The 113,123-nt window shown below is 71.6% G+C and carries 99 protein-coding genes and 2 pseudogenes (2 of these 101 only partly in view); 53 read left to right on the plus strand and 48 right to left on the minus strand.

Translation table 11 applies throughout. From position 1 onward, the window contains the following. The 3 genes from ACIGO6_RS11280 to ACIGO6_RS11290 form a co-directional block, all read left to right on the plus strand. A protein-coding gene (locus ACIGO6_RS11280) for an ABC transporter permease (RefSeq protein WP_399874413.1) crosses the window boundary here: on the plus strand, positions 1-478 show its 3' portion. It extends 233 nt beyond the left edge of the window; 478 of the gene's 711 nt are visible here — the last part of the coding sequence; its start codon lies off the left edge, out of view; its stop codon occupies positions 476-478. Beyond that, on the plus strand, positions 475-1,140 hold the full coding sequence (locus ACIGO6_RS11285; RefSeq protein ID WP_399874415.1) for an ABC transporter permease: 666 nt from the start codon (positions 475-477) through the stop codon (positions 1,138-1,140). The genes ACIGO6_RS11280 and ACIGO6_RS11285 overlap by 4 nt, the downstream gene beginning before the upstream one ends. 99 nt (positions 1,141-1,239) lie before the next feature. Next, the gene (locus ACIGO6_RS11290) at positions 1,240-2,196 is read left to right on the plus strand and encodes an ABC transporter substrate-binding protein (RefSeq protein ID WP_399874416.1); all 957 of its coding nucleotides are present in this window, start codon (positions 1,240-1,242) and stop codon (positions 2,194-2,196) included. Positions 2,197-2,211: 15 nt separating this feature from the next. Here ACIGO6_RS11290 and ACIGO6_RS11295 read toward each other — a convergent pair whose 3' ends face one another. The 5 genes from ACIGO6_RS11295 to ACIGO6_RS11315 all read right to left on the minus strand — a co-directional run bounded on the left by ACIGO6_RS11295 (position 2,212) and on the right by ACIGO6_RS11315 (position 7,008). After that, a complete protein-coding gene (locus tag ACIGO6_RS11295) occupies positions 2,212-2,826 on the minus strand; it encodes a GTP-binding protein (RefSeq protein ID WP_399874418.1) in 615 nt (204 codons plus the stop codon). Next, positions 2,813-3,172, minus strand: a complete 360-nt coding sequence (locus ACIGO6_RS11300) for a DUF742 domain-containing protein (RefSeq protein WP_399874420.1) — start codon at positions 3,170-3,172, stop codon at positions 2,813-2,815. The genes ACIGO6_RS11295 and ACIGO6_RS11300 overlap by 14 nt, the downstream gene beginning before the upstream one ends. Position 3,173: 1 nt before the next feature. Next, complete coding sequence (locus ACIGO6_RS11305) at positions 3,174-3,593, minus strand: roadblock/LC7 domain-containing protein (protein ID WP_399874422.1); 420 nt, start codon at positions 3,591-3,593, stop codon at positions 3,174-3,176. Continuing rightward, positions 3,590-5,929, minus strand: a complete 2,340-nt coding sequence (locus ACIGO6_RS11310) for a nitrate- and nitrite sensing domain-containing protein (protein ID WP_399874424.1) — start codon at positions 5,927-5,929, stop codon at positions 3,590-3,592. Before ACIGO6_RS11310 ends, ACIGO6_RS11305 begins: the two co-directional genes overlap by 4 nt. 68 nt (positions 5,930-5,997) lie before the next feature. Continuing rightward, positions 5,998-7,008 carry a substrate-binding domain-containing protein gene (locus tag ACIGO6_RS11315; RefSeq protein WP_399874426.1) on the minus strand — a complete coding sequence of 337 codons (1,011 nt, stop codon included), beginning with the start codon at positions 7,006-7,008 and terminating at the stop codon, positions 5,998-6,000. A 332-nt stretch (positions 7,009-7,340) separates the two neighbouring features. On the opposite strand from ACIGO6_RS11315, the gene ACIGO6_RS11320 reads away from it, so the two are divergent. The 3 genes from ACIGO6_RS11320 to ACIGO6_RS11330 all read left to right on the plus strand — a co-directional run bounded on the left by ACIGO6_RS11320 (position 7,341) and on the right by ACIGO6_RS11330 (position 11,010). Then, entirely contained in the window at positions 7,341-7,988 is a 648-nt protein-coding gene (locus tag ACIGO6_RS11320) for a ScbR family autoregulator-binding transcription factor (RefSeq protein ID WP_399874428.1), read from the plus strand. A gap of 104 nt (positions 7,989-8,092) precedes the next feature. Continuing rightward, positions 8,093-10,279 (plus strand): germacradienol/geosmin synthase Cyc2, encoded by a 2,187-nt coding sequence (cyc2, locus tag ACIGO6_RS11325; protein WP_399874430.1) that lies wholly within the window; start codon positions 8,093-8,095, stop codon positions 10,277-10,279. 113 nt (positions 10,280-10,392) lie between these two features. Next, positions 10,393-11,010 (plus strand): PDZ domain-containing protein, encoded by a 618-nt coding sequence (locus ACIGO6_RS11330; protein ID WP_399874432.1) that lies wholly within the window; start codon positions 10,393-10,395, stop codon positions 11,008-11,010. Here the strand turns inward: ACIGO6_RS11330 and ACIGO6_RS11335 are convergent. Continuing rightward, positions 11,003-11,758 (minus strand): metallophosphoesterase, encoded by a 756-nt coding sequence (locus tag ACIGO6_RS11335; RefSeq protein WP_399874434.1) that lies wholly within the window; start codon positions 11,756-11,758, stop codon positions 11,003-11,005. The two genes, ACIGO6_RS11330 and ACIGO6_RS11335, sit on opposite strands and share 8 nt — an antisense overlap. Before the next feature lie 213 nt (positions 11,759-11,971). On the opposite strand from ACIGO6_RS11335, the gene ACIGO6_RS11340 reads away from it, so the two are divergent. After that, a complete protein-coding gene (locus tag ACIGO6_RS11340) occupies positions 11,972-13,102 on the plus strand; it encodes an aminopeptidase P family protein (protein WP_399874436.1) in 1,131 nt (376 codons plus the stop codon). Positions 13,103-13,157: 55 nt separating this feature from the next. Further along, positions 13,158-14,135, plus strand: a complete 978-nt coding sequence (locus ACIGO6_RS11345) for a phosphotransferase family protein (RefSeq protein WP_399874438.1) — start codon at positions 13,158-13,160, stop codon at positions 14,133-14,135. Between the two features lie 57 nt (positions 14,136-14,192). Here ACIGO6_RS11345 and treZ read toward each other — a convergent pair whose 3' ends face one another. Next, a complete protein-coding gene (gene treZ / locus ACIGO6_RS11350; RefSeq protein ID WP_399874440.1) occupies positions 14,193-15,938 on the minus strand; it encodes a malto-oligosyltrehalose trehalohydrolase in 1,746 nt (581 codons plus the stop codon). Between the two features lie 197 nt (positions 15,939-16,135). On the opposite strand from treZ, the gene ACIGO6_RS11355 reads away from it, so the two are divergent. From ACIGO6_RS11355 to ACIGO6_RS11365, 3 genes are all read left to right on the plus strand, one after another. Next, complete coding sequence (locus tag ACIGO6_RS11355; protein ID WP_399874442.1) at positions 16,136-16,687, plus strand: FHA domain-containing protein; 552 nt, start codon at positions 16,136-16,138, stop codon at positions 16,685-16,687. 137 nt (positions 16,688-16,824) lie between these two features. After that, positions 16,825-18,150 (plus strand): M14 family zinc carboxypeptidase, encoded by a 1,326-nt coding sequence (locus tag ACIGO6_RS11360; RefSeq protein ID WP_399874444.1) that lies wholly within the window; start codon positions 16,825-16,827, stop codon positions 18,148-18,150. Then, positions 18,147-18,572, plus strand: a complete 426-nt coding sequence (locus tag ACIGO6_RS11365) for an SSI family serine proteinase inhibitor (protein WP_399874446.1) — start codon at positions 18,147-18,149, stop codon at positions 18,570-18,572. Before ACIGO6_RS11360 ends, ACIGO6_RS11365 begins: the two co-directional genes overlap by 4 nt. 85 nt (positions 18,573-18,657) lie before the next feature. Here the strand turns inward: ACIGO6_RS11365 and lpdA are convergent, their stop codons facing one another. Continuing rightward, positions 18,658-20,061, minus strand: coding sequence for a dihydrolipoyl dehydrogenase (gene lpdA, locus ACIGO6_RS11370; protein ID WP_399874448.1), 1,404 nt, complete (start codon positions 20,059-20,061; stop codon positions 18,658-18,660). A gap of 126 nt (positions 20,062-20,187) precedes the next feature. Between lpdA and ACIGO6_RS11375 the strand changes: the two genes are divergently transcribed. After that, the gene (locus ACIGO6_RS11375; protein ID WP_399874450.1) at positions 20,188-21,147 is read left to right on the plus strand and encodes a LysR family transcriptional regulator; all 960 of its coding nucleotides are present in this window, start codon (positions 20,188-20,190) and stop codon (positions 21,145-21,147) included. Between the two features lie 62 nt (positions 21,148-21,209). On the opposite strand, the gene treY is transcribed toward ACIGO6_RS11375, so the two are convergent. Next, complete coding sequence (gene treY, locus ACIGO6_RS11380; protein WP_399874452.1) at positions 21,210-23,600, minus strand: malto-oligosyltrehalose synthase; 2,391 nt, start codon at positions 23,598-23,600, stop codon at positions 21,210-21,212. A gap of 70 nt (positions 23,601-23,670) precedes the next feature. After that, positions 23,671-25,779 carry a glycogen debranching protein GlgX gene (gene glgX / locus ACIGO6_RS11385; protein WP_399874454.1) on the minus strand — a complete coding sequence of 703 codons (2,109 nt, stop codon included), beginning with the start codon at positions 25,777-25,779 and terminating at the stop codon, positions 23,671-23,673. A 366-nt stretch (positions 25,780-26,145) separates the two neighbouring features. On the opposite strand from glgX, the gene ACIGO6_RS11390 reads away from it, so the two are divergent. After that, positions 26,146-27,393, plus strand: a complete 1,248-nt coding sequence (locus tag ACIGO6_RS11390) for an SAV2148 family HEPN domain-containing protein (protein WP_399874456.1) — start codon at positions 26,146-26,148, stop codon at positions 27,391-27,393. 137 nt (positions 27,394-27,530) lie between these two features. Next, positions 27,531-28,253, plus strand: coding sequence for a 3'-5' exonuclease (locus ACIGO6_RS11395; protein WP_399874458.1), 723 nt, complete (start codon positions 27,531-27,533; stop codon positions 28,251-28,253). Positions 28,254-28,358: 105 nt separating this feature from the next. Here the strand turns inward: ACIGO6_RS11395 and ACIGO6_RS11400 are convergent, their stop codons facing one another. Further along, a complete protein-coding gene (locus ACIGO6_RS11400; RefSeq protein WP_399874460.1) occupies positions 28,359-29,222 on the minus strand; it encodes a phosphotransferase enzyme family protein in 864 nt (287 codons plus the stop codon). 152 nt (positions 29,223-29,374) lie between these two features. Here ACIGO6_RS11400 and ACIGO6_RS11405 point away from each other — a divergent pair, with 152 nt between their 5' ends. From ACIGO6_RS11405 to ACIGO6_RS11430, 6 genes are all read left to right on the plus strand, one after another. Next, positions 29,375-30,322 (plus strand): carbohydrate ABC transporter permease, encoded by a 948-nt coding sequence (locus ACIGO6_RS11405; protein ID WP_399874462.1) that lies wholly within the window; start codon positions 29,375-29,377, stop codon positions 30,320-30,322. Next, complete coding sequence (locus ACIGO6_RS11410) at positions 30,319-31,152, plus strand: carbohydrate ABC transporter permease (RefSeq protein WP_399874464.1); 834 nt, start codon at positions 30,319-30,321, stop codon at positions 31,150-31,152. Before ACIGO6_RS11405 ends, ACIGO6_RS11410 begins: the two co-directional genes overlap by 4 nt. Further along, positions 31,152-32,483, plus strand: a complete 1,332-nt coding sequence (locus tag ACIGO6_RS11415; RefSeq protein WP_399874466.1) for an ABC transporter substrate-binding protein — start codon at positions 31,152-31,154, stop codon at positions 32,481-32,483. Before ACIGO6_RS11410 ends, ACIGO6_RS11415 begins: the two co-directional genes overlap by 1 nt. 315 nt (positions 32,484-32,798) lie before the next feature. After that, on the plus strand, positions 32,799-33,578 hold the full coding sequence (gene erm(O), locus ACIGO6_RS11420) for a 23S rRNA (adenine(2058)-N(6))-methyltransferase Erm(O) (RefSeq protein WP_399874468.1): 780 nt from the start codon (positions 32,799-32,801) through the stop codon (positions 33,576-33,578). Then, on the plus strand, positions 33,575-34,840 hold the full coding sequence (locus ACIGO6_RS11425) for a glycosyltransferase (RefSeq protein WP_399874470.1): 1,266 nt from the start codon (positions 33,575-33,577) through the stop codon (positions 34,838-34,840). The genes erm(O) and ACIGO6_RS11425 overlap by 4 nt, the downstream gene beginning before the upstream one ends. Positions 34,841-35,102: 262 nt before the next feature. Then, positions 35,103-35,651, plus strand: a complete 549-nt coding sequence (locus tag ACIGO6_RS11430; protein WP_399874472.1) for a DUF1697 domain-containing protein — start codon at positions 35,103-35,105, stop codon at positions 35,649-35,651. A gap of 27 nt (positions 35,652-35,678) precedes the next feature. On the opposite strand, the gene ACIGO6_RS11435 is transcribed toward ACIGO6_RS11430, so the two are convergent. The 15 genes from ACIGO6_RS11435 to ACIGO6_RS11505 all read right to left on the minus strand — a co-directional run bounded on the left by ACIGO6_RS11435 (position 35,679) and on the right by ACIGO6_RS11505 (position 50,567). Beyond that, on the minus strand, positions 35,679-36,425 hold the full coding sequence (locus ACIGO6_RS11435) for a sirohydrochlorin chelatase (protein WP_399874474.1): 747 nt from the start codon (positions 36,423-36,425) through the stop codon (positions 35,679-35,681). Positions 36,426-36,433: 8 nt separating this feature from the next. After that, positions 36,434-37,345 (minus strand): ABC transporter permease, encoded by a 912-nt coding sequence (locus ACIGO6_RS11440; RefSeq protein WP_399874476.1) that lies wholly within the window; start codon positions 37,343-37,345, stop codon positions 36,434-36,436. Continuing rightward, on the minus strand, positions 37,332-38,126 hold the full coding sequence (locus tag ACIGO6_RS11445; protein WP_399874478.1) for an ABC transporter ATP-binding protein: 795 nt from the start codon (positions 38,124-38,126) through the stop codon (positions 37,332-37,334). Before ACIGO6_RS11445 ends, ACIGO6_RS11440 begins: the two co-directional genes overlap by 14 nt. Before the next feature lie 35 nt (positions 38,127-38,161). Then, positions 38,162-39,265, minus strand: a complete 1,104-nt coding sequence (locus ACIGO6_RS11450; protein WP_399874480.1) for an aliphatic sulfonate ABC transporter substrate-binding protein — start codon at positions 39,263-39,265, stop codon at positions 38,162-38,164. A 239-nt stretch (positions 39,266-39,504) separates the two neighbouring features. Next, positions 39,505-40,860 (minus strand): sulfate adenylyltransferase subunit 1, encoded by a 1,356-nt coding sequence (locus ACIGO6_RS11455; RefSeq protein WP_399874482.1) that lies wholly within the window; start codon positions 40,858-40,860, stop codon positions 39,505-39,507. Between the two features lie 2 nt (positions 40,861-40,862). Further along, positions 40,863-41,801, minus strand: a complete 939-nt coding sequence (cysD, locus tag ACIGO6_RS11460) for a sulfate adenylyltransferase subunit CysD (protein ID WP_399874484.1) — start codon at positions 41,799-41,801, stop codon at positions 40,863-40,865. Beyond that, the gene (gene cysC, locus ACIGO6_RS11465) at positions 41,798-42,364 is read right to left on the minus strand and encodes an adenylyl-sulfate kinase (RefSeq protein WP_399874486.1); all 567 of its coding nucleotides are present in this window, start codon (positions 42,362-42,364) and stop codon (positions 41,798-41,800) included. Before cysC ends, cysD begins: the two co-directional genes overlap by 4 nt. Positions 42,365-42,366: 2 nt before the next feature. Next, positions 42,367-43,077 carry a phosphoadenylyl-sulfate reductase gene (locus ACIGO6_RS11470; RefSeq protein ID WP_399874488.1) on the minus strand — a complete coding sequence of 237 codons (711 nt, stop codon included), beginning with the start codon at positions 43,075-43,077 and terminating at the stop codon, positions 42,367-42,369. Further along, positions 43,074-43,253: a hypothetical protein gene (locus ACIGO6_RS11475; RefSeq protein WP_399874490.1), complete on the minus strand. Its 180-nt coding sequence runs from the start codon at positions 43,251-43,253 to the stop codon at positions 43,074-43,076. Before ACIGO6_RS11475 ends, ACIGO6_RS11470 begins: the two co-directional genes overlap by 4 nt. Further along, the gene (sirA, locus tag ACIGO6_RS11480; RefSeq protein ID WP_399874492.1) at positions 43,250-44,947 is read right to left on the minus strand and encodes a sulfite reductase SirA; all 1,698 of its coding nucleotides are present in this window, start codon (positions 44,945-44,947) and stop codon (positions 43,250-43,252) included. The genes ACIGO6_RS11475 and sirA overlap by 4 nt, the downstream gene beginning before the upstream one ends. Before the next feature lie 130 nt (positions 44,948-45,077). Continuing rightward, on the minus strand, positions 45,078-45,161 hold the full coding sequence (locus ACIGO6_RS11485; RefSeq protein WP_310887545.1) for a putative leader peptide: 84 nt from the start codon (positions 45,159-45,161) through the stop codon (positions 45,078-45,080). A 130-nt stretch (positions 45,162-45,291) separates the two neighbouring features. After that, positions 45,292-45,864, minus strand: coding sequence for a GNAT family N-acetyltransferase (locus ACIGO6_RS11490; RefSeq protein ID WP_399874494.1), 573 nt, complete (start codon positions 45,862-45,864; stop codon positions 45,292-45,294). A gap of 42 nt (positions 45,865-45,906) precedes the next feature. Next, positions 45,907-47,214 (minus strand): hypothetical protein, encoded by a 1,308-nt coding sequence (locus ACIGO6_RS11495; protein WP_399874496.1) that lies wholly within the window; start codon positions 47,212-47,214, stop codon positions 45,907-45,909. A 174-nt stretch (positions 47,215-47,388) separates the two neighbouring features. Then, positions 47,389-48,678, minus strand: a complete 1,290-nt coding sequence (locus tag ACIGO6_RS11500) for a GAF domain-containing protein (RefSeq protein ID WP_399874498.1) — start codon at positions 48,676-48,678, stop codon at positions 47,389-47,391. A gap of 245 nt (positions 48,679-48,923) precedes the next feature. Further along, on the minus strand, positions 48,924-50,567 hold the full coding sequence (locus tag ACIGO6_RS11505; RefSeq protein ID WP_399874500.1) for an acyl-CoA dehydrogenase family protein: 1,644 nt from the start codon (positions 50,565-50,567) through the stop codon (positions 48,924-48,926). A gap of 99 nt (positions 50,568-50,666) precedes the next feature. Here ACIGO6_RS11505 and ACIGO6_RS11510 point away from each other — a divergent pair, with 99 nt between their 5' ends. After that, positions 50,667-51,860 (plus strand): YihY/virulence factor BrkB family protein, encoded by a 1,194-nt coding sequence (locus tag ACIGO6_RS11510; protein ID WP_399874502.1) that lies wholly within the window; start codon positions 50,667-50,669, stop codon positions 51,858-51,860. A gap of 15 nt (positions 51,861-51,875) precedes the next feature. Here ACIGO6_RS11510 and ACIGO6_RS11515 read toward each other — a convergent pair whose 3' ends face one another. After that, on the minus strand, positions 51,876-52,754 hold the full coding sequence (locus ACIGO6_RS11515) for an NmrA family transcriptional regulator (protein WP_399874504.1): 879 nt from the start codon (positions 52,752-52,754) through the stop codon (positions 51,876-51,878). An 81-nt stretch (positions 52,755-52,835) separates the two neighbouring features. On the opposite strand from ACIGO6_RS11515, the gene ACIGO6_RS11520 reads away from it, so the two are divergent. Both ACIGO6_RS11520 and ACIGO6_RS11525 read left to right on the plus strand, forming a co-directional pair. Next, positions 52,836-53,771 carry an AraC family transcriptional regulator gene (locus tag ACIGO6_RS11520; protein ID WP_399874506.1) on the plus strand — a complete coding sequence of 312 codons (936 nt, stop codon included), beginning with the start codon at positions 52,836-52,838 and terminating at the stop codon, positions 53,769-53,771. Between the two features lie 10 nt (positions 53,772-53,781). Next, positions 53,782-54,471, plus strand: a complete 690-nt coding sequence (locus ACIGO6_RS11525; protein ID WP_399874508.1) for a helix-turn-helix domain-containing protein — start codon at positions 53,782-53,784, stop codon at positions 54,469-54,471. On the opposite strand, the gene ACIGO6_RS11530 is transcribed toward ACIGO6_RS11525, so the two are convergent. Next, positions 54,451-54,855, minus strand: a complete 405-nt coding sequence (locus tag ACIGO6_RS11530) for a VOC family protein (RefSeq protein WP_399874510.1) — start codon at positions 54,853-54,855, stop codon at positions 54,451-54,453. The genes ACIGO6_RS11525 and ACIGO6_RS11530 overlap by 21 nt on opposite strands. 93 nt (positions 54,856-54,948) lie before the next feature. Between ACIGO6_RS11530 and ACIGO6_RS11535 the strand changes: the two genes are divergently transcribed. Continuing rightward, positions 54,949-55,644, plus strand: coding sequence for a hypothetical protein (locus ACIGO6_RS11535; RefSeq protein ID WP_399874512.1), 696 nt, complete (start codon positions 54,949-54,951; stop codon positions 55,642-55,644). Positions 55,645-55,700: 56 nt separating this feature from the next. Here ACIGO6_RS11535 and ACIGO6_RS11540 read toward each other — a convergent pair whose 3' ends face one another. The 6 genes from ACIGO6_RS11540 to ACIGO6_RS11565 form a co-directional block, all read right to left on the minus strand. Beyond that, a complete protein-coding gene (locus ACIGO6_RS11540; protein WP_399874514.1) occupies positions 55,701-56,543 on the minus strand; it encodes an ABC transporter permease in 843 nt (280 codons plus the stop codon). Further along, positions 56,540-57,478, minus strand: coding sequence for an ABC transporter ATP-binding protein (locus ACIGO6_RS11545; RefSeq protein WP_399874516.1), 939 nt, complete (start codon positions 57,476-57,478; stop codon positions 56,540-56,542). The genes ACIGO6_RS11540 and ACIGO6_RS11545 overlap by 4 nt, the downstream gene beginning before the upstream one ends. Continuing rightward, positions 57,475-57,828, minus strand: coding sequence for a transcriptional regulator (locus tag ACIGO6_RS11550; RefSeq protein ID WP_399874518.1), 354 nt, complete (start codon positions 57,826-57,828; stop codon positions 57,475-57,477). The genes ACIGO6_RS11545 and ACIGO6_RS11550 overlap by 4 nt, the downstream gene beginning before the upstream one ends. After that, positions 57,825-58,337 (minus strand): hypothetical protein, encoded by a 513-nt coding sequence (locus ACIGO6_RS11555; RefSeq protein WP_399874520.1) that lies wholly within the window; start codon positions 58,335-58,337, stop codon positions 57,825-57,827. Before ACIGO6_RS11555 ends, ACIGO6_RS11550 begins: the two co-directional genes overlap by 4 nt. A gap of 74 nt (positions 58,338-58,411) precedes the next feature. Continuing rightward, the gene (locus tag ACIGO6_RS11560; protein ID WP_399874522.1) at positions 58,412-59,476 is read right to left on the minus strand and encodes a LacI family DNA-binding transcriptional regulator; all 1,065 of its coding nucleotides are present in this window, start codon (positions 59,474-59,476) and stop codon (positions 58,412-58,414) included. A gap of 125 nt (positions 59,477-59,601) precedes the next feature. Next, positions 59,602-59,940: an STAS domain-containing protein gene (locus ACIGO6_RS11565; RefSeq protein ID WP_399874524.1), complete on the minus strand. Its 339-nt coding sequence runs from the start codon at positions 59,938-59,940 to the stop codon at positions 59,602-59,604. Positions 59,941-60,112: 172 nt separating this feature from the next. Between ACIGO6_RS11565 and ACIGO6_RS11570 the strand changes: the two genes are divergently transcribed. Then, a complete protein-coding gene (locus ACIGO6_RS11570) occupies positions 60,113-61,615 on the plus strand; it encodes a carboxylesterase/lipase family protein (protein WP_399874526.1) in 1,503 nt (500 codons plus the stop codon). On the opposite strand, the gene ACIGO6_RS11575 is transcribed toward ACIGO6_RS11570, so the two are convergent. Continuing rightward, complete coding sequence (locus ACIGO6_RS11575; protein ID WP_399874528.1) at positions 61,572-61,742, minus strand: DUF397 domain-containing protein; 171 nt, start codon at positions 61,740-61,742, stop codon at positions 61,572-61,574. The genes ACIGO6_RS11570 and ACIGO6_RS11575 overlap by 44 nt on opposite strands. After that, entirely contained in the window at positions 61,739-62,557 is an 819-nt protein-coding gene (locus tag ACIGO6_RS11580; RefSeq protein WP_399874530.1) for a helix-turn-helix domain-containing protein, read from the minus strand. Before ACIGO6_RS11580 ends, ACIGO6_RS11575 begins: the two co-directional genes overlap by 4 nt. A gap of 112 nt (positions 62,558-62,669) precedes the next feature. Here ACIGO6_RS11580 and ACIGO6_RS11585 point away from each other — a divergent pair, with 112 nt between their 5' ends. Further along, positions 62,670-63,146 (plus strand): ATP-binding protein, encoded by a 477-nt coding sequence (locus ACIGO6_RS11585; RefSeq protein ID WP_399874896.1) that lies wholly within the window; start codon positions 62,670-62,672, stop codon positions 63,144-63,146. A gap of 124 nt (positions 63,147-63,270) precedes the next feature. On the opposite strand, the gene hchA is transcribed toward ACIGO6_RS11585, so the two are convergent. Together hchA and mmuM are read right to left on the minus strand one after the other, a co-directional pair. Next, positions 63,271-64,164: a glyoxalase III HchA gene (gene hchA / locus ACIGO6_RS11590; RefSeq protein ID WP_399874532.1), complete on the minus strand. Its 894-nt coding sequence runs from the start codon at positions 64,162-64,164 to the stop codon at positions 63,271-63,273. 236 nt (positions 64,165-64,400) lie between these two features. Further along, positions 64,401-65,297 (minus strand): homocysteine S-methyltransferase, encoded by an 897-nt coding sequence (mmuM, locus tag ACIGO6_RS11595; protein ID WP_399874534.1) that lies wholly within the window; start codon positions 65,295-65,297, stop codon positions 64,401-64,403. A gap of 135 nt (positions 65,298-65,432) precedes the next feature. Here mmuM and ACIGO6_RS11600 point away from each other — a divergent pair, with 135 nt between their 5' ends. From ACIGO6_RS11600 to ACIGO6_RS11630, 7 genes are all read left to right on the plus strand, one after another. Next, positions 65,433-66,560, plus strand: a complete 1,128-nt coding sequence (locus tag ACIGO6_RS11600) for a family 43 glycosylhydrolase (protein ID WP_399874536.1) — start codon at positions 65,433-65,435, stop codon at positions 66,558-66,560. Position 66,561: 1 nt separating this feature from the next. Further along, positions 66,562-67,608, plus strand: a complete 1,047-nt coding sequence (locus tag ACIGO6_RS11605; protein ID WP_399874538.1) for a rhamnogalacturonan acetylesterase — start codon at positions 66,562-66,564, stop codon at positions 67,606-67,608. Between the two features lie 146 nt (positions 67,609-67,754). Continuing rightward, positions 67,755-68,594 (plus strand): lysostaphin resistance A-like protein, encoded by an 840-nt coding sequence (locus tag ACIGO6_RS11610; protein WP_399874540.1) that lies wholly within the window; start codon positions 67,755-67,757, stop codon positions 68,592-68,594. Beyond that, complete coding sequence (locus ACIGO6_RS11615) at positions 68,591-69,757, plus strand: sensor histidine kinase (RefSeq protein ID WP_399874542.1); 1,167 nt, start codon at positions 68,591-68,593, stop codon at positions 69,755-69,757. The genes ACIGO6_RS11610 and ACIGO6_RS11615 overlap by 4 nt, the downstream gene beginning before the upstream one ends. Next, a complete protein-coding gene (locus ACIGO6_RS11620; RefSeq protein ID WP_399874544.1) occupies positions 69,754-70,413 on the plus strand; it encodes a response regulator in 660 nt (219 codons plus the stop codon). The genes ACIGO6_RS11615 and ACIGO6_RS11620 overlap by 4 nt, the downstream gene beginning before the upstream one ends. A 63-nt stretch (positions 70,414-70,476) precedes the next feature. Beyond that, positions 70,477-70,938 carry a hypothetical protein gene (locus ACIGO6_RS11625; RefSeq protein ID WP_399874546.1) on the plus strand — a complete coding sequence of 154 codons (462 nt, stop codon included), beginning with the start codon at positions 70,477-70,479 and terminating at the stop codon, positions 70,936-70,938. After that, positions 70,935-71,711, plus strand: a complete 777-nt coding sequence (locus tag ACIGO6_RS11630) for an isocitrate lyase/phosphoenolpyruvate mutase family protein (RefSeq protein ID WP_399874548.1) — start codon at positions 70,935-70,937, stop codon at positions 71,709-71,711. Before ACIGO6_RS11625 ends, ACIGO6_RS11630 begins: the two co-directional genes overlap by 4 nt. Here the strand turns inward: ACIGO6_RS11630 and ACIGO6_RS11635 are convergent. Further along, a complete protein-coding gene (locus ACIGO6_RS11635) occupies positions 71,708-72,298 on the minus strand; it encodes a TetR-like C-terminal domain-containing protein (protein ID WP_399874550.1) in 591 nt (196 codons plus the stop codon). The genes ACIGO6_RS11630 and ACIGO6_RS11635 overlap by 4 nt on opposite strands. A 150-nt stretch (positions 72,299-72,448) precedes the next feature. Here ACIGO6_RS11635 and ACIGO6_RS11640 point away from each other — a divergent pair, with 150 nt between their 5' ends. Continuing rightward, entirely contained in the window at positions 72,449-74,179 is a 1,731-nt protein-coding gene (locus ACIGO6_RS11640) for a PHP domain-containing protein (RefSeq protein WP_399874552.1), read from the plus strand. Further along, positions 74,176-74,697: a hypothetical protein gene (locus tag ACIGO6_RS11645; protein ID WP_399874554.1), complete on the plus strand. Its 522-nt coding sequence runs from the start codon at positions 74,176-74,178 to the stop codon at positions 74,695-74,697. Before ACIGO6_RS11640 ends, ACIGO6_RS11645 begins: the two co-directional genes overlap by 4 nt. Before the next feature lie 57 nt (positions 74,698-74,754). Here the strand turns inward: ACIGO6_RS11645 and ACIGO6_RS11650 are convergent, their stop codons facing one another. Next, the gene (locus tag ACIGO6_RS11650; protein ID WP_399874556.1) at positions 74,755-76,011 is read right to left on the minus strand and encodes an FAD-binding protein; all 1,257 of its coding nucleotides are present in this window, start codon (positions 76,009-76,011) and stop codon (positions 74,755-74,757) included. A 107-nt stretch (positions 76,012-76,118) separates the two neighbouring features. On the opposite strand from ACIGO6_RS11650, the gene ACIGO6_RS11655 reads away from it, so the two are divergent. Beyond that, positions 76,119-77,438 (plus strand): radical SAM protein, encoded by a 1,320-nt coding sequence (locus tag ACIGO6_RS11655; RefSeq protein WP_399874558.1) that lies wholly within the window; start codon positions 76,119-76,121, stop codon positions 77,436-77,438. Between the two features lie 35 nt (positions 77,439-77,473). On the opposite strand, the gene ACIGO6_RS11660 is transcribed toward ACIGO6_RS11655, so the two are convergent. Then, a complete protein-coding gene (locus ACIGO6_RS11660; protein WP_399874560.1) occupies positions 77,474-80,185 on the minus strand; it encodes a SpoIIE family protein phosphatase in 2,712 nt (903 codons plus the stop codon). A gap of 121 nt (positions 80,186-80,306) precedes the next feature. Between ACIGO6_RS11660 and ACIGO6_RS11665 the strand changes: the two genes are divergently transcribed. The 5 genes and pseudogenes from ACIGO6_RS11665 (at position 80,307) to ACIGO6_RS11685 (ending at position 83,527) form a co-directional block, all read left to right on the plus strand. Further along, positions 80,307-80,924 (plus strand): dihydrofolate reductase family protein, encoded by a 618-nt coding sequence (locus ACIGO6_RS11665; RefSeq protein WP_399874562.1) that lies wholly within the window; start codon positions 80,307-80,309, stop codon positions 80,922-80,924. Positions 80,925-81,180: 256 nt separating this feature from the next. Next, positions 81,181-81,630: pseudogene (gene rsgA, locus ACIGO6_RS11670) on the plus strand (GTPase RsgA); the annotation flags it as partial. 76 nt (positions 81,631-81,706) lie between these two features. Beyond that, complete coding sequence (locus ACIGO6_RS11675; RefSeq protein ID WP_399874564.1) at positions 81,707-82,849, plus strand: recombinase family protein; 1,143 nt, start codon at positions 81,707-81,709, stop codon at positions 82,847-82,849. Beyond that, on the plus strand, positions 82,819-83,295 hold the full coding sequence (locus tag ACIGO6_RS11680) for a hypothetical protein (protein WP_399874565.1): 477 nt from the start codon (positions 82,819-82,821) through the stop codon (positions 83,293-83,295). Before ACIGO6_RS11675 ends, ACIGO6_RS11680 begins: the two co-directional genes overlap by 31 nt. Positions 83,296-83,308: 13 nt before the next feature. Beyond that, positions 83,309-83,527, plus strand: coding sequence for a hypothetical protein (locus ACIGO6_RS11685; protein ID WP_399874567.1), 219 nt, complete (start codon positions 83,309-83,311; stop codon positions 83,525-83,527). Between the two features lie 152 nt (positions 83,528-83,679). On the opposite strand, the gene ACIGO6_RS11690 is transcribed toward ACIGO6_RS11685, so the two are convergent. After that, positions 83,680-84,654: a bifunctional DNA primase/polymerase gene (locus ACIGO6_RS11690; RefSeq protein ID WP_399874568.1), complete on the minus strand. Its 975-nt coding sequence runs from the start codon at positions 84,652-84,654 to the stop codon at positions 83,680-83,682. Between ACIGO6_RS11690 and ACIGO6_RS11695 the strand changes: the two genes are divergently transcribed. The 3 genes from ACIGO6_RS11695 (at position 84,612) to ACIGO6_RS11705 (ending at position 96,600) form a co-directional block, all read left to right on the plus strand. Next, on the plus strand, positions 84,612-88,760 hold the full coding sequence (locus tag ACIGO6_RS11695; RefSeq protein ID WP_399874570.1) for a LamG-like jellyroll fold domain-containing protein: 4,149 nt from the start codon (positions 84,612-84,614) through the stop codon (positions 88,758-88,760). The genes ACIGO6_RS11690 and ACIGO6_RS11695 overlap by 43 nt on opposite strands. A 196-nt stretch (positions 88,761-88,956) precedes the next feature. Beyond that, positions 88,957-95,430, plus strand: coding sequence for an RHS repeat domain-containing protein (locus ACIGO6_RS11700; protein WP_399874897.1), 6,474 nt, complete (start codon positions 88,957-88,959; stop codon positions 95,428-95,430). Positions 95,431-96,444: 1,014 nt separating this feature from the next. Beyond that, entirely contained in the window at positions 96,445-96,600 is a 156-nt protein-coding gene (locus ACIGO6_RS11705; RefSeq protein ID WP_399874572.1) for a hypothetical protein, read from the plus strand. A gap of 296 nt (positions 96,601-96,896) precedes the next feature. Here the strand turns inward: ACIGO6_RS11705 and ACIGO6_RS11710 are convergent, their stop codons facing one another. Then, entirely contained in the window at positions 96,897-97,925 is a 1,029-nt protein-coding gene (locus tag ACIGO6_RS11710) for an AraC family transcriptional regulator (RefSeq protein WP_399874573.1), read from the minus strand. A 71-nt stretch (positions 97,926-97,996) separates the two neighbouring features. Between ACIGO6_RS11710 and ACIGO6_RS11715 the strand changes: the two genes are divergently transcribed. Further along, a complete protein-coding gene (locus ACIGO6_RS11715) occupies positions 97,997-98,794 on the plus strand; it encodes an alpha/beta hydrolase (RefSeq protein WP_399874575.1) in 798 nt (265 codons plus the stop codon). A 1,428-nt stretch (positions 98,795-100,222) separates the two neighbouring features. Further along, on the plus strand, positions 100,223-101,005 hold the full coding sequence (locus ACIGO6_RS11720; RefSeq protein ID WP_399874576.1) for an IS5 family transposase: 783 nt from the start codon (positions 100,223-100,225) through the stop codon (positions 101,003-101,005). Here the strand turns inward: ACIGO6_RS11720 and ACIGO6_RS11725 are convergent. The 3 genes and pseudogenes from ACIGO6_RS11725 to ACIGO6_RS11735 all read right to left on the minus strand — a co-directional run. Continuing rightward, positions 100,971-101,456 carry a hypothetical protein gene (locus ACIGO6_RS11725; RefSeq protein WP_399874578.1) on the minus strand — a complete coding sequence of 162 codons (486 nt, stop codon included), beginning with the start codon at positions 101,454-101,456 and terminating at the stop codon, positions 100,971-100,973. The two genes, ACIGO6_RS11720 and ACIGO6_RS11725, sit on opposite strands and share 35 nt — an antisense overlap. Before the next feature lie 111 nt (positions 101,457-101,567). Continuing rightward, positions 101,568-102,641 (minus strand): DUF6907 domain-containing protein, encoded by a 1,074-nt coding sequence (locus ACIGO6_RS11730; RefSeq protein WP_399874579.1) that lies wholly within the window; start codon positions 102,639-102,641, stop codon positions 101,568-101,570. A gap of 160 nt (positions 102,642-102,801) precedes the next feature. Then, positions 102,802-103,094: pseudogene (locus ACIGO6_RS11735) on the minus strand (IS5/IS1182 family transposase); the annotation flags it as partial. 139 nt (positions 103,095-103,233) lie between these two features. On the opposite strand from ACIGO6_RS11735, the gene ACIGO6_RS11740 reads away from it, so the two are divergent. From ACIGO6_RS11740 to ACIGO6_RS11755, 4 genes are all read left to right on the plus strand, one after another. Beyond that, positions 103,234-103,959, plus strand: a complete 726-nt coding sequence (locus ACIGO6_RS11740) for a hypothetical protein (protein WP_399874580.1) — start codon at positions 103,234-103,236, stop codon at positions 103,957-103,959. A gap of 273 nt (positions 103,960-104,232) precedes the next feature. Further along, a complete protein-coding gene (gene rsgA / locus ACIGO6_RS11745; RefSeq protein WP_399874582.1) occupies positions 104,233-105,399 on the plus strand; it encodes a ribosome small subunit-dependent GTPase A in 1,167 nt (388 codons plus the stop codon). Between the two features lie 81 nt (positions 105,400-105,480). Next, entirely contained in the window at positions 105,481-106,899 is a 1,419-nt protein-coding gene (locus tag ACIGO6_RS11750) for an AlkA N-terminal domain-containing protein (protein WP_399874584.1), read from the plus strand. Then, complete coding sequence (locus ACIGO6_RS11755) at positions 106,896-107,441, plus strand: methylated-DNA--[protein]-cysteine S-methyltransferase (RefSeq protein WP_399874586.1); 546 nt, start codon at positions 106,896-106,898, stop codon at positions 107,439-107,441. Before ACIGO6_RS11750 ends, ACIGO6_RS11755 begins: the two co-directional genes overlap by 4 nt. On the opposite strand, the gene ACIGO6_RS11760 is transcribed toward ACIGO6_RS11755, so the two are convergent. Continuing rightward, the gene (locus ACIGO6_RS11760; protein ID WP_399874587.1) at positions 107,430-107,912 is read right to left on the minus strand and encodes a DUF456 domain-containing protein; all 483 of its coding nucleotides are present in this window, start codon (positions 107,910-107,912) and stop codon (positions 107,430-107,432) included. The genes ACIGO6_RS11755 and ACIGO6_RS11760 overlap by 12 nt on opposite strands. 60 nt (positions 107,913-107,972) lie before the next feature. Beyond that, the gene (locus ACIGO6_RS11765) at positions 107,973-108,956 is read right to left on the minus strand and encodes a helix-turn-helix domain-containing protein (RefSeq protein WP_399874589.1); all 984 of its coding nucleotides are present in this window, start codon (positions 108,954-108,956) and stop codon (positions 107,973-107,975) included. Between the two features lie 1,214 nt (positions 108,957-110,170). Here ACIGO6_RS11765 and ACIGO6_RS11770 point away from each other — a divergent pair. From ACIGO6_RS11770 to ACIGO6_RS11780, 3 genes are all read left to right on the plus strand, one after another. After that, positions 110,171-111,187 carry a protein phosphatase 2C domain-containing protein gene (locus ACIGO6_RS11770; RefSeq protein WP_399874591.1) on the plus strand — a complete coding sequence of 339 codons (1,017 nt, stop codon included), beginning with the start codon at positions 110,171-110,173 and terminating at the stop codon, positions 111,185-111,187. A gap of 28 nt (positions 111,188-111,215) precedes the next feature. Continuing rightward, complete coding sequence (locus ACIGO6_RS11775) at positions 111,216-112,958, plus strand: pyruvate dehydrogenase (RefSeq protein WP_399874592.1); 1,743 nt, start codon at positions 111,216-111,218, stop codon at positions 112,956-112,958. Positions 112,959-113,101: 143 nt separating this feature from the next. Further along, positions 113,102-113,123 carry the beginning of an ATP-binding protein gene (locus ACIGO6_RS11780; RefSeq protein WP_399874594.1) on the plus strand. It continues 383 nt past the right edge of the window, so only the first 22 of its 405 coding nucleotides appear in the window; its start codon is at positions 113,102-113,104; its stop codon lies off the right edge, out of view.

Here is a 113,123-nt window from a genome sequence, read left to right on the forward strand (position 1 = left end):
CCAGACCGAGCTGACGGTGATGATCCCGCTGGCCGTGTACAGCCTGGTGGTGCTCGTCCCGGCGATCGTCGACGGGGTGCGGTCGGTGCCCCAGGAGACCCTGGCCGCCTCGACCGCCATGGGCTTCGGGTCCCTGCGGCGCTATCTCCAGGTGCAGTTGCCGATCGCCGTGCCCGCCATCATGGCCGGCCTACGGGTGGCGGTGTCGTCCAGCATCTCCCTGGTCAGCGTCGGCGCCCTCATCGGCAACCAGGGCGCCCTCGGCAACCTGCTCGCGGACGCCCAGAAGTACGGGCGGCCCGAGCTGGCGGTGAACTCCGTCCTCACCACCGCCGTACTGGCGATCCTGTGCGACGGGGCACTCGTCCTGATCCGCAACCTGCTGACACCGTGGATGCCGCGCGGCAGGAGGCAACGCCCCAAGGAGGCCGCCGTGCGGCAGGCACAGCCCGAGCCGGAGAAGGCGGCGGCCCGGTGAACGTACTCAACTTCGTCAACGCCTTCTTCAGCGACAGCGCCCACTGGCACGGCTACGACGGCATCCCGCAGCGCCTGCTGGAACACGTCCAGTACACGCTGATGGCCCTCGGTCTCGCCGCCGCGATCGGCCTGCCCCTCGGGCTGCTGACCGGACACACCGGGCGCGGCGGCAACGCCGTCGCCTTCGTCGCCACCGCCGCCCGCGCGCTGCCCAGCTTCGGTCTGCTGGTGCTGATCGCCGTGGTGGTCGGCATCGGCCTGCTGCCCGTGATGATCCCGCTGGTCGTGCTCGCGATCCCGCCGATCCTGGTGACCACCTACGAGGCGGTCCGCTCCGTCGACCCCGCCCCGGTGGACGCCGCGCGGGGCATGGGCATGCACGAGTCGAGCATCCTGTTCCGGGTCGAACTGCCCGTGGCGCTGCCGCTGGTGCTCAGCGGACTGCGTTCGGCGGCCATCCAGGTCGTGTCGACGGCCACCATCGCCGCGTACGTCAGTCTCGGCGGGATCGGCCGGTACATCATCGACGGGCTCTACCAGCGGAACTACGAGAAGGTGGTCGGCGGCGCCACTCTGGTGGCGGTCCTGGCGCTCGTCACGCTCGCGGTGTTCTGGGCGGCGGAACGACTGGCGGTGTCCCCGGGGGTGCGCAGGCGCTGACGCCCCGGAAGCCGCCGAGGAAGCCGCCGTGAAACCGTGCGGGAAACCGTAACCCGGATGTTCTTGACTGACCGACAAGTGGCTCGTTTGGATCGGTGGATGACTTCTACCGCGAAGAGCAGCAGGTCCAGGACGAGGCACACCGGCGCGGCGGCCGTCGCGCTCACCGCCGCGGCGGCGCTGCTCGCGGGCTGTTCCTCCTCCGACGACACCTCCGACCCCCTGGCGGGCGAGAAGGCGGAGGCCGGCACCGTCGTCGTCGGCTCGAACAACTTCGCCGAGAGCACCCTGCTCGCCGACATCTACGGCGAGGCGCTCAAGGCCAAGGGCCTCAAGGTCACCTACAAGCACAACATCGGCAGCCGCGAGACGACGTACGGCCTGATGAAGAACGGCTCGGTCACGGTGCTGCCCGAGTACAACGGCTCGCTGCTCGCCTACCTCGACCCCGAGGCCGAGCAGAAGTCCGCCGAGGCGGTGAACGAGGCGGTGAAGACCAAGCTCGACAAGAAGCTGACGCTGCTGGAGTCGTCGCCGGCCGAGAACAAGGACTCGGTGAGCGTCAACGCCGAGACCGCCGAGAAGTACAGGCTGACCTCCGAGTCCACCCTCGCCGACCTCAAGGACGTCGCGCCGGAGCTGGTGATCGGCGGCTCGCCCGAGTTCCAGACCCGGCGTCAGGGCCTGGAGGGCCTGAAGTCCGTGTACGGGCTGGAGTTCGAGTCCTTCAAGGCCCTCGACGCGGGCGGCCCGCTGACCCAGTCGGCGCTGACCAAGAACACCGTGCAGGCGGCGGACGTCTTCACCACCGACCCGACGATCGTCAAGGAGAAGTTCGTCGTCCTGAAGGACCCGGAGAACCTCTTCGGATTCGCCAACGTGACCCCGCTGGTCCACAAGGACGGCCTCTCCGAGGAGGGCGTCGCCGCGCTCAACGCGGTCTCCGCCAAGCTGGACACCAAGACGCTCCTCGACCTCGACGCGCAGGTCCAGCTGGACAAGAAGGACCCGCTGGACGTGGCCAAGGAGTGGCTCGGGTCCGCGGGCCTGATCTGACCCGCCGTACGCCGGTCACGACGCCGCGGCCCCGGTCGCGGCGTCGATCAGCTGGTCGACCAGGGCGATGAGGACGTCCCGGCAGGAGGCCCGCTCCCGCGCGTCGCACAGCAGCACCTTCACGTGCTCCGGCAGCGCCAGGGCCTCCCGGATCTCCTCGGCCGGGTACGGATGCCGTCCGTGGAAGCCGTTGGCGCCGACGACGAACGGGATGCCGCGCCGCTCGAAGAAGTCGATGGCGGCGAAGCTCGACTCGGGCCTGCGGACGTCGATCAGGACCACGGCCCCGAGGGCCCCGATCGCCAGGTCGTTCCACATGAACCAGAACCGCTGCTGACCGGGCGTGCCGAACAGGTACAGCACCAGTTCCCGGCCGATGCTGATCCGCCCGAAGTCGAGGGCCACGGTCGTGGCCCGCTTCTCCTCGATGCCGGCGAGGTCGTCGACGTCCAGGCCCGCCGTGGTCAGCGGTTCCTCGGTGCGCAGCGGGGCGATCTCGCTGACCGACCCGACCATGGTGGTCTTGCCGACACCGAAACCGCCCGCGATCAGGATCTTCACGGCCTCGGGGGCGGCGGCCCGCGCTGCGGGTGCCGTGGGCGCCTCAGCGGCGCTGTCAGAGCCGGCCAAGGCCGTCCCTCACTTTCTGCAGCAGGTCCAGGTCCGGGGTGGCGCGGGAGACGAGGTGCGGCGGCCGGGCGGTGATCCGGCCGGCCTCCAGCAGGTCCGACAGCAGGATGACGACCACGCTGACCGGCAGGTCGAGGCGGGCGGCGATCTCCGCCACGGCGAGGGGCTCGGCGCACAGCCGCAGGATCCGCAGGTGCTCCGGCTGCGGTCGCGCGGCCCGGGCGGGCTGCGGATCGACCGCGGTCACCGTCGTGATGAGGGTGAAGTCGGCGCGGCTGGGCCGGGTCCGTCCACCGGTGAGGGTGAACGGCCGCACGAGCCGGCCCGCCGCGTCGCCTCCGCTCACGTCACGCGCCGGGGTCGGCGGTGGTCCGCGGTGCCGCACTCAGATGCTCGCCGATCTTCTTCACCAGCATGTTCATCTGGTACGCCACCACACCGACGTCGGCGTTCGGCCCGGTGAGCACGACGAGATGGGCGCCGGGGCCCGCGGAGGTCAGGATCAGGTAGCCGCCCGCCATCTCGATGAGTGCCTGGCGCACCGGGCCGCCGCGGAAGTCCATGCTGACGCCCTTGCTGAGGCTCATCAGGCCGGAGGCGGTCGCCGCCAGCCGCTCGGCGTCGTCGCGCAAGAAACCGGTGGACTTGCTGACGACCAGCCCGTCCTCGGAGAGCACCACGGCCTGGTTCACGTCGGCGACCCGCTCCACGAGTCCGGTGAGCAGCTGGTCCAGCTCGGTGTGCGTGGCGGGGGAGGGTCGGGTCATCGGGAGTCCTTCGTCGGCGTTCGGTGTTCGGCGTCGGGGGTGGTCGAGGGGGCGGCGGGGGAGAGGGTCTTTCCGATATCGGCGTCGGTGTCGGCGTCGTCGGCCTGGGCGCGCAGTGTGCCGCGCTGGAACCCGGCGAGGGAGGCGGCGGCGCGCTCGGCCGTGAACTCGGCGTCGTCGTCGGGCGCGTCGTCCCGGCCGGTGCCGGGGCCCTCGTCGCGCAGCTCGGCGACCAGGCTGGTCTGCGGCACCCGGCGGGGCAGCGGCGCCGGCCCGGTGCCGTCGGTGCGGTCGGAGGCGGGCGCCGACGGCCGGCTCGCGGGCACGGGCCGCGCCGCCCGGACGGACCGTTCCGCGAGGACGGACCGTTCCGCGAGGACCGGTTCGGCTCCCGGTCCGGACGACGGCGCCGGCTCGCGGACCACGACCTCGTGCGGGATCAGCACGATCGCCGTCGTCCCGCCGTACGGCGACGGACGCAGCGTGACTGTGATGCCGTGCCGGTGCGCGAGCCGGGCGACGACGAACATGCCGAGCCGCAGGTCGTCGCCGAGCGCCACCACGTCGAACTGCGGCTCCACCGCCAACTGGGCGTTGAACGAGGCGTAGTCCTCCGGGGACAGCCCGAGTCCGCGGTCCTCGATCTCGACGGCCAGGCCCTTGGCCACCATCGCCGCCCGCACCCCGACCGGGTGGGGCGCGGGCGAGTACGTGGTCGCGTTGTCGATGAGCTCGGCGAGCAGGTGGATCACGTCGGCCACCGCGGGCGGCGCCAGGGCCACCTCTTCGTCGGTGTGCAGCTCCACGCGCCGGTACTCGGCGACCTCGCCGACCGCGCTGCGCAGGATGTCGACCAGGGCGACGGGCTCGCGCCAGCTGCGCCGCGGCTGCTCGCCGCTGATGATGACCAGGTTCTCCTCGTAGCGGCGCAACTGGCTCGCCGTGGAGTCCAGTTCGTACAGCCCCTTGAGGATCTCGGGGTCGGTGTGCTCGCGTTCCAGCGCGTCGAGCTTGCCGAGCTGCATGTTGACGAGGTTCTGGCTCTGCCGGGCGATGCCCAGGATCACCTTGCGGAAGCCGCGCCGGGTGTCGGCGAGTTCGACGGCGGTGTGCACGGCGGTGCGCTGCGCAGCGTTGAACGCCTGGGCGACCTGCCCGAGTTCGTCGTGCCCGTAGTCCAGCGGCGGGGTCGCCGACTCCACGTCGACCTTCTCGCCCCGCTCCAGCCGGGCGACCACGTCGGGCAGCCGTTCCTCGGCCAGGCTCAGGGTGGCCAGCCGCAGCCCGCGCAGCCGCCGGGACAGCGAGCGCGTGATCCGCCACGACATGCCGACGCACAGCAGCAGCGCGAGCAGACCGCCCGCGCTGAGGGAGGCGGCCGTGATCAGCAGCCCGCGCGCCTCGTCGCCGCTGCGGTCGAGCAGGCCGTCCGTCTGCTGCCGGATCAGCGTCGCGTACCGGTCGGAGACCTTGGCCAGCGCACCGGTCCAGCGCTGCCGTGCCTCCGGCAGGTCGATCCGGCCCTCCCCGCCCGCCGCACGGGCCGCCAGCACGTCGTCCTCGACGGACTCCAGGGTCTGCCACTCGGGGCTCGTGAGGATGCGCTCCGTCTGCGTCTTCGCGCCGCCGGTCAGGGAGGGGACGACCTGGTCGCGGACGATCCAGCGCCGGGTGTGGACGAGCTGGGCGAACTGCGCCCACTCCTCCTCGTCCATCCGGCCGGACGGCCAGGCCAGGGTGAGCCGGGCGTCCTCCTGGGAGACCAGCTCCGCCGCGTGCTCCAGGGCGACCAGCGGCCCGGCCTGCGAGGTGAGGTCGCCGTCGTCGACCTGGGAGAGCTCCTGGAAGGCGTGGATCTGCTCGTCGATGATCGAGGTGTACTGGCCGAGCGCCTGCTCGGCGGGGATGTCGCCGGGGTCGTCCACCTGGTTGCGGTAGTACTCCAGGCTGCCCACCGAGCCGAGCACCGAGTACAGCCGGTCCGAGACCCGGGCGGGTGCCCGTTCGATCGCGTCGGACTGGCCGACGAGCTGGGCGACCGCCGCGTCCGTCTTCTTCCGCTGGGCGTCCAGGGCGGCCCTGCCGCCGTCCGGTTCGGCCAGCCACGCCGCCGACAGGCTGCGCTCCTTCTGCAGCGCGAGCGTCGCCTCGGTGCCCATCGCCCCGGTGTCGCGGCTCAGCTCCGTCTGCGACCGCAGCCGCAGGCCCTCCGAGAACATCTGGATCGTCGTCACACCCCACACGGCGGCGAGGGTGACGCCGGGCACCAGGGCCAGGAGGATCAGGGAGAGACGTATGGAGCCGAGGCGGCGCCGGGCACCTGTCCGTGCAGACATCGTCGTCCTAGGCGATCAGTGGGGGAGGGTGGCGGGTATGCGGCGGCGCGGGCGGCCGGGGCGTACGGTCACCGGGTGCCGTCCGCGGCGAACTTCGCGACGGCGTCGGCGTTGCTCCGGGTCACGAACGCCGGGCCGGTCAGGACGGGTGCCACGCCACCGCCGCTGACGTTGCCGTTGGTGCGGTACAGCCAGAGCGCGTCCACCGCGAGATAGCCCTGCAGATACGGCTGCTGGTCCACCGCGAACTGCACGTCTCCGCGCTTGACGGCGGCGACCAGGTCCTCGTCGAGGTCGAAGGTGGCGACGTGGGCGCGACTGCCCGCCTCCTCCACCGACTCGACCGCGGTGAGGGCGAACGCCGCGCCGTTCATGACGACTTCGTCGATGCCGGAGTCCTGCCGCAGCCGTGCGGTGACGGCCGCGCCCACCGCCTTCATGTCGGTGCCCTCGACGTAGAGCATCTCGGTCTCGCCCTCGAAGGTCTTCTTCACGCCGGCGCAGCGGGCCTCCAGCGCGACGTTGCCCCGCTCGTGGATGACGCACAGGGCGTGCTTGGCCTCGAGGGCGTTGAGCTTGTCGCCGACGGCGCGGCCCGCGACGCTCTCGTCCTGCCCGAAGTACTCGAGGATCCCGGAGGACCGCCAGGCGTCCATACCGGAGTTGAGACCGACGACGGGAATGCCGGCCGCCCTGGCCTCGGCGACCGGCCCCTTCATCGCCTGCGGTTTGGCCAGGGTCACGGCGATGCCGTCGGCCTTGTCGCGGATGGCGTCCCGCACCAGATCGGCCTGGTCGGCCGTGTCGGCGTCGCCCGCGTACGTCAGGTCGACGCCGTCCTTGGCGGCCGCGGCCTCGGCGCCCTTGCGCACCCGGTCCCAGAAGGCGTCGCCCTCACCGCCGTGGGTGACCATGACGATCTTCATCCGGGCGGCGCCGGCCCCGCCCGCGGCATGCGCGGCAGAGCCGTCCTCGTCGCCGCCGGCGGAGCAGCCGGCCGCCAGCAGACAGACGGCCGCGGCGAGGGCCGCGGCGCGCAGACGTCCCGGGGAGGGGGTGGGCGGGGGAGTGGTACTCATGGGGGGTGCGGCACCTCGCTGTACGGCCGAGCAGGAGGAACGGAGCGAGGGGGGACCGGAGCCGCGGGGTCGGTGCGTCAACCGGGGGAATCTCGCCTGGCCGGAGCAAACCCCGTGTGACCGCCGGTAGTCAAGTAACCAGAGATCGAGGCTGAGTTGTCGGTGCCGCATCGTGATGAACGGGTCGGGCGGCCGGGCTTCGGGCGGTTCGCCGGCCGACTGTGTCCGAACACAGGGTCACAGGGAGACCGATCTGACGGTGAGTTATCGTGTACAGGGGGTTAAGGCGGGCGGCCCGGCCTGCTGAGTTCCGGCCCAGGAGAGTTCATCCGATGGCGAGGCAGCTACGCGCCGAGCAGACCCGCGCGACGATCCTCGGTGCCGCCGCCGACCTGTTCGACCGTCATGGCTACGAGTCGACCAGCCTGAGCGAGATCGTCACCCATGCCGGAGTCACCAAGGGCGCCCTGTACTTCCACTTCGCGGCGAAGGAAGACCTGGCCCACGCCATCATGGAGATCCAGTCCCACACCGCGCGCCGACTGGCGACGGAGCTGGACGACCGGGGCTACACCTCCCTGGAGGCGCTGATGCGCCTCACCTTCGACATGGCCCGGCTGTGCGAGGAGGGACCGGTCCTGCGCGCGGGACTGCGCCTCGCCGCCGGGGGAGTGCCGGTACGGCCGCCGCTGCCGCACCCCTTCACCGAGTGGCGGGAGATCGCCGCGACCCGCCTCCTGGACGCCGTCAGGCAGTCCGACGTACACCCGGACATCGACGTCGAGCCCGTGGCCCACACCCTCGTCTGCTCCCTCGTCGGCACCCGCGTGGTGGGCGGCACCCTCGAACCGTCCGCGCGGCAGCCCCGCCGCCTGGCCGGGATGTGGCACATCCTGATCCGGGGCACGGTCCCGGTGACCCGACGCGCGCGCTACCTCACCCTCGCGGCGCGCCTGGAGCGGGATCCGGGTGCGGCCTGACCCGTCACGCCGGTAGGGACCCGGAGACCGCCCCGATTCACGCGATGGTGTGATCATGTCCCGCCCGGCGGATGTGCCCGGAGGGCCATGGGTAGGGCCCGGCCATGACGCAACAGCCCTTCGAACTCCCGCACTTCTACCTGCCGCACCCCGCGCGGCTGAACCCGCATCTCGACGAGGCCCGCGCCCACTCGACGGCGTGGGCGCGCGAGATGGGCATGCTGGAGGGCTCCGGGGTCTGGGAGCAGTCCGACCTCGACGCACACGACTACGGCCTGCTCTGCGCCTACACCCACCCCGACTGCGACGGGCCGGCGCTCTCCCTCATCACCGACTGGTACGTGTGGGTCTTCTTCTTCGACGACCACTTCCTGGAGAAGTTCAAACGCACCCAGGACCGTGTCGGCGGCAAGGCCCACCTGGACCGGCTCCCCCTCTTCATGCCGCTCGACCTCGCCACCGAGACGCCCGAGCCCGAGAACCCGGTGGAGGCCGGCCTCGCCGACCTCTGGACCCGTACGGTGCCGGCGATGACGGCCGACTGGCGACGCCGCTTCGCCGTCGCCACCGAGCACCTGCTCAACGAGTCCCTGTGGGAGCTGTCCAACATCAACGAGGGGCGGATCGCCAACCCGGTCGAGTACATCGAGATGCGCCGCAAGGTCGGCGGCGCCCCCTGGTCGGCCGGGCTCGTGGAGTACGCGACCGCCGAGGTGCCCGCCGCCGTCGCCGAGTCCAGGCCGCTCAGGGTGCTGATGGAGACGTTCTCCGACGCCGTGCACCTGCGCAACGACCTGTTCTCCTACCAGCGCGAGGTCGAGGACGAGGGCGAGCTCAGCAACGGTGTGCTGGTGCTGGAGACCTTCTTCGGCTGCTCCACCCAGGAGGCCGCCGAGCTGGTCAACGACGTCCTCACCTCCCGGCTGCGCCAGTTCGAGCACACCGCGTTCACCGAGGTGCCCGCCGTGGCCCTGGAGAACGGTCTGACCCCGCCCGAGGCCGCCGCCGTCGGGGCCTACGCGAAGGGGCTCCAGGACTGGCAGTCCGGCGGTCACGAATGGCACATGCGCTCCAGCCGCTACATGAACAAGGGCGCGCGCCCCCTGGCCGGCTGGCAGGCGCTGACCGGCCCCGGCACCTCCGCCGCGGACGTCGGCGCGCTGCTCGCCGCGGCGGGCGCCGAACGGGCGCGCCCCTACACGCACGTGCCCTTCCAGAAGGTCGGCCCGTCGGTCGTCCCCGACATCCACATGCCGTATCCGCTGGAGCTGAGCCCCGCCCTGGACGGCGCCCGGCGGCACCTGCTCGACTGGTCGCACCGGATGGGCATCCTCGGCGAGGGGGTCTGGGACGAGGACAAGCTCGAGAGCTGCGACCTCCCCCTGTGCGCCGCCGGCCTCGACCCCGACGCCACCCAGGAGCAGCTGAACCTCGCCTCCGGCTGGCTGGCCTTCGGCACCTACGGCGACGACTACTACCCACTCGTCTACGGACACCGCCGTGACCTGGCCGCCGCCCGGCTCACCACGGCCCGTCTGTCGGCCTGCATGCCGCTCGACGGGGAGCCGGTCCCGCCACCGGCCAACGCCATGGAACGCTCCCTGATCGACCTGTGGACGCGCACGACGGCCGGCATGACCCCAGAGGAGCGGCGCCCGCTGAGGTCGGCCGTGGACACGATGACCGAAGCCTGGGTCTGGGAGCTGTCCAACCAGATCCAGAACCGCGTCCCCGACCCGGTGGACTACCTGGAGATGCGGCGCGCCACCTTCGGCTCCGACCTCACCCTGGGCCTGTGCCGCGCCGGTCACGGCCCGGCCGTGCCGCCCGAGGTCTACCGCAGCGGCCCCGTCCGCTCCCTGGAGAACGCGGCGATCGACTACGCCTGTCTCCTCAACGACGTCTTCTCGTACCAGAAGGAGATCGAGTACGAGGGCGAGATGCACAACGCGGTCCTCGTCGTGCAGAGCTTCTTCGGCGTCGACTATCCGACCGCGCTCCCCGTCGTGCAGGACCTGATGAACCAGCGCATGCGCCAGTTCGAACACGTCGTCGCACACGAACTCCCCGTCGTCTACGACGACTTCCAGCTCTCGGACGAGGCGCGGGAGATCATGCGGGGCTATGTGACCGACCTGCAGAACTGGATGGCCGGGATCCTCAACTGGCACCGGTCGGTCGCGCGCTACAAGGCCGAGTACCTGGCCGGCCGCACCCACGGCTTCCTCCCGGACCGGCCCCCGGCGGTGCCCGTGCCGAGGAGCGTCCCGAGGGCCGCCGTCCTGCACTGACCGGCAGTGGGGCCGGCCGCGGGTCCCGGCAGCGGGTCCCGGCAGTCAGTCTCACTCTTTCGTGGCTCGTCTCGCGTCGGTGCGCCGGGTAGAGCATCTGCCGGAGGCGATCCATGGAACAGACAGTGTTGCGTCCCAAGCCGATGCCGGGCCGGGAACCGGGGGCCGGCACCACGCCCGACCCCGCCCGGCGTCCGCACGCCGGGCGCCGGCGTCGCCGACGGCTCACCACCGTCCTGCTCGGCCTGTTCGCCGGCACGGTCCTGCTCCTGGCGGGGGCCGGACTCGGCACGGTGGGCGCCACGGTGGTGGGCATGAGCAAGCTCGCCGAACTGCAGCGGCAGTCGGGAGCGTCGGCGCCGGGACCCGCGGCCGGGGCGCCCACGGGCCACCTGGCCGCCCCGGCGGACCCCTCGTCCGGTAGCTCCCCGGCCCCTCCCTCGTCCGGTCCGTCCCCGGCGCCGGCCGCCGCGACCCTCGGCGTCGAGGCCGTGGACGACGAGAAGCCCGGGGCACTGGTCGTGGGCGTCCACGTGCCCGGCCCGGGGTACACGGCGGGACTGGTCCGGGGCGACGTGCTCCTGACGTTCGGCCGGACCCGCGTCGACTCGGCCGCCGATCTCGCCCACGCGGTGGCCCGCGCCCGGCCGGGCAAGGAGGTCAAGGTCACCGTGCGCCACGAGAGCGGCGGTTACCAGCAGTTGACGGTCGTACCGGGCGTCGTCACATGACCGTACGGAAGTGGCTCGTGAGGCGTCCGGTGTCGTCCAGTACGTGGTAGGCCAGCCCGACCGGGGCGTCCCGGTCCGCGACCTGCTCGCCCTCCCAGGGCAGCCGCAGGGTCCACGTCACGCCCGGGCCGACGATCAGGGGCCGCCCGGCGAACGCGGTGGCGGCGGGTGTGTGGGCGTGTCCGGTGATCAGCCCGGAGATCTCGGGCCGGCGGTCCAGCAGCGCCGCGAGGCGTTCCGGGCGGCGCAGTTGGTAGGAGTCCGGCAGCGGGTGGTGCACGGCCGTCGGCGGGTGGTGGAAGGCGAGGACCACCGGGCGGTCGCCGTCGAGCTCGTCGAGGGCGGCCTCGATCCAGCCGTACGTCTCCTCGTCCAGCTCTCCCTCGTCGCTCCCCGGGATGCTGGAGTCGCACATGAGAACCGCCCCGCCGTCGAAGAGGTGCACGCCGTTGACCGGCCCGTCGGCGGCGGGCCCGCCCAGCAGGGCCTTGCGGTAGGCGGCGCGGCTGTCGTGGTTGCCCGGACAGGCGAGCACGGGGAACGGCGCGGAGCCGTCGCGCAGCCCGAGCATGCGGGCGGCCTCCTCGTACTCCGCCTCCGCGCCGTGGTCCGCGATGTCCCCGGTCACCAGGAGCGCGTCCACCCGGCCCGGCAGCCGCCACAGGTGGTCGCGCACGCGCTCGGCGCGCTCGGTCGCCCGCGGGCTCCCGTCCAGGTGCAGATCGCTGATGTGCGCGAGTACGAGCACGGTGCCGCCTCTCCCGGGCGCCCGAACGGCACGCCCCCGTAGTTAATGCTTAGGATGCATCCAAACATTAGGTGTGGTGGTTGATCAATCGTCGGGCAATCGTCGAGCAGACGTCGACAGACACCAATCGGCTCGCGTCGTTCCTCCGGCGAGGGCAGGATGCTGCCCGTAGTCCCTTCACAGCCCCGTCCCTCAGCCGCCAGGGAGGCCCGGATGACCGGCAGTACGCTCGTTGCGCCCTTCACCGCAGACGACTACCGGGCCCGTATGGAGCGCGCCGCCCGCGCGGCCGCCGACGCCGGACTGGCCGGACTGCTGGTGGCGCCGGGGCCGGACCTCGTGTGGCTCACCGGGTACGCGCCCACCGCGGCCACCGAAAGGCTCACCCTGCTCGTCCTCGCCCCCGGCCGCGACCCCGTCCTGGTCGTCCCGACGCTGGAGGCCCCCGACGCCGAAAAGGCCGCCGGCGCGCCCGCCCTGACCCTGCGCGACTGGACCGACGGCAAGGACCCCTACGCCGCCACCGCGGCCCTCCTCGACGGCTCCGGGCGGTTCGGCATCAGCGACAACGCCTGGGCGATGCACCTGCTCGCCCTCCAGCGGGCCCTGCCCGGCACCTCCTACGCCTCCCTCACCGAGGCGCTGCCCATGCTGCGCGCCGTCAAGGACGGGGCGGAGCTGGAACTGCTGGCGGCGGCGGGGGCGGCCGCGGACGCGGCGTTCGAGGAGATCCGGAACGTCTCCTTCGGCGGACGCCGGGAATCCGACGTCGCCGCCGACCTCGCCGCGCTGCTGCGGCGGTTCGGGCACGCCCAGGTCGACTTCACCATCGTCGCCTCCGGCCCGAACGGCGCCAACCCGCACCACGAGGTCGGCGACCGCCTGATCCAGGACGGCGACATGATCGTCCTCGACTTCGGCGGTCTGAGGGACGGCTACGGCTCCGACACCTCCCGCACCGTCCACGTCGGTGAGCCCACCGACGAGGAGCGCCGGGTGCACGACCTGGTCCGCGAGGCGCAGGAGGCGGGCTTCGCGGCGGTCCGGCCGGGTGTCGCCTGCCAGGAGGTCGACCGGGCCGCCCGCGCGGTCATCGCCGACGCCGGGTACGGCGAGTACTTCATCCACCGCACCGGGCACGGCATCGGCGTCACCACGCACGAGCCGCCGTACATGATCGAGGGCGAGGAGCAGCCCCTGGTGCCCGGCATGTGCTTCTCCGTCGAGCCCGGTGTCTATCTCCCCGGCCGGTTCGGGGTACGCATCGAGGACATCGTCACCGTCACCGAGGACGGCGGCCGGCGCCTCAACAACACGACCCGGGAGATGGTCATAGTGGAGTGACCGGCGACAGACAGACCCCGAACGCCCGGCAGATCCGGAAGACGACGGCACGACCATGACCCAGGCACCGACACCCACCGCGGACACCGTCCGCCGACTGGTCCGTGCCCTGCTGGGCGAGGGCACGGAACCCGACGTCCGGCCCGTCGCCACGGGCGTCGGCCCCGCCACCTGGTGGGTCGGCACCCGGCACGTGCTGCGCCTGGCCCCCGACCGGGAGACCGCGCTGCGGCAGCGACGCGAACTGCGCCTGCGCGACCTGGTCCGGCCGTACCTCTCCGTCGCGGTGCCGGTGAGCGTGGCGCACGGGGAGTGGGCGCCGGGGCTGACCTACACGCTGGACGCCAAGGTGCCCGGCGGGTCGGGCGAGGACCACGACGTGTCGGCGCTGGGCGAGGCGGACCTCGCGGCGCTGCTCACCGGACTGCGCGAGGTGCCGGTCCGTCAGGCCGAGACCCTCGGCGTGCCCCGGACCGCCCCGCGCACCCTGGAGACGCTGCGCCGGGCCGCCGAGCGCGCCGCCCGGCGTCTCGCGGAGGCGGACGAGTTCGACACCGCGCGCCCGGAGCGGCTCACCGCCACGGCGGCCGCCCAGCTCGGCACCCAGCCCGGCGCGGCGGTCCTCGTCCACCACGGTCTGGCGGGCGAACACCTCGTGGTCGGCGCCGACGGCCGGGTGCGCGGTGTCCTCGGCTGGGCCGACGCGGTCGTCGGCGACCCGGCCGAGGACATCGCCGCACTCGCAGCCTCGGTCGGCTCGCCCGCCGCCGTCCGCGCCGCCACCCTCGCCGGCTACGGCGCCCGGCCGTGCCTGCGCGGCCTGTGGCTCGCCCGCTGCGACACCGTCGTCCACCTCGCCGAGGCCCTCGCCGGCCGGCCGCCCGCGCCGACGGCCGTGTCCGAGCCGCCTCCCCTGCCCCGGCTCCTGCCCCTCCTCAGGACCCGGCTGCGCCACGCCTGGGAGCCGATCCTGCTGGAACGGGTGACGGAACTGCGCGAGGACGGCGCCGGACCGGACGACACCACCGCCTGACACCCCTCACTCCTGCCGCTTCACCTCGTCACTCCTGTACGCCGCCCACGCCCCTCGTCACTCCTGCGCGAGAACCACGCTCGACTCGGCCGGTACGCGCAGCAGCCCGTCCGCGCCGGGCGCCTGCACGGGCTCCCACGCGGCGAGCACGCGCGCGGGGCGGGTGCCCAGGGGAATCTCCGCCGGTTCGCTCCCCAGGTTGACGGCCACCCGGATGTCCCCGCGCCGGAAGGCCAGCCAGCGCGCCTCCTCGTCGTAGGCCACCCTGGTGCCGGCGAGGTCGGGGTCGGTCAGGTCCGGCTGCTCGCGGCGCAGGGCGATCAGCAGCCGGTACCAGGCCAGCACGCGCGCGTGCGGCTCGCGTTCCGGCTCGGACCAGTCGAGGCAGGACCGTTCGCGCGTCGCCGGGTCCTGCGGGTCGGGCACGTCCTCCTCCTTCCAGCCGTGCGCCGCGAACTCCCGCCGCCTGCCGCGCCGTACCGCCTCCGCGAGCTCCGGATCGGTGTGGTCGGTGAAGAACTGCCACGGCGTGCCCGCCGCCCACTCCTCGCCCATGAACAGCATCGGCGTGAACGGCGACGTCAGCGTCAGCGTGGCCGCGCAGGCGGCGAGACCGGGGGAGACCAGTGCGGCCAGACGGTCCCCCTGCGCGCGGTTGCCGATCTGGTCGTGGGTCTGGCTGTAGCCGGTCAGCCGGTGCGCGGCCGTGCGGCTCCGGTCCAGCGGGCGGCCGTGGGTGCGGCCCCGGAAACTGGAGTAGGTGCCGTCGTGGAAGTAGCCCCGCGTCAGCGTCTTGGCGAGCGCCGCGAGCGGTGCGCGCGCGAAGTCGGCGTAGTAGCCCTGCGACTCCCCGGTCAGCGAGGTGTGCAGGGCGTGGTGGAAGTCGTCGTTCCACTGCGCGTGCACGCCCAGGCCGCCCTCCTCGCGCGGGGTGATGATCCGCGGGTCGTTGAGGTCGGACTCGGCGATCAGGAACAGCGGGAGCTCCAGGTCGGCGGCGAGGTCGTCCACGGCGGTCGACAACTGCTCCAGGAAGGTGCACGCGCGCGTGTCGGCGAGGGCGTGCACCGCGTCCAGGCGGAGGCCGTCGATCCGGTAGTCCCGCAGCCAGGCGAGCGCGCTGTCCACCAGAAAGGCCCGCACGTCGTCCGAGCCGGGCGCGTCCAGGTTGACGGCGGCGCCCCAGGGCGTGTGGTGCGTGTCGGTGAAGTACGGGCCGAAGGCGGGCAGGTAATTGCCGGACGGCCCCAGGTGGTTGTGGACCACGTCCAGGACCACACCCAGGCCGAGTGCGTGGGCCCGGTCGACGAACCGTTTCAGCGCCTGGGGGCCGCCGTACGGCTCGTGCACCGCCCACAGCGAGACACCCTCGTACCCCCAGCCGTGCCGGCCCGGGAACGGGCACAGGGGCAGCAACTCGACATGGGTGACACCCAGTCCGGCGAGATGCCCGAGCCGCTCGGCGGCGGCGTCGAGCGTGCCCTCGCGGGTGTACGTGCCCACGTGCAGCTCGTACAGGACCCCGCCCGGCAGGGGGCGCCCGCCCCACTCGGCACGCCACGTGTACTGCCCGTGGTCGACGACCGCGCTGAGCCCGTCCGGGCCGTCCGGCTGCCGGCGCGAGCGCGGGTCCGGCAGCACCGGCCCGTCGTCCACCGCGAAGCCGTACCGCGAGCCGTCCCGCGCCTCGGCCTGACCGCACCACCACCCCGGCCGCTCCGGATCGCTCTCCAACGCGCGCGTGACGCCGTCGCACTGCAACGTCACCCGGCCGGCCTGCGGTGCCCACACCTCGAACTGCACGGACGGTTCCCCTTCGTCTGCTCACCGTGATGTAGCCCGTCCATGGTGCTGCAAAAGCGATCATTCCGCTGGCGAAAATCCCCGTTCGCGGCGGGTGTCGTGTCCGCCGCGCGCGTGGCGGCCGTATGCACCGCGCGCGTGGCGGGCGTTTTCCGGTTTTCTGGACACCCCGGCCCGGCTGACCGACAATCACCTGCGTGACGTCGTCCTTCGAGTTCAACACGTACCCCGCGCGGTTGTCCGACGCGGAGCGCGACAAGGCGCTGAAGGTGCTGCGGGACGGCGTCGCCATGGGGCGTCTGTCGCACGACACGTTCATCCGCAGGATGGAGCTGGCCTTCGCGGCCCGCCGCGCGGAGGAACTCGCCGCACTCACCGCCGACCTGCCCACCGAGGGCCGCGTGTCACGGATGGTGTTCGGCACCGTCGAGGCGGTGTCCGGGTTCGGCGTACGGCTGCGCAGGGCCTGGCAGGCCGAGCGGCTGCCCAAGCTGCTGCTGCCCCACCCCGGCACCGGGCATCCGCTGCGCATAGGACGCGACCCCGCGAGCGGGCTGCGGCTGACCCACGAGACCGTGTCCCGCGTGCACGCCGAGCTCAGCCGCCAGGGCGGCCTGTGGGTGCTGCGCGACCTCGGCTCCACCAACGGCACCACGGTCAACGGGCGACGGGTCATCGGCGCGGCCGTCGTCCGCGAGGGCGACCAGATCGGGTTCGGCCAGATGGCGTTCCGTCTCGCGTCGAACTGAACCGGGCCCCTTTGCTTTTCTTGGTGTTGACGTACCCCCCAAGTCGTGACTGACTGTGCGTACACCGCGCACGCCAGGTGAACCGACGGCTCGCATCGTGGAGGTGTGCCCTGACGCCCCTCCTGCACTACCCGACCGTGGACGAGCTGGGCGCCCGGGCGGCCGCACTCGTCGCCCGCCACCCCCGGCACGCGCGGCTGCGCCGCGTCGGCACCTCCCGCGCGGGCACCCCGTTGCTGCTGCTCTCCGTCGGCCACGGCAGCCGCCAGGCCCTCGTCGTCGCCGGACCGCACGCCAACGAGCCCGTGGGCGGCGCCACCGTCCTGCGGCTGGCCGAGCGGGCCCTGGCCGACCCCCGGCTCACCGAGGCCGCCGACGCCACCTGGAACCTGCTGCTCTGCGCCGACCCGGACGGCCTGCGCCGCAACGAGGGATGGCTGTCCGGCCCGTACACCCTCGACCGCTACGCCCGGAACTTCTTCCGCCCCGGCTTCCTGGAGCAGCCCGAGTGGCTGCCGGACGGCCCGGACCACGCCACGCTGCCGGAGACCCGTGCCCTGCTCGCGCTCCAGGACGAACTGCGGCCCTTCCTGCAGTGCTCCCTGCACGGTGTCGACGTGGGCGGCGGCTTCGTCGAGCTGACCCACGACCTGCCGGGCCTCGCCCAGCGCATCGCCCACACCGCGGCCCGGCTCGGCATCCCCCGCGAGCTCGGCGCCTACGACACCCTGTACTGGCCCGACCTCGGCCCCGCCGTCTACCGCATCCCACCACCCCGCCACGGCGACCTCACCGCGGCCATCACCGAGGCCGCCGTCGAGTCGACGTGGTGCCATCCGCGGCGGTACGGCACGGTCACGGCGGTCGTCGAGGCGCCCATGTGGGGCGTGGCCGCGGTGGCGGACGGCGCGCCCCCGGCCGACCGGGACGCGGTACTGCGCTCCGTGAGCCGCACCCTGCGCCACGACACCCGGCGCCTGCACCGCGTCCTCGCCCGGCTCCGCCCCCACCTCGCCACCGTCCCGGACGCGGCCCACCTCCTCGCACCGGTCGACGACTACCTGCTGGTGTGCCCCAGACTCGCCGACGCCTGGGACCCCGACACCGACGACGGCTCGGGCCGCACCCTCCCGCCGATGAGCACCGCCCACCTGGTCGCCCTGCGCATCGCGGGCCGGCGCCTCGCCCTGCGCACCGCGGGACTGCTGCACCAGCTGGTCACCCGGGCCGGCAGCGATCCGGCCGGCGTGCTGCCGGAGCTGGAACGACTCGTCGACGAGGGGTGCGCCGACTACCGCGACGGCTGCGCGGCCCGCTGGATCCCGGTGGCACGCCAGGTGGAGTACCAGACACGGGTCGTACTCGCCGCGTTCGAACTGGCCGGGCGGCGCCCGACCGCGGGCTCCCGTTCGGGTGAGCCGGGCTGGGGTCCCGAGGCCGCCGTGCCGATGCACCGGGAATGACCCACTTCCTCACGATCACAGCGGCCCGGGCCGCCCTCCTGGCCACCACGGCCCTCCTCCTCACCTGCGTGACCCCGGCGCAGGCCACCGCGGCGCGGGAACCGGCCGGCGACTGGCTCCTCGTCACCGTCATGCGGGACGGCGCCCCGGCCGACACCAAGCGCACCGCCCTGCTGTCGTGCTCCCCTCCGCGCGGCCACGCCCGCGCGGCCCAGGCCTGCGCCGAACTCGACGCGGCCAACGGCCGCATCGCCGAGATCCCGTTGCGGAACACGTTCTGCACGCTGATCCACGCCCCGGTGACCGCCCACGCGCGCGGACAGTGGCGGGGACATCCGGTGGACTACACGCAGACCTTCCCCAACCCCTGCGTGATGACGGCACGGACGGGCGCGGTGTTCGCGCTGGACGCGCAGGCGTGAACGGGGCGCCGGCGGCGGGGCCGTGACCGGTGCGGCGGGCCGGGCGCGTCGTCCGGCGCGTGGCCCTGCGACCCGCCGGGCCGCGTCACTGCTGGTGCAGCGCGCGGCCCGCCAGGGACAGGAACGCCTCGCCCACCGCCTCCGACAGGGTGGGGTGCGCGTGGATGTGCCGGGCCACGTCGGCCGGCTCGGCGTCCCAGCCGACGATCAGCTGACTCTCGGCGATCATCTCCGACACGTGCGGGCCCACCAGATGCACCCCGAGCACCTGGCCGCCGTCGGCCTCGGCGACGACCTTCACCATGCCGCCCTGCCCGTGCACCATCCCCTTGGCGACGGCCGTCAACGGCATGGTGTTGACGGCCGGTTCGTATCCGCGCGCGCGTGCCTCCGCCTCGCTCAGGCCCACGGCTGCGGTCTGCGGAGCCGAGTAGGTCACCCGTGGCACGGCCGCGTAGTCGACGGGCGCGGACGGCACGCCCGCCAGCGTCTCGGCCACCAGCAGCCCCTCCGCGAACGACGCGTGGGCCAGCCCGATCGACGGCGGCGGCAGCAGATCGCCCACCACGTGGATGCCGGGGACAGCGGTCTCCAGCCGGCCCCAGTCGGCGGGTACGACGAAGCCCCGCTGGTCGGTGTCCAGGTCCGCGGCGGCCAGGTCGAGCCCCTCGGTGACCGGCGCCCGTCCCACGGCCACCAGGAGCCGCTCGGCCCCGATCGCGAGGGTCTCTCCGCGAGCTGTGCGCACACGCGCGCGGACGCCGTCCTCGAGTACCTCGGCGTCCAGCAGCCGGGCACCCACCCGCACGTCGATGCCACGCTTCTTCAGACCGCGCGTCAGATGGCGGCTCACATCCGCGTCCTCCAGCGGCACGATCCGGTCGGCGGCCTCCACAAGAGTGACCTCCGCGCCCATCGAGCGGTGGAACGAGGCGTACTCGACGCCGATCGCGCCGCCGCCCAGGACCAGCACGGACGTCGGCAGCCCGGGGGCGAACAGGGCGTCGTCGCTCGTCACCACACGCCGCCCGTCGGGGTCGAGGCCGGGGAGCGTGCGCGGGCGTGAGCCGGTCGCCAGCACGATGCCCCTGCGCGCGGCGAGGTCCAGCGCGCCGTCGACCCGCACGGCGCGGGCGCCCGTCAGCCGCGCGTCGCCCCGCACCACCCGCACGCCCGCGTGGGCGAGGTGCGCCTGAACGCCCTTGTGGTTACGGTTCACGATGTCGTCGCGCGCGGCGACCAGAGCCGGCCAGTCGACGCCGTCCAGGCTCGCCTTCACACCCCAGCGCTCGCGTGCCTCGGCGATGCCGTCGACCAGTTCGGCGGCGTGCAGCATGGCCTTGCTCGGGATGCAGCCGCGGTGCAGGCACGTCCCGCCGACCTTGTCGCGTTCGACGAGGGCGACGTCGAGACCCAGGGCCGCGGCGCGCAGAGCGGTGCTGTAACCGCCGGTGCCCCCGCCGATGACGATCACGTCGTGTGTGTTCATGACCCCAGCGTCCGCCCGCCCCTTGCCATGAGTCCAAGGCAATGTTCTTGTGGGTTCGATGCATGATGTTCATGGCAGGACCCAGTGGTGGTACAAGAGTCGGTGGCACAGGAGTTGGGGGCGGGGATGAGTCTGCGGCAGATGGAGTACTTCCTGACCGTCGTCGACGAAGCGTCCTTCACGCGCGCGGCCGAGACCCTGCACGTGACGCAGTCCGCGCTCTCACACCAGATCAAGGCCCTCGAGAGATCGGTCGGCGGCCCCCTGCTGGAGCGCATGCCGCGCGGGGTGCGCCTGACCGCCATGGGCCGTGCCTTCCGGCCGCACGCCGAGCTCACCGTCCGCAGCGCCGCCCAGGCCCGCCGCGCGGCCCGCGCCGCCGCCGGGGTCGAGGGCGGCGAACTGCACATCGCGGCCGTCCACTCGGTGGCCGTCGGCATCCTGCCCGACGTGTTCGCCCGCTGGCGCACCGCGCACCCCGGCGTCCTGCTGCACCTCCACGAGTACGCGACGACCGAGGCGCTGGAGGGAGAGGTCGAGCGCGGCACCGCGGATCTCGCGGTCGGTCCGGCTCCCCACGACTGGTCCGGCACGGTGGTCACGGTCGGCGAGGAGGAGATCGTCCTCGTGGTGCCCTTCGACGACCGGTTCGCGGGCCGCACGACGGTGGCGCTGCCCGAACTCGCGGACCGGCCCTGGGTCCGGTGCGCCATGGAGCCCGTGATCGAGGGCGAACGCTTCCTCGACTGGGCGTGCGGACGCGCCGGCTTCCGGCCGTACACCGCCGTCTTCACCGAGCACACGTCGACGGCCGTACGGATGGCCGCCGCCGGTGTGGGCGTCTGCACGGCGCCCTCGCACATCGTGGGCGGCGCGGTCGGCGAGGACTGCGTGGTCCTGACGCCCGACCCGCCCTGGCGACGCGACCTGACCGTCTTCTCACGCGTACCGCCGACCGGCGCCGCCGAAGCCTTCGTCGACCTGTTGCGCACGACCTGGCCGGGCCCGGCGGCGACCGCCCCGCCCACGTCGCCGACGCCCCCGGCCGACGTCTGCGGCAGCGCTCCTGCCGCTGTGCTCGGCTGACCCGGCCTCCGCGCGGTGGGCGGGCGGACGCAGCGGCGGGACCGTTCCGGGGCGCCCGTCGCTCAGCCTCCGGCTTCCTGCGCCGCGTCCGTCCGCTCCAGCAGCGCCACCGGCATCCCCGCGAAGAGCTCCTCCACGCGCGCGTGGCCCTCGAACTCCCGGCCGGCGGTCAGGGTGTCGGTCCAGCGGCCCGGTGGCAGCGGCAGCGTCGTGCCGCCCCAGCCGCCCGCCTCCGCCAGGCGCAGGGACAGGCGGGTCACGGCGGTCAGGACCCGACCGGAGCGGACGAACGCCACGCAGTGCGCCGCCGCCGGACCGTCGGCGGGCAGCGGCTCGTAGGTCGCCGCGTCGCCGAAGGCGTCGGGCCGGCGTGCGCGCAGCGCCAGGGCCGCCCGGGTGACCGCGTCCTTCTCCCCGGCCTTCCCGGTGGGCGGGAAGTGCACCGGACGGCGGTTGTCCGGGTCCACCAGGGCCAGGTACTCGCGCTCGGTGCCCTGGTAGAGGTCCGGCACCCCCGGCATCGTCAGGTGCGTCAGGGCCGTGCCGAGGACGTTGGCCCGGATGTGCGGCTCCAGGGCGGCGCGGAAGGCGGCCACGCGCTTGCCCGGCGCCCCGCACGGCCCCGCCGCCACGAACCGGTCCACCGCCTCCTCGTACGACGGCTCCTGTTCCGTCCAGCTGGTGTGCATCCCCGCCTCGCGCACATGCTTCAGCAGCGCCTCCCCCACGCGCTCCCCGTCCGCCGGCCCGAGCCCGAACACCGTCTGCCAGGCCGCCCACGCCACCTGTGCGTCCGGCACGCCCTCGCCGGTGCGGGTGACCTCCGTCAGGACGTCCGCCCAGCGCTCCGGGCACTCGGTGAGCACCGCCAGCGCGGCGCGCACGTCGGCGCTGCGCTTGGTGTCGTGGGTGGAGACGACCGTGCCGGTCAGGGGCCAGTCGCGCTGCACGCGCGCGCAGTAGGCGTGGAACTGCGCCGGCGACAGCGCCGGACTCCCCGGATCGCCGCCCACCTCGGTCGCCGACAGCAGGGGCACATAGCGGTAGAACGCCGTGTCCTCCACCGACTTGGCGCGCAGCGCCGACGCGGTCTGCGCGAACCGCGTACGGAACTCCACCTGCTCCGGTCCGTCCCCGTACCGCCCCAGCACCAGATCCCGTACGACGTCCACCGCGCCGGCCTCCTGGGGCACCGCGAACGCGCGCCGCGCCTCGGCCGCCGCCCCCTCGGTGACGACCGACGCCGCGTCCACCGACGCGTACGGCCGGTACACCTCCAGCCGGACCAGCAGCTCCCGCAACGCCGTGCGCAGCGCCCACGGCGCCCGGTCCCGCAGCGCGGGTTCCGGCGAGGCGACGCACAGGCGGTGGGCCACCCGGGTGAGCCGGTCCAGCTCGGTGGCCAGCTCGTGCGTGAGCACCTTGTACGCCGCCCGCCGTACCGTCGTCGCCCAGTCCCCGCCCCGGTCCGTCTGAGGGGCGGCGAACCTGCGGTACTGGCCGAGGAGTTCCCCGTACCCGGCGGGGTCCGTGAAGAGCCCGTCGACGTGCCGCAGGGCGTCGTAGCCGGTCGTGCCCGCGACGGGCCAGGCCGCGGGCAACTGCTCCCCGTCCGCCAGGATCTTCTCGACGACCGTCCACCGGCCACCGCTCGCCTCGTGCAGCCGCCTCAGGTAGGTGCCGGGGTCGGCGAGCCCGTCGGGGTGGTCGACGCGCAGCCCGTCGACCACCCCTTCGTGCAGCAGCCGCAGCACCGTGGCGTGCGTGGCCTCGAACACCTCCGGGTCCTCCACCCGCAGCCCGATCAGCTCCGAGATGCTGAAGAAGCGCCGGTAGTTCAGCTCCGTGCGGGCCAGCCGCCACCACACCGGCCGGTACCACTGGGCGTCCAGCAGTTGCGGCAACGGCAGGTCCGCGGTGCCGTCCCGGAGCGGGAAGGCGTGGTCGTAGTAGCGCAGCACCTCGCCGTCGGCCCGGAGCTCGTCCAGCACCTCGCCGAGCGGGGCACCTAGCACCGGCAACAGCACCTGGCCGCCCTGCGCCTCCCAGTCGATGTCGAACCACCGCGCGTACGGCGACTTCGGTCCCTGCCGCAGCACCTCCCACAGGGCGCGGTTGTGACGGGGGGACATCGCCATGTGGTTCGGCACGATGTCCAGCACCAGGCCGAGGCCGTGCTCCCGCGCGGTGCGCGCCAGCGCCCGCAGTCCCTCCTCGCCGCCCAGTTCCTCGCGCACGCGCGCGTGGTCCACGACGTCGTAGCCGTGCAGCGAGCCCGGGACCGCCTCCAGCACGGGGGACAGGTGCAGATGCGACACACCGAGCGAGGCGAGGTACGGCACGGCCGCGGCCGCGGCCGCGAAGGGGAATGCGGGCTGCAGCTGCAGCCGGTAGGTGGCCGAGGGGGCCGGGAACGTGGAGGACAGCACCGGGTCGGGTCGCGCAGGCGTCATGGAGACCTACGTACCCGCCCCGCCGCCTTTCGTGTCATCGGTGCCTCCACCGGGCCCTGACAGACCGGCCCTAGACGGGCCGCTGCAGCACGGTCAGGCTGTGGTCCACCAGGGTCAGCCGGTCCCCGGCCTGCACCTTCGTACGCGTGTCCGAGGGCACTCCGTCCGTGCGCGCGGTGTCGATCACCACCTCCCACTGCCGGCCGTGGTCGACCGGCACCACGAAGTCCAGCGACTTCGGCGACGCGTTGAACATCAGCAGGAAGGAGTCGTCGGCGATGCGCTCCCCGCGCGCGCCGGGTTCCGAGATCGCGTTGCCGTTCAGGAACACCGTGAGCGCCGACGCGCGGGCCGAGTTCCAGTCCCGCTGGGTCATCTCCGCGCCCTCCGGGGTGAACCAGGCGATGTCCGAGAGGTCGTCGTGGGTGCCCTCCACGGGACGGCCGTGGAAGAAGCGACGCCTGCGGAAGACCGGATGGTCCTTGCGCAGCCACACCATCGCGCGCGTGAACTCCAGCAGGTCGGGCTCGTCCTCGGGCCACGTCACCCACGCCAGCTCGTTGTCCTGGCAGTAGGCGTTGTTGTTGCCCCGCTGGGTGCGGGCGAACTCGTCGCCGTGGCTGATCATCGGCACGCCCTGGGAGAGCAGCAGGGTGGCGATGAAGTTCCGCATCTGCCGCGCCCGCAGCTCCAGCACCGCCGGGTCGTCGGTGTCGCCCTCGGCCCCGCAGTTCCAGGAGCGGTTGTGGCTCTCGCCGTCGCGGTTGTCCTCGCCGTTGGCCTCGTTGTGCTTCTCGTTGTACGACACCATGTCGTGCAGGGTGAAGCCGTCGTGGCAGGTGACGAAGTTGATGGAGGCCAGCGGACGGCGGCCGTCGTCCTGGTACAGGTCGGAGGACCCGGTCAGCCGGGAGGCGAACTCCGCGAGCGTACGCGGCTCGCCGCGCCACAGGTCGCGCACCGTGTCCCGGTACTTGCCGTTCCACTCGGTCCACAGCGGCGGGAAGTTGCCCACCTGGTAGCCGCCCTCGCCCACGTCCCACGGCTCGGCGATCAGCTTCACCTGCGAGACCACGGGGTCCTGCTGCACCAGGTCGAAGAACGACGACAGCCGGTCCACCTCGTGGAACTGCCGCGCGAGGGTGGCGGCGAGGTCGAAACGGAAGCCGTCGACGTGCATGTCGGTGACCCAGTAGCGCAGCGAGTCCATGATCATTTGGAGTACGTGCGGGGACCTCATGAGCAGGGAGTTCCCGGTCCCCGTGGTGTCCATGTAGTAGCGCGGGTCGTCGGTCAGCCGGTAGTAGGAGGGGTTGTCGAGGCCCTTGAAGGAGAGCGTCGGGCCCAGGTGGTTGCCCTCGGCGGTGTGGTTGTAGACCACGTCGAGGATCACCTCGATCCCCGCCTCGTGCAGCGCCTTGACCGCCGACTTGAACTCCAGCACCTGCTGGCCGCGGTCGCCCCAGGAGGCGTACGCGTTGTGCGGGGCGAAGAAGCCGATCGTGTTGTAGCCCCAGTAGTTGTTCAGGCCCATGTCCACCAGGCGGTGGTCGTTCACGAACTGGTGCACCGGCATCAGCTCCAGCGCGGTGACCCCCAGCGCGGTGAGGTGCTCGATGAGGGCCGGGTGCGCGAGGGCCGCGTAGGTGCCGCGCAGTTCCTCGGGGAGCCCCGGGTGCCGCATGCTCAGGCCCTTCACATGGGCCTCGTAGATCACCGTGTGGTGGTACTCCGTCCGGGGGCGCCGGTCGTCGCCCCAGTCGAAGTACGGGTTCACCACGACCGACGTCATCGTGTGCGGCGCCGAGTCCAGGTCGTTGCGCCGGTCGGGTGCGTCGAAGTGGTAGCCGTACACCTCCTCGCCCCACTGGACCGCGCCGCTGATCGCACGCGCGTACGGATCGAGGAGCAGCTTGGCGCTGTTGCAGCGCAGTCCGCGCTCCGGGGCGTACGGGCCGTGCACGCGGTAGCCGTACCGCTGCCCCGGCATCACGCCCGGCACGTACGCGTGCCGCACGAACGCGTCGCTCTCCCGCAGCTCGACCGCGGTCTCCGAACCGTCGTCGTGCAGCAGACACAGCTCTACTCGGTCGGCGGCCTCCGTGAAGACCGCGAAATTGGTGCCGGCGCCGTCGTACGTGGCACCGAGTGGATACGCCTCTCCAGGCCAGACCTGCATGGACACGACTCTTTCAGGTGTGGGGCGCCGCTGCGGACGCCTTGGCTCCGAGTCTCCCGGAAGTCTCCCCGAAAGTGAGGCGACCACCTAGCACGTACGTCCTCCTACCCACCCATCGGCGTTCTGCTCGGCCAGCGCCCCGGGGAGGTCGTGGCGAGGGCTTTCCCGTACCGTGCGACGTCACGGCTATGAATCCGCTCACTCGGTGGTGCCCGGGACGCCGGAACGGGCCGGTGGGTCACGGTCGTTGGGAAAACCGGCCCGTGCATCGGGCTGCACCGCGGACCGCTCCCGGAGTACCCTTCCTTGATCGTTGGGGCGGGGTCTGACCGGGAGTGCTCCCAGGGAGCGGAAGGCGGTGCGTGGGTGGGCTCGGGAGGGCTGGAGCTGCCCCCTGGTGACGAGGGTCACGAGGGGAGCTCCACGGACGTCCCGCCCGGTGCGGTGTCCCTGGCGCGGCCGATGAACGCGGGCGCGATCGGTCCGGAACTGGACTGGGACGCCGACGCCTGGCACGAGGTGCGCACGCGCGCGCAGCGGGCGGGCCGGGCCTACATCTGGCTCAACCTCGTCGAACAGCGGCTGCGCGCCGTCGTGGCCGCCGTCCTCAGGCCGGTCTACGAACCCGTCCACGGCGACGACTGGGTGGTCGCCGCGGCCGGACCCGCCGGCCAGGAGTGGGTGCACCGCGCCGTCGCCGTGCGCGAGGTCAGCCGCCGCAAGGGCTACCTGCTCGACCCGGCCGACGACAACGTCCTCAGCTTCCTCACCCTGCCGCAGCTGCGCGAGCTGATGGTCCAGCACTGGCCCTGCTTCGAGCCCTACGTGGACGAGCGCCGCGACGTGGAACTCGCCCTCGACGAGCTGGAGGTCACCCGCAACGTCGTCTCCCGCAACCGGGCGCTGTCCGAGGCCGTGCTGAACCAGGCCGAGCGCGCCTCCGCGCGGCTGCTGGAGGTCCTCGGCGCGGGCAGTGACGTGCCGTCCACGCGCCGGCTGCCGGTCGACGCGGTGGAGGACCTGGTCGGCGACCGGTACGCCGACGTGGTCGCCGTGCACTCGGACCGGGTGCGGCTGCTGCGCCAGTTCCCGGCCGAGGACCTCTTCGGCAGCGCCCGCCGCGTGGACGCCCTCGGCATCGGCCTCAACCTGCTCGTGCAGAACTTCTCCGGCCGCCGTCTGCTCCGGCTGGCGGAGTCCGGCGGCCGGGTGCGGCTGCTCTTCCTCAACCCCGCCTCCAGTGCCATCAAGCGCCGCGAGCGCGAGCTCGGCATCAAGCGGGGCGAGCTGAGCCGCGCCGTCGAGATGAACATCCTGCACATGCGCCGGGTGCGCTCGCGGCTGCGGGACCCCGGCGCGTTCGAGATCCAGGTCTTCGACGAGACGCCCCGCTTCACGGCCTACCTGGTCGACGGCGACGGCGCCGACGGCATCGCGGTCGTGCAGTCCTACCTGCGGCGGACGCGGGGGATGGAGGCGCCGGTGCTGGTGCTGCGGAACGGGCGGAACGGCGGGAAGGTCGTGAAGTCGGACCAGGTCGATGAAAGCGGACTTTTCCCCACCTATCGCGAGGAGTTCGAGCTGATGTGGGCGGATTCGCGACCTGTTTCATGAGCCTGGGTGCGGTGCGCCTGCCCGGTGCCGCCCACGCCCGTCGGGGGGCTGGGCGGAATGCGATCCTCTGATTGTCAGTGGCCCGTGCGAGGGTAATGACCACTGGGGGAACGCACCACCAAGAAGGGGGACCACCCATGGGCTGGCACCGGGAGCTGCTGATCGGCTTCGACCTGGAGACGACGGGCACCGATCCGCGCGAGGCGCGCATCGTCACGGGAGCCGTGATCGAGGTCGTGGGCGGGGAGCCGCGAGGACGCCGGGAGTGGCTGGCCGACCCGGGCGTCGAGATCCCGGCGGACGCGGTGGCGGTGCACGGCATCACCAACGAGCGGGCGGCCGGCGAGGGCCGCCCCGCCGACCAGGTCGCCGACGCCATCGCCGGTGTGCTCACGGCCTACTGGAAGACCGGCGTCCCCGTCGTCGCGTACAACGCGGCCTTCGACCTCACCCTCCTCACCGCCGAACTGCGGCGTTACGGACTGCCGTCCCTGCGCGACCGCCTGGGCGGCCTGGATCCCGCGCCGGTCATCGACCCGTACACCATCGACCGTTCGGTCGACCGCTACCGCCGCGGCAAGCGCAATCTGGAAGCGGTCTGCCGGGAGTACGGTGTTCCGCTCGACGCTGCCCACGACGCCACGGCGGACGCCCTCGCCGCGGCCCGCCTCGCCTGCGCGATAGCCGGCCGCCACCCCAAGGTCGCGTCCCTCGGCCCGGCGGAGCTGCACCGCCGCCAGATCGAGTGGTACGCCGAGTGGGCGGCGGACTTCCAGAGCTTCCTGCGCCGCAAGGGCGACGCCACGGCGGTGGTCGACGGGGTGTGGCCGGTGCGCGAGCCGGTCGGCGAGCGGGTCTGACCCGGCATCGGAAGGCGTCGCCGACACCGGTCGCAGCGGCGATACCCGGTCAGTACGGTGACATCCCAGCGGAGCGGCGACACCGGGGCGGCACGGCGGCACCGGTCAGAACGGATACCACCGCACCGTCGGGTCCTCGTCCCGCAGCGACGCCACCCGGCGTTCGAACTCGGCCAGCGCCTTAGGGTTGCTCGGCGCGTGCTGGGCCACCCAGGCACAGCTGGCCGTCTCCCGGGCGCCGCGCAGCACCGCGCAGCCGTCCCACGCGCGTACGTCCCAGCCGTAGGTCGCGGTGAAGGCGTCGTACGCCTCGGCGGGCAGCCCGTAGCGGTCCCGGCTGAGCGCCATCACCACCAGGTCGTGCTCGCGCAGGTCCGAGGAGAAGGTCTCCAGGTCGACCAGGACGGGCCCGTCGGGGCCGACGTGCACATTGCGGGGCAGCGCGTCGCCGTGGATCGGGCCCGGCGTCAGGTGAGGGGTGAGCGCGGCGGCGGCCGTCGCGAAGCCGTCCCTGCGCTCACGCAGGTACGCGGCGTCCGCGGGGTCGATCACGTCGCCCGCGAGCCGCAGCCAGCGTTCCACGCCGCCCAGCAGTTCGCGGGGCGGCAGCGCGAAGGAGGGGAGGGGCAGTTCGTGGACGAGTCGGAGCAGGGCGGCCACGTCCCGCGGCTCGGTGGGCCGCACCGGCTCGGGCAGCCGCCGCCACACGGTCACCGGATGCCCGTCGACGAAGAGCGCGTGGGGCTCGGCCGCCCGCACCGCCGGAACGCCGGCCTCCTCCAGCCACACCGCGACCGCCAGTTCCCGGCGGGCCCGGTCGAGGAGCTCGGCGTCGCGGCCCACCTTGACGGCCAGGTCACCGGCGGCGAACACCGCGTTCTCGCCCAGGGAGAGCAGCCGCGCCTCCGGCGCCCGGCCGGGCAGCACCCCCGCGGCGGCCAGCACCTCCCGCGCCCGTGCCTCGTCCATCGTTCCCTGCCTCCGTGTGTCGCATCCGCCCACTGTCCGTCGGCCAGTGTCGCATTCGCACAGGTGGGAGCGTGTGCGCGGGCTCTTGACGGGGCACGGCGCCTTCACGACCATGACCAGGCCCGTTCGAGCCGTGCAAAGGGGCTGATTGCGTGACATTGGTGTCCGAGTCGAGGAGACGGGCGCACCGCGCGCCCGGCACGGACCGGCCGCGACGCGGTCCGGACCACGGCGCCTGGTTCCTGGTGCTGCCCGCGCTGATCCCCATCCTGGTCCTCAGCGTCGGACCGCTGCTCTACGGCATCCTGCTGGCCTTCACCGACGCCCAGTCGGGCCGGACGGAGCCCACGCAGTGGGTCGGCACGCTGAACTTCCAGGACCTGATGCACGACACGCTGTTCTGGGAGTCGTTCCGCATCGGGCTGCTGTGGGCCGTCGGGGTGACGGTGCCGCAGTTCCTGCTCGCGCTCGGCCTCGCCCTGCTGCTCAACCAGAACCTGCGGCTGCGCTGGCTGGCCCGCGCCCTGGCGATCATCCCCTGGGCCATGCCCGAGGTGGTCGTCGGCATCATGTGGCGCCTCGTCTACAACCCGGACGCGGGCATCCTCAACGAGACGCTGCGCGACCTCGGCCTCGGCGACGGCCGCGACTGGCTCAGCGGCCTCGCCACCGCCCTGCCCGCCGTCATCGTCGTGGGCATCTGGGCCGGCATGCCCCAGACGACGGTCGCCCTGCTCGCCGGGCTCCAGAACACCCCGCGCGAGCTCCACGAGGCCGCCGCGGTCGACGGCGCCGGAGCCTGGCGCCGCTTCCGCACGGTCACCTGGCCCGCCCTCCGGCCGGTCGCGCTCGCCATCACCGCGCTCAACCTGATCTGGAACTTCAACTCCTTCGCCCTGGTCTACGTGCTGACCAGCGGTGGACCGGGCGGCCGGACCCGGCTGCCCATGCTCTTCGCCTACGAAGAGGCCTTCCGCTACGGACAGTTCGGTTACGCGGCGGCGATGGGCTGTGTCATGGTCGCTGTGATCTCGGTCCTGCTGGCCGTCTTCCTCGCCGGCCGGCTGAAGGGCGGACTCAAGGGAGGTGGCGAGGCATGAGGACCTCGACCGGGGCCCGCGTGGGCCAGTACGCCGCGCTGCTCGCGTACCTCGTCTTCCTGGCCTTCCCGTTCCTCTGGCTGATCTCCACCGCGTTCAAACCCCCGCAGGAACTGGCGAGCCTGCACCCCACCTGGATCCCCGAGAACCCGACCCTCGACAACTTCCGGCAGGCCTTCGACGAGCAGCCGCTGCTGCGGGCCGCGCTCAACTCGCTGCTCGCCGCACTCGGCGCGGCGGTGATCGCCGTGGTGATCGCGACCCCGATGGCGTACGTCATGGCCCGGCACCGCGGCCGGCTCACCAAGGCGGCCACCGGGTGGGTCGTGGTCAGCCAGGCCTTCCCCTTCGTCCTGCTGATCATCCCGCTCTTCCTGGTGCTGAAGAACCTGCGGCTGATCAACTCGGTTCCCGGGCTGGTGACGGTGTACGTCGTGTGGTCGCTGCCGTTCGCGCTGTGGATGCTCGCCGGATATGTGCGCGCGGTACCGGCCGAGTTGGAGGAGGCGGCGGCGGTCGACGGCGCCGGGCGGTTGCGGACGCTGGTGTCGGTGACCGCGCCGCTGCTGGCGCCGGGGATCGTGGCGACGGCGCTGTTCGCGTTCATCACCGCGTGGAACGAGTTCTTCTTCGCGCTGGTGCTGCTGAAGACCCCGGAGAAACAGACCCTGCCGGTGATCCTCACCCACTTCATCGGCGCCGAGGGCGTCGCCGACCTCGGCCCGCTCGCGGCGGCGGCCTTCCTCGCGACGCTGCCCTCACTGGTCGTCTTCGCCCTCATCCAGCGACGGATCACGGGCGGCATGCTCGCCGGGGCGGTGAAGAGCTGATGCGCACCGGAACCGCGCCCCGACGCGTGCCCCGACCTGCGACCCGAGCCGCGACCCGAGCCGCCACCCTGCTCGTCGCCGTCGCCCTGCTGCTGGCCGGCTGCACCCAGGGCGGTGGCGACGGCGACGACGGCCGGATCACGCTGCGCTTCCAGTCCCTGGCCTGGCAGGAGGAGTCGGTCAAGGCCAACAAGGACCTGGTGGCGCAGTGGAACGCCACCCACCCCGACGTACGCGTCGAGTACGTCCAGGGCAGCTGGGACAGCGTCCACGACCAGCTCCTGACCTCCTTCGAGGGCGGCGAGGCGCCCGACATCATCCACGACGCCTCCGACGACCTCGCCGACTTCGCCTACGGCGGCTACCTCGCCGACCTGACCGACCTGCTGCCCGAGCGGCTCAAGTCGGAAATTCCTCGGCGCAGTTGGGACACGGTCACCTTCGGCGACGGCATCTACGGCGTGCCCTTCCTCCAGGAACCGCGCGTACTGATCGCCAACGCGACCCTGCTGGAGAAGTCGGGCGTCCGGATCCCGACGCCCGAACACCCGTGGACCTGGGCGGAGTTCCGACGGGTGACGAAGGAGCTGAGCGGCGACGGCACGTACGGGGTGGCCTGGCCGCTCAAGGAGCCCGTGTCCGCCACGCTCAACCTCTCCCTGTCCACCGGCGGACAACTCTTCCACCGCGGCACGGACGGCAAGGTCACCGTCCGTTTCGAGGAGGGCGACCAGGTGGTGCCCCGCACCATCCACGACCAGGTGGACACCGACCGCAGCGCCTCTCCCACCACTCTCGGCAGCGGCGGCTCCGACACCCTGCCCGGCTTCTTCGCGGGCAAGTACGCCATGGTGCCGCTCGGCTTCTCGTACCGTCAGCAGATCGAGCAGCAGGCCCCCGAGGGCTTCGACTGGCAGGTGCTGCCCGCCCCGGCCGGTGCCGACGGGCTCACCCAGGGCGTCAGCCCGCAGACCCTGTCGATCGCCGAGGACAGCCCGCACCGGAAGGAGGCCGCCGCGTTCGTCGACTTCCTCCTCCAGCCGGACAACATGGTGCGCCTCGCGCTGGGCGACTGGATGCTGCCCACCGGCACGCAGGCCCTCCGGGACCCCGCGTTGCGCACGCAGGAGCACGGCTGGGCCGTGGGGACGGCCCTCGCGGCCCATCTGCGATCCGCGCCCGCACAGTCCGTCCGGGGCTATCCCGAGTGGAAGGACAAGGTGGCGACCCCCGCGCTCCAGGAGTACTACAGCGGGGCGATCGGCATGGACGAGCTGCGCGAGAGACTGGAGGAGGACGGAAACCTCGTACTCGCCCGGTACCAGCGCTGACGACTGCCGGATCGGCGCTGACGGCTGCCCGCGCGAAAATCCGTTGCCCGCCCGCCGCGCGGACGCCTAACGTCCCCTCCGTGGCAGCTTTCAACGCGATCATCAACTCCGGTCTCGGCCGGGGCTGCACGTACTCCATCAGGATGCGTCGCGGCCCCGGAGCCCTGACCGGCCCGGGGTCCCCCCGCCGCTGACACCCCTGGTGCACGCGCGGCGGGGCTGAGCCTCCGCATCTCCTTTTGCCTTCGTCTTCCGGTCAGGGCCTTCGGCTGCCCGTTTCCGCCCCCTTTCACGGAAGACAAGGGACCACAGGCCATGGCCCGCCCCACCCAGCGTGCCCGCACGCTCTCGCAGAACTTCCTCGCCGACCGCCACACCGCCGACCGCGTCGCCCGGCTCGCCGCCCCCGACCGCCGGCACCCGCCCCTCCTGCTCGAAGTGGGCGCCGGCAACGGCGCCCTCACCGAGCCGCTCGCCCGCCGCAGCCGGGAACTGCACGCCTACGAGATCGACCCCCGGCTCGTCCCCGGGCTCCGCGCCCGCTTCGCGCACACCCCCCACGTCCGTGTCGTCGCCGGTGACTTCCTCGCCGCACGGCCCCCGCGCACGCCGTTCTCCGTCGCCGGGAACGTGCCCTTCTCCCGCACCGCCGACATCGTCGACTGGTGCCTCACCGCACCCGGTCTCACCGACGCCACGCTCCTCACCCAGCTCGAGTACGCCCGCAAACGCACAGGCGACTACGGCCGCTGGACGCTGCTGACGGTCCGGACCTGGCCCCGCCACGAGTGGCGGCTGGCCGGGCGGGTGAGCCGGTACGGCTTCCGCCCGGCGCCGCGCGTCGACGCCGGGATCCTCCGCATCGAACGCCGCCCCACCCCGCTGCTCACCGGCGCCGCCCACCGGAGCTGGGGGGACCTGGTCGAGCTGGGCTTCTCCGGGGTCGGCGGTTCGCTGCACGCCTCCCTGCGCAGGGCCCACCCCCGGCGTCGGGTGGACGCGGCGTTCCGGGCCGCGGGCCTGGACCGCGGCGTGCTCGTCGGCGAGGTGACGCCGACGCGGTGGCTGCGGCTGCACGAGGAGCTGGCGGCATGAGGAGGGACGCGCGGGAAAAGAGCTTGCACGAGACGTCTCGTCTCGCGTACCCTCGGCACATGACCAGTCCCGCTCACATCGCCATGTTCTCCATCGCCGCCCACGGCCACGTGAACCCCAGCCTGGAGGTGATCCGAGAGCTCGTCGCCCGAGGGCACCGGGTGACGTACGCGATCCCGCCGCTCTTCGCGGACAAGGTCGCCGAGGCGGGCGCCGAACCCAAGCTGTGGAACAGCACCCTGCCCGGCCCCGACGCCGACCCGGAGGCGTGGGGGACCACGCTGCTGGACAACGTCGAGCCGTTCCTGAACGACGCGATCCAGGCGCTCCCCCAGCTCGTCGAGGCGTACGAGGGCGACGAGCCGGACCTGGTCCTGCATGACATCAGCGCCTACCCGGCCCGTGTCCTCGGCCACCGCTGGGGCGTGCCGGTGGTCTCCCTCTCGCCGTGCATGGTCGCCTGGGAGGGGTACGAGCAGGAGGTCGGCGAGCCGATGTGGGAGGAGCCGCTGAAGACCGAACGCGGCCGGGCGTACTACGCCCGCTTCCACGCCTGGCTGGAGGAGAACGGGATCACCGAGCACCCCGACCCGTTCGTCGGCCGCCCCGCCCGCTCCCTGGTGCTGATCCCCAAGGCGCTCCAGCCGAACGCCGACCGGGTCGACGAGACGACGTACACCTTCGTCGGTGCCTGCCAGGGCGACCGCAGCGCCGAGGGGGAGTGGCAGCGTCCCACCGGTGCGGAGAAGGTCGTCCTCGTCTCCCTCGGGTCCGCGTTCACCAAGCAGCCGGGCTTCTACCGGGAGTGCGTCAAGGCCTTCGCCGGGCTGCCCGGGTGGCACGTGGTACTCCAGGTCGGCAAGCACGTCGACGCCGCCGAGCTGGGCGACGTACCGGAGAACGTGGAAGTGCGTTCCTGGGTGCCGCAGTTGGCGATCCTCCAGCAGGCCGACCTGTTCGTCACCCACGCGGGCGCCGGCGGCAGCCAGGAGGGCCTGGCCACCGCCACGCCGATGATCGCCGTCCCGCAGGCCGTGGACCAGTTCGGCAACGCCGACATGCTCCAGGGACTCGGCGTCGCCCGCCGGCTCCCGACCGAGGAGGCAACGGCCGAGGCGCTGCGCACCGCCGCCCTCGCCCTGGTCGACGACCCGGAGGTGGCCCGGCGCCTGAAGGAGCTCCAGGCCCGGATGGTCCAGGAGGGCGGCACCCGAAGGGCCGCCGACCTGATCGAGGCGGAGCTGGCGGCGGCGCGGGACTGACCGCACCGGCAGCACGCGGAAGGGCCCGCCGGTTCCCGGAACCGGCGGGCCCTTCCCCCGTTCACGCCTCCGTCACGAGCGGCCGGTGTTACTTCTGCGCACCCGGCACCCTTTCGCAAGGTTGTTGAATAAGTCACAGGCGCGTGTAGTGGTTGAACCGCGCACACCACATCGGCGAGAGTGGCGCGCACGTCCGCCGGCGCGCGGACGCGGCCGTCGTGCCCGCCCCCACGGGGCACGACGGCCGCTCTATGGTGTGAGCATGACGACGAGGTACGCGGCGTTGCTCCGGGGGATCAACGTGGGCGGCGCGAAGAAGGTCCCGATGGCCGAACTCCGGGCGCTGATGGAGGGGCTCGGCCACGACGCCGTCGGCACTTATCTCCAGAGCGGTCAGGCCGTGTTCGGCGCGGACCACGGTGACGAGGAGTCGCTCGCCGCCGAGTTGCGGGACGCGATCGACAAGCACTTCGGCTTCGGCGTGGACGTGATCGTGCGCGACCACGCCTATCTGAAGGCGATCGCCGACGCCTGCCCCTTCCCCGCGGCCGACCTGGAGGCGAAACAGCTCCATGTCACCTACTACTCCGCGCCGGTGGACGCGGACCGCTTCGCGGGGATCGACCAGGACGCCTTCCGCCCCGAGGAGTTCCGCCTCGGCGACCGCGCCCTGTACCTGTACGCACCGAACGGTCTGGGCCGCTCCAAGCTCGCGGAGGCCCTCTCCAGGCCCCGGGTCACCAAGGGTCTGATCGCCACCACCCGCAACTGGAACACCGTCGTCAAGCTCGTGGAGCTGACCGGAGCCTGAGCCGGCGCTCCGGCCGGCGTATCGGGCTCAGGCCCCGACCGCCGCCAGCACCGGCACCCGCGCCTCGTCGTACCGCTCCAGCAGCACCCGCGCCACCTCCGGCGAGGGACCGAGCACGTCCGCGAGTACGTCCGCCCCGGCCGCGCCCCGCGCGATGCGGTCCGGCAGGAAGCCGGGGGCCAGGACGTACGGGGCGACGGCGACGCGCTCGCAGCCCAGCTCCCGCAGCTCGGCCACCGCCTGCTCGGTGCGCGGAAGGGATGCGGAGGCGAACGCAGGCCGCACGGCGCACCAACCGGTGTGCCGCCACTCCCGCGCGATTTCTGCGATCACTGCGATCGCCTCCGGGTCGGAGGACCCCGCCGAGGCCAGCACGACCCCGGTCGAGGACTTGTCGGCGGGCGTCAGACCCGCCTCGTACAGCCGCCGCTCGAGCGCCGACAGCAGCAGCGGGGAGGGGCCCAGCACCTCCGCCTGCCGGATCCTGAGCCGCGCGGGCGCGTCCGCGAGGACCGCCGGGATGTCCGCCTTGGCGTGGAAGGCGCGGGTCAGCAGCAGCGGCAGCGCCACCACGTCCCGCACGCCCTCCGTCGCCAGCGACTCCAGCACCCCCGGCACCGAGGGCACGTTGAAGTCCAGGAAGCCGGTCTCCACCCGTACGTCCGGGCGCAGCGACCTGACCCGGCGCACCAGGGCGTGCACGGCCTGGGCGTGCCGCGGGTCGCGGCTGCCGTGGGCGATGACCAGGAGTACGGGGCGGACCGGCGCGGACATGTCGTACCTCAGCTCCTCACCAGCAGACCGCGGCTGCGCAGCACCCACCGCTCCAGCGGGCTGAAGATCAGCAGGTCGATGGCGATGCCGACGAACAGGATGAGCAGGATCGCCTCGAACACCATGGCCATGTCGCTGGCGTTGCGGCCGTTCTCCAGCAACTGACCCAGGCCCACCCCGAGGTCGGGGAAGGACGCGATGATCTCGGCGGCCATCAGCGAACGCCAGGAGAACGCCCAGCCCTGCTTCAGCCCCGCCACATAGCCGGGCAGCGCGGCCGGCAGCACGATGTGCCAGGTGCCCTTCAGCCCCGTCGCGCCCAGTGTGCGCCCCGCCCGCAGGAAGAGCGGGGACACCTGGTCGACGCCGGAGACCAGACCGTTGGCGATCGAGGGCACCGCGCCCAGCAGGATGACGGCGTACATCATCGAGTTGTTCAGGCCCAGCCAGATCACAGCCGGCGGCACCCAGGCCACCGACGGCAGCGACTGGAGGCCGGACAGGATCGGCCCGATCGCGGCGCGCACGAACTTCACCCGCGCCACCAGCAACCCCAGCGGGGTGCCGATCAGCAGGGCGAAGCAGAAGCCGAGCAGGCCGCGCGAGACGCTGGTCCAGATGTAGCCGAGCAGCTCGCCCTGGAGCCAGGCCTGGTGGACGACGTCCCACACGTCGGACGGCGCGGGCAGTTTCGTCGGGTCGTCGACGATCTTGAAGGAGACGAGGCCCTGCCACACCGCCAGCACCAGCAGCACGGCGACGGTCGGCGGCAGGATCTTCTCCACGAAGGTCTGCCGGAAGGGCTTGCGGCCTCGCTGCACCGTCTCCAGTGCGTCCAGGCCCGCCTCCAGACCGGCGAGATCGCCGCCGTCCTTGGCACCGCCCTCCTTGGCGGGACGCGTCGTGTCAGTGCTGGCCATGGCGGCGGATCTCCCCACGCAGTTCTTCGGTGATCTCGACGGACAGTTCCGCGACCTCGGCGTCCTCGATGCGGCGCGGCTGCGGGATACCGACCGTCCATTCCCGCGCCACCCGCCCCGGACGCGACGACAGCAGCACCACGCGCTCCGCGAGCCGGACCGCCTCGCGCACGTTGTGCGTGACGAAGAGGACGGACAGCTGTGTCTCGCGCCAGATCCGCGTCAGCTCGTCGTGCAGCACGTCCCTGGTGATGGCGTCCAGCGCCGCGAACGGCTCGTCCATCAGCAGCAGCTTGCTCTCCTGGGCGAGCGCCCGGGCCATCGCGACCCGCTGGCGCATACCGCCCGACAGTTCGTGCACCCGCTTGCCGTACGCGCCCTTCAGCCGGACGAGCTCCAGCAGCTCCTCCGCCTTGTCGCGCCGCTCCGACTTGGGCACGCCGCGCAGCTTCAGCGCGAGCTCGATGTTCTTGCCCGCGGTCAGCCACGGGAACAGCGCGTGCTCCTGGAACATCAGGGCCGGCCGCCCGTCCGTGGCGATCGTGCCGGCGCTCGGCTCGTCCAGGCCCGCCACCAGGTTCAGCAGCGTGGACTTGCCGCAGCCGGATGCCCCCAGGAGGGTGACGAACTCGCCGGGCGCGACATCGAGAGTGATGTCGTCCAGCACGAGCTGCTGCCCGGCGGGGCCTGCGAACGACTTCGAGACGTGCTCGATCCGGGCGGCGTGCGTGACCGCCGCGGTGCCCTCGTCGGCCTTGGCGAGGGTCGTGGTCGTGGCCATGGTCGTCACCTCCTGGGAATGGTCGGGATCCGCGCTTACTTGACGCCGAGACCGGCGTCGTCGACCGCGGGCTCGCCCTTGGCCTTGAGGACCTTGTTGAGGAGCGTGAGGTCGTAGATGCCCTTGAGGTCGGGCTGCTCCAGCAGGCCGGCCTTGACGGCGTGCTCCGCCTGGGCGTCGAGGGTGGCGGCCAGCGGGTCGTCGGTGAGTTCGATCGACTCCCAGGCCGGGTCCAGGACCTCGGCCGGCAGCGCCTTGCCGGTGTCCTTCTCCAGCTGCTTGTTGGCCGCGGCCTTGGCCTCGTCCGGGTTTGCCTTGATCCACTCGTTGGTGTCGGCCGAGGCCCGCAGCACGGCCTCGACGGCCTTGGGGTGCTCCTCCAGGAACTTCTGCGACACGATGATGTTCGTGATCACGAACTTCTTGTCCGGCCACAGCGTCGACTCGTCCAGCAGCACCTTGCCGCCCTCGGCGACCAGCTTGGACGCGGTCGGCTCGGGCACCCAGGCACCGTCCAGCGAACCGGCCTTGTAGGCGTCGGGGGTGACCTTGTTGTCACTGCGGACGACCGTGACGTCGCCCTTGCCGCTCTGCGCGTCGACCTTCCAGCCCTGCTCGGCGATCCAGTTCAGGAACGCCACGTCCTGCGTGTTGCCGAGCTGCGGGGTCGCGATGCGCTTGCCCTTGACGTCCTTCAGGGACTTGATCTTGTCGGGGTTGACCACGAGCTTCACCCCGCCGGAGGCCGAACCGCCGATGATGCGGAGGTTCTTGCCGCCCGACTTGGTGTAGCCGTTGATCGCCGGGGACGGGCCGATCCAGCCGATGTCGATGGAGCCGGAGTTCAGCGCCTCGATCTCGGACGGGCCCGCGTTGAAGGTCGCGTACTTGGCCTCGGTGCCGCCCAGCGCCTTCTGGAAGAAGCCCTTCTGGTTGCCGACCAGCGGCGTGGCGTGGGTGACGTTGCCGAAGTAGCCGATCCGCACGGAGTCCAGACCGTCGATCTTCTCCGCGCCCGCCGCGACCTTGGCGGTGTCGTCCTCCTTCGCCTGGGAGCCGTAGCCGCAGGCGGCCAGGGTGAGGAGGGGGAGCGCGGCTATGACCGCCAGGGTGCGGCGCAGAGCGGTGGTGGCAGGCACGGGAGGTGTTCCTCTCGTTGGTCCGGCTCGCACGCCTGTCGGTTGGTCCGAGGTGTCAGGTCGTGGCCGGGAGGTCGGCAGGTTTGCGTCTACGGCGGTGGGGGGTGAGGGCGCGCGAGCGGTGCGCGTACGTCACCGCGCACATCGCGCCACTCCGCCCTGCCCGCTGCCGAGAGCACCGCTGCCCACGCGGCCGCCCTCCTTGGCGAACGTGGAGTAGAAGTCGGGGGAGCCCATGCTCAGAAGTCCCACCCGTCGTCGTCCGCCTCGTCCTTGACCGGCTCCGGCGCGGCGAAGGACTCGCCGACCATGCCAGCGGTGAGCGTGGTGCCGTCGCTCGGGTCGATCAGGATGAAGGAACCGGTGCGGCGGGAGTCGGCGTAGGAGTCGGCGGGCAGCGGCTCCGCCGTACGGATCTTGACCCGGCCGATGTCGTTCGCGACGAGCTGTCCGGGGTGCGGGTGCAGCGACAGGTCGTCCAGCGTGAGCCGGGCGGGGATGTCCTTGACGATCGCCTTCACCGTGCGGGTGCCGTGCTTGATGAGCACGCGGTGGCCCACGGTCAGCGGGGCGTCGGCGACGTGGCAGACGGTCGCCTCGACGTCCTGGGTGGTGGCCGGCGCGTCCTTGCGGGGCACGATCAGGTCCCCGCGCGAGACGTCGATGTCGTCCTCGAGCAGCAGCGTCACCGACTGGGGCGTCCAGGCGGTGTCGACCGGCTCGCCCAGCAGGTCGATGCCGGACACCTTCGAGGTGCGGCCCGACGGCAGCACGGTGACCTCGTCGCCGACGCGGAAGGTGCCGGCGGCGATCTGACCCGCGTAACCGCGGTAGTCGGGGTGCTCGGCGGTCTGCGGGCGGATCACGTACTGGACGGGCAGCCGGGCGTGGCAGTGCGCCAGGTCGTGGCTGACCGGGACGGACTCCAGGTGCTCCAGGACCGTCGGGCCGCCGTACCAGTCCATGACCGCCGACGGCTCCACCACGTTGTCACCGGCGAGCGCCGAGATCGGGATCGCGGTGACCTCGGGGACGCCCAGCTCGGTCGCGTACGCCGTGAACTCCTCGGCGATCGCGGCGAACACGGGCTCCTTGTAGTCGACCAGGTCCATCTTGTTGACGGCGAGGACGACGTGCGGGACGCGCAGCAGGGCGGCGATCGCGGCGTGCCGGCGGGTCTGCTCGACGACGCCGTTGCGGGCGTCGACCAGGATCACCGTCAGCTCGGCGGTGGAGGCGCCGGTGACCATGTTCCGGGTGTACTGCACGTGCCCGGGGGTGTCGGCCAGGATGAACCGGCGGCGCGGGGTGGCGAAGTAGCGGTACGCCACGTCGATGGTGATGCCCTGCTCGCGCTCGGCCCGCAGGCCGTCGGTGAGCAGCGCGAGGTCCGGGGCCTCCTGGCCGCGGCTCGCGGAGGCGCGCTCCACGGCCTCCAGCTGGTCGACGAGGACCGACTTGGAGTCGTGCAGGAGGCGGCCCACCAGGGTGGACTTGCCGTCGTCGACGGACCCGGCGGTGGCGAACCGCAGCAGGGTGGTCTCCGACAACTGCTCGACCGACAGGGGCTCGACGGGTTCGGTGGTGCTGGTCATCTTTAGAAGTACCCCTCGCGCTTGCGGTCTTCCATCGCGGCCTCGGAGAGCTTGTCGTCGGCGCGCGTCGCGCCGCGCTCGGTGAGCCGGGAGGCGGCGATCTCCGCGATCACCTTCTCGATGCTGTCGGCGTCGGAGTCGACGGCGCCGGTGCAGGACATGTCGCCGACGGTGCGGTAGCGCACCCGGCGCTTCTCCACGCTCTCGCCGTCCTTGGGGCCGCCCCATTCGCCGGCGGTCAGCCACATGCCGCTACGGGCGAAGACCTCACGCTCGTGCGCGTAGTAGATCTCCGGCAGCTCGATGTTCTCGCGGGCGATGTACTGCCACACGTCCAGCTCGGTCCAGTTGGAGAGCGGGAAGACCCGGACGTGCTCGCCGGGGGCGTGCCGGCCGTTGTACAGGTTCCACAGCTCGGGGCGCTGCCGGCGCGGGTCCCACTGGGAGAACTCGTCGCGCAGCGAGAACACCCGCTCCTTGGCCCGGGCCTTCTCCTCGTCGCGGCGCCCGCCGCCGAAGACGGCGTCGAACTTCTCCGCCTGGATCTTCTCGGTCAGCGGCAGCGTCTGCAGCGGGTTGCGGGTGCCGTCCGCGCGCTCCTTGAGCACACCCCGGTCGATGTAGTCCTGCACGGAGGCGACGTGCAGCCGCAGCCCGTACTTCTCGACCGTGCGGTCGCGGTAGTCGAGGACCTCCGGGAAGTTGTGCCCGGTGTCGACGTGCAGCAGGGAGAACGGCACGGCGGCGGGGGCGAACGCCTTCAACGCCAGGTGCAGCATGAGGATGGAGTCCTTGCCGCCGGAGAAGAGGATCACCGGCCGCTCGAACTCGCCCGCCACCTCGCGGAAGATGTGCACCGCCTCGGACTCGAGGGCGTCGAGGTGGGAGAGGGCGTACGGACCGGCCGTACCCTCCCTGACCGCAGCGACGGTCGTCGTCATGCCAGTCCCCTTTCGGTGAGCAGGGCGTGGACCGCCGCGGCGGACTCCTGGACGGTCTGGTCCTGCGACTCGATGCGCAGGTCGGGCGTGACGGGCTCCTCGTACGGGTCGTCGACCCCGGTGAGCCCCGTCAGCTCACCCGCGGCCTGCTTGGCGTACAGGCCCTTCACATCGCGCACCGAGCACACCTCGACCGGGGTGGCCACGTGCACCTCCACGTACGCCGTGCCGTTCGCCTCGTGGCGCTCGCGCACCGCGTCCCGGCTGTCCGCGTACGGGGCGATCACCGGGACCAGCGCCGTGACGCCGTTGCGGGCGAGCAGTTCGGCGACGAAGCCGATGCGCTGCACGTTGGTGTGCCGGTCCTCGCGGCTGAAGCCGAGGCCCGCCGAGAGGAACTCGCGGATCTCGTCGCCGTCGAGGAGCTCGACGCGGTGGCCCTCCTCGCGCAGCCGGCCGGCCAGCTCGTACGCGATGGTGGTCTTGCCGGCGCTCGGCAGACCCGTGAGCCAGACGGTGGCTCCGGTCGTCACGTGGTTCTCCTGAATCTCAGTGGTCGTCATGGTCAGCCGTGCAGTCCGCACTCGGTCTTGGAGCGGCCCGCCCAGCGTCCGGCGCGGGCGTCCTCGCCCTCCAGCACACGTCGGGTGCAGGGCGCGCAGCCCACGGAGGCATAGCCGTCCATCAGCAGCGGGTTGGTGAGGACGCCGTGCTCGGCCACGTACGTTTGCACATCTTCCTGTGACCAGGCTGCGATGGGGGAGATCTTCACCTTGCCCCGCTTCTCGTCCCAGCCGACGACCGGAGTGTTCGCCCGGGTCTCGGACTCGTCGCGGCGCAGACCGGTCGCCCAGGCCTGGTAGCCCCTGAGGCCCTCCTCCAGCGGCTTCACCTTGCGCAGCGCGCAGCACAGGTCGGGGTCGCGGTCGTGCAGCTTGGGGCCGTACTCGGCGTCCTGCTCGGCGACCGTCTGGCGCGGGGTGAGCGTGATGACGTTCACGTCCATCACGGCCTCGACCGCGTCCCGGGTGCCGATGGTCTCCGGGAAGTGGTAGCCGGTGTCGAGGAACACCACGTCCACGCCGGGCAGGGCGCGGGAGGCGAGGTGGGCGACGACCGCGTCCTCCATGGAGGAGGTCACGCAGAAGCGGCTGCCGAACGTCTCGGCGGCCCACTGGAGGATCTCCAGCGCGGAGGCGCCCTCCAGCTCGCGGCCCGCCCGCTCGGCGAGCGCCTTGAGTTCCTCGGTCGTACGCTCTTCCTGAACCGCCGTCATATCGGTTCCTCTCCCGTGGAGTTGGGCTGAAGACCCCGGGCGAGCAGCCCGAGGAACTTCAACTGGAATGCGCGGTTGCACGCCCCGCATTCCCAGGCGCCGTGACCTTCCTCGTGCGGACGCAGGTCCTCGTCCCCGCAGTAGGGGCAGTAGAAGGGCGCGGCACGCTCCGTCATGACAGGGCCTCCTCGGAGGCGCGGGCCGCCCAGGTGGCGAAGCGCTCGCCGTCCTCGCGCTCGGCCTCGTAGCGCTTGAGGACGCGCTCGACGTAGTCCGGCAGCTCCTCGGCCGTCACCTTCAGGCCGCGCACCTTGCGGCCGAAGCCCGGCTCCAGGCCGAGCGCACCGCCCAGGTGCACCTGGTAGCCCTCGACCTGCTCGCCCTCGGCGTTCAGGACCAGCTGGCCCTTGAGGCCGATGTCGGCGGTCTGGATGCGGGCGCAGGCGTTGGGGCAGCCGTTGAGGTTGATGGTGAGGGGCTCGTCGAACTCCGGCAGACGGCGCTCCAGCTCGTCGATGAGCGAGGCGCCGCGCGCCTTGGTCTCGACGATGGCGAGCTTGCAGAACTCGATGCCGGTGCAGGCCATGGTGCCGCGCCGGAAGGTGGAGGGCCGGGCGGTGAGGTCCAGCGCCTCCAGGGACTCCACCAGGGAGTCGACCTGCCCCTCCTCGACGTCGAGGACGATCATCTTCTGCTCGACGGTGGTGCGCACCCGGCCCGAGCCGTGCGCCTCCGCCAGGTCGGCGACCTTGGTCAGGATCGTGCCGTCGACGCGGCCGACGCGCGGGGCGAAGCCGACGTAGAAGCGGCCGTCCTTCTGCCGGTGCACGCCGATGTGGTCCCGCCAGCGGCTCGTCGGCTCGGCGGGCGCCGGACCGTCGGTCAGCTTGCGCTCGAGGTACTCGTCCTCCAGCACCTGGCGGAACTTCTCCGCGCCCCAGTCGGCGACCAGGAACTTCAGGCGGGCGCGGTTGCGCAGCCGCCGGTAGCCGTAGTCACGGAAGATCGAGATGACGCCCTCGTAGACGTCGGGCACGTCCTCGATCGGCACCCAGGCGCCCAGGCGCACACCCAGCTTGGGGTTGGTGGACAGGCCGCCGCCGACCCACAGGTCGAAGCCCGGCCCGTGCTCGGGGTGGCGGACGCCGACGAACGCGACGTCGTTGATCTCGTGCACCACGTCCAGCACCGGCGACCCGGAGATCGCGGTCTTGAACTTCCGCGGGAGGTTCGAGTACGCCTTGTTGTTCAGGACGCGGCGCTTCATCTCCTCCAGCGCCGGCGTGCCGTCGATGATCTCGTCCTCGGCGATGCCCGCGACCGGGGAGCCGATCATCACGCGGGGCGTGTCGCCGCAGGCGGTCACCGTGGACAGGCCGACGGCCTCCAGGCGGTTCCAGATCTCGGGCACGTCCTCGATCCGGATCCAGTGGTACTGCACGTTCTGCCGGTCGGTGATGTCGGCGGTGCCGCGCGCGAACTCCTGCGAGATCTCGCCGATGACACGCAGCTGCGTGGTGGTCAGCGCGCCGCCGTCGATGCGGACGCGGAGCATGAAGTAGCTGTCGTCCAGCTCCTCCGGCTCGAGGACGGCCGTCTTTCCGCCGTCGATGCCCTGCTTGCGCTGGGTGTACAGACCCCACCAGCGCATGCGTCCGCGCAGGTCACCGGGGTCGATCGAGTCGAAACCCCGCTTGGAGTAGATCGTCTCAATACGTGTCCGTACGTTGAGACCGTCGTCGTCCTTCTTGGTCTGCTCGTTGCCGTTGAGCGGGGTGAAGTGACCGGCCGCCCACTGACCCTCGCCGCGGTGACGGCTCACCTTGCGGCGGGGGGTCGCGGCAGCAGGATTCGGCGGGGTGGCGGCCATGGTTGTGACACGTCCTTCGGGACAGGCGGAAAGCGGCTCTGACCTGCGCGTACGGGCGCACGGGCATAGTGCGCGTCATTGCGCGGGAATGAGGCGAAGACAGGAAATCCGGTAGTGCTGGAGGGTGCTCTCAGCGGGCCGGACAGATGGCGCTGGACATGCGGCCGAGGTCGACGTGCCGCCGACTCACCAAGGCAATTCCAGTTCCAGGCATGACGGAAGACTGGCACGGCGATCTGGACACAGTCCAGCTTAATCCAAAATGTGGACACCCTTGTCTCGTCGGGCGAGACAAGGGTGTCCAGGATCACATGTGGGGCCCGGGGGCCCGGTCAGGCGGTCGGTCAGGCGGGGAACGCTCCCGGCCAGGGGCCGGGAGTCGCCACGTCGGCCTCCTCCTCCACCTTGGTGTCGAACAGGCGGAAGCCGCGGCGCTGGTAGTTGTCCATCGCGTACTCGCCGTCCTTGCTGCACGTGTGCAGCCACACCCGCTTGGTCGTGGCCAGCCCCGGCCAGCGGTCCGCCAGGTCCCAGGCGCGGGCGGTGCCGTACGAGAGCAGGTGGCCGCCGATGCGCCGGCCCCGGAAGGCCGGGATCAGACCGAAGTACTCGATCTCCACGACCCCGTCGTCCCCGGGCGTCAGCTCCACGTACCCGGCGGGCGTGCCGTGGTCGTAGGCGACCCAGGTCTCCACGCCGGGCCGCTCCAGGTGCTCCCGCCACCGCGCGTAGTCCCAGCCCAGCCGGTCCGTCCAACGGATGTCGCCGCCGACCGAGGCGTACAGGAAGCGGCTGAACTCGGGGGAGGGCACCTCGGAGCGGACGATCCGGACGTCCCCCTCCGGTGCGGCGGCCGGCAGCAGATCGGTCGGCGCCGTCTGCTCCAGGGACCAGGTGGTCACGGCGATGTTGGTCATGCCGGTCAGAAAATCATCCGCCCGGGAGATCTGTCGATCCCGTCAGTGCAGCGCGTCCTCGACCGACCTCAGCGGCACGGCGAAGAGCATGTGGCCCGACTGCGACCAGACCTCACCGGTCTGCGCCCAGTGCGACAGGGAGCCCGCCGGTCGGCTCCAGCACCGCTGCGAGTGGTCCGCTCCGCACTCCACGGCCCGCGCGCCCTCCGTGTCCAGCCGCCACAGGGTCCCGCGCCCGTTCTGTCCGCCGGCCGCCCGCCCCAGGTACCAGTCGGACCGATCCGCGCCGGGCGGGCGGTGCGACAGCACGCCCCCCACCTCGGCCGCCCCGGTCTCGTACGCCTCCACCGCCTCGACGCGCCCGGCGGAGTCCGCGGCCGGCAGTCCGGAGCGGGCCGGGTCCGTGCTGAACGCGTAGCGCCACAGCCGGGTGGGCCGGTCGCCCTCCGCGGACACCCGCTCGCTCGCCACCAGGCCGGCGGGGACCGTGCTGCGGTCCAGGGAGATCGCGCCGGGGCGTGCGGCGCCGTCGGCGGCGGAGAGCCGGTACGAGGCGACGGCGGGCAGTACGTACGGGTGGCCGTTCGCCGCCCAGCCCCCGGGCACCCGCCCGACGGCGTCCGCCCGCGTGGTGACCCGCTGGATCCGGTCCATGTCGTACACGAACAGCGCCTCGCGGTCCCCGGCGCCGCTGGTGACCAGCAGCTTGTCCTGGTACCAGACCATGCCGGAGACGGGGGAGGCGAGCCCCCGGTAGTCCTGGCCGCCGTCGACCGGGACGGCGAGAAGGGCCGAGGCGTAGCTCAGACGGCCGGCGTCGTCGGCGTCGACGAAGGAGACCCGCGCGAGTCCGCCCTCGGGCGTGCCGTCGTCGCGGCTCCAGGCGGACAGGACGACGCGGTGGGCGCCCCAGCGGCCGTCCGCCTCGGCGTCACCGGAGGTGGTGACCGCACCGGGACGCCAGCCCGCGGTGTCGGCGTCGTCCCAGCAGTAGGCGCGGGTGGCGGCGGGGGAGACCGGCAGCGCCTCCCGCTCCCCGGTCGTGCAGTCGGCGGCGCCGCGCAGGGTGCGGTCGGCGGAGTCGAGGACGGCGTCGACGCCCACCGGTTCACCCATCGCGGAGGAGAGCCGGTCGAGCCAGGCGGCCGGTACGCGGTGCTCCGTCAGCCGCAGCGCGTCGGTCTCGGCGGCGGAGGTGAGGGGCTTCAGGGCGCCGGGATCGTCGGCGACCGTGGCCTGCGAGGCGCTGATCATCGTGGCGGCGCCGGTCAGTGCGAGGGCCGCCGCGGCCAGGGTGGCGCGCACTGCCCTGCCCCGTCTGCGCCGGCGGTGTCTGCCGCGCTGCTTCATAGAACACCTCCACAGGCACCGGACCAACTGATCGTGACGGTCCTTGTGTTGACCGTGGCGCAGCTGGGGCGGTCCGTAGAGGATGCTACGACAGACGGACGGGTTCGCGGACGCGGACGCTGCAAATATGCGTAGTCCAGCCGTATGTGCGGCCATCCGGGGCGCGCCGGCCGTTCAGAGTGCCGGTACCGGCCCCCGGCGTTCCGCCACCGCCGGTGCCGCCGAGTGGGGAAGCAGGTCGCGGGGGTCGTCCGGGAGGAGCACCTCGACCTCGGCGGCTTCGCAGAAACGATACGGCCGATGCTCCAGGTAGGCCCCGAGGTACCTCCGCACCCGCGACATCTCCGCCCGTACCGTCACCGTGCGGGCCGGGTCCCCGAACATGTCCCGGGCCAGCCCCGCGGCGCTGCGGCCACCACGGTGGACGGCCAGCAGATACAGCAACTCGGCGTGCCGCGGACTCAGTTCCCGGTCCCAGGCCTCCGCACCGGTCAGCACCCGCACCGACCAGCGGCGCCGCTGTCCGAGATCCAGCACGATCCGGACGGCGCCCTGCGCCACCGGCCCCTCGGCGGCCCGCACCAGCCACCCCTCCGCCAGCGGCTCCACCGTGCACGCCCCGAACGACGGCAGCCAACCGGTCCCCGCCGCCGGGGACTTGGGCAGCGCCACGCGGTCCACGTACGGCATGCCCGTCACCGCCGCCGTCCAGCCGTCCCGGTCCACCACCAGGGCCCGCCCCTCCAACCGGGCCAGCACCGGCGCCCCCACCGTCCGCAGCCGCTCCAGCGACCGGACGTGCAGTTCGCGCAGCCGGGCCTCGGCGAGCTTGGCCACCGAGTCGACCCAGGCGAGTGTGGCCGGGTGCATCGTCTCCAGCGGTCCGCTCACGTCGACGACGCCGAGCAGCCGGCCGTTGCGCGGATCCGTGATGGGCGCCCCCGCGCAGGTCCAGGTCGCCTGGGACCGTACGAAGTGTTCGGAGGCGAAGACCTGTACGGGCCGCCGGGTGACCGCCGGGGTGCCCACGCCGTTGGTGCCGACCACGTCCTCCCGCCAGTCCGCGCCGAGTTCGAAACCGAGCCCGTCGGCCCTGCGCAGCACCGGCGTGCTGCCCTCCCGCCACAGCACCCGGCCGTCGTCGTCGGCGACCACCATGATGTGGTGGGCGACGTCCGCGACCGACAACAGCCCCTCCCGCAACACCGGCAGCACATGCCGCAGCGCCGAGGACTCCCGCCGCCGCTGCACCTCCTCCGGGGACAGCAGCCCGGAACGGAAGTCGTGCTCCGGATCGACCCCGCTGCGCAGCATCCGCTCCCAGGACTGCTCGATCACCGGACGCGGCGCCACCGGAGCGCGCCCGCCAGAGAGCCTGGCGGAGCGGACGTCGCTGAGCATCCGTGCCGCACGCGCCGTGTCGACGGCGGCGAACTGCGTCACGTCCATCGGCGAGAGCGCCACTGGTCCCCGTCCTCCCGGAAGCCGGATGTTCGTCTCGTACTGACCGCTTTCCCCTGACACGAGAACACAGTCCGCGCACAGTCGGCAGCAAGTTGCAACCCCCTGCAACCCTGGTGGGCGGCCTTCGTGGTGCCTGAAACTTGAACCACGCCGTCCCGAGCGGCGTACGCGGCCCGAACAGGCCCGTGTGGCGGGGGTGGTGCCGTGTCGGCGCAGCACCACCCCCGCGCCGCGCGGCGGCGGTCTCAGACCGCCGGCCGGGCCCGCTCCACCACCGACGCCAGATCGAGCGTCGGCGGCAGCGTGCCGAAGGCCGCGCCCCCGTCACCGCCCAGCCGCGCGGCGCAGAACGCGTCGGCGACCTCCGGCGGCGCGTACCGCACCAGCAGCGCCCCCTGGAGCACCAGCGCCAGCCGCTCCACGAGCCGCCGCGCCCGCCCCTCGGCGGCCTCCAGATCCGCCAGGTCCGTCAGCAGGTCCCGGATCGCCCCGTCCAGGCGGTGATCGGCGCCGCGCGCCAGGCCGACCTCGGTGAGGTACGCGTCCAGCGCCAGCGGTTCCCGCCCCAGCGCCCGCAGCACGTCGAGGGCCTGCACGTTGCCCGCGCCCTCCCAGATGGAGTTCAGCGGCGACTCGCGCACCAGCCGGGGCAGCCCGGACTCCTCGACGTACCCGTTGCCGCCCAGGCATTCGGCGGCCTCCACCGCCACCGGTGCGCACCGCTTGGTCACCCAGTACTTCGCCGCCGGGACCGCCAGCCGCAGCAGCGCCCGCTCCCGCTCGTCCCCGCCCTCGGCGGCGTCGCAGGCCGCGGCCAGCCGCAGCGCGAGCGTGGTGGCGGCCTCCGACTCGAGCGCGAGATCCGCGAGCACGTTGCGCATCAGCGGCTTGTCGATCAGCTTCCCGCCGAAGGCCTCCCGGTACGCGCAGTGGTGCACCGCCTGCGCCACGGCCTGCCTCATCAGCCCCGCCGAGCCCAGCACGCAGTCGAGCCGGGTCGCCGCCACCATGTCGATGATGGTGCGCACCCCGCGCCCCTCCTCGCCGACCCGGCGCGCCCAGGTCCCGGCGAACTCGACCTCGGCCGAGGCGTTGGACCGGTTGCCCAGCTTGTCCTTGAGCCGCTGGATCAGGAACACGTTGCGGGTGCCGTCCGCCAGCACGCGCGGCACCAGGAAGCAGGTGAGCCCGCCCGGAGCCTGCGCCAGCACCAGGAACCCGTCCGACATCGGCGCCGAGCAGAACCACTTGTGGCCGGTCAGCTCGTACGTGCCGTCCTCGGCCAGCGGCCGGGCGGCCGTGGTGTTGGCCCGCACGTCGCTGCCGCCCTGCTTCTCCGTCATGCCCATCCCGAACAGGGCACCGGCCTTCAGACGGGCGGGCCGCAGCTCACGGTCGTACACCTGCGAGGTCAGCCGCGGCTCCCACTCGGCGGCGAGGTCCGGGTCGGTCCGCAGGGCCGGCACCGCCGCGTGGGTCATCGACAGCGGGCAGCCGTTGCCGGCCTCGACCTGCGTCCACATGAGGAAACCGGCCGCGCGCCGCACCTGGCCGCCCGGCCGGGACCAGGCCGCCGTCAGCCCCGCCGAGACGCCCTTGCCCAGCAGCCGGTGCCAGGCCGGGTGGAAGTCGACCTCGTCGGCGCGGTGGCCGTAGCGGTCGTGGGTGCGCAGGACCGGCGGGTTCGCGTTGGCCAGCGCACCCCACTCCTGCGTCTGGGCCGATCCGCAGCTGCGGCCCAGGCCCGACAGCTCCGCCCGCGCCTCCTCGCGCAGCCGAGGCGCCAGATGGCGTTCGACCGCCTCCGACAACGCCCGGTCGGCGGTGAAGACGTCGTAGCCGACCAGCGGCGGGACCTGGTTCGTCACGATGTGGGTACTGCCTGCCATGACCGCGAACCTATCGCGCCCAGGGACGGGAGGGGGCTGTCGCGGGCCCGACGGAGTCCGCGGATGAGTGCGGTCCCCCGCGACGGATACCTTTAGGGCGTGCAGCCAGCAAGTGAATCCCCCGAACGGCCCTCCGGCCGGCTCCATCGCGCCCGGGTTCTGTATCGGAACGTCTCCAAACGCAGGACCGCCTGGCTGCTGCTCAAGGACACCGTCAACTCGTGCATGGAGTACCGCATCCTCGGCCTCGCCGCCGAGGCCGCGTTCTTCACCCTGCTGTCCGTGCCGCCCCTGCTGCTGAGCGTCCTCGGCCTGCTCGGCTACGTCGACCTGTGGATCGGCGCCGACACCACCGAGAGCCTGCGCGCCAACATCCTGGACGCCTCCCGCGCGGTGCTCTCCGAGCGGGGCGTCCGGCAGATCACCGAGCCGATCCTGGACGACGTGACGAAGGGCGGAAGACCCGACGTCATCTCCCTCGGATTCCTGTTCGCCCTGTGGTCGGGCTCCCGCGCGGTGAACGTCTTCATCGACACCATCACCGTGATGTACGGCCTCGACGGCGTCCGGGGCATCGTCAAGACGCGCCTGATGGCCTTCCTGCTCTTCCTCGTCGCGCTGCTCATCGGGTCGGTCGCGCTGCCACTGATGGTGGCCGGTCCGGACGCCGTGGTGCGGGTCGTGCCGTGGTCGACGACGGTCGTCCAGGTGCTGTACTGGCCGGTCGTCATCATCCTGTCCGTCGCCTTCCTGACCACGCTCTACCACGTCTCCGTGCCCGTGCGCTCCCCGTGGATCGAGGACGTGCCCGGCGCGCTGGTCGCCCTCGCCATGTGGGTGCTCGGCAGCTTCCTGCTGCGCATCTACCTCACCAGCACCGTCGAGGGCCCCACCATCTACGGCTCGCTCGCCGCGCCCGTCGCCGTGCTGCTGTGGATCGGCGTGTCCGCGTTCGCCGTGCTCGTCGGGGCCGCGGTCAACGCGGCCATCGACCGCGTGTGGCCGGCCGCCGCCACCGCCGCGGCCCGCGAGGCCAACGAGCGGCTGCGGCGGGCCCAGGTCGCCGAGTACGTGGCCCGCGCCGCCGCGAGCGGCGACGCGGACCCCGACATGCCCTCCGAGTTCCCGGAACGCTGGTCCCGCTTCCTGCCCCCCGAGGACGTCACGGCCCGCCTGCGCACCCACGTGAAGAACACGCCGCCCGCGGACCACAACAAGGCGAACAACAACAAGGCGAGCAACAACAGGGCGAACCACGGCAACACGCATCACGACAAGCCGGAGGCGTCGTAGCGGACCCGCCGCTGCCTAGTGTGGGCCGGACGCGTCCGGAGCCCACGCCCCCGCCGCCACCTCCTCCCGCACGAAGTCCCCGAAGTCCCGCGGCGCCCGGCCCAGGACCTGCTGGACGCCGTCCGACAGATGGGCGTTGCGGCCGTCGAGCAGGGCGCCGAACAGCTCCACGAGGAACGCGACCTCCTCCGTGGGCACCCCGAACCCGGCCAGGTTCTCGCCGTAGGCGTGCGGCGAGACGGCGCGGTACGTCAGCGGGCGGCCCGCCTCCTTCGCGATCTCGGCGACCGCCTCCGCGAAGGTCAGCAGCCGGGGCCCCGAGACCTCCAGCACCCGCCCGGCACACCGCTCCCCGGAGGTCAGGGCCGCCACCACCACGTCCGCGACGTCCCGCAGGTCCACGAACGGCTCCCGGGCCTCGTAACCCGCCGGGAACACCAGCTCCCCGTGCTGCCGCAGCTCCTCCACCAGCGGCCCCTCGCTGAAGTTCTGCGCGAACCAGGCGGCCCGTACGACCGTCCAGTCGGCGCCCGACCCGGCCAGCGCCTCCTCGGTGGGCCGCGCCTGCTCCTCGCCCCGCGCCGACAGCAGCACCAGCCGCCGTACGCCGAGCCCGGCCGCCTCCCGCGCCAGCGCCCCGACCGCGCCCGCGGCGTCGGGGGCGCCGACGTCCGTGGGATACGCCAGGTAGGCCGCGTCGGCGCCGCGCAGGACGTCCGCCCAGGTCGACCGGTCCCGCCAGTCGAAGCCGGTGGCCCGGGACGCCGCCCGCACGGTCAGCCCCGCCGCCCGCGCCGCCTCGGCCACCCGCCGCCCGGTACGCCCGGACGCCCCCGTCACCACGACCGTCATGCCCGATTGCGTACTCATGTCCACGTTGCCGTTGTCCGTCATGGCTCCCAGTCAACTGCCGGGCGCCGTACGTTCCCATCGCCGAACGGCTCGCGGGCATACGCGTGCGTCTACGCTGACGCCATGGACGCACTCGCCGGTCTGCTGGAGGGCCCCCGCGCCCGGGGCGCGTTCATGATCCGTGCCTGTTTCGACCCGCCGTGGGCCGTGCGCGTCGAGGACCGGGCGCCGCTGACGGTGATGCTGATGGTCCGCGGCGACGCCTGGATCGTGCCGGACACGGGGGAGCGGCTGCGGCTGCGGGCCGGGGACCTCGCCATCGCGCGCGGCCCCGATCCCTACACCTGCGCCGACGATCCCGCCACGGCGCCGCAGGCGGTGATCCTGCCGGGCGGCGCGTGCAGCTACCCCGACGGACGCCCCCTCAACGGCTCGATGGACCTCGGCGTACGCACCTGGGGCGATCGGCCCGACGCCGGTGCGGTCCTGCTGATCGGCACCTACCTGGTGCGCGGCGAGATCGGCGGCCGGCTGCTGGACGCCCTGCCGCCGCTGCTGTCCCTCACCTCCGACCAGTGGGACTGCCCGCTGACGCCGCTGCTGATGACCGAGGTGACGCGGGACGAGCCGGGCCAGGAGGTCGTCCTGGACCGCCTCCTCGACCTGCTGGTCATCGCCGTGCTACGGGCCTGGTTCGCCGGCCCGCGGGCCGAGCCGCCCGCCTGGTACCGCGCCCTGGGCGACCCGGTCGTGGGCCGGGCGGTGCGGCTGATCCAGGACGACCCGGCGCACCCCTGGACGGTCGCGTCCCTCGCCGCCAAGGCCGGGGTGTCCCGCGCCGCGCTCGCCCGCCACTTCACCGACCTGGTGGGCGAGCCCCCGATGGCCTACCTCACCGGCTGGCGCCTCGCCCTCGCCGCCGACCGGCTGCGCGACACCGGGGACACGCTCGGCGCGATCGCCCGCCAGGTCGGCTACGGCAGCGCGTTCGCCCTCTCCACGGCCTTCAAGCGGGTGTACGGCGTCAGCCCCCAGGAGTACCGGACCCCGGCGGCGTAGCCTGGCACGCGTGTATGCGGAACGCGCCTCCCGGCTGACCGGCGCGGTGGTGTGGACCAGCACCCCGACCGGAGCCGGCCCGGGACGTGTCCTGCCGGACGGCTGCATGGACCTCCTCTGGTACGACGGCCGGCTCCTGGTCGCGGGCCCCGACACCCGCGCCCACGTCACCGACGGCGCCCCCGGCACCTGGGCGGGCGTGCGCTTCTACCCCGGCACCGCCCCCGCGCTCCTCGGCGTCCCCGCGCACGAACTGCGCGACCGGCGCGTCGAACTCACCGACCTCTGGCCGGCCGCAGAGGTGCGGCGCCTGACGGCGCGGGTGAACGCGGCCCCCGACCCGGCGAGCGGGCTGGAGGAGGCGGCGCTGTCCCGGGCGGCCGCCACCGAACCCCCCGACCCGTTGCTGCGCCGCATCGTGGCCGCCCTCGACGCGGGCCGGCCGGTCGCCGCCACCGCCGACGAACTGGGCGTGGGCGCCCGCCAGTTGCACCGCCGCTCGCTGACGGCCTTCGGCTACGGCCCCAAGACGCTGGCCCGCGTCCTGCGCCTCCAGCGCGCCCTCGCCCTGGCCCGCGCCGGCACACCACTGGCCGAGACGGCCGCCCGGGCGGGTTTCGCGGACCAGGCGCATCTGGCGCGGGACGTACGCGAGTTGGCGGGCGTGCCGACCGGAGAGCTACTCGGCCGGCGCGGCTAGCGGCGCGAACAGGTCGACCCCGTGGCCGTCCGGGTCGTTCACGACGGCGTAGCGCTGCCCCCAGACGGCGTCCCAGGGCTTGAGCTCGCCGTGGCAGCCGGCGCCGGTCAGCTCCTCGTAGAGCGCGTCGACCTCGGCCGGCGTGTCGCACAGCAGGGCGAGCGAGTGCCGCCCGCCGCCCGCCGGCGGCTGCCACCCGGGATGGAAGGAGCGGACGGTCTCCTCGGTGTCGAGCAGCAGCCGGATCCCGCCCGGCAGCTCGGCCTCTGCGTGCGGCTGGTCCTCGGCGCCCTCGGGGAACGCGAAACCGAGCCGGCGGTAGAAGGTCACGGACGCGGCCATGTCGGAGACGACGAGGCCGATGGCGTTGAATCGTGCGGTCATGGGGCCACCGTAGGCAGCAGGTGCGGGCCCGGTCTTGAAAGAATCGGACACGTGGGGCCCGGCTGTGGAACACCTGTGCGGCAGGATGGCCGCATGACTCGTCCCACGCGCGTCCTGCCCGTGCTGCTGCTCCTCCCGCTGCTGCTGACCGCCTGCGGCTCCGAGAAGGCGGACGCCGACCCTGCGGCCGGTTCCCCCGCCGGCGCCCCCGACGCCGGAGCCCCCGACGTCGGATCCTCCGAGGCCGCCGCCTCCGACGCCGGCCAGGGCGAAGTCGCCGCCCGCGCGCAGGCGCTGGGCGTGGCGCCCGAGCTGGTCTATGTCACCGAGGCCCCCGGTTTCACCCTCGCCCAGCAGTCCGTCGGCGTCCTCGGCGACGACGGCTTCTCCGCCACCTGGGTCTCCCACGGGACGGGCGCCCAGCTCCGCCTCTCGGTCGACCGGGGATCGATCACCGCCGGCACCTGCCCCGAGCAGCCGGTCGGCGACATGCCCGGCGAGCACACGGCGTGCGAGCGCGACGGCGACGCCTGGTACCGCACCGGTGCCGGACGCCACGAGTACGCCGTGCCCGAGGAGGGCCACGTCGTGCGCGTCTCCGCCGAGGCGGACGCCGTACCGCGCGACGTCCTGCGCGAGGCCGCCCTCGTCGCCCATCGTCCCGACGCGGCCGAGGCCGCCGGCGTCCTGCCCTCCGCGGAACCCGTGCCCAGCACGCCGGTGGAGCGCGGCGACCTCCCCCCGTTCGGGGACGGGGCCCCGAACAACAACGTGGAGGTGGGCGGCTGACCCGAATCCGCCGTCCGGCCCGCCACGCTCCCGCCACCTACGGGTGACGCCCCCGCCTACGCGGACATCGCCGCCTTGCGGTGGCGCGCGGTCAGGCGGGAGCCGGACTCGCGGCGGGCGGCGCGGCGCAGGAGGGGAACGGCCAGGAGGAAGCCGAGGACCGTCCAGGCGGTCAGCACCAGGGCCACCATGGGCAGCTCCCACGAACCGGCCGCCTCGGCGGCCCGCGCGGAGTCCGGCAGCAGCGCCGAACGCAGGCCCTGGGCCATCCACTTGAGCGGGAAGACCGAGGCCACCTGCTGGACCGGCACGGGCAGCGAGGTGATCGGGAAGACCGTTCCGGAGGTGGCCAGCAGACCCATCACGGGCAGCATGATCAACGCCAGCGCCTCGCGCGGGTTGGGCAGCACGGCGCCGATGGCCGCGCCCAGCGGCACGACGGCGAGCAGGCCCAGCGTGGTGACCCACAGCAGCGTCAGCCAGTCCGCCGGCCCCTGCGGCAGCGGCCCGTCCACCAGCGCCGCCGCCGTCAACAGGAGCAGGGCCAGCGTGCCGACCGCCGTGACGACCACCAGCAGGCACTTGGCGACGAGGTAGGCCGGTATCCCGCCGGGTGTCGCGCGCAGCCGCAGCAGGGCGCCCTCCTCCCGCTCGGTCACGAGCATCTGGGGGAGGTTGACCAGCCCGACCTGGAACAGCAGATAGGCGGCGAAGCCCGCGAGGACCAGATGGGCCATCGGCGTGTCGGTGCCGGGCAAGTCGTCGCCGATGTAGCCCGCGACCAGCAGCGCGACGACCACGTTGCTCAGATGGCCGGACAACTCCTTGGGATTGCGCAGGAGGTGCCGCAGTTCGATGGCGCCGCGCTGCAGGCCGGCCCGCCAGTGTGTCCGCCTCATGCGGCCCGCACCTCGCTCGTCACGACCCCGTCCCGTCCGTCGTCCTCGGGGCTGTCCTCCGGGCTGTCCTCTCGGTGCACCATGTGCAGATACGTGTCCTCCAGCGTCGGGCGGCGGACCTCCAGGCCGGGGATCGGGCCGGCCGCGTCCCGGTGGAGCTCCCAGACCAGCCGGGAGGGGTCCTCGGTGCGTTCGCGGCGGACGGTCCCGTCGTCGGCAGTCCAGCGCACCTCGGCCCGTGCGGCGGCCCGCCGGGCCAGTTCCGCGGGGGTGCCGCAGGCCCGGATCCGGCCGCCGACCAGCATGGCGATCCGGTCGGCGAGCCGCTCGGCCTCCACCAGGTCGTGCGTGGTGAGCAGGACGGTGACGCCCTCGTCGCGGGCCAGCCGTTCGACCAGGGTGTGGAACTCGTGCCGCGCCTCGGGGTCGAAGCCGGTCGTCGGTTCGTCCAGGAAGAGCAGCTCGGGGCGGCCGACGATGCCGAGCGCGACGTCGAGTCGCCGGCGCTGGCCGCCGGACAGCTGGTCCACCCGCCGGTCGGCCTGTCCGGTGAGGCCGACCACGGCCAGCAGTTCGGCCGGGTCGCGCGGGTCGGGGTAGTACGTCGCGAAGTGGGTCAGCAGCTCGGCGACGCGCCAGCGGCGGTGGTCGCGCCAGGACTGCAGGACGAGTCCGATACGGCCGCGCCAGGCGTCGTCGCCCCGCGCCGGGTCCGTGCCGAGGACGCGGACCTCCCCGGCGGAGCGCTGCCGGAAGCCCTCCAGGATCTCGACGGTGGTGGTCTTCCCGGCACCGTTGGGCCCGAGCAGGGCGAAGACCTCGCCGCGGTGGACGTCCAGGTCGATACCGCGCAGGACGTCGGTCTCGCCGTACGTCATGGTCAGGTCGCGGGCCTCGATGACGGGCGCCGCGGGCGGTACAGGGGTGTTCGTCATCGTTCCGCCTTCGCGTGGTGCGGCTCGGCGAGTGCCGGCTCGGTCGGTGCCGGGGGCGCGGCGCCCTCGACGATCGCCCGGAGCGCCGCCACGTGCCCTTCGAAGGCGGTGCGCCCGCGGTCCGTCAGCCGTACCCTCGTGCGCCGTCGGCGGCCCCCGCCCTCCTTGTGGATCTCCAGGTATCCGGCCTCTTCCAGGGTGTGGAGCTGCTTGGAGAGCGCGGAGTCGCTGAGCGAGAGGCTGTCGCGGACGAACGCGAAGTCCGCCCACTCGGTGGCGGCGAGGAGCGCGACCACCGACAGTCGGGTGGAGGGGTGGATCAGCTCGTCGAAGCCGGAGGGGGTGCTCACCTGCCCGCCCCCTCGCCGACCGCCCGTTCCCCGCGCCCGCGCAGCGAGCCGGTCGCCCAGCGGTTCGCCGGCCCGACGAACAGCACGAACACGGCCGCCGTGACCGTGGCCCGGACCAGGCTGCCCGTCATCGGCTCCAGGGGCTCGACCAGGTGGCCGGAGAGCAGGATCGTCCCGCCGGTCACCACCGCCGCCGCGACGAAGACCGCGAACGACCGCCAGGTGAAGCGGGAGTGGTGCAGCTGCACCCGGCTCCTGCGATGGTGCACCCGGGCCAGCAGGCCCAGCACCGCGACATACCCGGCGAGCGCCAGCCAGACGCCCCACGTGGGCAGCTCCAGACCCATGCCGACCAGGAAGACCCACATGATCGCGGCCGTGGAGTACGTGGCGCCCGGGCCGCCGGACGCGGAGCGCTCGACCTCGTCGTACACCCTCTCCTGCGGCACCCGGATGCGCTGCAGGTCCCTCCATGCCTGTTCGGCATCCACCGGTGTGCTCACGGCCATCGCCTCCCCGTTCCCGTTTTACTTTCCCACCGGGAAAGCTACCTTTGGCTTTCCCGACAGGCAAGTCGGGGGCGCTAGACGCTGCGCGGCGGTGCCGTGCTCGCGCGTTCCACCAGGCGGGTGGAAAGCTCCGTGCGGGTGCTCTCCGGGTGGTGGCCGTCCATCATCCGCAGCAGCAGGCGCAGGGCGGTGGCCGCCATCTCGGAGAGGGGCTGGCGGACCGTGGTCAGGGCGGGCGTGACCCACCGGGCCTCGGGCAGGTCGTCGAAGCCGACCACGCTCATGTCGTCCGGCACCGCCACCCCCCGCTCGGCCAGCACCTCGTAGACGCCGAGGGCCATCGCGTCCGAGCAGACGAACACGGCCGTCGGCGGAACGGGCAGGTCCAGCAGCTCCCGCATCCGGCGGCGGGACTCGGCCCGGTCGAAACCGGCGTGGCGGACGTACTCGGGGCGATGGCGCACGCCGGCCGAGGTGAGGGCCGAGCGATAGCCGGCGACCCGTGCGCCACTGTCCGGCCTGCGCCGCTGACCGGCGACGACGGCGATCCGCTCGTGCCCGAGCCGCAGCAGATGCTCCGTCGCCGTCACCCCGCCCTGCCAGTTCGCCGCGCCCACGGACACCACGCCCGGCGGCGGCTCCACGGCCGGGTCGATCAGGACGAAGGGGATGCGGTGCTGCTCCAGCCAGGCGTACTGGGCGGCGGTCGGCTCGGCCAGATTGAACAGCACCCCGGACGAACCGCGCACGACGAGCCTCTCCAGCCACCCGCGCTCCGGCCGCAGCACCTCCCGGGGGCCGGCGGGCCGCGAGCGGTTCGGAGCCGCCGAGACGACGACCTCCAGCCCCGCGTCGTACGCCGCCTCCTCCACCCCGTGCAGCACCGCGCCCGACCCCGAGCTCTCCAGGGAGTCCACGACGAGGTCGACCATCCGGGGTGCCTTCGAGGTGTCGAAGCGAGGTCTGCGCACGTAGCCGAGCCGGTCCAGCGCCTCGGCTACGCGGCGACGGGTCTCGGGTGCGACGTCCTCACGGCCGTTGACCACCTTGGACGCGGTCGGCACCGAGACCCCCGCCTCACGGGCCACCACCGCCAGCGTCGGCCCGGCCGACGTGCTCGCACGCGCCGTACGGGCCATGGGGTAACCACCTCACCTCTCCGGCCCGCCCGAGGGCCCGGCGACAGAAAGCACATAGAAAGCGCTTCCTATCCTAGGTTCGCGCGACTGCGGCGGGAAGACCGCGGACCGCCGACGTCCAGCGGCTACTCCGTGAACGTCGCGACGGTGTCGAGGCCGGCGTGCCGCAGGGTGCGGTGAACGGCGGGGTGGGCGCCGTGGACGGTGATCGCTGCCGGTTCCGGCGCCCGGGTGACCGCGCGCAGCAGGGCGTAGGCGCACGCCAGGTCGAGATGATCCAGGTCGCGCATCTCCAGGGTCCACTCCTGTGGGCTGCGCAGACGGGAATCGAGGAGGAGCTCCTCCAGTACGCGCAGCTCATGCGAGTCCAGGACACCGGAGAAGGCCAGAACGGCGTGTTGCCCATCGGCCTCGGTGATGCGTACGGAGTCGGCCTGGCCGGGGTGATGAGGGTCGACGGTCACGACGGCCTCCTCAGTATCACATTGCGGGCGTGTCTTCCATTGTCTCCCAGCGACGTCGCGCGCGATCGACGGTGCCGGAATACGCTCGGGCGCGATGGCGCTCTTGTGTGAGCGGCGAGCGTGATCGGTGAGCGGTGGTGGGAGAGCGCGGCGAAGGGCTGGTGAGCACCCGATGGCAGGCCAGACGGAACCCGTGGTCCATACGCCCCACGGGGCGGTACGCGGCAGACACGAGCGCGGCATCACCGTGTTCCGGGGCATCCCCTACGCGGCGCCCCCCGTCGGCCCCCGCCGCTTCCGGCCGCCCGCACCCCCCGACCCCTGGGACGGCGTCCGCGACGCCACCGCCTTCGGCCCGACGGCCCCCAAACCCCCGTACTCGGAGGCCTTCGCCCAGTACCTCTCCGACCCGGCGATCCCCGGCGACGACTGCCTCAACCTCAACGTCTGGACCCCCGAGCCGAGCCCCGGCGCCCGACTACCGGTCCTGGTCTGGCTGCACGGCGGCGCCCTGACCCGGGGATCGTCCGCCGTGCCCGTGTACGACGGCCACTCCTTCGCCCGCGACGGCGTGGTCTGTGTGTCGCTCAACTACCGACTGGGCGTCGAGGGCTACGGACTGTTCCCGGACGCCCCCGCCAATCCCGGGCTGCGCGACCAGATCGCCGCCCTGGAATGGGTCCGCGACGCGATCGCGGCCTTCGGCGGCGACCCCGACCGGGTCACCCTCGCCGGCCAGTCCGCCGGGGCGATCAGCGTCGGCGCCCTGCTCGCCGCCCCGCGGGCCCAGGGGCTGTTCCGGCGGGCGGTGCTGCAGAGCGGGGCGCCGGAGGCCGGCGAGCGGGACAAGGTGCGGCGGATGGTCCGCCGGATGGCCGCCCGCCTGAAGATCCCCGCCACGGCCGAGTCCTTCGCCGCCGCCGACCGGGACCAGTTGCTGCGCGCCCAGGCCGAGGTGAGCAGGCTCAGCAGCCCCGTCCTGGGCGGGCCCGCCTTCGGCATCGTCGTCGACGGCGACGTGGTCCCCCGTGATCCGCTGGAGGCGCTCGTCGAGGGCGACGTGGCCCGCGGCGTCGACCTGATGATGGGCTGGACCCGCGACGAGTACCGGCTGTGGCTGGTCCCCGGCGGCCTCCTGGAACGCGTCGACCGGCTCGGCGCGGTCGCCCTCGCCGGCGCGCGGGCCCGCTGCCGCTGCGGCACCGAGGTCGTACGCGGCTACCGCGCCCTGTACCCGGACGCCGGCACCGCCGAGACCGTCGGCCAGCTGGTCACCGACCACCTGCTCCGCATCCCGCTGCACCGCCTGGCCGACGCGCGGCCCGGATCGTCCTACGTCTACGAGTTCGCCTGGCCCTCGAACCTGCCCGACCTCGGCGCCTGCCACGCCCTGGAGCTGGGCTTCGTCTTCGACTCCGGGGACGTGCCGGCGTCCCGCAGGCTCGCGGGAGAGGGCGCCCCGCAGGAACTGGCGGACGCGATGCACGGGGCGTGGGTCCGGTTCGCCCGGTCCGGCGACCCCGGCTGGCCGGCCTGGGACGCCACACACCCCGTGCGGGTGTTCGACGCGGGCGAACCGACCGTGACGCACGGTCCGCGCGACGCCGAGTTCGACCTGTGGAAGGCCGACGTCACCATGCGAGGAACGCGGTCCAGGCGTCTGGTGCGACGGTGACGTGTTCCTCCGGGGTTTTGGAGTCGCGGATGTGGATGGCGGTGGGTTCGGTGGCGACCTCTACGCAGTTGCCGCCTTCGTCGCCGCTGTAGCTCGACTTGACCCACTGAAGTGCGGTGCTGCTCATTGCTCTCCCAGGAGACGGTCCAGAAGATCCCTCGTGTCCTCGGGCGTGAGGGCCTGTGACCGCAGCATCGCACACTTCTGGGTGAGGATCGCCACCTCGTCTGGATCAGCGATCAGTTGGCTGCCACGCTGGGTTTCCGCGTAGGCGAGTCGCTGGTGTTCGGGCGTCTCCAACAGCACGAACGGCCCGTTGAGACCGGCGTGGCTCGTACGGTCCTGAGGCAGAACTTGGAACATGAGGCCCGGCAACTCCGAGCACACACGCAGGTGTCGGAGCTGCTCCGCCCAGACCTCCCGCCCGCCGATGGGTGCCCGGACGACCGGCTCCCAGACCACGAAACAGGTGATCGGCGGTCCCTTGCGGTGCAGGATGCCCTGACGCTCGATACGCGCTGTCGCCAACTGGGCGATCTTGTCTTCGTCGTAGAACGGCACGCGGCTGCGGAACACCGCCCACGCGTACGCCTCCGTCTGGAGCAGCCCCGGCAACACCTGGTTCTCGTACGACGAGATGGTGATGGCCTCCCGCTCCCTGTCCAGGAACTCCTCCGCCCACAGCGGCACGAGATCCACCTCCGGCATCCTGCTCAGCGCAGTCGACAACGCCCCCTTGGTCTCCAGGAGTTCGTCGAGTTGCTCGGCGAGATCCGGCTTCAGGGGGCGTCTGCCCTGTTCGATCGAGGCGATCTGCTGCTCGCCGATGACGAAGCGCTCGCCCAGTGACCTCTGTGTGTGTCCGGCGGCCTGGCGGTAGAGGGCGAGCAGCGCCCCCACCATCTTCATCGCGGAGGCGTTCCTCCGTGTCGTCGTGCCCATGAGGTCGAACTCCCCACCCGCGCGCGTACGTTCACCAGGGCGCACCCGTACAGACGGGATGTACGGGTGCGCGCACTGTCTCATCATGGCCACGCAGCGTGACCCTCGTCATGTGAACAAGGAAACTCAACCCCCGTCCCCACGTGAGCGCTTCTACCGGAGGGAACGCCGCTCGGTCCCCGCCGCGCGGGCGTTCACGCATGAGGTACTCGCCGAGTGGGGCGTGCGTGAACGTGCGGACGACGTGGTGCTGTGCGTCAGCGAACTGGCCACCAACGCGCTGGTGCACGGCGTACCGCCCGGCCGGGGCTTCCTGCTGCGGCTGCTGCCCTGCGGTGACGGCGTGCGCGTGGAGGTGCACGACAGCGGGGACGGCGTACCGGCGGTGCCGCTGGAGTGCGGACGGGGGCCCCGGGAGGGCGGGCGCGGGCTGCTGCTGGTGTCGGAGCTGGCGGACAAGTGGGGTGTGGGGGAGCGGGGCCTCGGCAAGATCGTGTGGTGCGAGGTGGGTGTCGCCGAGGGCGCTGGAGGAGGGGCCGTGGGGGCCGCCCGCTTCTTTGCCGGTGTCGTGCTTCCGCGATCCGAGTGAAGGGCGCTACGCGTCGGCTTCGCCGACAGGCCTGCGGCGCGCCCTTGACTCGGCTCGCCCCACAGCGACGGCATCACCCGCTCGGCCGTCTCGTCGATCGGTGCCGGCCCATACAGGGCGGACCCTAGCCCGCGGTCCCGACTGCCTCGACCAGGGCCTCAGCGGCGAGCAGACCGAGCTTGTGGGAGGCGAGGGGGCTGTCACCCGTCAGGAGCTTCCGGTCCTGGTGGGTCTTGCCGGTCATGTCATCGTTGATGACGTTCAGTCCCTGCTTGCTCAGCAGATCGGCTACCAGCCAGGGCAAGCGGCCGGGAAGGTAGCCGATCTCGAGGTTCGGCCCCTCGTCGAGTGCGTCGGGGAAGACGCAGACCGAGTACCCCTTGAACGGCGACTCGTCCCTGCCCAACGAGGCAGCGAGCAGCGCCGCCGGGCCATGGCACAGGGTGATGACGAACTTGTCGTTGGACAGGGCCCACTCAAGCGTCTGGCCCACCGCCTCACTGGCCGGCAGCCCGACGACGGCCCCGTGTCCGCCTGGAATGAACACGGCGAGGTAATCCGAGTCCTTTCCGAGTCCCTTGGCGACGACTTCGGAGAGCTTCTTGGGCTGCTTGAGCTTCGGCTTGAGGGCTTCGTACGTTTCCATGACCGCTTCGTCCTCGTGAGGCATCGCCCACAGCTCGAGCTTCGCCGGATAGCCCTCCAACGTGGCGATGTCGACGTCGAAGCCCGCCTCCATCATGTGATGAAGCGGAAGCAGCATCTCCACCGGATGGTTTCCGGTGGAGAACATCTTGCCGTTCTCCAGCAGGACGTAGCGCTCCTCCGCCGCGATCATGAGCACCTTCCACTTTCCCTGGGTGTAGGCGCCCTTGTGCTGGACCCCATCGAAGTCGGTCTTCGACGACGTGTACTGACTGAGTGAATACGGTGACGGGAAGTACGCGTTGTCTTCGGCCGCGTCCGGCGCGGGGTCCTTGCTCAACTCGTTTGTGGCCTGCGACATGGGACGATCCACTTTCCTTGGTGTTGTGCAGGGGTTGTGCCGCTTCCGGATCGCTCTGACGTCGACCCTGGAGGGCTCCACCGAGACGCGTCGCCCCGTTGCAGGAGCCCGAGTGCGGGGTTCACCGCCGCGCGGAGGCGAAAGGGCGCCCGTTCGAATTGACACTTCACATACTGCCCGGCGCCCCCGCCCCACGCGACCGGGCCGCTGCGGTGGCTGTCAGCCTCTGGGCCACTGGTCACCCCGAGTCAGCGTGCCGCTGCGATCGATGTGATCGTGTCCGGGCCCACCTGGCAGCAGCCGCCGACCAGCCGGGCCCCGGACTGCCGCCAGGCCCGTACCTGCTCGGCGGTGAAGGAGGGGCGTCCCCGCCAGGCCCGGGTCTCCGCGTCCCACGCCTCCCCGCTGTTGGGGTACGCGACGACCGGCTTGCCGGTGACGCGCGCGGCGGTCTCGATCGCACCGGCCGTGTCCTCGGGCGCGCAGCAGTTCACGCCCACCGCGATCACCTCCTCCGCGTCGGCGGCCAGGGCGAAGGCCTCCTCCAGGGGCTGCCCGGCGCGGGTGCGGTCGCCCGCGACGGTGTACGACAGCCAGGCCGGGACGCCGAGTCCGCGCACCGCCCGCAGCAGCGCCGCCGCCTCGTCGGTGTCGGGGACGGTCTCCAGCGCGAGCACGTCGGGGCGGGCGGCCGCCAGGACCTCCAGACGCGGTCGGTGGAAGCGCTCCAGCTCCGCGACGCCGAGGCCGTACCGGCCCCGGTACTCGGAGCCGTCCGCGAGCATCGCGCCGTAGGGACCGGCCGACGCCGCCACCCACAGCGGACGCGTCACCCGCGCCCTGCGGGCCGCCTCGCGGGCCAGTTCCACGCTGAGGGCGAGGAGCTCGGCCGCCCGCTCCCGGCCGATGCCGCGCCGGGCGAAGCCCTCGAACGTGGCCTGGTAGCTGGAGGTGATCGCCACGTCCGCGCCCGCCGCGAAGTAGGCGAGGTGTGCCTCGACGATCGCCTCGGGCTCCTCGGCGAGCAGCCGGGCCGACCACAGCTCGTCGCTCAGGTCGTGCCCGGCCGACTCCAGCTGGTTGGACAGGCCGCCGTCGAGCACGAGCGGGCCGGCGGCGAGGGCGTCGGCGAAGTCGCTGGTCATGGCTCGACGCTAGTCCAACCTCGTCCGACCCGTTGACCTCCCTCGATCGCCCCCTTACCTTTTCGACGTTCGTCATGCCAAATGCTGTCCGGAATATCGAACAACTCGAACGACTCTGTCGAGAGGGACCCCCGCATGAGCCGCGTCGACGATCTGCCCGACCGTCCCGAGATGCCCGCCCAGCCCCCCGCCTCCGCCCCCGCCAGACGTCTGCTGCTGAAGGGCGCCGCCCTCGCGGGAGCCCTGGCCGCCGTCCCCGCCGTCCCGGCGGCCGCGGCCGCCGCCGCGCCCGGGAAGGCCGCCCCGTACGTGAACCCGCTCGTCCGCAACCGCGCCGACCCGCACATCCGCCGCCACACCGACGGCTTCTACTACTTCACGGCGACCGCCCCCGAGTACGACCGCATCATCCTGCGCCGCTCCCGCACCCTGGGCGGCCTCGCGACCGCCGCCGAGTCCGTCATCTGGCGCAAGCACGCCACCGGTGACATGGGCGCCCACATCTGGGCCCCGGAAATGCACCGCATCGGCGGCAAGTGGTACATCTACTTCGCCGCCGCGCCCGCGGAGAGCGTCTGGGACATCCGCATCTGGGTCCTGGAGAACTCCCACCCCAACCCCTTCCGCGGCACCTGGGTGGAGCGCGGTCAGGTGAAGACGGCCTGGGAGACCTTCTCCCTCGACGCCACCACCTTCACCCACCGCGGCACCCGCTACCTCGCCTGGGCCCAGCACGAGCCCGGCATGGACAACAACACCGGCCTGTGGCTCTCGGAGATGGAGAACCCCTGGACGCTGAAAGGTCCTCAGATACGGCTCTCCACGCCCGAGTACGACTGGGAGTGCATCGGCTTCAAGGTCAACGAGGGCGCGTCCGTCATCGCCCGCAACGGCCGGCTGTTCATGACGTACTCGGCCAGCGCCACCGACGCCAACTACTGCATGGGCCTGCTGACCGTCGACGCGGACGCCGACCTGATGAACCCCGCGAACTGGAAGAAGTCACCGACCCCCGTCTTCACCAGCAACGACACCACCCGGCAGTACGGCCCCGGCCACAACTGCTTCACCGTCGACCGGGACGGCCGCACCGACGTCCTCGTGTACCACGCCCGCCAGTACAAGGAGATCGACGGCGACCCGCTCCACGATCCCAACCGGCACACCCGCATCCAGCGGCTCGGCTGGAAGGCCGACGGCACCCCGGACTTCGGCGTCCCGGTGGCCGACACGGCGAGCGGCACCACCGAGGGGCGTGCCTGAGATGAGACGCGTGTACGCCGTCGGTGTCGCCGCCGCCCTCTGCCTGGCCGTCTCCGGCACCCTCGCCACCGCCGTCCCGGCACAGGCGTCGGCGCCCCGGCCGCCCGGCAACTGCACCGCCACCGCCTGCCACTTCGACGTACCGCCGGGCACGTACGACGTGAAGGTGCTGCTCGGGGGTGAGGGCGCCGCCCGTACCGCCATCGGCGGCGAGAGCAGGCGGGCCCTGCTGCCCGAGACCGCCACCGCGGCCGGCGAGCGCGTCGCCCGCAGCTTCACCGTGAACGTCCGCACGCCCGAGGGCGAGCCCACCGGGCCCGACGGCACCCCGGGCCTCGACCTGACGATCGGCGGCTCGGCGCCCGCACTGGCCGACATCAAGATCACCCCGGCCCGGCACGCGCGGCAGATCTTCCTCGTCGGGGACTCCACGGTCTGCGACCAGCCGGGGGATCCGTACTCCGGCTGGGGGCAGCAGCTGCCGCAGTACCTCCGCAAGGGACTGTCCGTCGCCAACTACGCCGACTCGGGCGAGAGCACGGTCAGTTACCTGGCCGACGCGCGGCTGTGGGGCACCGTCCGGCCTTTGATCCGCCCCGGTGACCTGGTGCTCGTCCAGCTCGCGCACAACGACAAGACGACGGACGGGGCGACCTACCGGGCCAACCTGGAGGCACTGGTGGCGGGTGTGCGGGAGCGGGGCGGGAAGCCCGTCCTCGTGACGCCGATCGTGCGCCGCTGGTTCAACGCCGACGGCACCCTGAACAACGGCACCGCCCTGCTCGTCAACGGCCTCGGCGTCGACCACCCGGCCGTCGTCCGCTCGGTCGCCGCCGCCGAGGACGTACCGCTGATCGACCTCACCGCGAAGACCAAGGCACTTGTGGAGTCACTCGGCGTGGAGGGCTCCAAGTCCCTGTACCTCTCCGACGAGAAGCGGGACAACACCCACACCTCCACTCACGGCGCCACCGTCTACGCGGGCCTCGTACGGGACGAACTCCTCGCCCTGCGCCTGCTGCCGAAGGGTGCTGTGCGAGCGCCCTGACCCGGCCCGCCCGGACACCGGGGCCTTGTCCCCCGAGCGAGCTACAGACAGGTGTCCACCCCGAGGTGACGATCTCCGGCCGCCGGGCCCGTAACTTCCGTTACAGCCCGCGGCACTTCGCTCACGGGCCCGAGGAAGGAGTCCCCGTGAGGTTCGTCTGGCAGTTCCTGGCCGTGCTGGTGGCCTACGCCATCGGCGGCATCGCCGTCCAGGCGGTGAAGGACAACGACTGGCTCACGCTGGTGGTCGGTCTCACGTCGGCCGCGCTGGTGGTGTTCGTGTACGCCTGGGTGGTGCGGCGGACCGAGCGCCGGGAGGTCCTGGACGTGGCCCTGGAAGGCGCCGCGGCCAAGACCGGCTGGGGGACGCTGATCGGCGCCGGGATGTTCGCTGCCGTCATCGTGAACCTCTACGCCTCCGGGCACTACGAGGTCGAGGGACTGGGATCGGTGCAGGGCGCGGTGGGGCTGGTCGGGTTCATGGCCGCTGCCGCCGCGACCGAGGAGGTCGTGTTTCGCGGGGTGCTGTTCCGGATCATCGAGGAGCACATCGGCACCTACCTCGCACTGGGGCTGACCGGCCTGGTGTTCGGGCTCTCGCACCTGCTCAACGAGGACGCCACCCTGTGGGGCGCCGTCGCCATCGCCATCGAGGCCGGGTTCATGCTCGCCGCGGCGTACGCCGCCACCCGCAACCTGTGGCTGGCGATCGGCGTGCACTTCGGCTGGAACTTCGCAGCGGGTGGCCTCTTCAGCACCGTCGTCTCCGGCAACGGCACCAGCGAGGGCCTGCTGGACGCCACGATGTCGGGTCCGAAGCTGCTGACCGGCGGCGACTTCGGGCCCGAGGGCAGCGTGTACTCGGTCGGCTTCGGGGTGCTGCTGACGCTGGTGTTCCTGTGGCTGGCGCACCGGCGCGGGAACGTCGTGCCGTTCGGCGCCCGGCGGGCCGCGCGCGCCAACTCCACCGCTACACTTCCCCGATGATCGATCGCCGACGGGTCCTGGAGCGGTGGCGCCGGCTCGACGTCACGGCCCGGGACCTCCCGTTCGGCGTGCTGCTCCTCGTCGCGTCGCTCCTGCCGGCGCTTCGCGGCCAGGGCACGGAGATCGGCGGCCTGCCGACCCGTCCCGCCGACGCGCTGGCCGGGGTGGCGGCCGTCCTGCAGTCCATCCCCCTGGCCGTGCGCCGGCGGTGGACACTCGTCTGCCTCGCCCTGGTCTCGCTCGGCTTCGCCCTCGACCAACTGCGCGGCTACCACCTGTTCGCGGGCGTCGCGCTCCCCATCGTGCTGATCAACGCGGGCTCCCACCAGGAGAAGTACCGGCGTGCCACGCAGGTCGCCGCCACCCTGGCGTACGTGGCCATGGCCCTCGGGCTGAACGCGCGCGGCGGCGACGAAACGCTGGTCGAGTACGTGACGTTCTACCTGGTCCTCGCCCTGGCGTGGGGCATCGGAGCGTGGCTGCGCTCCGCGCGCGCCGCGGAGGCCGAGCGCCGCGCCCGGGTCGCCGAGGACGCCCGCAACGCCGAACGCACCCGCATCGCCCGCGAGTTGCACGACGTCGTGACCCACCACGTGACGGCGATGGTCGTGCAGTCGGAGGCGGCCCGGTACCTGACCGCCGCGCCCGAGCGGCTCGACGAGACGCTGGCCGCCGTCAGCGACACCGGCCGGCGGGCCATCACCGACCTGCGGCACCTGCTCGACCTCCTCAACCCCGACCACGGCCCCGCCGAGCCCAGGACGCCACCCGTCGGCCGGGTGCTCACCCTGGTCGAGCAGACGCGCCGGGCCGGGCAGCCGGTGGAGTTCACCGAGGAGGGCACACCGGCGGCGGCGACCGGCAGCTCCGACCTCGTGGCCTACCGCGTCGTGCAGGAGGCCCTGACCAACGCCCTCAAGTACGACCACGGCGGCAGGACGACGGTCCTGGTGCGGCACGGAGAACGGGAGATCACGGTGGAGGTGCGCACGGACGGCTCCGGCACGGGGGCCGCGTCCCCCGGCGGAAGCGGGCGGGGGCTGGCCGGCCTCCGGGAGCGGGTCGACGTGCTGGGCGGCGATTTCGGCGCGGACCGGGCGGAGGGCGGCGGCTTCGTCGTCCGGGCCCGGATACCCGGAGGGAGCGGGGGGAGCACGTCATGAGCGCGCCGGTCCGGGTCATGATCTGCGACGACCAGGCACTGATCCGCACCGGTCTCGCGACGATCGTCGACGCCCAGCCCGACCTGGAGGTGGTCGGCCAGTGCGGGGACGGCCGGACCGGGGTCGATCTGGCCCGCGAACTGCGCCCGGACGTCGTGGTGATGGACATCCGCATGCCGGTGCTCGACGGCCTGGAGGCCACCCGCCTGCTGGCCGGTGCCGGGGTGGAGCACCCCGTCAAGGTGCTCGTGGTGACGACGTTCAACCTCGACGAGTACGTCTACGAGGCGCTGCGCGCGGGCGCGAGCGGATTCCTGCTCAAGGACGCCCCGCCGGACCGGCTGCTGCACGGCATCCGCACCGTGGCCATGGGCGCGGCGCTGCTCGACCCCGACGTGACGCGCCGCCTCGTGGGCCGCTACGCGGCCCGGATCCGCCCCGCCGAGGGCACCACCCGGGACATACCGCTGACCCCCCGGGAGATGGAGGTCCTGCGCCTCATCGCCGACGGACTCTCCAACAGCGAGATCGCCGCGGTCCTCGTGATCAGCCCCGAGACCGTCAAGACCTTCGTCTCCCGCATCCTCACCAAACTCGACCTCCGCGACCGCGTCCAGGCCGTCGTCTACGCCTACCGCCACGGACTGGTGACCTGAGCGCGGGCCGGTCCGGGGACACTTCGGCGGCCACCGAAGGAACCGGCACCTAGCGTCGTGGACATGAGCGACTCGAACACCCTCACCGCGCCCGCCGACGCCGTCACCGCCATGGTCGACCACGTCCTCGCCCTCGCCGCCACCTGGACCCGCTGGGACGGGACGCCCGCGCACGTCGACGGCCGCGTCTACACCCCGCACAAGGCGATCCGCCGGGTCGCCGACCACATGGTCGACCATCTCGCCGAGCTCGAGGCCCGGTTGGCGGGGGAGGAGACGCAGCCCGACCACTGGCACGCCTCCATGGTGACGACGGAGGCGGACCGTGCCCCCTTCACCCAGGAGGACCTCGACGAGGCCCGCAGCCGCCTCACCCGGTTGGCCCGGATCTGGGCCAACCGGCTCGACGCGCTCACCGACGAGCAGCTCGACCGGTCGCCCGGCGAGGGCTGGAGCTTCCGCGAACTCGCGGCCCACCTCACGGAGTCCGTGTACTACGCCGACGCGGTGGGGGACCTGTCGTGACCGCCTTCGCCGCTCTCCACCGCGCCGGCGAGCCCCTGCTGCTGCCGTGCGCCTGGGACCACGCCTCCGCGTTCGCCCTCGCCGGGCAGGGCTTCCGGGCGGTCGGCACCACCAGCCTGGGCGTCGCGGCGGCGGCCGGGATGCCCGACGGGGCGTCGGCGACCCGCGAGGAGACGCTGCGGCTGGCCCTCACCCTGGGCTCGGGGCCGTTCCTGCTGTCCGTCGACGCGGAGGACGGCTTCAGCGACGATCCCGACGAAGTGGCCGCGTTCGCGCGGGAGGTGGCGGCGGTCGGGGCCGTCGGCATCAACCTGGAGGACGCCCTGGGGCCCACCGACCGGCACGCCGCGAAGATCGCCGCGGTCAAGTCGGCGGTCCCCGGCCTCTTCGTCAACGCCCGCACGGACACGTACTGGCTCGGTGGTGGCGAGGGTGACGGCGAGGGGGAGAGCCGTGCCGCCGAGACGATGCGGCGCCTCGACGCCTACCGCGCGGCCGGTGCCGACGGCGTCTTCGTCCCCGGCCTCACCGACCCCGCCCGGATCGCGGCCCTCGTAGCCCGCCTCGACGTCCCGCTCAACATCCTCCACTCACCCACCGGCCCCACCCTCGCGCACCTCGCCGACCTCGGCGTGCGCCGTGTCAGCCTCGGCTCGCTGCTCTACCGGCGGGCCCTGGGCGCGGCCCTGGAAACGGCGGCCGACCTCGTCGCGGGCCGCGTCCCGCGCGGGAGCGCACCCACGTACGACGAGGTGCGGGCACTGGGGAGTTAGCCCCCGTTCTCGGTGTGCCGCTCGCGCGGCCAGTGCGTCAGCGCCCTGTGCAGCGCCTCGACCGCCTTGTCCCAGGAGGCCTGTACGTCCCGCGGGGCACCGAAGCCGCCGGTGGCCTCCAGGGCGCAGTAGCCGTGGAAGGTGCTGCGCAGCAGGCGTACGGCGTCGGTGAGGTCGGGTTCGGTGAGGCCGTAGGCGCGGAGCATGCCGTAGGTGACCTCGGCGGTGCGGCGCAGGGTGGGGGAGTCGGCGACGAGGGACTGGTCGATGCGGATCTGGGTCGCCGCGTAGCGGCCGGGGTGGCGCAGGGCGTACGCCCGGTAGGCGCCCGCGAAGGCGGCCAGGGCCTCCTTGCCGGCCCGGCCCGCCACCGCCGCCGCGATCTCGTCGATCAGTTCACCGCCGGCCAGCAGCGCGACCCGGACGCGCAGGTCCTGGAGGTTCCTGACGTGGGTGTACAGGCTCGCGTCCTTCACCCCGAAGTGCCGGGCCAGCGCGGAGAGGGTGACGCTCTCGAACCCCGTCTCGTCGGCGAGGTCGGCGGCGGCTGCGACCACGCGGTCGGTTGTAAGACCCGCTCGGGGCATGCGCCACCTTCCGGCTTCCTAGGGCTCCTAGGTTTCATGCTAGGGCAGGCCGGGCGGCAGGCGGGGCTCATCTCCGAGTCGTTCAACGTTCACCTTCCGCATCGATTCTCCTCACAGCCGCGAACGGCGGCGGTATCCAGGAGGATCTTCATGGGGCACGGACACGGGCACGGGCACGGTCACCCGCACGGCCATCACCACCACGGACACGCACACACGCACGACCACGAGCACGAGGCAACGCCGGCCCTGCCCGCCGCCTTCGACGCCACCGTCCCCGACGAGGCCCTGAGCCCCGCACAGCAGTCGCGCCGCGGCCTGTTGCGCCGCGCGGGCCTCCTCGGCGCCGGACTGGCCGCCGGGTCCGTCCTCGCCCAGACCGCGACCGCCGCCCCCGCGCAGGCCGCGGGCAACGGCCGCCGGGGGAAGGGCTTCCTCTGGCTCGCCGGCGACCACCACATCCACACCCAGTACAGCAGCGACGGCAAGTACCGCGTCATCGACCAGGTCCGCCAGGGCGCCCGGCACGGCATGGACTGGCTGGTCATCACCGACCACGGCAGCGGCACCCACGCCAAGATCGGTGTGGAGAAGGTCAACCCGGACATCAGGGAAGCGCGGTCCGCGTACGAGGACACCCTCGTCTTCCAGGGCCTGGAGTGGAACATCCCGGCCGCCGAGCACGGCACCGTTTTCGTCCACCCCGGCAAGAACGAGGTCTCCGTCCTCAAGCAGTTCGAGACCGGCTACGACGGCGCGGTCAAGGCCGCCACCGGCTCGTCGCCCGCCAACGAGGCGCTCGCCATCGCCGGACTGACCTTCCTCTCCGACCAGGTCAAGCGGCGCAAGGTCAAGGACGCCCTGATGCTCGCCAACCACCCGGCGCGCAAGGGCATCGACTCCCCGCACGAGATCCGCGCCTGGCGCGACGCCACCTCCGGTGAACACCGCATCGCCGTCGGCATGGAGGGTGCCCCGGGCCACCAGGCCGGCGGCCTGCCCAAGCCGCTCGGCCCCGGCGGCGCCCGCGGCATCTACAACAACAGCCCCGGCAGCAACTCCTTCGCCGGCTACCCGCTGGAGAGCTACCGCACCTGGGGCGGCTTCGACTGGATGACCGCCACCGTCGGCGGCCTGTGGGACAGCCTGCTCGCCGAGGGCAAGCCCTGGTGGATCACCGCAAACTCCGACTCCCACCAGATCTACGGCGACACCGCGGCCCGCGGCGGCGGCGACTTCAACGCCAACGGCCGCTACGACGACCCCGTCTACGGCGGCTCGATCGACATCACGGAGAACGACTACTGGCCCGGCTACTACAGCCGCACCCACGTCGGCGCGGAGGGCTTCTCCTACGCCGCCGTCATGGACGGCATCCGCGCCGGCCGCATCTGGGTCGACCACGGCCAGCTCATCAGCGGCCTCGACGTCCGGGTCTCGGGCGGCAGCCGCTGGGCCACCCTCGGCGGCGCCCTCCACGTCAAGAAGGGCACCCGCGTCACCCTCACCGTGGACGTGGCACTGGCCGGCGGCCCCAACTGGGCCGGATTCCAGCCCACCCTGGCCCGCGTCGACGTCATCCAGGGCGACGTCACCGGCGAGGTCAAGGACAAGGACACCTTCACCGCACCGTCCGCCAAGGTCGTCAAGTCGTACGAGGTGAACAAGTCCACCGGCACGGTCACCCTCACCTACGACCTCGGCCGCGTCGACCACCCCGTCTACCTCCGCCTGCGCGGCACCGACGGCAACCGCTCCGCCGTGGGCGCGATGGGCGCCTCGGTCGACCCCGCGGGCCCGGCCATCGACGTCGTCGGTGACGCCGACCCGTGGCGCGACCTGTGGTTCTACTCCAACCCGGTCTGGGTCCTGCCCTCGTGACCCCACCGCCGTACGCCCTGCGCGTCGACACCGAGGTGACCGGGCTCCGCGAGGCCGACCACCTGCTCCAGGACCTCGCGGCCGGACTCGGCCTCCCCGAGGACGTGTTCGGCTGCACCCACCTGGTGCACGAGGGCGGACGGCGGCGCGTGGCGCTGTCCCTGGCCGCCCGCTCGCGGGCGGTGGTCGACGCCGCGCGGGCCCGGCTCGCGGCCCAGGGGCACACGGTGGCGGACGGCACCTGGGACGAGCCCGGACGCGCGGTGCTCTTCCCCGGCGCCGCCGCGCTGACGGGCACCCTCACCGTCGCCGAGCTGCTGGAGCGCTCCGCGATCGACCGGGTGCGCGTCCTCGGCGCACCCGAGGAGCCCGGTCCCGGGGCCCGGCTCGTCACCCGGGAGTTCGTCCGCCCGCAGTGGGAACACGGCGAACTGGTCCTCGCCGCCATGCCCGCCGTCGGCGACACCCTGGTCCCCTTCGAGGACCCGGACCCCACGCCGTGCTGCGCGGACCACTGAGGTGAGGGGGGCGGCTCCGCTGCCGGAGCCGCCCCCTGCCCACCTCGCGCGGGAGCCTCAGCCGGCCAGCACGTCCCGCACGAACGCGTTGGTGAACTTGCCCCGCGGGTCCAGCTCCTGCGTCAGGGCCCGGAAGTCACCGAGCCGCGGATACAGCGCGCGCAGGGCCGTCGGCTCGGTCGTGAACACCTTCCCCCAGTGCGGCCGGGCCGCGAAGGGCGCCAGCGCCTCCTCCAGCCGCCGCACGACCGGCAGCACCGCCGCCGTGTCCTCGACCCAGGTGAAGTGCGCCGCCACCGTGTCCCGGCCGTACGCCGGGCTCAGCCACTGCCCGTCGGCGGCGACCGTGCGTATCTCACAGGTCTGCAGCACCGGCGCGATCGTCTCCCGTATCGCGTCCATCGCCCGCAGGGCGTCCAGGGCGTGCTCGCGCGGCATCAGGTACTCCGACTGGAGCTCGGCCCCGCTGCTGGGCACGAACTCCGCGCGGAAGTGCGGCAGCCGCTCGTGCCAGGGCCCCGGCACCCCGAACTGCTCGGTGCAGTTGACCGCGGGCATGCCCGGCACCGGGTGCATCTTCTCGACGGCCGGCGCGGCGTACGGGAACTCGGGCAGCGGCTGGTCGGTGCGCCGCTTCAGCCACACCTGCCGGAAGCCGGGAGCCCGCCAGTCGGTGAACAGGCTCACGCTGTACGCCGCCGCCGTCACCGTCTCGAAGGCCGCCGCGTCCAGCCCGGCGAGCGGCAGCTCGGTGAAGACGTGCTGCTCGACCTCGTAGGCCGGCTCCAGGTCGAGGGTGAGCGCCGTCACCACCCCCAGCGCGCCCAGCGAGGTCACCGCGCCGCCGAACCGCTCCTCACCCCGCGCCACGGTCACCGTCGAGCCGTCCGCCGTGACCAGCTCCACCTCGCGCACGGACGAGGAGAGCGGCCCGTTGCCCACCCCGGAGCCGTGCGTGCCGGTCGCCACCGACCCGGCCACCGAGATGTGCGGCAGCGAGGCCATGTTGGCCAGCGCCAGCCCCCGCGCGTGCACCAGCCGGGCCAGCTCCGCGTACCGGACGCCGCCACCCACCCGTACCGTACGGGCCGCGGTGTCGACGTCCACCTCGGAGGGCAGGTCCGCCAGCGACAGCAGGACGCCTCCGTCCCCCGGCTCGGCGATCTCGTTGAAGGAGTGCCCGCTGCCCAGTACGCGCACCCGCGCGCTGTCCGCCACCAGGGCCCGCAGCGCGTCCGGGGAGTGCGGCCGGAGCAGCTCCTTGGCCGTGTAGGTGATGTTGCCGGCCCAATTGGTCACGGTGATGTCGGTCATACCGCGGAAACCTACCCGGCGCGCCTGGAGGGCCCCCGCGCGGTAAGCCGCACCGGCGGGGGCATACCGTGAGAAGTCGAACGCCTGAGCCGGGAGGAGACAACGGGATGGGCAGCCGTACCGCGCTGGTCGAGGATCTGATGGAGCGCTTTCCGCACGTACCGCGGGAAGCCGTCTTCAAGGAGGACCTGCTCCGCGGCGGGGTGGCCTTCGACCCCTCCGCGCTCAGCGACAACGAGGACGGCGCGGTCAAGCCGAAGTCGTACTTCATCTTCTCCTTCGACCACGGCACCCTGCCCGAGCTGGGCGAGGCCGCGCTGCGCCGCCCGCCCGAGGAGATCATCCTCACCGGCGGCCCCTACGACCTGCGCCGCACCGTCGTCTCGGTCCGCGTGAACCCCGCCTCGCCCTACCGGGTCGCCGCGAACGAGGACGGTGTCCTCGGCCTCTACCTGGACGGCAGGCGGATCGCCGACGTCGGCGTACCGCCCATGCCCGAGTACTACCGGCACAAGCTCTCCAACGGGAAGTCGGTCATGGAGGTGGCCCCGACCATCCAGTGGGGCTACCTGATCTACCTGACCGCGTTCCGCGTCTGCCAGTACTTCGGCGCCAAGGAGGAGTGCCAGTACTGCGACATCAACCACAACTGGCGCCAGCACAAGGCGGCCGGGCGGCCGTACACGGGCGTGAAGGACGTCGACGAGGTCCTCGAGGCGCTGGAGATCATCAACAAGTACGACACCGGCAAGATCTCCACCGCGTACACGCTCACCGGCGGCGCGATCACGTCGAAGGTCCAGGGTCTGGACGAGGCCGACTTCTACGGCCGGTACGCCAAGGCCATCGAGGAGCACTTCCCCGGCCGGTGGATCGGCAAGGTCGTCGCCCAGGCCCTGCCCAAGCCGGACGTCCAGCGCTTCAAGGACTACGGCGTGCAGATCTACCACCCCAACTTCGAGGTGTGGGACGAGTACCTGTTCAAGATGTACTGCCCCGGCAAGGAGCGCTACGTCGGCCGCGACGAGTGGCACAGGCGCATCCTGGACTCCACCGAGGTCTTCGGCGCGCGCAACGTCATCCCCAACTTCGTGGCGGGCGTGGAGATGGCCGAGCCGTTCGGCTTCAAGACCGTCGACGAGGCCATTGACTCCACCACCGAGGGCCTGCGCTTCTTCATGTCGCACGGCATCACGCCCCGCTTCACCACCTGGTGCCCCGAGCCCACCACCCCGCTGGGCAAGACCAACCCCGACGGCGCCCCGCTGGAGTACCACATCCGGCTCCTCCAGGCCTACCGCCAGACCATGGAGGACTTCGGCCTCTCCTCGCCCCCCGGCTACGGCCCGCCCGGCGCCGGCAACGCGGTCTTCTCCGTCAGCTCCTTCATGGACAGCCTGCCGGCGGACGAACCCGTCGAGGCCTGAGAAAACCGCCTGAGAAAACCGCCTGAGGGAACCACTCACCACGCCAGGTCGTCCAGCACAGCCACCGGCACCGCCGCTTCCTGTGATCCGGCGGTGAGGGGCTGTTCGCTCCAGATGACCTTGCCCCGTTCGGTGTAGCGGGTGCCCCAGCGTTCGGCGAGCTGGGCGACGAGGAACAGGCCGCGGCCGCCCTCGTCCGTGGTGGCCGCGTAGCGCAGGTGCGGGGCGGTGCTGCTGCCGTCGGAGACCTCGCAGATGAGGCTGCGGTCGCGCAGGAGGCGGACGTGGATCGGTTCGGCGCCGTAGCGGATGGCGTTGGTGATCAGTTCGCTGAGGACGAGTTCGGCGGTGAAGGCGATGTCGTCCAGGCCCCAGGCGGCCAGTTGCCGGGTGGCCTCGGCGCGCACCCGGGAGACGGCGGCGGGGTCGGCGGGCACGTCCCAGTCGGCGACCTGCCCGGCGTCCAGGCGGCGGGTACGGGCCACCAGCAGCGCGATGTCGTCGCCGGGGTGCGGGGGGAGCACGGCGTCGAGGACGTCCGTGCAGGTCTCCTCCGGACTCCGGCCCGGGCGGGCCAGTGCGCCGCGCAGGAGGTCGAGTCCGGTGTCGATGTCCCGGTCGCGGTCCCCGACGAGCCCGTCGGTGAACAGCACCAGCCGGCCGGCCTCGGGCAGGTGCAGCTCGACGGATTCGAAGGGCATGCCGCCCAGGCCCAGGGGCAGGCACGCGGGCACCTCGGGGAAGGCCACGCTCCCGTCCGGGTGGACCAGGGCGGGCCCCGGGTGTCCGGCCCTGGCCACGGCACAGTGTCCGGAGACCGGATCGTAGATCGCGTACAGGCAGGTGGCGCCGACGATGCCGTCGCTGTCGCGGGCGGTCTCGTCCCGGTCGATCCGACCGACCAGCTCGTCCAGGTGCCCGAGCAGCTCGTCGGGCGGCAGGTCCAGGGTGGAGAAGTTGTGGACGGCGGTGCGCAGACGGCCCATGGTGGCCGCCGCGTGCAGACCGTGCCCCACCACGTCCCCCACGACCAGCGCCACCCGGGCGCCGGGCAGCGGGATCACATCGAACCAGTCCCCGCCGACACCGGCCCGCGCCGGCAGATACCGGTGGGCGACGTCCAGCGCGTTCTGCTCGGGCAGCGTGCGGGGCAGCAGACTGCGCTGCAGAGTGACGGCCATGGTGTGCTCGCGGGTGAAGCGGCGGGCATTGTCGATGGCCACCGCGGCACGGGCGGCCAGCTCCTCGGCGACGAAGACGTCGTCGTCGGTGAACGGGTCCGGACGCTCCGAACGCCAGAAGTTGACCATGCCCAGGATCACGCCGCGGGCCTGCAGTGGCGCCGTGACCAGCGAGTGGAAGCCGTGGTCGAGGGCCTGGCCCGCTCCTTCGGGGTCCTGGGCCCGCCAGCCGGCGGCCGCGGCGAGATCGGTCACGAGCACCGCGTGGCCCCCTGCCAGGGCCGCCGCCATCGGGGTGGTGGGGATGACGAACCGGATCGAGTCGCCCACCGGCTGCAACGGCGAGTCCTCGCGGATGCCGCAGAGGGCCGTGCGGCGCATCGCGGTGGACGCGCCCGACGGCTCCTCGCCGCGCAGCACGGGGTCCAGCAGCTCCACCGTGGCGACGTCGGCGAACCGGGGGACCGCCATCTCCGCCAGTTCCTCGGCGGTGCGCGCCACGTCCAGGGTGGTGCCGATCCGCACCCCCGCCTCGTAGAGGAGCCGCAGCCGCCCCTGGGCCGCCTCCGCCCGTCCCGCCAGCGCCCGCAGCTCGGTGGAGTCCCGCAGCGTGGCCACGCTCCCGGGCCGGCCGTAAGGGGTGGTGGGCCGCACGTTCACCGCCAGCAGCCGGTCCCCGGTCAGGCGCACCTCGTCGGTGGCCGCCCGGCCCGAGGCCAGCAGCTCGGTGATGCCCTCGTCCAGGCCGAGCTCCAGGAGAGGGCGCCCCTCCGCGCCCTTGGGCAGGTCGAGCAGCCGCCGAGCCTCGTCGTTGACCAGCAGGAGCCGGCGGTCGGCCCCGACGATGAGTACGCCCTCCCGGACGGCATGCAGCACCGCGTCGTGGTGCTCGTACATCCGGGTCATCTCCGCCGCCCCCAGCCCGTGGGTCTGCCGCAGCAGCCGCCGGTTCACCAGCGCCGAGCCGGCCGTGGCGAGCACGAGCGCGCCCGCCGCGGCACCGAAGAGGATCGGCAGCTGGCGGTTCACCGCCGCGGCGACGTTCTCGACCTCGATGCCGCTGCTGACCAGTCCGACGACGGAGCCGTCGGCATCGGTGACGGGGACGACGGCCCGGACCGCGTCGTTCGGACTTCCCTCGTAGACCTCGGTGAAGGACTCCCCGGCCGCCGCTCGCTCGATGTCGCCGGCGGCGCGCTTGCCGATCAGCTCCGGCTCGGAGTCGGTGTAGCGGATCCCGTCCGTGTTCATGACGGCGATGAAGTCGACGCCGGACGCGCGGCGGGCGCCCTCGGCCTGCCGCTGCAGCACGGCCGTCGGATCGGGAGACCTCAGCGCCTCCACGATGCCCGGGGCGTGCGCGAAGGCCTCCGCGGCGGCGAGCGACCGGCCGCGGGCGTTCCACGTGCTGTCGCGCTGGGTCTGGAGCACGAGCGCCAGCGCTGCGGCGGTGATCAGCAACACCACGATCAGCACTTGCAGGGCGAACATCTGCCCGGCGACGCTGCGCCGGTCGATGAGCCGGTGGACTGGCCGAAACAGACGTCGACCAAAATGTCCGGTCATGAGCCATTTCTAACACCGCCGCCCTTCCGAGTCGAAGCCCACGGGATCGGATGCCGCGCGGCCGATGAGTTTGCGGCACCCGGCCGGTCCAAGCTCGTGACACCCAGGAAGGGACACCGCCATGTCGGAGCTTCTCGTCGACTTCATCACCTCCCTCGACGGCCACGCGTCGGGAGAGGGCTGGCCCGGGTTCTGGGGCCTCGAGGGCCCGGAGTACCTCGCATGGCTCGGCAAGCAGCCCGAGGCCACCTACCTGATGGGAGCGAACGCCTACCGCCTGATGTCGGGCTTCGCCGCGGGCGAGGTCCCGAGTGGCCAGGACGAGTTCAGGCCCGAGGAGGAGGCGTCCGTCGACGAGCTCACGCAGGCGTCCAAGGTGGTGTTCTCCTCCTCACTCGAGGAGCCACTGACGTGGGCCAACTGCACGCTCGTCCGCGACGACGCCGTCGAGGCGGTCCGCGCCCTGAAGGCGAGTGGCTCGGGGCTCCTCAGCACGATCGGCAGCCTCAGTCTGTGCCGGTCCCTGCTGCGAGCCGGACTCGTCGACCGCTTCCGGGTCGTGATGTTCCCGGTGATCACCGGGGCCACGGGCGAGGAGCGCATCTACGACGGCTATCCGGACGTCGCCCTGGAGATGATCGAGCACCGGACCTTCGACGGCCGTATCCAGCTGGTCGAGTACAAGCCCCGCGTGCTCGAGCACCCGCCGCTCGGCTCCCCTGCGGGGAGCAAGGCCTGACGGGTCCGAGAACGCCGGGCCTTAATCGGTGGTCCCCCCCGGGGCGGGGCTAGGGTGCTGCTCGGCCGTTCCCGAGGGGAGGGGCGGTGTCGGTTTGCTGAGAAGAAGCAGGAGGTGAGGACGTTGATGACGGTCACGGTGACGGGCACGGCCCGCATTCAGGAGTTCATCGTTCCCACCCCTGTGGTCTCCGGCTGACACCACTCGACTTGCGCGCGGAGCGCGCCGCCGGGGCCACCCTTCGAAGGGTCCCCCCTTGTTCAACGCTTCATCCCACACGCCTTCCCTTTCCGGCGCTCAGCAGGTCCTCGCCGCCTACGGCTGGGACGAGGGCTGGGAAACCGAGTTCGCCTCCTTCGCCGAGCAGGGTCTCCTGCCCGGCCGCGTGGTCCGGGTCGACCGCGGGCAGTGCGATGTCGTCACCGCCGACGGCGTCGTGCGGGCCGACACCGCGTTCGTCACCCCGCACGACCCCCTGCGCGTGGTCTGCACCGGCGACTGGGTCGCCGTCGAACCGTACGGCAACCCGCGCTACGTACGGTCGTGTCTGCCGCGCCGTACCGCCTTCGTGCGCTCCACCCCCTCCAAGCGGTCCGAGGGGCAGATCCTCGCGGCCAACGTCGACCACGCCGTCGTCGCCGTCTCCCTCGCCGTCGAGCTCGACCTCGCCCGCATCGAGCGGTTCCTCGCGCTCGCCTGGGAGAGCGCCTAGAAGTACACAGCAGCCCTCACCTGCACGGATGCCGTTTGGAGCGGCCGGATTCGTGATGTAGGAGGGCATTATGGCGAAGAAAGTGGCAGAGGAGTTCCGGGACGGTTCCCCCGAGGAACTGGCGGGGAAGGGACCGGAGGACCTTGTCGACCTCTACCTCCGCCGCAGCAAGAAGAGGGAGACGGTCGAGACCCTCAAGCAGCATGCTCGCGACCTGCGACGTGAAATGGACCGGCAAGGACTCATCGTCCGTAAGGTCTGGCTGGAGCAGCGGAGCGCCTCCAAGCAGCACGTACGGCGAGAGAAGCTCGAAGGCGCGATGGCCGCTGTGATGGCCGGTGAGATCAAGACGCTCGCCGTGTGGAAGACGGACCGCTTCGACCGACGAGGCATGGCTGCCATCGGTACGGCCCTGGACGAATTCGACCGCCGCCGGGCGCGGCTCTTCGTGCTCCAGGAGAGCCTGGACTCCAGCCAGCCGGGCGCCCGCATCGTCTTCGCGATCCTGGCCGAGCGCGCCCGCGAGGAGATCAAGGACCTCACCCTTCGGGTGACGACCGGAAAGAACGCGGCACGCACCGCCGGACGGTGGCCGGGTGGGCGCACCCCGTACGGCGTCCGCTCCCCCAGGGGATCGGGACGCATCGAACCGGACCCGACCGAGTACCCGCACGCCCGTCGTATCGCGGACGAGCTGCTGACCGGGAAATCCGCGATGCGCGTGGCCCACGATCTGGAACGGGACGGCATCAGGACACGGGACGGTGCCCGCTGGGACGCGCGCGCGATCACACGCATGGTGCGCTCGACGGCGTGGGCCGGCCTGCTGCCCACCAAGGACTGGCTGCACGACGAACACGGTCAGCCCCTCGACGTCTGGGTACCCTCGTCCGAACCTGCGCGGGATGGCGAAGGCAACCCGGTAGTGATCGGCGGTGGTGTCGTCAGTCCGGGGGAGCGGCTCCGGATTCTCGCGCTGATCGAAGCTCGGGTCACCAAGATGGGTGGGGGCTCGCGGGGAAAACGTCCGCACACCACGTTCCTCGGCGGGATCTTCTCCTGCCCATACTGCAAGAAGGGCATGACCGGCAGCGGCGGCGACCGCGGTCGCATGTACCGGTGCGCACCCGATCGGTGCACGGCAAGGACGCGTGCCCCGGCGTGGTGGTTCGAGCAGAGCGCATGGACGCGGCGGTCGAGGCGATGTGGCTGAGCCACGTCTCGGCCCTCGAACACGGGTCCCCCGGCCTCGACGCCATTGTCCGACGCTGGGCGGTCCTCCACGACGTGGAGAGGGAAGCCCGTCGCAAGGAGGTCATGGCGGGCCTCGACGCGGCGAAGGCACGCCGAGACAAACTGGAGCACGACTTCTACGTCGAAGGAACGCTGTCCGAAGACCGGTTCAAGACGCTGGCGGCCGAGCAGTCGGCGGCAATCGAAGCCCTTGACCTCGAAGCCGGCGAGCTCGCGCGGGAGGCAGATCTCTCGGTCTTCTTCGCGGACGGCGAGGCACTCGCGGACGCGTGGGCGGAGTCGACGCTCATGGATCGGCGCATGCTTCTGGGATGCGTCTTGACGTCGCTGACGATCAGCCCCGCTCGCTTCCCCGGGGACCGCACGCCGATCGTCGACAGGATCGTGCCGCAGTGGGTTGGTTGATGCACTCCTAAAAATGGCCGCCGGCCGGGGCGCCCTGAGGGAGGGCTGCATCACACACTCGGACCGCGGAGCGGAATACACCTCATGTGAATACCGCTCCGCTATAGAGGAGTTGGGGATCCGGCAGAGTGTGGGTAGAACGGGCTCCTGCTGCGATAACGCCGCAGCTGAGAGCTTCTTCGGCCTCCTGAAGGCAAAGATCGGGACCACTGTCTGGGAGTCCCACGACTAGGCCCGTGCCGATGTCTTCCACTTCATCGAGGTCGAGTACAACCGCACCTGCCTGCGGAAACACCCCGTCTACGGAGACGTCACCCCGGTCGAAACCCGGGCCCTGACGGCACAAGCTCTCACCCCCGCAACGTAACCACCCGCGGTCCATGCTCAGGGGGGAACTTCAGGTCTTCTCATATCCTTTCCTTCCTCTGCTGGTTTCGGTAAGCCGACGTGATGGTGGACTCGGCTTGCCGTTGCCCGCCGCGCCCGTTGCTGTCCGTGTATGCGGCGCCCAACTGGTCGATGGCGTCGTCTATGGGAATGCCGTCGGAGCATGCGGCGCGGGCCGCCCGGAACAGTGTCGAATTCAGGTCGCCGTCGGGGGCGTTGCGCACCGTGTCGATGAGGCCGGAAATGGTGCCGCCGCGTCCGGGCTGCGCGAACAGCGGCCGGGGCGGAGCGGGTTTCTCGCGGCACAGTTCGACCAGCCAGGGCCGGGGCGTTGCGGACGGGTGCCGCGTTCTCTGCGATGTACCGGCCTTTCGAGGTGACCGCGCCGGCCGCGAGGACGTAGCCGCTTTGTTCGCCGCCGTTGCCGCGTACGTCAAGGAGCCCTTTCACCGGCGAGGCCTGCGAGGCTTTCAGCCCGGCCGGCCACCGGTAGTAGACGTGCAGCCCGAATGAGCCGGTCTGCACCCGGTAGGTGTTGTTGAGTTCGTCCCAGTCGCCGCTGTACCGCTGGCGCATTTCGCGCAGCGCGTATTCGTCCTTGGCGATGTCGCAGTCGACGACCAGCAGGCCGGACGGCGCGCAGGCGATGGCCGGGTTGGCGGCGGGTGAGTGTGTCCAGGCCGCGATGACGCGGTCCATGTCGCGGGTGGCCCACTCCCCCCCCGCCGGGTCTGGTAGGGCTTGTCGGGCTGCACGAGGTGCGGCTGCTTGTCGATGACGGCGCCGGACTGCGGGCACCTGGTCCCTGCCGGATTGCACGGGAAGATCGTGAAGCCTTGTTGCAGGGCAGTGGTCGCGTAGGCGATGTGGTTCAACGGGCTTCACCAACTCACTGAGCTTCAGGGGAAGATGCGGTATCGCTGTGGGGCATGAGTGAGCCGTCGACAAGTTCCGAGTCACCAGCGTGGCCACACTGCGGCCAGGGCAGAACGCCGGCGGACCCGATCGGCTGCTGCGGCATCCACGTCCCCGGCAACACCGCGTGCCTCGCCCACCTGGCCGTCGCCGACCGCGACGCCTACCTGGCAGGCCTGACCCCCGGCACCGACATCGACCACCGCGGCACCCCCTTCACCGAACCCCTTCTCGACTCGCTTCTCGACGCCCTCCGTGACCCCGCCACCGGCCACGCACGCCTCGGCACCGCCAAGTTCAGGTCGGCGATCTTCGAGGGCGACGCCGCGTTCGAGTCAGCAACCTTCCAGGGGGTCGCCCAGTTCGGTACAGCAACCTTTCAGGAGGTCGCCCAGTTCCGTTCCGCGACCTTCAATGGCGGCGCCGACTTCAGGTCGGCGACCTTCCATGACGCCGAGTTCACGTGGGCGACGTTTCATGGCGGCACCGAGTTCGGCTCAGCGACCTTCCATGACGGCGCCGAGTTCGTGGAGGCGACCTTCCATGGCGGCGCCCGGTTCGGGTCAGCCACCTTCCGAGGCGGCGCCGATTTCAGAATGGCAACGTTCGAGAGCATCGCCCAATTCGGGTCAGCAACCTTTCAGGACGACGCCGTGTTCAGGAGGGCAACCTTCCTGCGTGACGCCCAGTTTGAATCAGTAACTTTCCAGCGCGACGCCCGGTTCGAGTCGGCGGTATTCGAGCAATGGGTCAGCCTAGGGCCGCTGGTGTGCGCTGGACGGGTGGGATTGTCCGGGGCGGTGTTCAACGGGCCAGCGACCCTCTCGTTCGCCGCGCGCCGTCTGGAGTGCCGACGGACCCGCTGGTTGTCCACGGCCGAGATGCGGCTGCGCTACGCCAGCGTGGACTTCGCCCATGCGGTCTTCGAGTATCCCCTCACCATTGCTGCGGAGGCCGGCCCCTTCGTGCTTCCCGACGGACGAGAGATGGCGGAACAGGCCCTCGTCGGTGCCCCTGACGCCGCGGTGGCGAAGGCTCCGGAGCTCGCGACCATCAAGATGGCTGTCTCAGCCAGCGGTCTGGACATCGCCCCGACGGCCAACGGCGGGTTCGTCGCACGCGACGGAGACGGCACCCCGGTCTTCGAGAGCCCGGCGGGGCGGATGTGGGACTCGGCCGGCGACACCCCAGCTGCCGCTACGCCAGGCGCCGGCCCACAGCTGATGCGAACGGCTGCTTCGGCGGAGGATGAGCCGGAGCCGGCCGGCGTTCCGCTCCCCGAGGCCCAGGGCGAGCCTGCCCCCTCCGAGGCTCCCGGCAGCGGGGACGCATCGGCCCAGCTCCCGCTCAAGGTCACCGACACGGCTCTGGAGATCCGGCCCGATCCGGCCCTGCTCCAAGGTGAGGACACTGTCTTCCCGCTCTACATCGACCCGCCGACCAAGGGCATCACGCTGGGTGACTGGACGGCGCTGTCGTCGGACGGTGACAAGTTCTGGGAGTTCAAGGGGGACAAGGGGGTGGGCCGCTGTTCCAACTACGGCGGCTACCTCTGCTCCAGCACGCCCTACACCCAGCGCATGTACTTCGAGTACCCGCTGTCGTCGATCCACGGCAAGAAGATCCTGGACGCGACGTTCGAGGTGTACCAGGTGTGGACGTTCACGTGTGATCCGCGCTGGTACGACCTGAGTCACGTCACTACGGGCATCACCTCCAGCACGACCTGGTCGTCGCGGCCTGCAGCAGACGACCTGATGGGCGACCGGCAGGTGTCCAATGGCCGGGGTGACCTGTGCAGCCCGTCGCAGCCCGCGAACTGGGTGCGCTTCAGCGACAACACAGGTGAGGAGACGAACGAGAACCTGACGACGACCCTCGCGTCGCATGCAGCGAAGAAGGCCGCGCAGATCACCTTCTCGCTCACCGCGCACGACGAGTCCAACGCCGCCTCCTGGGCTCGTTTCCGCAACGACGCGAAGCTGTCGGTCAGCTACATCTCCTATCCGAGCGCACCGACCCCCTACGGTGTCCAGCAGGGCACCACCGGCAGGGCCTGCAATGCCTCCACGCTGCCTTTTGCCACCAGTGACACGACACCGAAGATGCTGGCCACGGTGCAGTCGGTCGACGGCTCCAACGCCCAGTTGCGCGCCATGTTCGAAGTGTGGAAGGCCGACGGCTCCAGCCGTGCCTGGTATGCAGCCTCCCCGAACGCTGCGTGGGTGGCCGACAACGCGGTCCGTGACGCAACAACCAGCACATTGGCCGCTCAAACCGACTACCGGATGCGGGTCAAGACACAGGCGTATTACAAGACGGACCGGGGTGCCACCGGCGTACTGGACTCGGCCTGGTCGTCCTGGTGCTACTTCCGGGTCGACACCGATTCACCGCCGTCTCCTCTGGTGACCAGCGCGGACGGCCTCTACAAGCCGGCCGAGACCGACCCGGCCGCAGGCGGCGTGGGCACCGCAGGCAAATTCACCTTCACCCCCGCGGACACCAACCCCAACACGGCCGGCATCCAGTCGGACGTCGTCAGCTACAAGTGGAAGCTGAACAGTGGCGCGGTCTCCGCCCCGATCAGCGTGGCCAAGGGAACGGCGACCACCCAGACGATCACGCCGAACCAGGCCGGTGAGAACACCATCCAGGTCTGGGGCTACGACGCTGCAGGACACAGCTCCCTCACCGGCTACTACAGCTTCCTGGTTAAGGGTGCCGAGACGCCTTCGGGTAGCTGGCACCTGGACAACACGCTCACCGACTCCACCACCGCCACCCAGCACCCGCTGACCTCCTCGGGGGCATCCTGGGACGCCCGGGCACGCAGCGGCATTGGTGCGGCGAGGTTCAACGGCACGAGCGCCTACCTCTCCACCTCCGGTGCGGTCCTGGACACCACCAAGTCCTTCACCGTCTCGGCCTGGGCACGCCTGGAGAAGAAGGACGTCAACTACACCGTCCTGTCCCAGGCGGGAACGAACGCCTCCGGGTTCCAGCTCTACTACTCCACCTACTCCAACGCCTGGATCTTCAACCGTCACCAGACGGACGTCGTCGACCCTGTGATCATCCGTTCGTACGGCACTAAGCCTCCGGTTTTGAACGCCTGGACTCACCTGGCCGGCGTCTACAACGCGGCCGCGAACACCATCCAGCTCTTCGTCAACGGCGTCCCGCAGGGCAACCCGGTGCCCTTCACGGGTACCCCATGGAAGGCATCCGGCAGCCTGCAGGTCGGACGGCTCTGGTACCGGACGACCGGGGCGGAGAACTTCGCCGGAAGCATCGACGAAGTGAAGGTCTGGTCCCGAGCGCTCGCGGACACGGAGATCACCCATGAAGCATGGCTGGAGGACGAGGACCTGAGCGACGGCACCGCCGGCGACCCGGTCCCGGCGCTCGTCGCCAAGTGGGACGCCACGGACATGGCCAATGCGACCGGCACCACCGTCAAGGACACCAGCGGCTTCGGCCGCGACCTCACCCTCAACGGTGCCGCGCTCACCCAGTTCACCACCGGCGACCCGGAGATCGGCGAAGAGGTCACGACCACACAGACGATGACCCTCAACGGCACCAGCGCGTACGCCACCGCCACCGGGCCGGTCGTGGACGACTCCGGATCGTTCACCGCGACCGCATGGCTGACACTGGACCCCGCCAAGCTCGCCGACACCACCAAGGCCTACGCGGTCCAGGTGTTCGGCCAGTCAGGGACGAGCCAGTCCTCCTGGGGCGTCTGGTATGAGCAGCCCGCTGGCAGCACCCAGGGGCGGTGGACCTTCGGTCGGCCCGACAAGGACGGCACCGGAGCCGCCTGGACCCAGAGTTCGTCCAACGCTTTCACCACAGCTCAGCTGGGTGTCCCGGTCATGCTGACCGTTGTCTACGACGCCCAAGCTGCGGCTGATCCCGATGACACCTCGAAGCTGGGTGCGCTCAAGCTCTACGTCGACAGCGCCCTGATGGGTGACGAGGGCGGCATGTCGTTCTCGACGCCCTGGCAGGGGGCCGGGGCGTTCGAGATAGGGCGGGCGAAGATCAACGGTGCTGCCGCACGCTACTTCCCCGGGAAGATCGACAGCGTCCGCGTCTGGGCCGGAGCCACCTCAACCGACATGATCGCCAACCGGTACAACACCGAGCAGCAGTAGAAGCGACACGGGGCAGGGCGGGTTTCCCTAACCGCCCTGCCCCGTGTCGCGCTCATCCGCACGTGTGCGGACGCACAACTGCGTTCAGCGTCCTTGGATGCCGACACCGTCATCCGAGTGCTTCCTGCCCATTCCTGAGAACCGGGACATCACCGTGTCTTCATCACCATCCCGCAGACGTTGGCCAGAGGCGGTCATACGCCACTGGCTCGGCCGTGGCGCACTCGTCGCCACTCTCGCCCTCCTGCCCCAAGTCGTTATCCCGTCGGGTTACGACTTCACCGCACACGCCCAGTCCGAGGCCCGTAAGAAGCTGGAGGACCGGCCCGAAGCGAAGATCGACAAGGTAGGCGTACTCAAGCCGGGTACGTCCAAGGCCCCCAAGGACAAGGCCGCTCCAGCTTCCCGCGACACGCGTGCACGGCTCGAGAAGGCCGTCTGGCCCAAGGCAGGGAAGGCCACTACCGAGGTCGCTGCCACGGGTGCAGCCGGGCTCACCATCGGCGGGCTCGGCATCAAGCTGGCCCAGGAACCCGCTGCCCCGGCAGCCGGGGCGCCGAAGACCAGGACTCCGAAGAGCCTGCCCGGTGCGAAGGCCACCGGCCCGGCTGAGAAGGTGTCCCTCAACGTCCACCCGCAGGAGGCCGCAGAGAAGGCGGGCGTCAACGGCGTCCTGCTGACCGTCGACCCGGCCGGCACCGCGAAGACGTCCACCGACGACACCGACAAGCTCCGAGTCTCCCTTGACTACTCCACCTTCAAAGACGTCTACGGCGGCAACTTCGGCCCGCGACTGCGCCTGGTGACACTGCCTGCGTGTGCGCTGACCACTCCGGAAAAGAAGTCCTGCCGCACCCAGAGCCCCGTAGAGGGTGCGGACAATGACACCGCGTCCCAGTCCCTGACCGGCACCCTTTCAGCCCGCACCCTGGCAGCCGGCACCCCGTTGCTGCTGGCGGCTGCCGCCGATATCTCAGGAGGCGGAGGCGACTACAGCGCCACTCCGCTCTCCCCGACCGCCACCTGGGAGGCCGGCGGCAGCACGGGCGACTTCACCTGGAACTACCCACTGCGCGTACCGCCGGCCACGGCCGGGCCGGCTCCCAACCTGTCCATCTCCTACAACTCGGCCTCGGTGGACGGCCGCACGGCTGGAGAGAACAACCAGACCTCCGTGGTCGGTGAGGGCTTCTCGCTCACCGAGTCCTACATCGAGCGCAAGTACGCATCCTGCAAGGACGACGGCCAGGCGGGCAAGGGCGACCTGTGCTGGAAGTACGCCAACGCCACCCTGGTCCTCAACGGCAAGGCCGTCGAGCTGGTCAACACCTGCGCCGACAAGGCTGCCTGCGACACGGCGGCCCTGTCCGAGGCTTCCGGCGGCTCGTGGAAGGTGAAGAACGAGGACGGCACCCGCGTCGAGCACCTGACCGGCGCCACTGGCAACGGCGACAACAACACGGAGTATTGGAAGGTCACGGACGCATCAGGCACCCAGTACTTCTTCGGCAAGCACCGCATGCCGGGCTGGAGCGACAAGGGTACGACCGGCACTACCGACGACGATCCGGGCACCAACTCCGTGTGGACCGTCCCCGTCTTCGGCGACGACACTGGTGAGCCCTGCTACAAGTCCACCGGCTTCGCCGACTCCTCCTGTAACCAGGCATGGCGCTGGAACCTCGACTATGTCGTGGACACCCACGACAACGCGTCCACCTACTGGTATACCCGGGAGTACAACTACTACTCCAAAAATGCTGATACCGCCGTCAACGGAACCATCTACACCCGCGGCGGGCACCTCGACCGCATCGACTACGGCCAGCGCAGCGACCTCATCTACACCAAGCCCGCCGCACAGCAGGTTCGCTTCACCTACGCCGAGCGCTGCGTCACCTCGGGAGGCTGCGGCAGTCTGACGAAGGACACCAAGGCCAACTGGCCCGACGTGCCCTTCGACATGATCTGCGCGGCCAACACCAAGTGCACCACCCAGATCGGACCGGCGTTCTTCACCCGCAAGCGCCTCACCGACATCACCACCTCCGTGTGGACCGGCACCGGCACCACCCGGCGCGACGTCGACACCTGGCACCTGGAACAGAACTTCCCCGACACCGGCGACGCCTCCTCGCCGAGCCTGTGGCTGAAGTCGATTCAGAACACCGGCAAGGCCAACTCCACGGCGGCCGCCCTGCCGGCCATCGTCTTCGGCGGTATCCAGACGCCCAACCACGTCGAAGGCAGCGGCCCGGACAACCTCCGCTACATCAAGTGGCGGGTACGCACGATCAAGTCCGAGACAGGCTCGACCACCACCGTCAACTACTCCGATCCGGACTGCATCTGGGGCTCCAGCATGCCCGGCTCGGTCGACAAGAACACCCGCCGCTGTTTCCCTGTCAAGTGGTCACAGTCCGGTGCAGCCCCGGTCACCGACTGGTTCCACAAGTACGTGGTTACATCCGTCTTCCAGGAGGACCCCTACGGGCACGGAGACACCGGAGAGAAGTACTACGACTACCAGGGTGGCGCCGGCTGGGCATATGCCGACGACGAGGGCCTGACCAAACCGTCCAACCGTACCTGGTCGCAGTGGCGCGGTTATGGCAAGGTCGTGGAGACCTCCGGCGACTCCGAGGGGCCACGCTCCAAGAAGTCCACCCTCTACATGCGCGGCCTGAACGGCGAAAAGGAACTCGACGGAACCGCGCGGGTGGAGAAGGTCACTGACTCCTCCGGTACTGCCATCGACGACTCCCGCCAGTACGCCGGCTTCGTTCGCGAGACCATCGTCTACAACGGCACCGACGAGGTGAGCGGCACCATCAACACCCCTTGGTCCCACAAGACCGGCAGCCACACCTACAACTGGGGTACCACCGACTCCTGGATCGTGCAGCCCGGCGAGACCACCACCCGGACCAAGACGTCCACCGGCACCCGCACGGTCAAGCAGAAGACCACCTATGACACCACGTACGGCATGCCGATGACCGTTGAGGACAGCGGAGACGCCGCCAAGACCGGCGACGAGACGTGCACGCGGACGAGCTACGCACGCAACACGAGGGACTGGCTGGTGAACATGGTCAGCCGCGTCGAGGTCTACTCCGTCCCCTGCACGACCATCCCGTCGGTCCCCGACGACGTCGTCTCCGACGCCACCACGGCCTACGACAGCCAGGCACTCGGGGTAGCGCCCACCAAGGGCGACATTACCGCCACGTACCGGGTTGCGAGCCACAACGCTGTGGACAAGACCCCCGTCTACCAGAAGGTCTCCGGGGCCACGTACGACAAGCTGGGCCGCCCGCTCACTGAGACCAACGCCCTGAACCGCACGGTCAAGACCACCTACGTACCCGACGACACCGGCTACGGCCCGCTGACGTCCAAGACCAGCACTGATCCGAAGGCCTACAGCTCCACTACAGAGGTGGACCCGGCCTGGGGCACGGCCACCAAGACCACCGACGCCAACGGCAACGTCACCGAGTGGTCACTGGACGCGCTCGGCCGACTTCGCTCGGTCTGGAAGCCGGATCGTTCCCGCTCGCTCGGTGACGCCGCGACGATCGTCTACGCGTACAGCATCAACAACGACAAGGAGACCTGGGTACGCACCGACGCCCTGGCAGCCGACGGAAAGACGTACAACAGCTCGTACGAGATCTTCGACAGCCTTCTGAGGTCCCGTCAGAAGCAGGTGCCCGCGCCGAACGGCGGCCGGGTGATCTCAGAAACGCTCTACGACGACCGGGGCCTGGCGTACACCGCCAACGAGCAGGTTCACGACAACCTCGCTCCCTCGGGCACCCTGGCCAACACCTACCCCGGCTCCGTCCCCGCCTCCACCGAGACGGTCTACGACGCCGCTGGCCGCGCCACCGAGTCCATCTTCCGGGTCTACGACCAGGAGAAGTGGCGCACCAAGACCGAGTACCAGGGCGACCGCACCGCCGTCACCGCCGCCGCAGGCGGCACAGGCACCCTAAGCATCACCGACGCCCGCGGCCGGATCGTCGAGCGCCGTGAGTACGGCGGCCCCGTCCCGACCGGCACGGACTACACTCGCACCCTCTTCGAGCACGACCCCTCCGGCCGACTGACGAAAATGACGGGGCCGGACAATGCCGTCTGGTCGTACGGCTACGACCTGCGCGGCCGCAAGACCAGGTCCACCGACCCGGACAAGGGCACCGTCACCACCACCTTCAACGACGCCGACCAGCCGGTGACCACCACCACGACCCTGGAGCAGGTCAGCCGCACACTGGTCACCGACTACGACGAGCTCGGCCGCAAGATCGGCACCTGGGACGGAGTGAAGGACAACGCCCACCAGCTCACCAAGTTCACCTATGACTCCCTAGCCAAGGGTCAGGTGACCGCGGCAATCCGGTACGTCGGCGGCACCGCTGGCAAAATCTACTCCCAGGTCGTCACCGGCTACGACAGCCTCGGCCGCCCCAAGGGCACCAAGACAGTCATCGCCGCCAGCGACCCGCTGGTCGCCGCCGGGGCGCCACAGACCTTCACCACCTCCACCGTCTACAACATCGACGGCACCGTGCAGTCCACGTCGATGCCCGCGGTGGCCGGCCTGCCCGCCGAGACGGTCACCAACAGCTACAACGGCCTCGGCATGCTCACAGGCACCGACGGCATGACCGACTACGTCCAGAACATCGGGTACTCCCCGTACGGTGAGATCGAGGAAACCCGCCTCGGCACGTCAACCAGTGCCAAGCAGCTTCAGATCCTCAATCGCTACGAGGACGGCACCCGCCGCCTGTCCAACATGCACACGGTCGACCAGACCAACGCCGGCTACACCAGCGACGTCGACTACGTCTACGACGCCACCGGCAACGTCAAGTCGGTCACGGACAACGCCAAGGGCAAGGACACCCAGTGCTTCGCCTACGACGGGTACCGTCGCCTGACCGAGGCCTGGACCCCGTCGTCCAACGACTGCGCCACCGCCCGCTCGGCGACCGCGCTCGGCGGCCCGGCCCCGTATTGGACAAGCTGGACCTACAAGCCCGGCGGTCTGCGCAACACCCAGGTCGAGCACAAGGCCACCGGTAATACCACGACGGTGTACGGCTACCCGGTCGTCAACGCCAACGGCGGCGGCCAGCCGCACACCCTGACCTCGCTAGCGGTCAATGGCGGCACGGCCAAGCCACTGACATACGACGAGCAGGGCAACACCACCAAGCGGTACGGCACCACTGGTGTCGCGCAGAGCCTCACCTGGGACATCGAGGGAGAGCTGGTTCGCCTCACGGAGGGCACGAAGACCACCGACTACCTTTACGACGCAAACGGCGATCTCCTGATCCGCCGCGGCCCCGGCAAAACCGTCCTCTACCTGGCCGGTCAGGAGCTCCACTACGACACGGCTGCCAACAAGTTCACCGCCCAGCGCTACTACGCGGCCGGTGACGTCACCGCCGTGCGCACGGAGACCAGCCTGGCCTGGATGGTCGACGACCACCATGGCACTGCCTCGCTGGCCATCGACGCCACCACCCAGGCCGTCACCCGTCGCTACACCAAGCCTTTCGGCGAGACCCGCGGCGCGACACCCTCGGTGTGGCCCGACGACAAGGGCTTCCTTGGCAAACCTGTCGACTCCGGGACCGGACTGATCCACGTCGGTGCCCGTGAGTACGACCCCTCCACGGGACGGTTCCTCTCGGTCGACCCGGTGCTGGTCCCCGAGGACCACGAGTCCATGAACGGCTATGCCTACGCCAACAACACCCCCGTCACCAAGGCCGACCCCACCGGCCTGCGGCCCATCACGGACTGCGAGCGCGGATGCAGCGACGGCAAGGGCGGCACGTACCGGGACTACATGACGATGGGCCCGAACGGCACGTGGGTCTACCATTCCACGAAGACCTACACGACCAAGGTTCCTGGCACGTCCAGCACGTATATCAGCGCGTCGGTGACCACCCGCGCCGGCCGGACGACCTCGGTCGACGTCGCGGTGTTCAAGAAGCCGACCTTCAAGAAGGGACCGAACCCCGAGCCGGAGCGCAAGGCGGGCAAGAAGGGCGAGGCCATGGACCTCTCCGCCCAGGAACTGGTCATGCTGTGGGCGAAGGGGGGACCATCCGAGGTTACGCTTCCGCCGGACGGTGAGTTCGTCCGCCAACTGCGCACGGAGGACCACTTCCGGTCCTTCATCCGCAAGATGCAGGGCATGATCAAGGACGGCGTTTACCACACGGGCAAGGAGTCGTTCGATAAGTCCCACGCGGAGCGCAGCGATGGTGAGAAGATCTGGGAGGGCCTCACAGACCTCACTGGGTTCCTCACCGAGGGAATCTACGGCGCCAGCCCCGCGAGCATGGCTCTCGGTTCCTACAACCTCGACTACCAACTGCTGGGCGTCGCGTGTGAACCACCCAGGACCGACTCGGAGTGGGACAACGGCGCGCTGGTTGGCCGAGTGGACGTGACGGTGTCCAACACCATGTCGGTGGCCTCGGCCACGCGCAGCCTCTCGGACGATGGGTACAAGAACGGAAGCTCCAACCCGGCCATGAAGGCGGGCTCAGACGTCGCCAAGCAGATCTGGCCCGACGGCCAGAAGGACATCACCGTGAAGATCCACTGGATCGAGGAAATCTATGTGCCGTACTAGGAGAAGTCGGCGGCTTCTCTTCGCCGTCGCCGTCTCCACAGTCCTTGCCGTCGGTGTGTCGGGGTGTGGAAGTGAGGAAGAGCAGCCCGTTCCCAAGGAAAGTCAGATCGTCGGCCTGTGGACAAATCCCGGAGGGGATTGGATCGACTTCGAGAAGGATGGGACGGGTACTCTTTCCGCCGGGGTGCAACTCCAGCTGAACTCGCTGGTGAAGGAATCCGAAACCAAGGAAGTGTGTGAGTTCTCCTGGGGGGTGGACACTGTTCCCGCAGGGGGCAGTAAGTGGGTTTCCCTGACCTTCAAGGAAGGACAGTGTGGGTCCCTGGGGAGCTCAGGACTCAACTACTATTACCGGGATCCCTCCGGTGAACTGCTCCTGGCGAATCCTGTGGAATCCCCGAAACCTGAGGAAATCTACGCGCGAGCGAAGGTGACCGGGTAAGGAAGGGGCGGCTTCGGACTGGTGAGTGAGGAGGTGGGGGGGGGGGGGGGCGCCCCCCCCCCCCCCCCCCCCCCCGGCGGGGGCCCCGGGGGGGGGGGGGGGGGGGGGGGGGGGGGCCCCGCCCCCCCCCCCCCACCTCCTCACTCACCTGACGGCGGCAGGGACCCTTGTGTGATGAGGATCGGTCCGGTTCGTCGGTTTCGCGTACAACCGGGGCCGGTTTTCAGTCCACCATCGATGCCTTCGAGCACATCCAGTCGCGCAGGGCCTGTTGTAGAGGCGGCGCACGGTCGGTGAGTCGACGGGGAACGATCTCCAAGCCGCTGAGTCTTGCCTGATCGGACCGACTTGTGAACGCCCCGGATCGTGTGCCGGGACAGCTCCGCCACCTACGCCGAAGCCGTGCGCCGCGCCTCGCCCGATGCGGCACAGGTCAGCGACCGACCCCCACCCACAAGACCGGCCCCGCGTTCACCAAGCCGGTCGACCCACTTCTGGGGCAGGCGATCGAGCCTTGGCAGGCGGTCTGCCTAGCCCAGGCCGTGATCCTCGACCCGGAGATCAACGAGCGCGTGAACTTTCTGTTCGCTTTCCGTGCCCACCGGGTCTCCAAGCACTACATCAACGAGACGATCATCCCGATGCTCTTCCGCAAGGCCGGCGTCTCCACCGCAGATGTCCGCGGCAACATCACCAGCCACCGGGCCCGTTCCACCATCGCCAGCTAGGACGTGTCCGGTCGATCATCCGAGTGCGGGATGCCGCGTCTGCGCGAGTAGGTGCGGCACGCGTTCCAGGATCCGCTGGCCGACCACCGTCGGGACCGTCCATGGCCCGAAGCGCTTGGCAGGCTGTGCCGGTGCATGTCGCTCCGCGCCTGGCGCAGGATTCCGTCTATCCCTTGCTGGCAGCCCGCCACCGGCCGCAAGGCCGGTGGCTCGACGTGCAACAAGGGCCGCGGCTGTTCCTGGTCGGCTCTTGTCGGATCCCTCATGTCCGAACCGCCGAAGAGGGTGCGCCAGAGTCATGTGTTCGGCTGAGCCGTTTCTGAGCCTTGGCGGAGCTGTTTGGGAGTAGTTGAGAACCAGCGGCGGCAGGCGCGGGTCAGCGCGGACTGTTCGGAGTAGCCGAGGGCGGCGGCGACCTGGGTGAGAGGGAGGTTGGTCTCGCCCAGGAACCGGCTCGCTGCCCGTTTGTAGACGTCGTCGCGAATGGCCTCGAAGGTGGTTCCCTCATCGAGTAGCCGGCGTTGCAGGGTCCGCGGGTGGAGTACGAGGAGGGAGGCGATCTCGCCTTTGGTGCCGCGATGGGCGCCCATCGTGACGACGAGGATGTGGGCGACCCGGTCCGACAGAGGGGCGGTGTGCGGGGCGACGCGGGTCGCGATGTGTTCGAGGGCTGCCTGGCGCAGTGCCGGTGCCGTTGGTGCGAGGTCCAGGTCGAGGCCGCCGGCGGGGAAATGGAGTCCGGCGTAGGGCTGGCCGAAGTGGACCGGTGCACTGAAAAACCGTCGGTAGGCGTCAGAGCCGGCGAGCGGGGTGTGCGGCAGGGTGACGGCGACAGGGCGCAGCCGGTCCTGAGTGAGGGCCCGCGCCAGCCGCCACGTGCTTCCCAGGCATCCGTCGAGCAGTTGGCGCACGGGTGTGCCCACGTTGAGGCGGGCCTCGAACCGCAGGCTCGCGCACCCGGCGAACATCGGACTCGTACGGTCGAGGACCACCTCGTAGCTCGGGCTGTGGAGAAACAGGTAGCGGGAGGCGTCGCTGATCGCCCTGCCGATCGTCGGACTGTTCATCAGCACCACGGCCAGCAGGCCCAGCACCTCCGGCGGCTGTTCGTCGACGAGGCGCAGCCCGAAGTCCGGGCAGTCCGTGGTCGCGGCAGTGTCGGCGAGGAGCCCGGCCACGGCGCCGAGGGGGATCGGGTGGTCGGGCTCGGTCAGATCGTGCAGGCCCAGCCCGTGACGGCATAGGAGACGGGCCGGGTCCGCGCCGAGCCTCCGCACGAGGTCGACATAGCCGTGAAGGGCTGCCGCACGCACCACACCGCTCATGGCCACGACGCTGCCCGGCGGTGTCTCGAAATGTCAAGAACGGCGTCCAGGCCCGACCTACCCTCCTCGCCATGACCCGCAACGTGCTCCTCGTCCACGGCACCTGGTGCAACGGTGACAACTGGGGCGACTTCGCCACCGAACTCAAACGGCGCGGCTACACCGTGCACGCGCCGACTCTGCGCCATCACGGCGCGCCGGACAAGTCCGACGCCCGGACCAACGCCCGGAAGGTCGGCAAGGTCGGCCTCCTCGACTACGTCGCCGACCTCTCCGAACTGGTCAAGACCATGGACACTCCCCCGATCGTGGTCGGGCACTCCATCGGCGCGCTGCTCGCCCAACTGCTTGCCGCGCGCGTCCGCACGGCCGGGCTGGTTCTGCTCGGTCCCGCGCCGAGCGCCGGCATGTGGAACGCGTACCCGACGATGTTCCGCCTGTGGGCCCGCTACCTGCCCCAGTGGCTGGCGGGACGGCCTATGTACCCAGTGCCATGGAAGGCGTGGACGACGTTGATCTGCAACACAACGCCACAGGACATCCAGGAGTCGTACTACGCCACGCTCTGCGCCGAGTCGGGCACCGCGTACCGGCAGATGTCCCTGTGGTTCTTCGATCCCGCCCGTACCGCACGCGTCGACTTCGACGCCGTCAACGCGCCCGTCCTCGTCGTGACGGGCTCCGAGGACAAGTGCACAGTGCCGCGGATCGGCAAGGTCACAAGTCGGAAGTACGGAATGCGGGGCACCTACGTCGAACTGGCCGGCTCCGACCACATGATGACCGTCGGCGCCTTCCTGCCGCGAACCCTCGCCGCTTTCGACAACTGGGCGCACTGCAATGAGATCACACCCGTCGGCCGGACCTGACGAGAGCACTTGCCCGATCGATCATGTGACCAACGATGGTGTTGGTGACGCGCTGCATGGGGCGCCAGCGGTGGCTGAGTTCGGCGGTGGCACGTGGTCGGGGCGCTAACGCCTACCGGCATTCCGGGTAAACAGGGTCCAGTGCCAGGCGGCCCCACGGTGACGGGTGTCGAACTCGTTCACTTCTATCCAGCCAGCTTTCCATTTCCCCCTACCGTGATACTTCGCCCGGCATGAGCACTGGCAGTTGGGACCTGCTGCGTGACGGCAGGCTCCGTTGCACCTCTCGAACGGGTTGAACTCCCGCCCAAGCATGATCACCGAGTTGTATCGAAGGAGATGCCGCGCCAGCTCGAGGAAGTGACGGGTGGGCACACTCCAACACCCCCGTCTTTCGTTCCATTTGAGACCGTGTGTGCTCGGCAAGAAGCGGCCGATGAACCGCCGTTGCTCCCCTCGGTTCTTTCCAGGGAGCCACACGTCTGCCGGGCCCGAGCCGGGAAGCATCACGGCCACGTAGTGTCGGCCTTCATGCATAGGGAGCAGCTCTGGCGCTGGCACTGGGTCGTCATCATGGGAATTCGCAGTGCGGGAGGCGGTGTCGTGGACGGCACGAAGTTTCTGGCTGCGCTTGGCCTTCGCCGCCGATTCGGCCTGATAGCGCTCCAATTCCGCGCCTCTCAACCAGCGCACGTGTGCGGATGAGCGGTAGGTCGCTGGACAGAGGGAGGATGAGTACGTCTCCCTCCAGTGCGGAACGATGATGCCGCTTCGGAGAACCACGATCTGGTGACAGAAGCGACATATGGGCGCACGATCCAAGACGTCCGACCTCCGGTGCGGCGGAAGCGGCCAGCCACCCCCTGCTCTTATCCACATATACCAACGGTGTGCGGGGTGCAGGGCGTAACCAAGGATTTTGGCAAGTGCTTCTTGGCCAGACGTAGGCGAACTGCGCAACGGGATCCGGGTAACGTGTCCTCGATCGTTCGTGAGTCCCCGGTGGCCTCCTGACCGGGGCTCGGTGCTTGTGCAGAGCGCCCTTCCGGGCTGGTCGGCACTGGATATGGACTGACTCTTGGCTTGGTCAAAGCTGGGCCCAGGCCGCGGGCCGGCGGTGAGGTCGCCGTGTCTGGGTCGTCTCAGGGCCTGGGCTAAGAAGCCGTTGTTGTACCGATCTTGATGGACGTGGGTTCGACGGTGGGAACTCGGTCGGGTGGTCTTGCCGCATGCCGAGCATGAAGACAGGGCCTCTGGTGCAGCTCGGGGTTGTCGAGACCTTGAACGCGCCAGGAGGCCCTGTTGTCGCAGTTGTACGCCCTCGCGCCAGTCGGCTCCAACTCGGCTGCTCGGGAGTGTGATTGTCTCGCCCACCGGTTCGGGAACGCCGGGAACAACCCGCACAGGCGTCCGAGATACCCCTCGGACATGACGGACGCGGAATGGGCCGTCGTGCGGGACGCGATGCCCGTGCCTTCCTGGCTGGAGGGCCGCGGTGGGCAGCCGGAGGGCTACTGCCACCGCCAGCTGGTCGACGCGGTGCGCTACCTGGTCGCGGGTGGCATCACCTGGAGGGCGATGCCGGCGGACTTCCCCGCCTGGGACCGCGTCTACGCGTTCTTCCGGCGCTGGCGGGACAAGGGCCTGGTCGCCGAGCTCCACGACCGGTTGCGGGATCGGATCCGCGAGGCGTCGGGCCGCGATCCGGAGCCGACCGCGGGCGTCATCGACGCCCAGTCGGTGAAGGCGGCGGCGTCGGTGCCGGCCGCAAGCCGGGGCTTCGACGGCGGGAAGAAGGTGAACGGCCGCAAGCGGCACATCGCCGTGGACACCCTCGGGCTGCTGCTGACGGTGCTGGTCACCGCCGCATCCGTCACCGACCGCGAGGCCGGCGGGACGCTGCTGGAGCGGCTGCGTCAGCGGCACTGGCGCATCTCGCTGGTGTGGGCCGACGGCGGCTACACCGGACGCCTGGTCGACATCGCCCGCGACGTTCTGCAGATCGCGTTGACCGTGGTCAAACGCGGCGACGACGCCACCGGCTTCACTGTGCTGCCCAAGAGGTGGCTGGTCGAGCGGACGTTCGCGTGGCTGATGCGCTCACGCCGCCTGGCCCGCGACTACGAGACCCGCGCCGACACCTCCGAGGCGATGATCCGGTGGTCGATGAGCATGGTCATGAGCCGCCGGCTCGCCCGGCGACCGTGCTGAACATTCCCGGGCGTTCCTCGGCCAGCCAGCCCCGCGCGGCCAGGCGCTTCACCTTCGAGCGAACTCCCTCGACTTTCGCCGCGACCACCTCCAGCCCCAGGGCCGCCGCGAGCTGTCGGCAGTCCATCGCCTCCCCGCCCCGATCGACCAGGATCTCCACGAGCCGCTGGTAGTCCGGCGCCAGCGAGTCGAGAGCGAGCCCTTTCCTCCAGGCGGGAACCACCGATCCGGGCACCGCCTTGGTGACCCGCGCAGGCCGGTGACCGGCCAGCTCGGCCAGGAGCGCCTTCTCGCCTGCAGGAGGTTCTGCCAGGACCTCGGCCACCGTCTGACGGGCGATCACGAACCGTTCCCACGCGGCTTCCGCCTCTTGCAGCTCGGACTGCAGGGCCTCCACCCGTTGCCGGGCAGCACGCTCACGCTCTTCCAGCAGCCCCATCACCGACGGCATCCGGCACCTCCACCGCAGAGACGACACGACGCCCCGTCTCTGCCACCGAGGCACCAGCACCATGCCTGACCAGCGGAAATGCACTCGCCACTATCGGAAAGACAACGGCTTCTAAGCGGCATGCTCCGGCGAGTTGCGGATCGCCTGGATCCGGCGGTCCTCCGCCTCACGGTCCAGACGTGCGATCTCGGGGTCGCCCACGAAGTCGTCTCGCGTGAGCTCCTCCGCTTGCTGGATCACATGCTCCAGCCGGTTGACGAAGTCTCGCATCTCCTCCAGCGCGCCACGCGCCTCGGCCGGGCTCAGCTCGCCCACGTGGACGCCGTAGCCCAGCCAAACCTGAGTGTGGCGACCGTACGCCTGCGGTTTGTCGTTGCTAATGACGACCTGCGCGGAGAGCCACGGGAGCCGGTCTTCATACCCGCTGGAGTCGATGGCAGCGCCTTGCAGATTGGTCCGCACAGGGAGGCCGCCGTGCCACTCTGCGCCGCACGGCGCCGCGTGGTCGTTGATGCACCACGGGGGACAGTCCCAGTGAAGCGTCCACTCCGGGCCGCGTTGGGCGGCGGTGAGTGGGAGACCGGACGCCTCGACGCACGTGCGGCAGACCTTGACGTCCGCGCCAGTCATGTCTTGGACGCTGCGGAAGCTCAGGAGGGCATCGGCAGGGAAGTACAGAAGTGCGGTGTCGTCCAGCTCGTCGCTGCAGGTGACGCAGCGGCCGACCGTGTGGACGTCGTCGAATGCCACAGTCACCTCGTCGGCCGGGGCGACAACGGTGCGGCGGCCGTCGACGGTCCTGATTTCAGCGAGATCCAGGGACGGGTCGTCAGTCAGTTGGAGGTGGAGGCCGAGACGCTCGCACTCCTGTATGAGCCTGGGGAGGTAGACGTTGTTCTCGGCCTGCTTGCGCAGGAGTTCGGCCACGTGTGCGATTGCGACCTTCGGGTCGACCGCTTCGTCACCGAGGCTGACGATCAGATTGTGAAAGGCGTCCAGTCCAGGGCGGCCGAGTCCGGCGGCATTGGCCTCGGCGTAGTACTGCTCCAGTTGGAGAATGGTCCGGGCGGCGTCCGCATCCAGTTGCTTGCTACGGGCCGAGTCCTTTGCAGTGCCGTTGACTGGCCGCGAGGCGACAGGAATAGGGTGCTGATCATCTGTGGCGTCCGTGCCCAGAATTCTCATGGAGACTGCTCCTTCATGGGATTACGTGAACCCTTCCTATCGGCGTAGTTGTACTGATGGGCCCGGTCGAGGCGTGTGGTCCTCGTTCGGGTGATGCTGATTCAGATGCCAGTTGGCTCCTGGCAGAGGACGCGTACGATGCCGCCTTTCATGAGCATCTTCAGCGTTGCCTCTCCAGGGTGAGGACGGCCTTGGCGACTGACGCCATGCGGTTGTGGTTGGTCCGGGATCTTCGGAAGCTCCGCCAGAACTTCAGCAGTGCCATGCCCCGTTCGACGGGTGCCAGGGGAGGAGGCCAGCTTTCGATGGGGCGTCTGCTGCGCGTGTGGAGGGGCAACTGCCCGCCGGGCGGCCGTCTGCGCCCGGTGGTGCCCCAAGGGCTGGCGCCCTGGTAGGTGCGGTCGGCCAGGACGGGCACGCCTGGCGTTCGCAGATCCGGATGATCCAGTGGGTGCTGATGAGCCTGATCAGGCCATCCTCAGACGGGATGGCGCGCCGCCGGCGTCTCTCTACATGCGAATTCCGGTTCGGCCAAGCGCTGAGTGCTCCAGATCATCGGAGGCCCGGAACCTCGCGTCGTCGGAGGAAGACCATGGCTCACCACTTGCACCACAACCCCAGTCGGGATCAGACGCCTGATGGTGATGGGGCGGATCTGACGGGCGTATCCGGAAGTCATTCCGTGGGCCGCTTCCACGTGGCGCGACAGCGGGGTGGAAGGCCCATTGCGATGTCGGCATGGCGCGTCACTACGGAGGACCCGGCGGTGGCCGATGCTTTGGGCAGGCTTTATGGAGGTGTGCCGCAACTGATGGACACCGGGGACGAGCGTGTCGTAGAGGTCCTGACCTGCTGTGATCGCGTACCTGTCCTCCTGGAGGGCAGTGAAGCTGTCTCGCTTCGCATGGTGATGCGCGGGGGCGGGAGGGCTTTCCACGTCTGTGACGGAGCCTGGTTCCTGGAGCCGGCAAGTGCACGCGGATCGCTGTGCGGTTGTCCGGTGAGGCTGGCCGACCGCAAGGTGGCGGCCCAGGCGGGTCGTGGGCCGATGCCGGAGGTTCGTATCGGCTTCCGGCTGGCGGCTCGGCCCGAGCTAGGGGTTTTCTCCCTCGTATCTACTTCGTGGGAACTCGCCGCCGAGCTGCCCGCGTTGACTGCCGCCCTGGACGTGGCGGCTGGTCCCGCCTCGGGAGTGCTGCGGTACGAACTGGTGGAGATCACCACGCGCTCCGGGGTCGCCGTGAGCTACCGGCGGCCGGTCATCGAGGTCGGTAACACTCGGACCCTCGTCCAGGACGCTGTACGACTCGCGGCATGACGTCGGTCCGGCGGCAGCCGATGTCGTGCGAGACCGGTGTTTAATCGGTGGTGCCGCGCCCTGGGGCGGGGCTAGGGTGCTGCTCGGCCGTTCCCGAGGGGACGGTGTCGGATCGTTGAGAAGAAGCAGGAGGTGAGGACGTTGATGACTGTCACGGTGACGGGCACGGCCCGCAATCAGGAGTTCATCGTTCCCACCTCTGTGGTCTCCGGCTGACACCACTCGACTTGCGCGCAGAGCGCGCCGCCGGGGCCACCCTTCGAAGGGTCCCCCTTGTTCAACGCTTCACCCAACACGTCTTCCGTTTCCGACGCTCAGCAGGTCCTCGCCACCTATGGCTGGGACGAAGGCTGGGAGGCCGAGTTCGCCCCATACGCCGCCCAAGGACTCGTCCCCGGCCGGGTCGTGCGGGTCGACCGCGGTCAGTGCGACGTCGCCACCCCCGCCGGCGTTGTCCGTGCCGACACCGAGTTCGTCGTTCCTCGTGATCCGATGAAGGTCGTCTGCACGGGGGACTGGGTTGCCGTCGATCCCGAGGGCGGTAGTCCGCGGTACGCGCGCACGATCCTCCCGCGCCGTACGGCCTTCGTACGGTCGACGTCGTCCAAGCGTTCCGAAGGCCAGGTGCTGGCCACTAACATCGATCACATCATCATCTGTGTGTCGCTCGCGGTCGAACTCGACCTCGGGCGGATCGAGCGGTTCCTCGCGCTTGCGATGTCCAGTTCGAGCGGTGAGGCACTGCTGCACAAGTCGGCACTCTCCTGGGAGTCGGGGGCGCAGCCCCTGGTCGTGCTCACCAAGGCCGACCTGGTGACCGACCCGGTGACGCTGGCGTACCTCGTCCAGGACGTGGAGACCACCGCGCCCGGTGTGCCGGTGCTGCCGGTCAGCGCCACGCACGGGGAAGGGCTCGACGTCCTCACCGCCCTGGTCGGCGGCGGTACGGCGGTGCTGCTCGGGCAGTCCGGGGCGGGCAAGTCCACCCTCGCCAACGCGCTGCTCGGCGAGGACGTCATGGACGTCCGGGCCGCCCGCGACGTCGACGGCAAGGGCCGGCACACCACCACCACCCGCAACCTCCTCGCCCTGCCCGGCGGGGGAGTGCTGATCGACACCCCCGGACTGCGGGGCGTCGGGCTCTGGGACGCGGGCACCGGCGTCGGGCAGGTGTTCGCCGAGATCGAGGAGCTGGCCCGCGACTGCCGGTTCCACGACTGCGCCCACGAGAGCGAGCCGGGCTGCGCCGTCCTCGCCGCCATCGACAGCGGTGAACTGCCCGAGCGGCGGCTGGAGAGCTACCGAAAGCTGATGCGGGAGAACCAGCGCATCGTGGCCAAGACCGACGCCCGGATGCGGGCCGAGCTCCGCAAGGAGTGGAAGCGCCGGGGCGCCATCGGCAAGGCGGCGATGGAGGCCAAGCGGGGCCGCTTGCGGTAGCCGGTCCACCGAGGGCGTGTCCGCAACGTCGTGTCCGATTTCCGCCAGCCCGGACCTCCGGTCTGGCGGAGACTGGAGGGCGTGAGGGAGACCGCGGAGCACGAGACGGTGCTGGACAGCAGGTACGAGGCCGTACGCAGTCGGGACGCCCGGTTCGACGGCGCGTTCTTCTTCGCCGTCGAGACGACCGGCATCTACTGCCGGCCCAGCTGCCCGGCGGTGACGCCGAAACGGCGCAACGTGCGGTTCTTCCCGACGGCCGCCGCCGCGCAGGGCTCGGGCTTCCGGGCCTGCCGGCGGTGCCGCCCGGACGCCGTGCCGGGCTCGGCGGAATGGAACGTCCGCGCCGACGCCGTGGGCCGCGCCATGCGGCTGATCGGCGACGGCGTCGTCGACCGCGAGGGCGTCGCCGGACTGGCCGTCCGGCTCGGCTACAGCGCCCGGCAGGTGCAGCGCCAGCTCACCGCCGAGCTCGGCGCCGGGCCCGTCGCCCTGGCCCGTGCGCAGCGGGCGCACACCGCGCGCGTCCTGCTGCAGACCACCGGTCTGCCGGTCACCGAGATCGCGTTCGCGTCCGGATTCGCCAGCGTGCGGCAGTTCAACGACACGATCCGGGCCGTGTACGCGGCCACCCCGAGCGCGCTGCGCGCCGCCGCCCCGGCCCGCGACCGGGCCTCCCGGCGGACGGCCACCCCCTCCGCCGGAATCCCGCTGCGGCTCGCCCACCGGGGCCCCTACCGGGCCGGACCCGTCTTCGACCTGCTCGAGGAGGAGGCCGTCGCGGGAGTCGAGGAGGTGAGCGGTCCACCGGGCCGCCGCGTCTACCGGCGCACCCTGCGACTGCCGTACGGCACCGGGATCGTCGCCGTCGACGAACGCCCCGGCACTCCGCGCACCGGCACCGGCGGCTGGCTCGACGCCCGCCTCCACCTCACCGACCTCCGCGATCTGACCACCTCCGTACAGCGGCTGCGGCGGCTGTTCGACCTCGACGCCGACCCGTACGCCGTCGACGAGCGGCTCGGCGCCGACCCCCGGCTCGCCCCGCTGGTCGCCGCCCGCCCCGGGCTGCGCTCGCCGGGCGCCGCCGACCCCGAGGAACTCGCGGTGCGGGCCCTGGTGGGGCGCACGGAGGCCGAGCGGCTGGTCCAGCGGTACGGCAAGACGCTCGACGCGCCCTGCGGCACCCTCACCCACCTCTTCCCCGAGGCGGCCGTCCTCGCCGAGGCCGAGCCGGACGGCACCGCGGGCGCGCTCGCCGCCGCCCTCGCCGACGGCGCCGTACGCCTGGACCCGGGCGCCGACCGGGACGACGCCGAGCGCGCGTTGCTCGCCGTACCCGGGCTGGACGCCCGTACCGCCGCCGTCGTCCGCACCCGCGCCCTCGGCGACCCGGACGTCGCCCCGCCCGACCGGGCCGTGCCCGACACCTGGCGCCCCTGGCGCTCGTACGCCCTGAACCACCTGCGCGCAGCAGGAGAGTGGGAGCAGAACCGATGACCCCGACGACCACGCCCACCGACGACCCCACCGACCCCGCGGCCGCTTCCGTGACGTACTGGAGCGCGATCGACAGCCCCGTCGGGCGGCTGCTGCTCACCGCCGGCCCGGACGGGGCGCTCACCTCCCTGTCCGTGCCCGGGCAGAAGGGCGGCCGCAGCGTCCAGGACGGCTGGCGGCACGACGCCGGGCCCTTCCGGGAGGCCGAGGAGCAGCTCGTCGCCTACTTCGCCGGGGAGTTGACGGAGTTCCGGCTGCCGCTGCGGGCCGAGGGCACCGCCTTCCGCGAGCGCGTGTGGGCCGCCCTGGACGACGTGCCCTACGGGGCGACCACGACGTACGGCGAGATCGCCGCGCGCATCGGGGCCTCCCGGCCCGCGGTCCGCGCCGTCGGCGGCGCGATCGGCGCCAACCCGCTGCTGATCCTGCGGCCCTGCCACCGGGTGATCGGCGCCGACGGCTCCCTGACGGGGTACGCGGGCGGTCTGGAACGCAAGACGCGGCTGCTCGCTCTCGAGGGCGCCGCCCCGCTAGCCGGCTAGCACCGCCCCCAGCCAGGCCCCGGTGATCAGCAGGCAGGCGAACAGCTCCGTCAGCAGGCCGGAGCCGCCCGAACGCAGCACCGTCCGCAGCGCCGCCATCGCCTCGCCGTGCCGGCCGAGCCGCAGCCGTTCGGCGAGGTAGATGCCGCCCAGGAAGCCGGGGATCGCGCCGAGCACGGGGATCAGGACGAAGCCGAGCAGGGCGCCCGCGCCCGCGTACGCCGTGACCCGGTGGGTGGCGTCGTCCGCGCGCAGCCGTCGGGGCGGCAGCGTCCAGCGCACCGCCTGGGACAGGAGCAGCACCACCGTGGCACCGACCAGCACGGCCCAGGCGACCGGCTGCGGATCCTTCAGCGCCCACCACAGGACCCCGGCCCAGACCAGCCACGCCCCGGGAACGCCCGGGAGCAGCACGCCGCACAGCCCGAGCAGGATGACCAGGCCGCACAGCAGGAGGTCCCACGCTCCCATCTGTCCAGAGTGCAGGAGCCGGGCGCGGTCCGCAGCCGTCCGGCGCGGGCGGGGTCCCGCTCAGCTCCTGCGGGCCACCCAGTCCCGTTCGTAGGCGTGCCAGCCCAGCTGGAGCCTGGTCGTCACCCCGGCCAGTTCCATCAGGCGCTTCACCCGGCGCTGCACGGTCCTCAGACCCAGATCGAGCTGTTTGGCGACGCTCGCGTCGGTCAGGCCGGCCAGCAGCAGGGAGAGGATCTCCAGGTCGGTGCCGTCGGGCCCGTCCGGGCCGTGCTCGGTCACGCCGGACGTGCCGAGCCGCAGCGGGAGGGCGTCCCGCCACACCGACTCGAACAGGCCGCACAGCAGTTCCAGCAGGCCGCTCGCGTGCACCACCAGCGCGGCCGGCTCCGAGGAGTGCGTGGTCAGCGGCACCAGGGCGAGCGACCGGTCGGCGACCACCAGCTTGGTCGGTACCTGGTCCACCACCCGTACCTGCTCGTCGCGGCCCAGCGCGGCGGTCAGCTCCGCGATCCCGGTGGGCAGGTCCAGTACCGACCGTTCGACCACCACCCGGTAGCGGACCCCGCGTCCGGCGGCCTGTTCCTCCGCGTCGTTCTCCATGCCGGTGACGGCGACCGGCTTGCCGGTGACCAGCGCGCAGACCTCGTCGCTCGCGCCCAGCTGGAGCTGGAGGAAACGCCGGGCGACCGCCGCGGCGCCGATCACCACCTCCACCAGGTCGTGGACGGCGGGCTCGGCCGCCGCCGCACGGTACTCCTCGGCCAGCATCGCCGTCGCCAGCTCCGCCTTCTCCAGCTCGTGCCGATGCTGGGTGAGCAGCGCGCCGAGCGCCACCCCGGGCGGCGCGGCGACCCAGCGGCCGGGCCGGGCCGGTGACTGGGCCGCGAGCCCGTGCTGTTCCAGCCGGCGCAGCGCCCGCTCGGTGTCCTGCTCGCCCAGCGCGAGGCGCCGGGCCAGATCGGGCACGTCGGCCGCTCCCACGGACACCAGCGCCCGGTACGCCGACTCGTGCGTGTCCTCCAGCCCCAGCACTCCCAGCATCAGGCGTCGTCCCTCCCCGAGAACCAAGCTCACCACCATCCGCACGCTCTGCGCGGAGCGACCGTGGCGGAAAACGGCCACGGCGCAAACCCGCCTCGGAACATCATCGCCGTAGCGGCGGACACTCTGCCAAGGTGGCCTCGCCGGGCGGTTCTCCCGTGGGGGGTGGAACCGCCCGGCCGCCCCGTCTCGCAACGCTGTTCGAGGCGTCCCCCGATACGCCGACCGGCGCGCGCCGGTGCGTCGGATTTTCCGGATGCCCCGTTTTCATCCGGCTCCCTCGGTGGACAATCGGGAGCATGAGTCAGCAGGGGGGAAGGCCCACCGGTCCTGAGGACGACTGGTGGGGGCAGCTGTACGACGACTCCACCGGCGACACCGGCCCCACGGCCGCGCCCGATTCCCTGGACGACCGGTTCGCCTCGGCGGCGGGGACGGTGACGGGCCGACCGGAGGCCGGCGTCCGTGACGGGACGGTGGCGGGCCGGCCGGCCCCGGGGGCCCGCGACGGTGCGGAACCGCCCGGGACGCCGGGCGCCCGCGACAGCCGTACGCCCCCCGAGTCGCCGCACCCTCCCCCCGCCGACCGAACCCCTCCTCCTCGTCCGGCCGAGCCGCCTCCCACGGTCCCCGGCCCCCGCACCCCCGGCCCACCGTGGGCAGGGCAACCGGCCGCCACGGAAGAGCCACCCGCCCCCGGCGATGCGCCGCCCCCCGACGACCGCTCCGACACCGGCCCCTTGCCGCCCCCACCCCCACCCCCGTTCCTCCCGGCCCAGCCTCCGCCGCCCCTGCCTCCGTGGGACGCTCCTCCAACGCCTGCGCCGCTGCCGCCGCGCACGGCGCCCGCCGAGCCTGCGGCTCCGCCCCCGCGGCCTGCTCCCGCAGAGCCCGCCCCTGCGCCCCCGCCGTCCGCTCCCGCAGAGCCCGCCTCCCCGCCGCCGCGCACGGCGCCCACCCGGCCTGCGTCTGGGCGAGGGAGGGGCGGGGCTGCCGAGCCCGATCCGTCCTTGGCCGCGTGGGACGCTCCCGCAGCGCCTGCGCCGCTGCCGCCGCCCACGGCAACCGAAGGGCCGCCCACCTCTGCGCCCCCGCCGACTGCTCCCGCAGGCCCCGCCTCCCCGCCGCCGCGCGCCGCGCCCCCAGAGCCTGCGTCCTCGCCGCCCCCGCACGCTCCCGCCGAGCCCCTGCCGTCCCGGCAGGGCGGTGACGCCGTGTCCCCGGTCCCCGCTCGGGACTACGTCGGTTCCGGGCCGCCCACCTACGATGCCGAGCCCACCGCGCTGCCGGCCGCCGATCCCGACGGGCTGGACGGGTTGGTGGCGGACACCGTGCTGGACGGTGCCCGGTACGGGGCGTGCACCCTGCGGGCCGTGTCCGCGCGGGGGGACTCCGCGCGGTACCGGGGTGACCCGCGCCGTGATGCGCTGCTCGTCGCCCGCTTCGGTGCGGGGGAGCAGGCGCTGGTCCTCGTGGCGATGGCGACCGGCGCCCGCGCGACCGCCGGCGCGCACCTGGCCGCCGCCGAGGTCTGCCGGTGGATCGGCCGGGCCGTGGGCCGCAGCCACGCCCGCCTCGCCGAGGACCTGCGCACGGCCCGGCGCGGCGAGCTGAAGTCCGGCCTGCACCGCCTCACCGACCGCAGCCTCGGCAGGCTCCGCGCCGGCGCCGCGGAACAGGGCCTGGCGCCCGACGCGTACGCGGCCACCCTGCGCTGTCTGCTGCTGCCCGCCGACCCGCGCTGCCGTACGCGCGTGTTCTTCGGCGTCGGCGCGGGCGGACTTCTCCGGCTGAGGGACGGGGCCTGGCAGAACATGGAACCCCGCTCCGGAGACGTCACCGGCGAGCCCGTCGTCGGGTTCGGCTCGACACCGCGCTCGACACCGGGCGAGAAGCAGAACGCGAAGCCGAGCGAGACGCCCGACGGTGACCGGCTCACCCTGGACCTGGGCATCACCACACCGCCCGGTCCGTACGACCAACCGCCCGCCGGGCCACCCCGCGAGCCCTTCCGCTTCCGCGCCTCCATAGCCCGCCCGGGTGACGTGCTCCTGATGTGCACCGCGGGCCTCTCCGAGCCGCTGCTGAGCGAGCCCGAGCTCGGCGAACACCTCACGCGCCGGTGGTCCGGCGCCGCCCCGCCCGGCCTCACGCAGTTCCTCGCCGACGCCCGCACCCGGGTCAAGGGCTACGCCGACGACCGCACGGCCGCCGCCGTATGGGAGGCGTGACGCCGCTCGCTGTGCCATACGTAGAGCCATGGCCAAACAGAACGTCGCGGAACAGTTCGTCGACATCCTCACCCGCGCCGGCGTCAAACGCCTCTACGGAGTCGTCGGCGACAGCCTCAACCCGGTCGTGGACGCCGTGCGCCGCCACTCCGGCATCGACTGGGTGCACGTCCGGCACGAGGAGACCGCCGCCTTCGCCGCCGGCGCGGAGGCCCAGATCACCGGGAAACTGACCGCGTGCGCCGGCTCGTGCGGCCCCGGCAACCTCCACCTCATCAACGGCCTCTACGACGCCCACCGATCCATGGCCCCCGTCCTCGCCCTCGCCTCGCAGATCCCGTCCAGCGAGATCGGTCTCGGCTTCTTCCAGGAGACCCACCCCGACCAGCTGTTCCGCGAATGCAGCCACTACAGCGAGCTGATCTCCAGCCCGAAGCAGATGCCCCGGCTGCTCCAGACCGCCATCCAGCACGCCGTCGGCCAGGGCGGCGTCAGCGTCGTGTCCCTGCCCGGCGACATCGCGGACGAGCCCGCGCCGGAGAAGGCCGCCGAGACGGCCCTCGTCACCTCCCGGCCGACCGTCCGCCCCGGCGACGAGGAGATCGACCGGCTGGTGCGGCTGATCGACGACGCCGACAAGGTCACCCTGTTCTGCGGCAGCGGCACCGCCGGCGCGCACGCCGAGGTCATGGAGTTCGCCGGGAAGGTCAAGGCGCCGGTGGGGCACGCCCTGCGCGGCAAGGAGTGGATCCAGTACGACAACCCGTACGACGTCGGGATGAGCGGTCTGCTCGGGTACGGCGCCGCTTACGAGGCCACCCACGAGTGCGACCTGCTGATCCTGCTCGGCACGGACTTCCCGTACAACGCCTTCCTGCCCGACGACGTGAAGATCGCCCAGATCGACGTCCGGCCCGAGCGCCTCGGCCGGCGTTCCAAGCTGGACCTCGCGGTGTGGGGCGACGCGAAGGAGACGCTGCGCTGCCTGATCCCGCGGGTGAAGGAGAAGAAGAGCCGCCGCTTCCTCGACCGGATGCTCAAGAAGCACGCCGACGCGCTGGAGGGCGTCGTCAAGGCGTACACCCGCAAGGTCGACAAGCACGTACCGATCCACCCCGAGTACGTCGCCGCCGTGCTCGATGAAGTGGCCGACGACGACGCCGTGTTCACCGTCGACACCGGCATGTGCAATGTGTGGGCCGCCCGCTACATCTCGCCCAACGGGCGCCGCCGCATCATCGGTTCCTTCTCGCACGGCTCGATGGCCAACGCGCTGCCGATGGCGATCGGCGCCCAGTTCACCGACCGGCGCCGACAGGTCGTGTCGATGTCCGGCGACGGCGGCTTCACCATGCTGATGGGCGACTTCCTCACCCTCGTCCAGCACGACCTGCCGGTGAAGGTCGTCCTCTTCAACAACTCCTCGCTCGGCATGGTCGAGCTGGAGATGCTGGTCGCGGGCCTGCCCTCGTACGGCGTGGGCAACGTCAACCCGGACTTCGCCGCCGTCGCCGAGGCCTGCGGTGCCTTCGGGGTGCGGGTCGAGAAGCCGAAGGAACTGGCGGGGGCGCTGAAGGCCGCGTTCAAGCACAAGGGCCCGGCCCTCGTCGACGTCGTCACCGACCCCAACGCCCTGTCCATCCCGCCCAAGATCAGTGCCGACATGGTCACCGGGTTCGCCCTGTCCGCCTCCAAGATCGTGCTGGACGGCGGTGTCGGGCGCATGCTCCAGATGGCCCGCTCCAACCTGCGCAACGTGCCACGGCCATGACCGGACGGATCGGACCGACCAGACCGCCCGGACAAGCGCTTGCCCGGAATCGACATGACTGTCCGGGGTCCGAACGGGCAAGGCTTCCCCAGTGAGAGTGTTCGAACGGGAGGGGGAGCGACATCAGTACGCGGACGGGGGCCATGAAGGGACACAGGGCACCAC

Origin of the sequence: Streptomyces sp. NPDC053750 (assembly GCF_044544295.1) — a bacterium.
Taxonomy (GTDB): Bacteria; Actinomycetota; Actinomycetes; order Streptomycetales; family Streptomycetaceae; genus Streptomyces.

What these genes read in the sequence shown, in the direction of transcription:
- ACIGO6_RS11555 (WP_399874520.1), bottom strand. Translation starts at nt 58,337, where the DNA reads ATGGCCGTGAGCACACCGGTGGATGCCGAACAGGCATGGAGGGACCTG.
- cyc2 (WP_399874430.1), top strand. Translation starts at nt 8,093, where the DNA reads ATGACGCAACAGCCCTTCGAACTCCCGCACTTCTACCTGCCGCACCCC.
- ACIGO6_RS11445 (WP_399874478.1), bottom strand. Translation starts at nt 38,126, where the DNA reads ATGGCCACGACCACGACCCTCGCCAAGGCCGACGAGGGCACCGCGGCG.
- ACIGO6_RS11710 (WP_399874573.1), bottom strand. Translation starts at nt 97,925, where the DNA reads ATGAGCGGTGTGGTGCGTGCGGCAGCCCTTCACGGCTATGTCGACCTC.
- ACIGO6_RS11660 (WP_399874560.1), bottom strand. Translation starts at nt 80,185, where the DNA reads ATGACCGGACATTTTGGTCGACGTCTGTTTCGGCCAGTCCACCGGCTC.
- ACIGO6_RS11715 (WP_399874575.1), top strand. Translation starts at nt 97,997, where the DNA reads ATGACCCGCAACGTGCTCCTCGTCCACGGCACCTGGTGCAACGGTGAC.
- cysD (WP_399874484.1), bottom strand. Translation starts at nt 41,801, where the DNA reads ATGACGACGACCGTCGCTGCGGTCAGGGAGGGTACGGCCGGTCCGTAC.
- ACIGO6_RS11760 (WP_399874587.1), bottom strand. Translation starts at nt 107,912, where the DNA reads ATGGGAGCGTGGGACCTCCTGCTGTGCGGCCTGGTCATCCTGCTCGGG.
- glgX (WP_399874454.1), bottom strand. Translation starts at nt 25,779, where the DNA reads ATGCAGGTCTGGCCTGGAGAGGCGTATCCACTCGGTGCCACGTACGAC.
- ACIGO6_RS11635 (WP_399874550.1), bottom strand. Translation starts at nt 72,298, where the DNA reads ATGCCCCGAGCGGGTCTTACAACCGACCGCGTGGTCGCAGCCGCCGCC.
- ACIGO6_RS11755 (WP_399874586.1), top strand. Translation starts at nt 106,896, where the DNA reads ATGACCCCGACGACCACGCCCACCGACGACCCCACCGACCCCGCGGCC.
- ACIGO6_RS11775 (WP_399874592.1), top strand. Translation starts at nt 111,216, where the DNA reads ATGGCCAAACAGAACGTCGCGGAACAGTTCGTCGACATCCTCACCCGC.
- ACIGO6_RS11615 (WP_399874542.1), top strand. Translation starts at nt 68,591, where the DNA reads ATGATCGATCGCCGACGGGTCCTGGAGCGGTGGCGCCGGCTCGACGTC.
- ACIGO6_RS11315 (WP_399874426.1), bottom strand. Translation starts at nt 7,008, where the DNA reads ATGAGTACCACTCCCCCGCCCACCCCCTCCCCGGGACGTCTGCGCGCC.
- ACIGO6_RS11430 (WP_399874472.1), top strand. Translation starts at nt 35,103, where the DNA reads ATGACGACGAGGTACGCGGCGTTGCTCCGGGGGATCAACGTGGGCGGC.
- ACIGO6_RS11305 (WP_399874422.1), bottom strand. Translation starts at nt 3,593, where the DNA reads ATGACCCGACCCTCCCCCGCCACGCACACCGAGCTGGACCAGCTGCTC.
- ACIGO6_RS11680 (WP_399874565.1), top strand. Translation starts at nt 82,819, where the DNA reads ATGGACGCGGCGGTCGAGGCGATGTGGCTGAGCCACGTCTCGGCCCTC.
- ACIGO6_RS11485 (WP_310887545.1), bottom strand. Translation starts at nt 45,161, where the DNA reads ATGCCTGGAACTGGAATTGCCTTGGTGAGTCGGCGGCACGTCGACCTC.
- ACIGO6_RS11375 (WP_399874450.1), top strand. Translation starts at nt 20,188, where the DNA reads ATGAGTCTGCGGCAGATGGAGTACTTCCTGACCGTCGTCGACGAAGCG.
- ACIGO6_RS11365 (WP_399874446.1), top strand. Translation starts at nt 18,147, where the DNA reads ATGACCCACTTCCTCACGATCACAGCGGCCCGGGCCGCCCTCCTGGCC.
- ACIGO6_RS11620 (WP_399874544.1), top strand. Translation starts at nt 69,754, where the DNA reads ATGAGCGCGCCGGTCCGGGTCATGATCTGCGACGACCAGGCACTGATC.
- ACIGO6_RS11725 (WP_399874578.1), bottom strand. Translation starts at nt 101,456, where the DNA reads ATGCCGTCGGTGATGGGGCTGCTGGAAGAGCGTGAGCGTGCTGCCCGG.
- ACIGO6_RS11470 (WP_399874488.1), bottom strand. Translation starts at nt 43,077, where the DNA reads ATGACGGCGGTTCAGGAAGAGCGTACGACCGAGGAACTCAAGGCGCTC.
- sirA (WP_399874492.1), bottom strand. Translation starts at nt 44,947, where the DNA reads ATGGCCGCCACCCCGCCGAATCCTGCTGCCGCGACCCCCCGCCGCAAG.
- ACIGO6_RS11345 (WP_399874438.1), top strand. Translation starts at nt 13,158, where the DNA reads ATGACCCAGGCACCGACACCCACCGCGGACACCGTCCGCCGACTGGTC.
- ACIGO6_RS11540 (WP_399874514.1), bottom strand. Translation starts at nt 56,543, where the DNA reads ATGAGGCGGACACACTGGCGGGCCGGCCTGCAGCGCGGCGCCATCGAA.
- ACIGO6_RS11395 (WP_399874458.1), top strand. Translation starts at nt 27,531, where the DNA reads ATGGGCTGGCACCGGGAGCTGCTGATCGGCTTCGACCTGGAGACGACG.
- ACIGO6_RS11695 (WP_399874570.1), top strand. Translation starts at nt 84,612, where the DNA reads ATGAGTGAGCCGTCGACAAGTTCCGAGTCACCAGCGTGGCCACACTGC.
- ACIGO6_RS11490 (WP_399874494.1), bottom strand. Translation starts at nt 45,864, where the DNA reads ATGACCAACATCGCCGTGACCACCTGGTCCCTGGAGCAGACGGCGCCG.
- ACIGO6_RS11730 (WP_399874579.1), bottom strand. Translation starts at nt 102,641, where the DNA reads ATGAGAATTCTGGGCACGGACGCCACAGATGATCAGCACCCTATTCCT.
- ACIGO6_RS11400 (WP_399874460.1), bottom strand. Translation starts at nt 29,222, where the DNA reads ATGGACGAGGCACGGGCGCGGGAGGTGCTGGCCGCCGCGGGGGTGCTG.
- treY (WP_399874452.1), bottom strand. Translation starts at nt 23,600, where the DNA reads ATGACGCCTGCGCGACCCGACCCGGTGCTGTCCTCCACGTTCCCGGCC.
- ACIGO6_RS11435 (WP_399874474.1), bottom strand. Translation starts at nt 36,425, where the DNA reads ATGTCCGCGCCGGTCCGCCCCGTACTCCTGGTCATCGCCCACGGCAGC.
- ACIGO6_RS11520 (WP_399874506.1), top strand. Translation starts at nt 52,836, where the DNA reads ATGGACGCACTCGCCGGTCTGCTGGAGGGCCCCCGCGCCCGGGGCGCG.
- ACIGO6_RS11575 (WP_399874528.1), bottom strand. Translation starts at nt 61,742, where the DNA reads ATGAGCAGCACCGCACTTCAGTGGGTCAAGTCGAGCTACAGCGGCGAC.
- ACIGO6_RS11425 (WP_399874470.1), top strand. Translation starts at nt 33,575, where the DNA reads ATGAGGAGGGACGCGCGGGAAAAGAGCTTGCACGAGACGTCTCGTCTC.
- ACIGO6_RS11605 (WP_399874538.1), top strand. Translation starts at nt 66,562, where the DNA reads ATGAGACGCGTGTACGCCGTCGGTGTCGCCGCCGCCCTCTGCCTGGCC.
- ACIGO6_RS11415 (WP_399874466.1), top strand. Translation starts at nt 31,152, where the DNA reads ATGCGCACCGGAACCGCGCCCCGACGCGTGCCCCGACCTGCGACCCGA.
- ACIGO6_RS11495 (WP_399874496.1), bottom strand. Translation starts at nt 47,214, where the DNA reads ATGAAGCAGCGCGGCAGACACCGCCGGCGCAGACGGGGCAGGGCAGTG.
- ACIGO6_RS11665 (WP_399874562.1), top strand. Translation starts at nt 80,307, where the DNA reads ATGTCGGAGCTTCTCGTCGACTTCATCACCTCCCTCGACGGCCACGCG.
- ACIGO6_RS11455 (WP_399874482.1), bottom strand. Translation starts at nt 40,860, where the DNA reads ATGACCAGCACCACCGAACCCGTCGAGCCCCTGTCGGTCGAGCAGTTG.
- ACIGO6_RS11410 (WP_399874464.1), top strand. Translation starts at nt 30,319, where the DNA reads ATGAGGACCTCGACCGGGGCCCGCGTGGGCCAGTACGCCGCGCTGCTC.
- ACIGO6_RS11475 (WP_399874490.1), bottom strand. Translation starts at nt 43,253, where the DNA reads ATGACGGAGCGTGCCGCGCCCTTCTACTGCCCCTACTGCGGGGACGAG.
- ACIGO6_RS11515 (WP_399874504.1), bottom strand. Translation starts at nt 52,754, where the DNA reads ATGACGGACAACGGCAACGTGGACATGAGTACGCAATCGGGCATGACG.
- ACIGO6_RS11535 (WP_399874512.1), top strand. Translation starts at nt 54,949, where the DNA reads ATGACTCGTCCCACGCGCGTCCTGCCCGTGCTGCTGCTCCTCCCGCTG.
- ACIGO6_RS11685 (WP_399874567.1), top strand. Translation starts at nt 83,309, where the DNA reads ATGGCCGCCGGCCGGGGCGCCCTGAGGGAGGGCTGCATCACACACTCG.
- ACIGO6_RS11340 (WP_399874436.1), top strand. Translation starts at nt 11,972, where the DNA reads ATGACCGGCAGTACGCTCGTTGCGCCCTTCACCGCAGACGACTACCGG.
- ACIGO6_RS11720 (WP_399874576.1), top strand. Translation starts at nt 100,223, where the DNA reads ATGACGGACGCGGAATGGGCCGTCGTGCGGGACGCGATGCCCGTGCCT.
- ACIGO6_RS11505 (WP_399874500.1), bottom strand. Translation starts at nt 50,567, where the DNA reads ATGGCAGGCAGTACCCACATCGTGACGAACCAGGTCCCGCCGCTGGTC.
- ACIGO6_RS11625 (WP_399874546.1), top strand. Translation starts at nt 70,477, where the DNA reads ATGAGCGACTCGAACACCCTCACCGCGCCCGCCGACGCCGTCACCGCC.
- ACIGO6_RS11765 (WP_399874589.1), bottom strand. Translation starts at nt 108,956, where the DNA reads ATGCTGGGAGTGCTGGGGCTGGAGGACACGCACGAGTCGGCGTACCGG.
- ACIGO6_RS11310 (WP_399874424.1), bottom strand. Translation starts at nt 5,929, where the DNA reads ATGTCTGCACGGACAGGTGCCCGGCGCCGCCTCGGCTCCATACGTCTC.
- ACIGO6_RS11320 (WP_399874428.1), top strand. Translation starts at nt 7,341, where the DNA reads ATGGCGAGGCAGCTACGCGCCGAGCAGACCCGCGCGACGATCCTCGGT.
- ACIGO6_RS11650 (WP_399874556.1), bottom strand. Translation starts at nt 76,011, where the DNA reads ATGACCGACATCACCGTGACCAATTGGGCCGGCAACATCACCTACACG.
- ACIGO6_RS11290 (WP_399874416.1), top strand. Translation starts at nt 1,240, where the DNA reads ATGACTTCTACCGCGAAGAGCAGCAGGTCCAGGACGAGGCACACCGGC.
- ACIGO6_RS11580 (WP_399874530.1), bottom strand. Translation starts at nt 62,557, where the DNA reads ATGGGCACGACGACACGGAGGAACGCCTCCGCGATGAAGATGGTGGGG.
- ACIGO6_RS11675 (WP_399874564.1), top strand. Translation starts at nt 81,707, where the DNA reads ATGGCGAAGAAAGTGGCAGAGGAGTTCCGGGACGGTTCCCCCGAGGAA.
- ACIGO6_RS11560 (WP_399874522.1), bottom strand. Translation starts at nt 59,476, where the DNA reads ATGGCCCGTACGGCGCGTGCGAGCACGTCGGCCGGGCCGACGCTGGCG.
- ACIGO6_RS11655 (WP_399874558.1), top strand. Translation starts at nt 76,119, where the DNA reads ATGGGCAGCCGTACCGCGCTGGTCGAGGATCTGATGGAGCGCTTTCCG.
- ACIGO6_RS11330 (WP_399874432.1), top strand. Translation starts at nt 10,393, where the DNA reads ATGGAACAGACAGTGTTGCGTCCCAAGCCGATGCCGGGCCGGGAACCG.
- lpdA (WP_399874448.1), bottom strand. Translation starts at nt 20,061, where the DNA reads ATGAACACACACGACGTGATCGTCATCGGCGGGGGCACCGGCGGTTAC.
- mmuM (WP_399874534.1), bottom strand. Translation starts at nt 65,297, where the DNA reads ATGACCAGCGACTTCGCCGACGCCCTCGCCGCCGGCCCGCTCGTGCTC.
- ACIGO6_RS11545 (WP_399874516.1), bottom strand. Translation starts at nt 57,478, where the DNA reads ATGACGAACACCCCTGTACCGCCCGCGGCGCCCGTCATCGAGGCCCGC.
- ACIGO6_RS11530 (WP_399874510.1), bottom strand. Translation starts at nt 54,855, where the DNA reads ATGACCGCACGATTCAACGCCATCGGCCTCGTCGTCTCCGACATGGCC.
- ACIGO6_RS11640 (WP_399874552.1), top strand. Translation starts at nt 72,449, where the DNA reads ATGGGGCACGGACACGGGCACGGGCACGGTCACCCGCACGGCCATCAC.
- ACIGO6_RS11570 (WP_399874526.1), top strand. Translation starts at nt 60,113, where the DNA reads ATGGCAGGCCAGACGGAACCCGTGGTCCATACGCCCCACGGGGCGGTA.
- ACIGO6_RS11440 (WP_399874476.1), bottom strand. Translation starts at nt 37,345, where the DNA reads ATGGCCAGCACTGACACGACGCGTCCCGCCAAGGAGGGCGGTGCCAAG.
- ACIGO6_RS11740 (WP_399874580.1), top strand. Translation starts at nt 103,234, where the DNA reads ATGGCTCACCACTTGCACCACAACCCCAGTCGGGATCAGACGCCTGAT.
- cysC (WP_399874486.1), bottom strand. Translation starts at nt 42,364, where the DNA reads ATGACGACCACTGAGATTCAGGAGAACCACGTGACGACCGGAGCCACC.
- ACIGO6_RS11600 (WP_399874536.1), top strand. Translation starts at nt 65,433, where the DNA reads ATGAGCCGCGTCGACGATCTGCCCGACCGTCCCGAGATGCCCGCCCAG.